79 protein-coding genes, 4 pseudogenes and 1 riboswitch (1 of these 84 running past the window's edge) are annotated in these 115,343 nt (G+C 71.2%); of the genes and pseudogenes, 57 read left to right on the top strand and 26 right to left on the bottom strand.

Annotation, left to right across the window (positions count from 1 at the left end; translation table 11 throughout):
• The 6 genes from ADK55_RS05455 to ADK55_RS05430 all read left to right on the top strand — a co-directional run.
• Nucleotides 1–1,400: the 3' portion of a glycogen debranching N-terminal domain-containing protein gene (locus ADK55_RS05455; RefSeq protein ID WP_053676299.1), read on the top strand. Its footprint begins 568 nt before the window's first position; the window shows 1,400 of its 1,968 coding nt (coding positions 569–1,968); its start codon lies off the left edge, out of view; its stop codon occupies nt 1,398–1,400.
• A gap of 69 nt (nt 1,401–1,469) precedes the next feature.
• Nucleotides 1,470–2,216, top strand: coding sequence for an NUDIX hydrolase (locus tag ADK55_RS05450; protein ID WP_053676298.1), 747 nt, complete (start codon nt 1,470–1,472; stop codon nt 2,214–2,216).
• 185 nt (nt 2,217–2,401) lie between these two features.
• Complete coding sequence (locus ADK55_RS05445; RefSeq protein WP_053676297.1) at nt 2,402–4,366, top strand: ABC transporter ATP-binding protein; 1,965 nt, start codon at nt 2,402–2,404, stop codon at nt 4,364–4,366.
• 150 nt (nt 4,367–4,516) lie between these two features.
• The gene (locus tag ADK55_RS05440; protein ID WP_323181884.1) at nt 4,517–5,458 is read left to right on the top strand and encodes a FadR/GntR family transcriptional regulator; all 942 of its coding nucleotides are present in this window, start codon (nt 4,517–4,519) and stop codon (nt 5,456–5,458) included.
• Between the two features lie 364 nt (nt 5,459–5,822).
• On the top strand, nt 5,823–7,397 hold the full coding sequence (locus ADK55_RS05435; RefSeq protein ID WP_053676322.1) for an RNA polymerase sigma factor: 1,575 nt from the start codon (nt 5,823–5,825) through the stop codon (nt 7,395–7,397).
• 106 nt (nt 7,398–7,503) lie between these two features.
• A complete protein-coding gene (locus tag ADK55_RS05430; RefSeq protein WP_053676295.1) occupies nt 7,504–8,370 on the top strand; it encodes a S1 family peptidase in 867 nt (288 codons plus the stop codon).
• Nucleotides 8,371–8,583: 213 nt separating this feature from the next.
• On the opposite strand, the gene ADK55_RS05425 is transcribed toward ADK55_RS05430, so the two are convergent.
• Nucleotides 8,584–8,820: a DUF7455 domain-containing protein gene (locus ADK55_RS05425; protein WP_030239625.1), complete on the bottom strand. Its 237-nt coding sequence runs from the start codon at nt 8,818–8,820 to the stop codon at nt 8,584–8,586.
• Between the two features lie 445 nt (nt 8,821–9,265).
• On the opposite strand from ADK55_RS05425, the gene ADK55_RS05420 reads away from it, so the two are divergent.
• The 3 genes from ADK55_RS05420 to ADK55_RS05410 all read left to right on the top strand — a co-directional run bounded on the left by ADK55_RS05420 (nt 9,266) and on the right by ADK55_RS05410 (nt 13,625).
• Entirely contained in the window at nt 9,266–11,386 is a 2,121-nt protein-coding gene (locus tag ADK55_RS05420; RefSeq protein WP_053676294.1) for a DNA gyrase/topoisomerase IV subunit B, read from the top strand.
• Nucleotides 11,387–11,544: 158 nt separating this feature from the next.
• Nucleotides 11,545–12,036 carry a DUF485 domain-containing protein gene (locus ADK55_RS05415; RefSeq protein ID WP_053676293.1) on the top strand — a complete coding sequence of 164 codons (492 nt, stop codon included), beginning with the start codon at nt 11,545–11,547 and terminating at the stop codon, nt 12,034–12,036.
• Nucleotides 12,033–13,625: a cation acetate symporter gene (locus ADK55_RS05410; protein WP_053676292.1), complete on the top strand. Its 1,593-nt coding sequence runs from the start codon at nt 12,033–12,035 to the stop codon at nt 13,623–13,625. The genes ADK55_RS05415 and ADK55_RS05410 overlap by 4 nt, the downstream gene beginning before the upstream one ends.
• Nucleotides 13,626–13,656: 31 nt before the next feature.
• Here the strand turns inward: ADK55_RS05410 and ADK55_RS05405 are convergent, their stop codons facing one another.
• Complete coding sequence (locus tag ADK55_RS05405; RefSeq protein WP_078998505.1) at nt 13,657–14,364, bottom strand: DUF7342 family protein; 708 nt, start codon at nt 14,362–14,364, stop codon at nt 13,657–13,659.
• Nucleotides 14,361–15,962, bottom strand: coding sequence for a sensor histidine kinase (locus ADK55_RS05400; protein WP_234349905.1), 1,602 nt, complete (start codon nt 15,960–15,962; stop codon nt 14,361–14,363). The genes ADK55_RS05405 and ADK55_RS05400 overlap by 4 nt, the downstream gene beginning before the upstream one ends.
• A 143-nt stretch (nt 15,963–16,105) precedes the next feature.
• Between ADK55_RS05400 and ADK55_RS40875 the strand changes: the two are divergent.
• Nucleotides 16,106–16,183: pseudogene (locus ADK55_RS40875) on the top strand (hypothetical protein); the annotation flags it as partial.
• Nucleotides 16,184–16,313: 130 nt separating this feature from the next.
• Here ADK55_RS40875 and ADK55_RS05395 read toward each other — a convergent pair.
• Nucleotides 16,314–17,573, bottom strand: coding sequence for a citrate synthase (locus ADK55_RS05395; RefSeq protein WP_053676290.1), 1,260 nt, complete (start codon nt 17,571–17,573; stop codon nt 16,314–16,316).
• 70 nt (nt 17,574–17,643) lie between these two features.
• On the opposite strand from ADK55_RS05395, the gene ADK55_RS05390 reads away from it, so the two are divergent.
• Both ADK55_RS05390 and ADK55_RS05385 read left to right on the top strand, forming a co-directional pair.
• On the top strand, nt 17,644–18,795 hold the full coding sequence (locus tag ADK55_RS05390; RefSeq protein WP_053676289.1) for a citrate synthase/methylcitrate synthase: 1,152 nt from the start codon (nt 17,644–17,646) through the stop codon (nt 18,793–18,795).
• A gap of 35 nt (nt 18,796–18,830) precedes the next feature.
• Nucleotides 18,831–20,033 carry a GTP-binding protein gene (locus ADK55_RS05385; protein ID WP_053676288.1) on the top strand — a complete coding sequence of 401 codons (1,203 nt, stop codon included), beginning with the start codon at nt 18,831–18,833 and terminating at the stop codon, nt 20,031–20,033.
• On the opposite strand, the gene ADK55_RS05380 is transcribed toward ADK55_RS05385, so the two are convergent.
• Nucleotides 20,030–22,234, bottom strand: coding sequence for a restriction endonuclease (locus ADK55_RS05380; protein WP_199826448.1), 2,205 nt, complete (start codon nt 22,232–22,234; stop codon nt 20,030–20,032). The two genes, ADK55_RS05385 and ADK55_RS05380, sit on opposite strands and share 4 nt — an antisense overlap.
• 167 nt (nt 22,235–22,401) lie before the next feature.
• The gene (locus ADK55_RS05375; RefSeq protein ID WP_053676286.1) at nt 22,402–24,858 is read right to left on the bottom strand and encodes a DNA gyrase/topoisomerase IV subunit A; all 2,457 of its coding nucleotides are present in this window, start codon (nt 24,856–24,858) and stop codon (nt 22,402–22,404) included.
• 248 nt (nt 24,859–25,106) lie between these two features.
• On the opposite strand from ADK55_RS05375, the gene ADK55_RS05370 reads away from it, so the two are divergent.
• From ADK55_RS05370 to ADK55_RS05355, 4 genes are all read left to right on the top strand, one after another.
• Complete coding sequence (locus tag ADK55_RS05370; protein WP_053676320.1) at nt 25,107–26,450, top strand: M16 family metallopeptidase; 1,344 nt, start codon at nt 25,107–25,109, stop codon at nt 26,448–26,450.
• Nucleotides 26,451–26,470: 20 nt separating this feature from the next.
• A complete protein-coding gene (locus tag ADK55_RS05365; RefSeq protein ID WP_053676319.1) occupies nt 26,471–27,838 on the top strand; it encodes a M16 family metallopeptidase in 1,368 nt (455 codons plus the stop codon).
• Nucleotides 27,839–28,021: 183 nt separating this feature from the next.
• Nucleotides 28,022–28,181: riboswitch (cyclic di-AMP (ydaO/yuaA leader) on the top strand.
• A gap of 12 nt (nt 28,182–28,193) precedes the next feature.
• On the top strand, nt 28,194–28,994 hold the full coding sequence (locus tag ADK55_RS05360; RefSeq protein WP_053676285.1) for a M23 family metallopeptidase: 801 nt from the start codon (nt 28,194–28,196) through the stop codon (nt 28,992–28,994).
• 153 nt (nt 28,995–29,147) lie between these two features.
• A complete protein-coding gene (locus ADK55_RS05355) occupies nt 29,148–29,813 on the top strand; it encodes a GntR family transcriptional regulator (RefSeq protein WP_053676284.1) in 666 nt (221 codons plus the stop codon).
• A 289-nt stretch (nt 29,814–30,102) separates the two neighbouring features.
• On the opposite strand, the gene ADK55_RS05350 is transcribed toward ADK55_RS05355, so the two are convergent.
• A complete protein-coding gene (locus ADK55_RS05350) occupies nt 30,103–30,384 on the bottom strand; it encodes an HPr family phosphocarrier protein (protein ID WP_053676283.1) in 282 nt (93 codons plus the stop codon).
• Between the two features lie 184 nt (nt 30,385–30,568).
• Between ADK55_RS05350 and ADK55_RS05345 the strand changes: the two genes are divergently transcribed.
• The 9 genes and pseudogenes from ADK55_RS05345 to ADK55_RS05305 all read left to right on the top strand — a co-directional run bounded on the left by ADK55_RS05345 (nt 30,569) and on the right by ADK55_RS05305 (nt 42,743).
• The gene (locus tag ADK55_RS05345; protein WP_053676282.1) at nt 30,569–33,430 is read left to right on the top strand and encodes a bifunctional GNAT family N-acetyltransferase/acetate--CoA ligase family protein; all 2,862 of its coding nucleotides are present in this window, start codon (nt 30,569–30,571) and stop codon (nt 33,428–33,430) included.
• A 51-nt stretch (nt 33,431–33,481) separates the two neighbouring features.
• Nucleotides 33,482–34,078, top strand: coding sequence for a DUF5998 family protein (locus ADK55_RS05340; RefSeq protein WP_053676318.1), 597 nt, complete (start codon nt 33,482–33,484; stop codon nt 34,076–34,078).
• Entirely contained in the window at nt 34,078–35,280 is a 1,203-nt protein-coding gene (locus tag ADK55_RS05335; protein WP_053676281.1) for an alkaline phosphatase family protein, read from the top strand. Before ADK55_RS05340 ends, ADK55_RS05335 begins: the two co-directional genes overlap by 1 nt.
• A gap of 65 nt (nt 35,281–35,345) precedes the next feature.
• Nucleotides 35,346–35,996, top strand: a complete 651-nt coding sequence (locus ADK55_RS05330; protein WP_053676280.1) for a thymidine kinase — start codon at nt 35,346–35,348, stop codon at nt 35,994–35,996.
• 92 nt (nt 35,997–36,088) lie between these two features.
• Nucleotides 36,089–36,496, top strand: a complete 408-nt coding sequence (locus ADK55_RS05325; protein ID WP_053676279.1) for an SseB family protein — start codon at nt 36,089–36,091, stop codon at nt 36,494–36,496.
• The gene (locus tag ADK55_RS05320; RefSeq protein ID WP_053676278.1) at nt 36,496–37,059 is read left to right on the top strand and encodes a hypothetical protein; all 564 of its coding nucleotides are present in this window, start codon (nt 36,496–36,498) and stop codon (nt 37,057–37,059) included. Before ADK55_RS05325 ends, ADK55_RS05320 begins: the two co-directional genes overlap by 1 nt.
• Entirely contained in the window at nt 37,059–41,720 is a 4,662-nt protein-coding gene (locus ADK55_RS05315) for a putative T7SS-secreted protein (RefSeq protein ID WP_053676277.1), read from the top strand. The genes ADK55_RS05320 and ADK55_RS05315 overlap by 1 nt, the downstream gene beginning before the upstream one ends.
• Nucleotides 41,717–41,986, top strand: coding sequence for a hypothetical protein (locus ADK55_RS05310; RefSeq protein WP_053676276.1), 270 nt, complete (start codon nt 41,717–41,719; stop codon nt 41,984–41,986). Before ADK55_RS05315 ends, ADK55_RS05310 begins: the two co-directional genes overlap by 4 nt.
• Before the next feature lie 161 nt (nt 41,987–42,147).
• Nucleotides 42,148–42,743, top strand: a pseudogene (locus ADK55_RS05305) (thymidine kinase).
• 32 nt (nt 42,744–42,775) lie between these two features.
• Here ADK55_RS05305 and ADK55_RS05300 read toward each other — a convergent pair.
• Entirely contained in the window at nt 42,776–43,561 is a 786-nt protein-coding gene (locus ADK55_RS05300; protein ID WP_078998502.1) for a VOC family protein, read from the bottom strand.
• Between the two features lie 189 nt (nt 43,562–43,750).
• Between ADK55_RS05300 and ADK55_RS05295 the strand changes: the two genes are divergently transcribed.
• Nucleotides 43,751–44,593 carry a sulfurtransferase gene (locus ADK55_RS05295; protein WP_053676275.1) on the top strand — a complete coding sequence of 281 codons (843 nt, stop codon included), beginning with the start codon at nt 43,751–43,753 and terminating at the stop codon, nt 44,591–44,593.
• 69 nt (nt 44,594–44,662) lie between these two features.
• Here ADK55_RS05295 and sepH read toward each other — a convergent pair whose 3' ends face one another.
• The gene (sepH, locus tag ADK55_RS05290; RefSeq protein ID WP_053676274.1) at nt 44,663–45,670 is read right to left on the bottom strand and encodes a septation protein SepH; all 1,008 of its coding nucleotides are present in this window, start codon (nt 45,668–45,670) and stop codon (nt 44,663–44,665) included.
• A gap of 538 nt (nt 45,671–46,208) precedes the next feature.
• On the opposite strand from sepH, the gene ADK55_RS05285 reads away from it, so the two are divergent.
• Nucleotides 46,209–47,072, top strand: a complete 864-nt coding sequence (locus ADK55_RS05285) for a hypothetical protein (protein ID WP_234349904.1) — start codon at nt 46,209–46,211, stop codon at nt 47,070–47,072.
• A 7-nt stretch (nt 47,073–47,079) separates the two neighbouring features.
• On the opposite strand, the gene ADK55_RS05280 is transcribed toward ADK55_RS05285, so the two are convergent.
• Both ADK55_RS05280 and ADK55_RS05275 read right to left on the bottom strand, forming a co-directional pair.
• Nucleotides 47,080–48,426, bottom strand: a complete 1,347-nt coding sequence (locus ADK55_RS05280; RefSeq protein WP_053676273.1) for a D-arabinono-1,4-lactone oxidase — start codon at nt 48,424–48,426, stop codon at nt 47,080–47,082.
• Nucleotides 48,359–49,630: an MFS transporter gene (locus ADK55_RS05275; protein WP_053676272.1), complete on the bottom strand. Its 1,272-nt coding sequence runs from the start codon at nt 49,628–49,630 to the stop codon at nt 48,359–48,361. Before ADK55_RS05275 ends, ADK55_RS05280 begins: the two co-directional genes overlap by 68 nt.
• A 170-nt stretch (nt 49,631–49,800) precedes the next feature.
• On the opposite strand from ADK55_RS05275, the gene ADK55_RS05270 reads away from it, so the two are divergent.
• Both ADK55_RS05270 and ADK55_RS05265 read left to right on the top strand, forming a co-directional pair.
• Complete coding sequence (locus ADK55_RS05270) at nt 49,801–50,961, top strand: ferrochelatase (RefSeq protein ID WP_053676271.1); 1,161 nt, start codon at nt 49,801–49,803, stop codon at nt 50,959–50,961.
• A 20-nt stretch (nt 50,962–50,981) separates the two neighbouring features.
• On the top strand, nt 50,982–51,785 hold the full coding sequence (locus tag ADK55_RS05265) for an inositol monophosphatase family protein (RefSeq protein ID WP_053676316.1): 804 nt from the start codon (nt 50,982–50,984) through the stop codon (nt 51,783–51,785).
• A 92-nt stretch (nt 51,786–51,877) separates the two neighbouring features.
• Here ADK55_RS05265 and ADK55_RS05260 read toward each other — a convergent pair whose 3' ends face one another.
• Nucleotides 51,878–52,063 carry a hypothetical protein gene (locus ADK55_RS05260; RefSeq protein ID WP_053676270.1) on the bottom strand — a complete coding sequence of 62 codons (186 nt, stop codon included), beginning with the start codon at nt 52,061–52,063 and terminating at the stop codon, nt 51,878–51,880.
• A 251-nt stretch (nt 52,064–52,314) separates the two neighbouring features.
• Here ADK55_RS05260 and ADK55_RS05255 point away from each other — a divergent pair, with 251 nt between their 5' ends.
• The 4 genes from ADK55_RS05255 to ADK55_RS05240 all read left to right on the top strand — a co-directional run bounded on the left by ADK55_RS05255 (nt 52,315) and on the right by ADK55_RS05240 (nt 55,831).
• Nucleotides 52,315–52,968, top strand: coding sequence for a response regulator transcription factor (locus ADK55_RS05255; RefSeq protein ID WP_030008767.1), 654 nt, complete (start codon nt 52,315–52,317; stop codon nt 52,966–52,968).
• Nucleotides 52,969–52,973: 5 nt separating this feature from the next.
• Nucleotides 52,974–54,221 (top strand): sensor histidine kinase, encoded by a 1,248-nt coding sequence (locus ADK55_RS05250; RefSeq protein WP_053676269.1) that lies wholly within the window; start codon nt 52,974–52,976, stop codon nt 54,219–54,221.
• A 383-nt stretch (nt 54,222–54,604) separates the two neighbouring features.
• Nucleotides 54,605–54,901, top strand: coding sequence for a DUF4193 domain-containing protein (locus ADK55_RS05245; RefSeq protein ID WP_053676268.1), 297 nt, complete (start codon nt 54,605–54,607; stop codon nt 54,899–54,901).
• A gap of 12 nt (nt 54,902–54,913) precedes the next feature.
• A complete protein-coding gene (locus ADK55_RS05240) occupies nt 54,914–55,831 on the top strand; it encodes a hypothetical protein (protein WP_053676267.1) in 918 nt (305 codons plus the stop codon).
• Between the two features lie 37 nt (nt 55,832–55,868).
• Here ADK55_RS05240 and ADK55_RS05235 read toward each other — a convergent pair whose 3' ends face one another.
• Nucleotides 55,869–56,348: a DUF3093 domain-containing protein gene (locus tag ADK55_RS05235; RefSeq protein ID WP_053676266.1), complete on the bottom strand. Its 480-nt coding sequence runs from the start codon at nt 56,346–56,348 to the stop codon at nt 55,869–55,871.
• Between the two features lie 58 nt (nt 56,349–56,406).
• Here ADK55_RS05235 and ADK55_RS05230 point away from each other — a divergent pair, with 58 nt between their 5' ends.
• The 7 genes from ADK55_RS05230 (at nt 56,407) to ADK55_RS05200 (ending at nt 63,033) form a co-directional block, all read left to right on the top strand.
• Nucleotides 56,407–56,991, top strand: coding sequence for a PaaI family thioesterase (locus ADK55_RS05230; protein ID WP_053676265.1), 585 nt, complete (start codon nt 56,407–56,409; stop codon nt 56,989–56,991).
• Nucleotides 56,991–57,536, top strand: coding sequence for a dUTP diphosphatase (gene dut / locus ADK55_RS05225; RefSeq protein ID WP_053676264.1), 546 nt, complete (start codon nt 56,991–56,993; stop codon nt 57,534–57,536). Before ADK55_RS05230 ends, dut begins: the two co-directional genes overlap by 1 nt.
• A gap of 1 nt (nt 57,537) precedes the next feature.
• Nucleotides 57,538–58,326 (top strand): DUF3710 domain-containing protein, encoded by a 789-nt coding sequence (locus ADK55_RS05220; RefSeq protein WP_053676263.1) that lies wholly within the window; start codon nt 57,538–57,540, stop codon nt 58,324–58,326.
• A 154-nt stretch (nt 58,327–58,480) separates the two neighbouring features.
• Nucleotides 58,481–61,135 carry a sensor histidine kinase gene (locus ADK55_RS05215; RefSeq protein ID WP_078998500.1) on the top strand — a complete coding sequence of 885 codons (2,655 nt, stop codon included), beginning with the start codon at nt 58,481–58,483 and terminating at the stop codon, nt 61,133–61,135.
• The gene (locus ADK55_RS05210; protein WP_053676262.1) at nt 61,132–61,812 is read left to right on the top strand and encodes a response regulator; all 681 of its coding nucleotides are present in this window, start codon (nt 61,132–61,134) and stop codon (nt 61,810–61,812) included. Before ADK55_RS05215 ends, ADK55_RS05210 begins: the two co-directional genes overlap by 4 nt.
• 24 nt (nt 61,813–61,836) lie before the next feature.
• Entirely contained in the window at nt 61,837–62,256 is a 420-nt protein-coding gene (locus tag ADK55_RS05205) for an OB-fold nucleic acid binding domain-containing protein (RefSeq protein ID WP_078998499.1), read from the top strand.
• Between the two features lie 3 nt (nt 62,257–62,259).
• Nucleotides 62,260–63,033 carry a DUF3159 domain-containing protein gene (locus ADK55_RS05200; RefSeq protein ID WP_053676260.1) on the top strand — a complete coding sequence of 258 codons (774 nt, stop codon included), beginning with the start codon at nt 62,260–62,262 and terminating at the stop codon, nt 63,031–63,033.
• Nucleotides 63,034–63,117: 84 nt separating this feature from the next.
• Here the strand turns inward: ADK55_RS05200 and ADK55_RS05195 are convergent, their stop codons facing one another.
• Entirely contained in the window at nt 63,118–63,780 is a 663-nt protein-coding gene (locus tag ADK55_RS05195; protein WP_053676259.1) for a potassium channel family protein, read from the bottom strand.
• Complete coding sequence (locus ADK55_RS05190) at nt 63,777–64,445, bottom strand: potassium channel family protein (RefSeq protein WP_053676315.1); 669 nt, start codon at nt 64,443–64,445, stop codon at nt 63,777–63,779. The genes ADK55_RS05195 and ADK55_RS05190 overlap by 4 nt, the downstream gene beginning before the upstream one ends.
• 209 nt (nt 64,446–64,654) lie before the next feature.
• On the opposite strand from ADK55_RS05190, the gene ADK55_RS05185 reads away from it, so the two are divergent.
• Nucleotides 64,655–66,706, top strand: a complete 2,052-nt coding sequence (locus ADK55_RS05185) for an APC family permease (RefSeq protein ID WP_053676258.1) — start codon at nt 64,655–64,657, stop codon at nt 66,704–66,706.
• A 206-nt stretch (nt 66,707–66,912) separates the two neighbouring features.
• The gene (locus tag ADK55_RS05180; RefSeq protein WP_053676257.1) at nt 66,913–68,244 is read left to right on the top strand and encodes a class I SAM-dependent RNA methyltransferase; all 1,332 of its coding nucleotides are present in this window, start codon (nt 66,913–66,915) and stop codon (nt 68,242–68,244) included.
• 507 nt (nt 68,245–68,751) lie between these two features.
• On the opposite strand, the gene ADK55_RS05175 is transcribed toward ADK55_RS05180, so the two are convergent.
• Nucleotides 68,752–69,552: a hypothetical protein gene (locus ADK55_RS05175; RefSeq protein WP_159041286.1), complete on the bottom strand. Its 801-nt coding sequence runs from the start codon at nt 69,550–69,552 to the stop codon at nt 68,752–68,754.
• A 546-nt stretch (nt 69,553–70,098) separates the two neighbouring features.
• On the opposite strand from ADK55_RS05175, the gene ADK55_RS05170 reads away from it, so the two are divergent.
• Genes ADK55_RS05170 through ADK55_RS05155 form a run of 4 tightly spaced genes read left to right on the top strand, consistent with a single transcriptional unit; the run spans nt 70,099 to nt 78,188 of the window.
• Nucleotides 70,099–72,033: a hypothetical protein gene (locus ADK55_RS05170; protein WP_199826447.1), complete on the top strand. Its 1,935-nt coding sequence runs from the start codon at nt 70,099–70,101 to the stop codon at nt 72,031–72,033.
• 41 nt (nt 72,034–72,074) lie between these two features.
• Complete coding sequence (locus tag ADK55_RS05165) at nt 72,075–73,715, top strand: type I restriction-modification system subunit M (RefSeq protein WP_053676254.1); 1,641 nt, start codon at nt 72,075–72,077, stop codon at nt 73,713–73,715.
• Nucleotides 73,708–74,931 (top strand): restriction endonuclease subunit S, encoded by a 1,224-nt coding sequence (locus ADK55_RS35940; RefSeq protein WP_159041285.1) that lies wholly within the window; start codon nt 73,708–73,710, stop codon nt 74,929–74,931. Before ADK55_RS05165 ends, ADK55_RS35940 begins: the two co-directional genes overlap by 8 nt.
• Nucleotides 74,928–78,188: a type I restriction endonuclease subunit R gene (locus ADK55_RS05155; RefSeq protein ID WP_053676252.1), complete on the top strand. Its 3,261-nt coding sequence runs from the start codon at nt 74,928–74,930 to the stop codon at nt 78,186–78,188. The genes ADK55_RS35940 and ADK55_RS05155 overlap by 4 nt, the downstream gene beginning before the upstream one ends.
• 235 nt (nt 78,189–78,423) lie before the next feature.
• Here ADK55_RS05155 and ADK55_RS40870 read toward each other — a convergent pair.
• Nucleotides 78,424–78,965: pseudogene (locus tag ADK55_RS40870) on the bottom strand (hypothetical protein); the annotation flags it as partial.
• A gap of 376 nt (nt 78,966–79,341) precedes the next feature.
• Here ADK55_RS40870 and ADK55_RS05145 point away from each other — a divergent pair.
• The 3 genes and pseudogenes from ADK55_RS05145 to ADK55_RS05135 all read left to right on the top strand — a co-directional run bounded on the left by ADK55_RS05145 (nt 79,342) and on the right by ADK55_RS05135 (nt 84,109).
• Nucleotides 79,342–81,831: an AAA family ATPase gene (locus ADK55_RS05145; RefSeq protein WP_053676251.1), complete on the top strand. Its 2,490-nt coding sequence runs from the start codon at nt 79,342–79,344 to the stop codon at nt 81,829–81,831.
• Nucleotides 81,828–82,274 carry a hypothetical protein gene (locus ADK55_RS05140; RefSeq protein WP_234349902.1) on the top strand — a complete coding sequence of 149 codons (447 nt, stop codon included), beginning with the start codon at nt 81,828–81,830 and terminating at the stop codon, nt 82,272–82,274. The genes ADK55_RS05145 and ADK55_RS05140 overlap by 4 nt, the downstream gene beginning before the upstream one ends.
• A 149-nt stretch (nt 82,275–82,423) precedes the next feature.
• A pseudogene (locus ADK55_RS05135) lies at nt 82,424–84,109 on the top strand (TIGR04141 family sporadically distributed protein).
• A gap of 672 nt (nt 84,110–84,781) precedes the next feature.
• On the opposite strand, the gene ADK55_RS05130 reads toward ADK55_RS05135, so the two are convergent.
• The 3 genes from ADK55_RS05130 to ADK55_RS05120 all read right to left on the bottom strand — a co-directional run bounded on the left by ADK55_RS05130 (nt 84,782) and on the right by ADK55_RS05120 (nt 90,170).
• Nucleotides 84,782–88,699, bottom strand: a complete 3,918-nt coding sequence (locus tag ADK55_RS05130) for a caspase, EACC1-associated type (RefSeq protein WP_053676250.1) — start codon at nt 88,697–88,699, stop codon at nt 84,782–84,784.
• Nucleotides 88,696–89,115 (bottom strand): effector-associated constant component EACC1, encoded by a 420-nt coding sequence (locus ADK55_RS05125; protein ID WP_053676249.1) that lies wholly within the window; start codon nt 89,113–89,115, stop codon nt 88,696–88,698. The genes ADK55_RS05130 and ADK55_RS05125 overlap by 4 nt, the downstream gene beginning before the upstream one ends.
• 155 nt (nt 89,116–89,270) lie before the next feature.
• Nucleotides 89,271–90,170 (bottom strand): LysR family transcriptional regulator, encoded by a 900-nt coding sequence (locus ADK55_RS05120; protein WP_053676248.1) that lies wholly within the window; start codon nt 90,168–90,170, stop codon nt 89,271–89,273.
• A gap of 111 nt (nt 90,171–90,281) precedes the next feature.
• Here ADK55_RS05120 and ADK55_RS05115 point away from each other — a divergent pair, with 111 nt between their 5' ends.
• Nucleotides 90,282–91,487 (top strand): MFS transporter, encoded by a 1,206-nt coding sequence (locus tag ADK55_RS05115; protein ID WP_078998495.1) that lies wholly within the window; start codon nt 90,282–90,284, stop codon nt 91,485–91,487.
• Nucleotides 91,488–91,790: 303 nt separating this feature from the next.
• On the opposite strand, the gene ADK55_RS05110 is transcribed toward ADK55_RS05115, so the two are convergent.
• Nucleotides 91,791–92,600 (bottom strand): alpha/beta fold hydrolase, encoded by an 810-nt coding sequence (locus tag ADK55_RS05110; RefSeq protein ID WP_053676247.1) that lies wholly within the window; start codon nt 92,598–92,600, stop codon nt 91,791–91,793.
• 194 nt (nt 92,601–92,794) lie between these two features.
• Here ADK55_RS05110 and ADK55_RS05105 point away from each other — a divergent pair, with 194 nt between their 5' ends.
• The 6 genes from ADK55_RS05105 to ADK55_RS05080 all read left to right on the top strand — a co-directional run bounded on the left by ADK55_RS05105 (nt 92,795) and on the right by ADK55_RS05080 (nt 107,394).
• Entirely contained in the window at nt 92,795–100,249 is a 7,455-nt protein-coding gene (locus tag ADK55_RS05105; RefSeq protein ID WP_053676246.1) for an amino acid adenylation domain-containing protein, read from the top strand.
• A gap of 28 nt (nt 100,250–100,277) precedes the next feature.
• Entirely contained in the window at nt 100,278–101,450 is a 1,173-nt protein-coding gene (locus ADK55_RS05100) for an FAD-dependent oxidoreductase (protein WP_053676312.1), read from the top strand.
• 26 nt (nt 101,451–101,476) lie between these two features.
• On the top strand, nt 101,477–102,364 hold the full coding sequence (locus ADK55_RS05095) for an SDR family oxidoreductase (RefSeq protein WP_234349901.1): 888 nt from the start codon (nt 101,477–101,479) through the stop codon (nt 102,362–102,364).
• A gap of 389 nt (nt 102,365–102,753) precedes the next feature.
• The gene (gene paaN / locus ADK55_RS05090; protein WP_078998493.1) at nt 102,754–104,529 is read left to right on the top strand and encodes a phenylacetic acid degradation protein PaaN; all 1,776 of its coding nucleotides are present in this window, start codon (nt 102,754–102,756) and stop codon (nt 104,527–104,529) included.
• Nucleotides 104,526–105,839, top strand: coding sequence for a helix-turn-helix transcriptional regulator (locus tag ADK55_RS05085; RefSeq protein WP_053676244.1), 1,314 nt, complete (start codon nt 104,526–104,528; stop codon nt 105,837–105,839). Before paaN ends, ADK55_RS05085 begins: the two co-directional genes overlap by 4 nt.
• Nucleotides 105,840–105,948: 109 nt before the next feature.
• Nucleotides 105,949–107,394, top strand: coding sequence for an NAD(P)/FAD-dependent oxidoreductase (locus ADK55_RS05080; RefSeq protein ID WP_053676243.1), 1,446 nt, complete (start codon nt 105,949–105,951; stop codon nt 107,392–107,394).
• A gap of 27 nt (nt 107,395–107,421) precedes the next feature.
• On the opposite strand, the gene ADK55_RS05075 is transcribed toward ADK55_RS05080, so the two are convergent.
• Complete coding sequence (locus tag ADK55_RS05075) at nt 107,422–107,877, bottom strand: Lrp/AsnC family transcriptional regulator (protein WP_053676242.1); 456 nt, start codon at nt 107,875–107,877, stop codon at nt 107,422–107,424.
• 123 nt (nt 107,878–108,000) lie between these two features.
• Here ADK55_RS05075 and ADK55_RS05070 point away from each other — a divergent pair, with 123 nt between their 5' ends.
• The gene (locus tag ADK55_RS05070) at nt 108,001–109,002 is read left to right on the top strand and encodes an asparaginase (RefSeq protein ID WP_053676241.1); all 1,002 of its coding nucleotides are present in this window, start codon (nt 108,001–108,003) and stop codon (nt 109,000–109,002) included.
• 114 nt (nt 109,003–109,116) lie between these two features.
• Here the strand turns inward: ADK55_RS05070 and meaB are convergent, their stop codons facing one another.
• From meaB to ADK55_RS05050, 4 genes are all read right to left on the bottom strand, one after another.
• Nucleotides 109,117–110,100 carry a methylmalonyl Co-A mutase-associated GTPase MeaB gene (gene meaB, locus ADK55_RS05065; protein ID WP_053676240.1) on the bottom strand — a complete coding sequence of 328 codons (984 nt, stop codon included), beginning with the start codon at nt 110,098–110,100 and terminating at the stop codon, nt 109,117–109,119.
• 10 nt (nt 110,101–110,110) lie between these two features.
• Nucleotides 110,111–112,300, bottom strand: coding sequence for a methylmalonyl-CoA mutase (gene scpA / locus ADK55_RS05060; protein WP_053676239.1), 2,190 nt, complete (start codon nt 112,298–112,300; stop codon nt 110,111–110,113).
• Nucleotides 112,297–114,156, bottom strand: a complete 1,860-nt coding sequence (locus tag ADK55_RS05055) for a methylmalonyl-CoA mutase family protein (RefSeq protein WP_053676238.1) — start codon at nt 114,154–114,156, stop codon at nt 112,297–112,299. Before ADK55_RS05055 ends, scpA begins: the two co-directional genes overlap by 4 nt.
• A gap of 79 nt (nt 114,157–114,235) precedes the next feature.
• The coding region (locus tag ADK55_RS05050) for an ROK family protein (protein ID WP_053676237.1) at nt 114,236–115,343 on the bottom strand (1,108 nt) is incomplete at its 5' end.

The following is a 115,343-nucleotide window of genomic DNA, read 5'->3' as shown; positions in this document are numbered from 1 at the left end:
GCCCCGGCGAGTCCCGCACCATCGAGCTGCGGACCGGCCGGGACCGCACCACGAGGGCGTCGGCCGGTCAGGTGGCCAACCCCTTGGCCGACGCCCGGGCGGAGGGGGACGACCCGAGGGTCGAGGCATGGTTTCGGACAAGCGTGGAAGACCTGGGCGCGCTGCTGCTGAGGGATCCCGAGCAACCGGGCGACGCCTTCGCGGCTGCGGGAGCGCCCTGGCGGCTCGGCCTGGCCCCGGCGGAGTCGCTGTGGGCGGCCCGGATGGCGTTGCCGCTCGGCACCGGGCTCGCCGCGGCCACCCTGCGCGTCCTCGCCCGCGGTCAGGTCGACGGGCGCGGACCGGGAGCCGGGATGATCCCGGGACCGCTGCGCGGGGCCGGACCACAGTTGCCGCCCGGATGTACCGGGACCGAGGCCACGCTCGCCTTCCCCGCGGTCCTCGCCGAGGCCCGGCTCTGGGGTCTGCCCGAGGAGGAGGTGGCTCGGCTTCTGCCCGCTGCGGTGGCCTGCCTGGAATGGCTCCGCGGAGCGCTGGGGGAGGACGGTCTACTGGCCGACCCCGACCCGGGTCCACGACGGTGCGAGACCCAGGCCCATGCGTACCGGGCCGCGCTGCTCGGCGCAGACCTCCTCGACGGGTGCGGGCGGCCCGGCGCCGAGGAATGGCGGGACCGGGCAGCCCGACTGCGGGAGCGGTTCCGGGCGGAGTTCTGGATCGACGGCCCGGACGGCGGACGGCCCGCCGCGGCCCTGCATCCCGACGGCCGCCCCCTGCTTCGCCTGACGGGAGCCGCCGCGCACCTGCTGGACACCGGACTGCTGAGCGGCGGCCGGACGGCCCCCGGCCTGCTGGACCGGACCCGTACCGAGCAACTGGCCCGGCTGCTCGGAGCACCCGCGATGGACTCGGGATGGGGGCTGCGGAGCATGTCGAGCCGAGAGCCCGGCCACAATCCGTTCGGGCACCGTTCGGGTGCGGTACGGGTCCACGAGAGCGTCGTCGCGTTCTCCGGCCTGGCCCAGGCGGGCTTCGAGAAGGAGGCCGCCGGTCTGTTGCGGGGACTTCTCGACGCGGCCGAGACCTTCGGGTACCGGCTGCCGGAGATGTACGCCGCCGGGCAGCGCACCACGGGCAGCGCTCCGATCCCGCACCCCGCGGCCTGCCGTCCGGCCGCGGTGGCCGCCGTCGCCGGCGTCCACGCGCTGGTCGCCCTCGCGGGGATCCGCCCGGACGCCCCCGCCGGCACGGTCGCTCTACACCCGCTCCCCGGTGCCCCGCTCGGCTCCCTGAGGCTCTCGGGGCTGCGCGTGTCGGAGCAACCGTTCGGCGTCAGGGTCAGCCGACTCGGCCTCGGGATGGTGGAGGAGGCCGCTGATGTGCTCCAACTGGGAGGCTGAGTCTCGGATCACTGTCGTCGGGATCACCAAAGCCCTGTTTATCGTCAGGCAGACGACTATGATCGCGGCATGTCGCCCTACGACCCGTCGGCCTTCCCGCCCTTCGCCGTCACCGTCGACCTGGTCGTGCTCACCGTGCAGCGTCACGCGCTCTGCGCGCTGGTCGTCCGACGGGGGGAGCAGCCGTTCCAAGGACGCTGGGCGCTGCCCGGAGGCTTCGTACGCGATGACGAGGACCTCGCCGGTGCCGCGGCCAGGGAACTCGCCGAGGAAACCGGCCTCTGCGCGCACGACCCGACCGTGCCGGACGTGGGCAACGGGGCGCACCTCGAACAGCTCGCCACGTACGGAGATCCGAAGCGCGATCCCCGGATGCGGGTGGTCAGCGTGGCTCACCTGGTGCTGGCTCCGGATCTGCCCGCGCCTCGGGCGGGCGGGGACGCGAACAGCGCCCGCTGGGCCCCCGTCGACGAACTCCTCGCGGCGGGCGGGGAGGCTCCCGCCGGACTCGCCTTCGACCACGAGCGCATCCTCGCCGACGGAGTCGAGCGGGCGCGATCCAAGATCGAATACTCCTCCCTGGCCACCGCCTTCTGCCCTCCCGAGTTCACCGTCGGTGAGCTGCGAAGGGTGTACGAGGCCGTGTGGGGCGTGGCGCTCGACCCGCGCAACTTCCACCGGAAGGTCACCGGGACCCCCGGGTTCCTGGTGCCGGCCGGAGGGACCACGACCCGTCAGGGAGGCCGACCCGCCCAGCTCTTCCGAGCGGGCGGAGCGACCCTGCTCAACCCGCCGATGTTGCGCCCGGAGGTCTGACGTCCCACGGCCCCGGCGAGCGGCCCCCGCCTCGGCCGGGACCCGGGGGCGGGGGCCGTCGCAGGCCAGTCCGCCGACACCGACGCGCCTGACAGCCTCATGCGTTGAAAATCGGACATATCGCGTTATCTTGCTTGCGGTACTCATGCTGCCGCAGAGCGGTCTCACACCCCGCGAGAGAAGCGATGCTCCAGGCCATCGGACTCACCAGTACACCCCGTCGAGAACTCCCGCCCCTGGTGGACGACCTCACCTTCGAGGTCCGCCCCGGGTGCGTGACCGCCCTGCTCGGCGATCCGGGCTCGGGCAAGACCACCGCGCTGCGGCTCATGCTCGAACTCGAACCGGGCCGCGGCATCACCTACTTCCGCGGCCGTCCGCTGCACCGGATCGCGCACCCCGGCCGTGAGGTCGGCGTGCTGCTCGGCGACGTCCCCGGGAATCCGGCGCGTACGGTCCTCAACCAGTTGCGGATGCTGTGCGCCGCCTACGGGGTCCCGGCGTCGCGAGCGGACACCATGCTGGAGGTCGTGGGCATCGGCGGTCTGCGCGACCAGCGGCTCGGCTCGCTCTCGCTCGGCATGGAGCGTCGCGTCGCACTCGCGGCGGCGCTGCTGGCGGACCCCTTCACCCTGCTCCTCGACGAGCCCGCCGCCGGGCTCTCGCCACGCGAACGCAACTGGATGTACGAGCTGTTGCGCGGGCACGCCGCTCTCGGCGGCGCGGTCCTCTTCACCACCGACGACGCGAAGGAAGCCGCCCGCAACGCCGACCGGGTCGTCTCCATCAGGGCCGGCAGGCTCGTCGCGGACCAGGACGCGGCGGACTTCGCACGCACCCGACTGCGTCCCCGCGTCGCCGTGCGCACCCCGCACGCGGCCCGGCTCGCGGACGTCCTGGGCCGGGAGGCCCGGGCGGCCCGGCGCGCGGTGGAGATCGTCGCGGAGAGCGGGAGCCGCCTGTCGGTCTACGGCAGCGACTGCGCGGAGGTGGGAGAAGCCGCGTTCAGGCACGGGGTGCTGGTCCACCAACTCGCGGACGAGATCGGAGACACCGGAACGCCGGTTCCGCCCGTCCCGCAGGCCCGCTCGGAGGCCCGTACGGCCGCCCACGCCACGGCCGTGGCGGCCGCCCACGCCGAGTCGGGAGCCGCGGCCGAGGCGGGCTCCACCGCCGGCCCCGGGGTCGAACCCGGTCCGGAGGTCGAGCCGTCGGCGCCGGTTCTCGGTGCAGGGGCGGGCCCGGAGCCGGGGCCGGGAGTGGGGTCGGCGCCGGGAGTGGGGTCGGGGTTCACCCCGTTCCCCGCCGCCGGCGGGGAGGAGCCGGGCCGGCCCGCGCGGGTCGGCTCCGGACGATCGGCCCGCGCCGTGCGTCGGGTGGGCGGTCCCCTGCGCCCCCTGCGCTACGAACTGCTGCGAACCTTCGGGACCGCGACCCCGCTCCTGGCCTCGGCCGCGGTCGTCGTCGTCTCCGTCGCGATCACGCTCGTCCTCGCCCGCCTCGGACACACCCCGCAGAACCGGCTGCTCGCCGCCTGGCCGCAGTCGTTGCCGCTGCCGCCCGCCGCGCTCGGCGCAGGGCTGCTCGGCGCCCTGGCCTTCGGCGAGGAGTACCGCTACCCCTCCCTGTCGGCGGACCGCGGCACGGTTCCGCGTCGGATGGGTCTGCTCGCCGCCAAGCTCGGGGTCTGCGCCGTACTCGCCCTGCTGCTCGGGGGCCTGGCCGTCACCGCGGATGCCGCGGCCCTCGGACTGGTCTTCGACTCCGGTCCGCTCGACCGGCCGGCGGAGTGGATCGCGCCGGCCGCGAGTTGGGCGGGACTGCTCATCGGCTGCGCCTGGGCCGGGGTGTTGGCCTCCGGTGTCTTTCGATCCGCGGCGGCCGGTCTGGCGGCGGTGCTCGTCGTGCCGGTGATGGTCGTACCGCTGGTGCGCAAGTCGCTGCACGGGCCGTCCGCCTACCCGACGGACGGGCTCGCCTCCAGGCTGCGCGAGTTGTCCTGGGCCCAGTGGCCACCGGAGGTGGACCGCCTGGTGCTCGGCGCCCTGCGGGTGATGGCCCAACCCGTCGGCACGGCGCTGGTGTTGTCGTTGATGGTCCTGTTGTGCGCCTATGGGTTCACAGGACTGCGCAGCCGGGTCCGCTGGTGAATGACCGTGGATGATCGTTTCGGATCGAGGTGATGGTCAACGTGACCGTTCCGTTCCGTATCAATCAGCCGGGACCACAACTCCCCGCAAAAGGCCCGGTTCTTTACGATAAGTCGTCAATTGCGTAGGTGGCACCGATCACCCTTTCGTGTGCTTTTCACCAAAGACCTCAAGGGTGATGGGAGCACGACCGACAAAGGATTCGTGAGTACCCTTGCGCACACCATGATGACCGCCGCCCGCCACGCCGACTCCGGCCTCGCCGGCTCGGGCGACCTCGACCGCTACCCCTACGCGGAGACCCAGGGGGCCGACCGGGTCGGACCGCCCCACTGGGACGGCGCCGACATCGAGTTGAGCCGCGTGGGCCGCCGCGCGACCGGAAGTCGAGGCCGCGGACTGCACGGCCAACTCGTCCAGCAGCTCGGCCAGATGATCGTCTCCGGCGACCTCGGCGCGGACCGCCCCCTGGTCCCCGAGGAGATCGGCCAGCGCTTCGAGGTCTCCCGCACGGTCGTCCGCGAATCCCTGCGCGTTCTGGAGGCCAAGGGCCTCGTCAGCGCCCGACCCAACGTCGGCACCCGGGTCCGCCCGGTCGCCGACTGGAACCTGCTCGACCCCGACATCATCGAATGGCGAGCCTTCGGCCCCCAGCGCGACGATCAGCGCCGCGAGCTCAACGAGCTCCGCTGGACCATCGAACCGCTGGCCGCGCGCCTCGCCGCCGGACACGGTCGCCCCGACATCCAGCAGCGCCTCGCCGACATGGTCGAGATCATGGGCCACGCCCTCGGGCAAGGTGACTCGATCACCTTCGCGCGTGCCGACAACGAGTTCCACGCGCTGCTGATCCAGGTCGCGGGCAACCGCATGCTGGAGCACCTGTCAGGCATCGTCTCCTCCGCCCTCCAGGTCTCCGGCAGCCCCGTCACCGCGTGCGACCGCCCCAGCGAAACCTGCGTCGCGCACCATGCGCGGATGGTCGAGGCCGTCGCCGCCGGCGATGCCCTGGGCGCCGAGAACGCCATGCGTCAACTCCTGACGGTGCATCCGGAGGTCGAGCGTGTGGTTCCGGCCCCGCGCGAGCACTGACGGGCTCGACGCGCTCAGGCGCGGGGGTGCACCACATGTCGCCGGGCCCGGTTCGGGCCCGGCGACACCCGTGTGCGGGGGCGTTCGAAGCCCTTGAATCCGTGCGTATGACCGTATGCGCGGCAATGGCGGAAAAGTGGTGTGACTCGGGCCACGAAGATTGGGCGTAACGCTCCGCGACGTCACGCGATGACTTAGGTGGTGATGGCCGACGGAGGGAAGACAGCAGCCCTTGCGGGTGCTGTACAGCTCCCCGGCCCCTGCCCGCGCCCCCGGCCCATCCCCAGTCGGTGGTCGTCGGCTCCGGTCCAGCACCACCAGGCCCGGGGTCGGAAGCCGTTCCCATCGTTCCGAGAGGTTGTTCGTGTCGGCCAGCACATCCCGTACGCTCCCGCCGGAGATCGCCGATTCCGAGTCTGTGATGGCGCTCATCGAGCGGGGCAAGGCCGAGGGGCAGATCGCCGGCGATGACGTGCGTCGGGCCTTCGAGGCTGACCAGATTCCTGCGACCCAGTGGAAGAATGTTCTGCGCAGCCTCAACCAGATCCTCGAGGAAGAGGGTGTGACGCTGATGGTCAGTGCCGCGGAGTCGCCCAAGCGCACCACCCGAAAGAGCGTCGCAGCGAAGAGCCCGGCCAAGCGGACGGCCACCAAGACCGTCGCGACCAAGACGACCGTCGCCCGGACCGTCACCGACGCCGCCCCCGAGGCGGTGCCGGCCGAACCGGACACCGTGGACGCCCTCGCGGAGGAGCCCGGGGCCGGGCCCGCCGCCAAGAAGGCCGCGGCGAAGAAGACGGCGGCCAAGAAGGCCGCCCCTGCCAAGAAGACCGCCGCGAAGAAGACGGCCGCGAAGAAGACGGCGGCCAAGAAGGGCTCCGACGAGGCCGACGAGGAGTCGACCGAGGAAGGCTCCGGCGCGGTCAAGGCCGAGTCCGAATCCGAGGAGGAGGACGGCGGCGAGAGCAAGGGCTTCGTCATCTCGGACGACGAGGACGACGCGCCGGCCCAGCAGGTCGCCGTGGCGGGGGCCACCGCGGACCCCGTCAAGGACTACCTCAAGCAGATCGGAAAGGTTCCGCTCCTCAACGCGGAGCAGGAGGTCGAGCTCGCCAAGCGCATCGAGGCGGGCCTGTTCGCCGAGGACAAGCTGGCGAACTCCGACAAGCTGGCGCCCAAGCTCAAGCGCGAGCTGGAGATCATCGCTGAGGACGGCCGCCGGGCCAAGAACCACCTGCTGGAAGCCAACCTCCGCCTCGTGGTCTCCCTCGCCAAGCGCTACACGGGCCGCGGCATGCTCTTCCTGGACCTGATCCAGGAAGGCAACCTGGGTCTGATCCGCGCGGTGGAGAAGTTCGACTACACCAAGGGCTACAAGTTCTCCACGTACGCCACCTGGTGGATCCGTCAGGCGATCACCCGCGCCATGGCCGACCAGGCCCGCACCATCCGCATCCCGGTGCACATGGTCGAAGTGATCAACAAGCTGGCCCGTGTCCAGCGGCAGATGCTCCAGGACCTGGGTCGCGAGCCCACCCCGGAGGAGCTGGCCAAGGAACTCGACATGACCCCCGAGAAGGTCATCGAGGTCCAGAAGTACGGGCGAGAGCCGATCTCCCTGCACACCCCGCTCGGCGAGGACGGGGACAGCGAGTTCGGTGACCTCATCGAGGACTCCGAGGCGGTCGTACCCGCCGACGCGGTGAGCTTCACGCTCCTGCAGGAGCAGCTGCACTCGGTGCTCGACACCCTGAGCGAGCGCGAGGCGGGCGTGGTCTCGATGCGCTTCGGCCTGACGGACGGGCAGCCCAAGACCCTCGACGAGATCGGCAAGGTCTACGGGGTCACCCGCGAGCGCATCCGCCAGATCGAGTCGAAGACCATGTCGAAGCTGCGCCACCCGTCGCGTTCGCAGGTGCTGCGCGACTACCTCGACTGACGGGACCGACGCCGAGGGGCGTACGCCCGGTGGCCGCGCGGGTGCGCACGGCCACCGGGCATCCCACTCTGGGTGGAGTCATGAACACTCGGAGTCAGGAGGCCTCATGCGTCGTCCCTTTGCCCGTGCCCTGGCGGGCGCGCTGACCCTGGTGGCGGGAGCGGCCGCCGCGCCGCTGGCCCGGATGCCGCAGGCGGCCGCGGACAGCGTGGTGATCGGCGGGCAGCCGGTGAAGGTGGCGGACAGCCCCTGGGTCGTGGCCCTGGCCAGCCGTGACCGGTTCGGGGGTACCCGTGGCGGCCAGTTCTGCGGGGGCGTGATCGTCGCCCCGACGACCGTGGTGACGGCGGCCCACTGCCTGGGTCGCCAGGTGCTGGGCGGCCCGGTCGAGTCCGTGCCGGACCTCCGAGTGATCGCGGGCCGTACGGAGCTCCGTGCGACGGACGGTCGGGAGATCGCGGTGCGGGCGGCGCGGGTGAACCCGGCGTACGACTCCGCGAGCAACGCCGGCGACCTCGCCGTCCTCGAACTCGCGGAGGCGGTGCCGGCGAATCAGGTGCTCCCCATGGCGGACAAGGGCCACCCGGCCTACGAGGCCGGCACCGAGGCGTCCGTGTACGGCTGGGGGGACACCAGCGGCTTCGGCGACTACGCGTACGGCCTGCGGGCCGCACGCGTGGAGATCCTCGCGGACCGGGTCTGCGAGGACGCGTACCCGGGGGACGTGGACGGTCAGTACCGAGCCGCCTCCATGGTGTGCGCGGGGGACAAGGACGGCGGCAAGGACGCCTGTCAGGGGGACAGCGGCGGGCCGCTCGTGGCCCGGGGGCGGCTCATCGGGGTCGTGTCCTGGGGGCGGGGTTGCGGCAGGGCCGACAGCCCGGGCGTGTACACCCGGATCTCCCCGCTGGTCGGCTTCGTGAGCGGCTCCGAGAGGGGCGCGCGGCCGGTCGGGGAGCGGGAGGTCCCGTAGGGAGCCCCCAGGGGCTCCTCGGGCCCCGTGTGGCCCGACAAGGGGGTAGGGGGGCCGGTCGTCGGATCCGGGACGGCCGGAGGGTGGAACTTGGACGCGGGGCGGACATGCGGGGCGGACATGAGGACGGGCGGCACCCCTGGGTCACAGAGGTGTCGTCCGTCGACCGGCCTGGCCGGTCCTTGCTCGTCGGATGCGAGGTCTAGGCCTGTGTCAGCGGTCCTCGGTGTCGGCGGCATTCGCAGCCGGAGCGGACGTGAGCCGCTCGGTCTCATCCTGTATTTCCGCGGCGATCTTCTTGAGTTCCGGCTCGAACTTACGCCCGTGGTGGGCGCAGAAGAGCAGTTCACCGCCGCTCAGCAGGACGACGCGCAGATATGCCTGGGCGCCGCAACGGTCGCATCGGTCAGCGGCCGTCAGCGGGGTCGCGGGTGTCAGAACAGTAGTCACGTCGCCTCTTCTCTAGCTCGACGAGCTGTCGTACCAGGGTCAACATCCAACCAGGCCGAAAACGTTCCCGTTCGCGGCTTTCTTTCGAAACTTCCTTCCGAAGCTGGCCGGCTGCTGCCGGTTGGCGGCGAAGGAGCCGTATTGCGTTGCTTTACGGTTTCGCGTTGTCAGTCGTTCGCTTGTAGCAGTTCAGTCCCCCCGGCGTGAGTGCCGGTTGTTCATGAGGACGTGCCCGAACACTAAATGGTTCATGCCTGGAAGGGAACGTGATGTTTGCTTCACCCCCACGGGGGATCGAACACCCGTGCGGGCCTGCACTACGCTGTGGAAGCCACGAGGGTGGCGTTGCATCGGCTCTACCAGGCCTCGGTACCCTCTGACCGGCAACCGATGAACCCCTGAGCCCGACCGGGCCAGAAAAGAAATTCAGCGAGGAGCGAACTGCGTGACCGCCGACACGTCCGTGCCTTCCAGCGCGCTGCTGTCCGGAGCAGACCGGGACGGTTCCAACTACACCGCGCGGCACCTGCTCGTCCTCGAGGGCCTCGAGGCCGTCCGCAAGCGCCCCGGGATGTATATCGGGTCCACCGACAGCCGTGGCCTGATGCACTGCCTCTGGGAGATCATCGACAATTCCGTCGATGAGGCCCTGGGTGGCTACTGCGACCACATCGAGGTGATCCTCCACGAGGACTCCTCCGTCGAGGTCCGGGACAACGGCCGCGGCATCCCCGTGGACGTGGAGCCCAAGACCGGCCTGTCCGGCATCGAGGTCGTCATGACCAAGCTGCACGCCGGCGGCAAGTTCGGAGGCGGCTCGTACGCGGCCTCCGGCGGCCTGCACGGCGTCGGCGCCTCCGTGGTCAACGCCCTCTCCGCCCGCCTCGACGTCGAGGTCGACCGCAACAGCTCCACGCACGGCATCAGCTTCCGTCGCGGCGTCCCCGGGATGTTCACGGAGCAGGGGCCCGACAGCCCCTTCGACCCCGCCAACGGGCTGCGCAAGGTCAAGCGGATCGCCAAGGGCAAGACCGGCACCCGGGTCCGCTACTGGGCCGACCGGCAGATCTTCCTCAAGGACGCCAAGCTCAACCTGGAGACGCTCTACCAGCGCGCCCGCCAGACCGCCTTCCTGGTACCCGGCCTGACCCTCGTGGTCCGCGACGAGCGCGGCATCGACGGCGCCGGGAAGACCGAGGAGACCTTCCGCTTCGACGGGGGCATCAGCGAGTTCTGCGAGTACCTGGCCCAGGACAAGGCCGTCTGCGACGTGCTGCGCCTGAGCGGGACGGGCACCTTCAAGGAGACCGTGCCGGTCCTGGACGACCGCGGCCACATGACCCCCACCGAGGTCACCCGCGAGCTGGGCGTGGACATCGCCCTGCGCTGGGGCACCGGGTACGAGACCAACGTCAAGTCGTTCGTGAACATCATCGCCACCCCCAAGGGCGGCACCCACGTGTCCGGCTTCGAGCGCTCGATCGCCAAGACCGTCAACGAGGTGCTGCGCTCGGCGAAGCTGCTGCGCGTGGCCGAGGACGACGTGGTCAAGGACGACGCGATGGAGGGCATGACGGCCGTCGTCACCGTCCGCCTCGCCGAGCCGCAGTTCGAGGGCCAGACCAAGGAGGTGCTGGGCACCTCCGCGGCCACCCGGATCGTCGCCGCCGTGGTCGCGAAGGAGCTCAAGGCGTTCCTGACCTCGACGAAGCGGGACGACAAGCAGCAGGCGCGTTCCGTGATGGAGAAGATCGTCGCGGCCGCCCGGACCAGGATCGCCGCACGTCAGCACAAGGAGGCGCAGCGTCGCAAGACGGCCCTGGAGTCCTCCTCGCTGCCGGCGAAGCTGGCCGACTGCCGCAGCGACGACGTGGACCGCAGCGAGCTGTTCATCGTCGAGGGGGACTCGGCGCTCGGCACGGCCAAGCTCGCCCGGAACTCCGAGTTCCAGGCGCTGCTGCCGATCCGCGGCAAGATCCTCAACGTCCAGAAGTCCTCGGTCTCGGACATGCTCAAGAACGCCGAGTGCGGCGCGATCATCCAGGTCATAGGAGCCGGCTCGGGCCGGACCTTCGATCTCGACGCCGCCCGCTACGGCAAGATCGTCCTGCTCGTCGACGCCGATGTCGACGGCGCGCACATCCGCTGCCTGCTGCTCACGCTCTTCCAGCGGTACATGCGCCCGATGGTCGAGGCGGGCCGGGTCTTCGCGGCCGTGCCGCCGCTGCACCGGATCGAGCTCGTCCAGCCGAAGAAGGGCCAGGACAAGTACGTCTACACGTACTCGGACAACGAGCTGCGTCAGACGCTGCTGGAGTACCAGCGCAAGAACATCCGCTACAAGGACGCCATCCAGCGCTACAAGGGTCTCGGCGAGATGGACGCCGATCAGCTCGCGGAGACCACCATGGACCCCCGGTTCCGCACGCTGCGCCGGATCAACATCGGGGACCTCGACTCGGCCGAGTCGGTCTTCGATCTGCTCATGGGCAACGAGGTGGCCCCGCGCAAGGAGTTCATCACCAGCTCCGCCGCGACCCTGGACCGCTCGCGCATCGACGCCTGACCCGGCCGGCGTCCACTCGCTGAACGCCCTTACACACCAATGCTCTTCACTTCATCACCTGATGGAGTGAAGAGCACCGGTACATCAGTCCGGAAAACATCGATTCCACCCATCCTTGTCACCACGCGGCCAATGCGGCGGCGGACAAGGAGAGTTCGGTGGAGAAGCACGAAGGTCGTGATGCCGGAACGATCCGGCTCGACGACCCCTGGTACGACGCGTTGGCGGTCGGCTGGGGGGAGGGCGAGGTAGCGGAAACGGTCCCTCCGCGCCCGGTCGCCGGCGACCGGCCCGCAACCGGGGCCTCGGACATCTACCTGGAAGTGCAGCGAAGCGCCGCCTTCCAGGAGGTACGCAGCCGCTACCGGAGGTTCGTCGTACCCGCGACCGCCGGCTTCTTCCTCTGGTACGTCGCCTACGTGGTCGCGGCGACCGCGGCGCCGGGCATCATGGCCCGGCCGGTGGTGGGATCGATCAACGTGGCCCTGCTGGCGGGACTGGGCCAGTTCCTGAGCACGTTCCTCCTCACCTGGGCGTACGCGCGGCACGCGCGGCTGCGCCGCGACCGGGCCGCGCTCGACCTGCGCTGGACCGTCTTCGAGCAGGAGCGGGACCAGGAGCGCATCCGGACCTGGGAGGCGGGCCGGTGACCACCGAACACCAGACCCTCGCGCTGATCCTGTTCAGCGTCTTCATCGCGGTCACGCTGGGCATCACCACCTGGGTCAGTCGCAACCGGCACGGGTCGGCCGAAGAGTTCTACGCGGGTGGGCGATTGTTCTCCCCGATGGAGAACGGATTCGCCATCGCGGGCGACTACATGTCCGCGGCCTCCTTCCTCGGCATCTCCGGACTGATCGCCCTCTTCGGCTACGACGGTCTGCTGTACTCGGTCGGCTTCCTCGTGGCCTGGCTGGTCGTACTCTTCCTCGTCGCCGAACTGGTCCGCAACTGCGGCCGGTTCACTCTCGCCGACGTGGTCGCCGCCCGGATGAGCGAGCGGCCCGTCCGGATCGCGGCCGGGGCTTCCTCGGTGGTGGTGTCCGTGCTCTACCTCGTGGCGCAAATGGTCGGCGCGGGCAGCCTGGTGGGCCTGCTGCTGGGCAACTCGAGCGCCGGCGCACGGACGTTGACCGTGGTCGGCGTCGGCGCGTTGATGGTGGTCTACGTGTCCTTCGGGGGGATGCGGGCCACCACCTGGATCCAGATCGTGAAGGCCGTACTGCTCATGGCCGGCGCCGTGACGCTGACCGTCCTGGTGCTGCTGCGCTTCCACGGGAACTTCGACCAGTTGCTGGCCACCGCCGCCGAACGCAGCGGCCACGGGGCCAAGTTCCTGAACCCCGGCCTCAAGTACGGAGGAGACTGGGCCGCCCGTTTCGACTTCATGAGCCTCGGCCTCGCCCTGGTCCTGGGCACGGCCGGGCTGCCGCACATCCTGTCGCGCTTCTACACGGTGCCGACGGCGCGTGCGGCCCGGCGGTCGGTGGTCTGGGCGATCGGCCTGATCGGCGGCTTCTACCTGATGACCATCGTGCTCGGCTTCGGGGCGGCCGCCCTGCTCGGTCCCGAGCAGGTGCGGGCGTCCAACGCCTCGGGGAACACGGCGGTTCCGCTGCTGGCGGCATTCCTGGGAGGCGGCGCCGAGAGCACCGGGGGCGCGGTCCTGTTCGCCTTCGTGGCGGCCATCGCCTTCGCGACGATCCTCGCGGTGGTCGCCGGGATCACCCTGGCGTCCTCGGCTTCCGTGGCGCACGACCTGTACGCCTCGCTCAAGCGGCGGCACGCCAAGCAGCGCAGCGAGGTCGCGGTGGCGCGGGTCGCCGCGGTCGGGATCGGCGCGGCGGCGATCGGCCTCGGACTGATCGCGCAGAACCTGAACGTGGCCTTCCTGGTGGGCTTGGCCTTCGCGGTGGCCGCCTCGGCGAACCTGCCGGTGCTGCTGTACTCGCTGTTCTGGCGGGAGTTCACCACCCGCGGGGCCGTCTGGTCCGTTTACGGGGGACTGGTGCCGGCGGTACTGCTGGTGGTGCTGTCGCCCGTGGTGTCCGGCAGTCCGGAGTCGCTCTTCCCTGGCGTGGACTTCCAGTACTTCCCGCTCCAGAACCCGGGGATCATCTCGATTCCGCTGGGCTTCCTGGCGGGATGGCTCGGCACGGTCACCTCGACGGAGGAGCCGGACATCCGCAAGCACGCGGAGACGGAGGTCCGTTCGTTGACGGGCGCCGGGGCGGTGTGACCCACCCGGTCGATCGTGGCGGTCGCCCGGTTCAGTGCGCGGCGCCGGGATCGGAGTGGCGCCAGGCGTAACGGTGTTCCGGGCGGCCCGTCTCTCCGTAGCGCAGGGCGAGGGTGACGCGCCCCGTGCGGTCCAGGAGCTTGAGGTAGCGCTGGGCCGTCTGACGGCTGATGCCGGCGCGATCGGCGATCTGCTGGGTGGAGAGCGGCCCCTCGGCCGTGCGCAGCACCTGGCGGACCAGGTCGGCGGTCGGCGGCGAGTGGCCCTTGGGCAGGTCGTTCGGGGTGCCGGCCGAGGCCAGGGCGCCGAAGATGCGGTCCACTTCGGCCTGTTCCGCCTCCCCTCCGGTCTCCAGGGTGCGCCGCAGGGCGCCGTACGCCTCCAGGCGGGCCCGCAGCCCGGCGAAGGCGAACGGCTTCACCATGTACTGGAGGGCGCCGAGTCGCATGGCGGCCTGCACGGTGGCGAGGTCGCGGGCGGCCGTCACCATGATGACGTCGGTGTGGTGGCCCCGTTGGCGCAGCCGCCGGACCAGGTCCAGGCCGTTCTCGTCGGGGAGGTAGTGGTCCAGGAGGATCAGGTCCACGTCATGGGTGTCCAGGAACGCCAACGCCTCCGCTGCCGAGTGCGCTTGGGCGATCACCCGGAATCCGGGAACCTTCGCCACGTACGCCGCGTTGATCCGGGCAACACGCATGTCGTCGTCGACGACCAATACGTGAACCGGGGACTCGTTCATCGCAGGGCCTCCGGGAGCACGACGGAGAATTCCGCCCCTCCGTCCGCGCTCTCGCCGGCCCGGACGGTACCGCCCTGCCGCTCCGCGAGGCGACGAACGAGTGCGAGGCCCAGTCCGCGTTCGCGGTGGGCCGTGGGCTGTTTCGTCGACCAGCCCTCGGTGAAGATCTCCTCGCGGCGCTCGGCGGGTACGCCGGGGCCACTGTCCCGGACCATGAGGATCGCCGTACGTCCCTCGGCGCGCAGCTCGACCTCGACCAGCGGGGCGGTCGAGCCGGCCGCCGCGTCGAGGGCGTTGTCCACCAGGTTGCCCGTGATGGTGACGAGGCCGCCGGGGTCCACCACCCGGTCGGGCAGCAGCGTGGAGGGGGCCAGGCGGAGCGGGACGCCACGCTCCGCGGCCACGGTCGTCTTGCCGACCAGGAGGGCCGCCAGCAGGGGGTCCCGGACCTTCTCGGTGACCTGCTCGGCGGTGCTGCGGTGCACCCCGACGACCTCGGTCACGAACTCCACGGCCTCCTCGTACAGGTCGAGCTCCAGGAGACCGAGCAGGGTGTGGAGCCGGTTCGCGTGTTCGTGGTCCTGGGCGCGCAGGGCGTCGATCAGTCCGCGCGTGGAGTCCAGCTCGCGTCCGAGGTGTTCCAGTTCGGTGCGGTCCCGCAGCGTGGCGACGGCTCCGCCGTCGTCGGTGGGCATCCGGTTGGCGACCAGGACGCGGGGCCCCTGGACGGTGAGGAGGTCCCGTCCGTCGATCCGGCCCGCGAGGACGTCGGTGGTACGGCCCGCGCCGAGTACCTCGTCCAGCGCGCGTCCGGCGACGGTGCCCGATGCGGCGGGGTCGAGGCCCAGCAGTCGGGCGGCCTCGTCGTTGACCAGCCGGATCCGTCCGTGTCGGTCGAGTGCGATCACGCCTTCGCGGATGGAGTGCAGCATCGCCTCGCGCTCCGAGAGGAGGCCGGCGATGTCGGAGAAGGCCAGGTCGCGGGTCTGTCGCTGGATGCGGCGGGAGAGCAGGTAGGCGGCGAGGGCGCCTGCGGCCAGGGCGCCGCCCGCGTAGGCGAGCAGGCCGGGGATGGCTCCCAGCAGTCGCTCGCGGACGCTGTCGTAGGCGATGCCGACGGAGACCGCGCCGACGATCTCCCCGTCGGCGGCCAGGAGCGGGACCTTGCCGCGGGCGGAGCGGCCCAGGGTGCCGTCGTCGATCTCCATGACCTCGCGGCCCGCCAAGGCGTTGCCGGGGTCGGTGGAGACGGGCAGGCCGATGCGGCTCGGGTCGGGGTGGGAGCGCCGGATGCCCCGGAGGTCGACGACGACCACGTACTCGGCGCCGGTGGCACTGCGGATCCGCTCGGCGGCGGACTGCACGGGGCCGTCGCCATCCGGGCCCGAGTCGAGGAGGTCGGCGGCCAGCGAGGGGTCGGCGGCGGCGCTCTGGGCGATGGCCAGGGCGCGCCGCATGGCCTGGTCGTCCAGTTGCGCTCCGAGCGGCGCCAGGAAGAGGCCGGTGGCCAGGACCGCCACGCCGGCCGCGATGGCGAGCTGGGTCAGCAGGATCTGGGAGACGGCCCTTCTGGGCAGCCCGAGGCGCCGAGCGCTCATGTGGGGGAACCGCATGACCAGCAACCGTAGGTCGGCTTCGGCGTAAGCGGAATTCCCCCTTGCGTCATTTGTGCCCGGCTTGCGCGAGCGATGAAGGCACAAGAGTGCGGTCAGAGCAGTAGACGACTCGGCAAGGCTCGGCAACTCACGTCTACGACGAGGCGAACGTCCGGCCGGGCGAGACCGTCCCGGCCGGCAGCGGGATCCGACTCCAGCAGGACGCGGCCGACACCTGCCCACACGAGCCTGCCCCGAGGCGGGGCCCCGATCGTCCCGCCGAGCGGAGCGGCGAGTTCGAGGCCTACGCGCGCTCCTGCGCGGTCCGGTTCCCGTCCCGGTGCTCCCCGCCCGTCACGGCATCGGCCGCGGCGGGCGGGGGCCCTCGTAGTGCCCGCTCGGCCGCATCCTCAGCGGCCGTTCCTGGTACTCCTCCAGCGCGTGCGCGATCCACCCCGCCGTCCGGGCCACCGCGAACACCGTCTCCCCGGCCTCGGCGGGCATCGCGCAGGACACGGTCAGCACCGCCAGGGCCAGGTCCACGTTGGCGTGCAGCCCGCCGCCGTGCCGGGCCATCACCGAGGCCACGTCGCGGGCCGCGCCCAGCGCCGGGCCGGCCTGGTCCAGGGCCTCCAGCCGGGCGAACAGGGCCGTGGCACGAGGATCCTCGCCGCGGTACAGCCGATGCCCCAGGCCCGGCACCCGGCGCCCCGCTCGCAGATACTCCGACACGACCGGAGCCGCCCCGCCCCGCTCCAGGACCTCGACCAGCATCCGGTGGGCGAGCCGGCCGGCGGCGCCGTGCAGCGGGCCTTCGAGCGCGCCGAGTCCGGCCGAGACCGCCGCGTACGGATGGGCCCGCGCCGACGCGGCCACCCTTACCGCCAGGGTCGAGGCCGCCAGATCGTGGTCGACCAGCAGACCGAGGGCCAGGTCCAGCACGGACAGCGCGTCCGGGTCGGGGTCCAGCGCCGTCAGCCGCGACCACAGCAGGCGGGCCAGCCGGGTGTCGCCGGCCCACCGGGCGGCGCCCTGCTCGGGCAGGGCGCCGACCAGCGTCGGGATCAGACAGCGCGCGGAGCCCAGTACGGCCTCCTCGGACAGGTCGAACCGCAGGGGATCCGCCACCGCGGCGGCGGCGACGGCCACCCGAAGCCGGTCCAGTGGTCCGCCGTGCTCGGGCAGGGCGGCCACCGCACGCCGGGCGGCGGCCAGCGGCTCCGGGGGAGCGACGAACCGTGCGCCGTGCTTCAGCGACCCCGTCCACAGCCACTCCGCCACCTCCTCGTAGCGGTACCGCGAGGCCAACTCGACGGCGTCCACGCCCCGGAAGTAGTAGCGGTCGGGCTCGATGAGCGTGAGCGAGGTGCGAACGGACAGCTCGCCGGCATGGCTCCCGGTGGGGCCCGCCGCCTCGCGCCGGCTCCGCCGGGCCAGCGCCTCCACCTCGGCCGCGTCGAAGCTGCTGCCGCGCCCGACCGGGTCGCGGCGACTGCCGAGCTGGCCGCGGCTGACGTACGCGTACACGGTCGCGGGCTTCACTCCGAGCAGTCGCGCCGCTTCCCGGGTGTTGATCCGGCGCGGGCCGGCCGCCTCGTCGGTCTCGGCATTCATGACGCACACCCTACATAGATTGATTCAATCAATATTGACAAGGATTCAATCCATCATCGATGGTCAATCCATGAACACCACCGTCGAAGTACCCCGCGGTCTCGCGGGAGTCGTGGTCACCGAAACCGCACTCGGTGACGTCCGAGGCCGAGAAGGCTTCTACCACTACCGCCAGTACTCGGCCGTCGAACTCGCGGAGGGCCGCACCTTCGAGGACGTGTGGCACCTGATGTTCCGCGGCGCGCTGCCCGTCGACCTCGCCGAGCGCGACGCCTTCGCCGCCGAGATCGCCCCCCTGCGCCGACTCCCCGTCGAGGTGCGCGACGCCCTGCCCGCCCTCGCCCGCGCCACCGCCCTGTCCGGGCCGCTCGCCGGTCTCCGTACCGCGCTCTCGCTGTTGGGCGCGTCCGCCGGCTTCCGCCCGGTCTACGATCTCGACCCCGCCCGCCGGGCCGCCGACGCCCTCGCCGCCTGCGCCGCGGTGCCCACCCTGCTCACCGCCCTGCACCGGCTGGGACAGGGGCTGGAGCCGGTGGAACCGCGCGACGACCTCCCGTACGCGGCCAACTACCTCCACATGCTGACCGGGCGCGAACCCGACCCGGTCCAGGTCCGAGCGGTGGAGCAGTACCTGATCTCCACCATCGACCACGGGTTCAACGCCTCGACCTTCACCGCCCGCGTGATCGCCTCCACCGGTGCCGATGTCGCGGCCTGCCTGACCGGGGCGATCGGGGCCCTGTCCGGGCCGCTGCACGGAGGCGCTCCGAGCCGCGCCCTGGACACCCTCGACGCCATCGGCACGGCCGACCGGATCCAGCCGTGGATCCGCGAACGGGTGCTCGCCGGCGAACGGATCATGGGCTTCGGGCACCCGGTCTACCGCACCGAGGACCCGCGCTCGCGGATGCTGCGGGGCATCGCCCGCCGGTTCGGCGGCCCGCTGGTCGACTTCGCCGTCGAGGTCGAACAGCAGGTGGAGGCGATCCTGGCCGAGCTCAAGCCGGGTCGGGAGCTGCACACCAACGTGGAGTTCTACGCGGGCGTGGTCATGGAACTGTGCGGGCTGCCGCGCGAGATGTTCACCCCCACCTTCTGCGCCGCCCGCGTGGTCGGCTGGAGCGCCAACATCCTCGAACAGGCCGCCGACTCGAAGATCATCCGCCCGGCCGCCCGCTACACCGGGCCGACCCCGCCCCAACCGGTCCCGACGCTCGGCTGAGCCGTCACGGTGCCACGCCGGCTACCATCGACCGGGTGAACAGCAGGCAGTCCCACCCCACCATCCCCGTCGTGGTCCTCGCCGGATTCCTCGGATCCGGCAAGACGACCCTGCTCAACCACCTCCTCGCCAACCGGGGCGGCACCCGGATCGGGGTGGTGGTCAACGACTTCGGCTCGATCGAGATCGACGCCATGTCGGTGGCCGGGCAGCTCGGCGACTCCATGGTCTCGCTCGGCGGCGGCTGCCTGTGCTGCGCCGTCGACGGCAGCGAGTTGGACGCGTACCTGGAGAAGCTCTCCGCCCCCGTGCACCGGATCGACGTCATCGTCATCGAGGCGAGTGGGCTGGCCGAGCCCCAGGAACTGATCCGCATGTTGATGGCGAGCGAGAACCCGGCCATCCGCTACGGCGGGATGGTGGAGGTCGTCGACGCGGCGGAGTTCGACGCCACTCGGGCCCGGCACCCGGAAACCGACCGCCACCTCGGCGTCGCCGACCTGGTGGTGCTCAACAAGACCGACCGGGTGGATCCGGCCGAGCGCGCCCGCATCGAAGCCGAACTGGCCGGCCTCTGCGCACCCGGTACCCCCGTGATCGGCGCGGACCACGGTCGGATCGACCCGGAGCTGCTGTTCGACGCGCGCCCCTGGGCGCGGACGCGCGGCCAGCTCTCCTTCGAGGACCTGCTGGCGGAGGCGGCAGACGGTGAACGGGAACACGGCGACCACACGGGGCATGCGCACGCCGCCTACGAGAGCGTCGAGTTCGTCTCCGAGCAGGCCCTGAGCCCGCGCCGGTTCATCGACTTCCTCGACCGTCGTCCGGCCGGGCTCTACCGGATCAAGGGCTTCGTCCACTTCGGCGTCCCCGGCCACGACGAGCGCTACGAGGTCCACGCGGTCGGCCGTTTCCTCCGCTTCGCCCCCGGCCCCTGGGGGAGGGGCGAACCACGGGTGACCCGACTCGTCCTGATCGGCTCGGGCACGGACGGCCCCGCACTGCTCCGCGAACTGGAGGCCTGCCGCGAACCGCGACCGCACCTCGCGGGCCCGGAGAGCATGTGGGGCGTCCTGCGCTACGTGGCCCGGCCCCCGCAAGAGGAGCGGTCGGACCCCGCTGCCGACCCGGACCCCGCTGCCGATCCAGAGCCCTACCCGGACCCCGCCCCGAACCCCGCTGCCGACCCGGAGCCCGACCCGGAGCCCGACACCGTGCCCGGGGTCCGGGCCGGCTAGGCGACCTCGATGCCGTACTCGCGCAGGAGGTCCTCCAGACCGCCCCGGTAGCCCTTGCCGCCGATCACGAACTTCCAGTCGCCGTTCGGCCGGCGCCGGAACGATCCGAGCACCAGGGCGGTCTCGCCCGCCCGGCCGTCGGAGACCTCCAACTCGTCGATCTCCCGGCCGTCCGGAGTGAGGAGGCGGATCCGGGCGTCGGTGAAGCCCGCCAGGTCGGCGTCGGGGTTGACCTCCGGGTCGATGGCGGCGGCGAGTACCAGGCGGTCGGCCTGGCGCGGCAGCCCGTCGAAGTCGACCTCGACCGCGGCCTTGTCGGGGGCGGCCCGCTCGCGGGAGCGGACCGAGCCGTCCGGCGTCCGGGGGTTGTTGAAGAACACGAAGTGGTCCTCGCTCAGCACCCGGTTGCCCTCGCAGACGAGCGCGCACACGTCCAGCGCGACACCGCCCGACCAGTCCATGCCGAGGATGTTGTGATCGCCCGCCGAGGCCGTGCTCGTACGCTGCGCGGGCACCGGGGCGGACGCCGGAGCGGGCATCGCGACGGCGACCGTGACCGCCTCCGATGCCGAGGCCGAGGAAACCGAAGTCGAAGCCGAAGTTGAACCCGGGGCGGACGCCGACGCCCGCCCCGCCCCGCCGGTCGCCGCTCCGCCGAGGCGCCCCCGGAGCCCGTACCGGTGCAGCAGGTCCACCAGCTCCACCCCGGGAACCAACTCCAGCGGCTTGCCGTTGGCAAAGGTGTACGACCCGGGTCCGAAGGACGAGGTGGTGACCAGCACCCCCTTGTTCGCCCCCGCGTCCTGAACCGTGCCGTACAGGTCCCGCACCGCCGTCGGCGGGACGGTGTTCCGGTAGCGCTTGACCTGCACCACGATCCGACCGCCCCGGATCGGGGCCGGGTCCAGTGCCTCCACGTCGACCCCGCCGTCACCGGACCGCTGCGTGGTCACCGCCTCCATGCCCATCGCCCGGAACAGTTCGGCGACCAGGTTCTCGAAAGCGATGGGGTCCATCGTGAAGAGGTCCGGCTCCTCCGCGCCGCCTCCCGCGTGTCCGCCATGGCTGACGACCGCGCCGACCTCGCCCGGCCTGCGGCCCGCCCGTACGCCGGCCGGTTGGTCGGGCCGGGTCGACAGCTGCCCCCGCAGCCCGTCGACGAGGCAGTCCACCGCGCTGACCTGCTCCAGGCGCAGCCCGGTGAAGTCGGAGCGCGCCGCGAGCACGGTGGCCAGGACGATCTGCGCCTCCCGGCCGGTCACCGGATCGTGGTCGTCCACGAAACCGTTGACCACCACCGAGTCCAGCGCGCCGAACTCGTCCGCCGCGTACAGCTCGCGCAGCACCAGCAACACACACTGCGCCAGCAGGTCCCGGTACACGGCCCGGCGCTGAGTGGCCGGCCTGGCGGTCTCCTTGTCCTGGTCGGTGCTCGGCACGTAGCGCACCGACTTGGCCTCGGGGATCACCCCGTACCGAGGCAGTTCCCAGTCCAGCACCAACTGCCGGGCCGCCGGGTCGTACGCGGCGGACACCTGCCTCGGCAGGTCCTCGGGCCACGCCGTGGAGGAGTACAGCGCCGCCGAGAAGTACTCCACGGCGGCCTCGGCGTCCCCGGCCCGCAGGGCGTCGGCGAGCTCGGCGAGGCCGCTGTTGTGCGCCCGGACGTCGGCGAGCTGCCCGGCCGCCCACTCGTCGTACTGGCGTCGGTAGGCGGCCAGTTGCTGCTGTCGCTGCTGCTCCGCCGCGTGGGCCGCCTGCCAGGCCCGGGTGTACTGCTCGTGCGCCTCGCGCTCCGCCTGCGCCCGTCGGCTTGAGCCGATTCCCCAACCGCCGCCCTGTTGCTGGAACTGCTGGAGGTGTGGCATCGGCACGGGGTGGGCGAGCGTGCCCGGGTTGAAGGGCTCCAGCCGCTCGGAACGGACCAGGGCGGCCATGCGGAAAGCCGGTGCCCGGCAGCCGGCCGCCAACAATCCCTGGAGGGCGGCCACTTCCGCTTCGAGGCGCTCGGTCCTGCGCCTGGCCTCGGTCTCGCGGTGCTGTTTGTACGCGGCCTGTTGTTCCCGCTGCCCGCGGGCCACGTCCCGTTCGTGGGCGCGCTGTCTGCGCTCGGCCTCGCGCTGCTGGATCAGTTGAGTCCGCTGCTGTTGGCGCTGGGCCTCGGCCCAGACCCCGATCAACCCGCTCGACCGACGACTCATCAGATCCGCTCTCCCGCCCCCACCGATATGTATCAAGAAAACACTAATGGGCGTGCGGGGTGCGCGGCCCGAAGACCCCGCACCCCGCACGCCCCGGCCCCTGACACGTCAGTCGCCGCACGCCGCGAGGCGTCGCCCCACAGGGCATCCCCGCACAGCGCGTCCCGCTACAGCGCGCCGCCCGCCAGTGCCCCGACGGGAGCGGGCAACGCCGTCCCCGACCCGTCACGGCGCGGGTCGACGGCCGGCAGCGCCGCAGGCGCCCCGTTCTTGGAGGACGCCCGGACCGGGGCGCCCCCGGCCCACGCGAGCACCAACACGTCCTCGCCCTTCAGGAACCGTTGGCAGCGCACGCCGCCGGTGGCGCGTCCCTTGCGCGGGTACTGGTCGAAGGGGGTCAGCTTCGCCGACAGCAGCGAGTCGTCCAGGGTGCCGTGCGAGCCCGCGACCGTGAACACCATGGCGTCCCGGCCCGGGTCCACGGCCGAGAAGTGGATCACCTTGGCGTTGTCGGCGAGCTTGATGCCCGCCATGCCGCCCGCGGGGCGGCCCTGCGGACGCACCTGGGCCGCCGGGTAGCGCAGCAGTTGGGCGTCGTCGGTGATGAAGACCAGGTCCTCCTCGCCCGTGCGCAACTCGACCGCTCCGACGATCCGGTCGCCCTCCTTGAGGGTGATGACCTCCAGCTCGTCCTTGTTCGCCGGATAGTCCGGCACGACCCGCTTGACCACGCCCTGCTCGGTGCCCAGGGCCAGGCCCTGGGAGGACTCGTCCAGCGAGAGCAGGCAGACCACCGTCTCGTCCGCCTCCAGCCCGGTCAGGAACTCCGAGACGGGCGCGCCTCCGGCCAGGTTCGGAGCGGAGTGGGTGTCGGGCAACTGGGGCAGGTCGATCACCGACAGCCTCAGCAGGCGACCGTACGAGGTGACGACACCGACGTCGGCGCGGGCGGTCGCGGCCACCTGCGAGATGATCAGGTCGTGCTTCGCACGGGCCCCGTCCTCCTCCTCGGGCAGCGGCTCGGCGTTCGCCGTACGGGCCACCAGACCCGTGGACGAGAGCAGGACCCGGCACGGGTCGTCCGCGACCTCCAGCGGAACCGCCGTGATGGCCGTGCCCGCCGACTCCAGCAGGACCGTCCGGCGCTCGGTGCCGAACTTCTTCGCCACCGCCGCCAGTTCCGAGGAGACGAGCTTGCGGAGCTCGTTGTCGGAGTCCAGGATCCCGGTCAGCTCGTCGATCTCGCCGGCCAGCCGGTCACGCTCGGACTCCAGCTCGATCCGGTCGAAGCGGGTGAGCCGGCGCAGCGGGGTGTCCAGGATGTACTGGGTCTGGATCTCGCTGAGGGAGAAGCGCTCGATCAGGCGTTCCTTCGCCTGCGCCGAGTTGTCGCTGTCCCGGATGAGGCGGATGACCTCGTCGATGTCGAGGAGCGCCACGAGGAGGCCCTCGACCAGGTGCAGTCGATCGCGCCGCTTGCCCCGCCGGAACTCGCTGCGCCGCCGGACGACCTCGAAGCGGTGGTCGAGGTAGACCTCCAGCAGCTCCTTGAGGCCCAGGGTGAGCGGCTGGCCGTCGACCAGTGCGACGTTGTTGATGCCGAAGGACTCCTCCATCGGCGTCAGCTTGTAGAGCTGCTCCAGGACGGCCTCCGGGTGGAAGCCGTTCTTGATCTCGATGACCAGGCGCAGGCCGTGCGAGCGGTCGGTGAGGTCCTTGACGTCCGCGATGCCCTGGAGCTTCTTGGAACCGACCAGGTCCTTGATCTTCGCGATGACCTTCTCGGGTCCGACCGTGAAGGGCAGTTCGGTGACGACCAGGCCCTTGCGGCGCGGGGTCACGTCCTCCACGGCCACGGTCGCACGGATCTTGAAGGTGCCTCGACCGTTCTCGTAGGCGTCCTTGATGCCGGCGAGCCCCACGATGCGCCCGCCGGTCGGCAGGTCGGGACCCGGTACGAAGCGCATCAGCGCCTCCAGGTCCGCCTCCGGGTACCGGATCAGGTGACGTGCGGCCGCGATGACCTCGCCGAGGTTGTGCGGGGCCATGTTGGTGGCCATGCCGACGGCGATCCCGGAGGCGCCGTTGACCAGCAGGTTCGGGTACGCGGCCGGCAGGACGACCGGCTCGCGCTCCTGGCCGTCGTAGTTCGCGGCGAAGTCGACGGTGTTCTCGTCGATGCCGTCCGTCATCAGCGACGCGGCGTCGGCCATCTTCGACTCGGTGTAACGCATCGCGGCCGGCGGGTCGTCGTTGCCGAGCGAACCGAAGTTGCCGTGGCCGTCGACCAGCGGCAGCCGCATCGAGAAGGGTTGGGCCATGCGCACCAGGGCGTCGTAGATCGACGCGTCACCGTGGGGGTGGAGCTTGCCCATCACCTCGCCGACGACGCGCGCGCACTTCACGTAGCCGCGGTCGGGGCGCAGGCCCATCTCGTTCATCTGGTAGACGATGCGCCGGTGCACCGGCTTCATGCCGTCACGGGCGTCGGGCAGGGCGCGGGAGTAGATCACCGAGTACGCGTACTCGAGGAAGGAGCCCTGCATTTCGTCGACGACGTCGATGTCGAGGATCTTCTCCTCGAAATCCTCCGGCGGCGGGGTCTTCGTGCTGCGGCGGGCCATCGCTGCGCGGCTCCTTAACCATGAAAGGGGGGTGTACTCGGGGTCTGACGGGGACTGACGGGCTGTGACCGCAAGGCTGGGTCGGCCTTCCGGACAGTGGTGACGCGGACCATTGTGGCCCGAGGCACCGACAACGCCGACTCCGACCCAGGAGTGAACCCGGGAACTTCTCCGGTGGTCGACGCGCTTGCATACAGTGGCAGGTCTGACAGAAATCTCTGCATCGCGATCGAAGGGACCACATGCCCATGGGTCACACGGCCACAGCCCAGGCCGGCTCCGGCGGCCTGACAGCGACCGAGCACCGGCTGGCCAACGGCCTGCGCGTGGTGCTCTCCGAGGATCACCTGACCCCGGTCGCCGCGGTCTGCCTCTGGTACGACGTCGGCTCGCGCCACGAAGTCAAGGGCCGGACCGGTCTGGCTCACCTCTTCGAGCACCTGATGTTCCAGGGGTCCGCGAGCGTACCCGGCAACGGGCACTTCGAGCTCGTCCAGGGCGCCGGCGGTTCGCTGAACGGCACCACCAGTTTCGAGCGCACCAACTACTTCGAGACGATGCCGGCCCACCAGCTGGAGCTCGCCCTCTGGCTGGAGGCGGACCGGATGGGCTCGCTGCTGACCGCCCTGGACGACGAGTCCATGGAGAACCAGCGCGACGTCGTCAAGAACGAGCGCCGCCAGCGGTACGACAACGTGCCGTACGGCACCGCCTTCGAGCGGCTCACCGCCCTCGCGTACCCCGAGGGACACCCGTACCACCACACCCCGATCGGCTCCATGGCCGACCTGGACGCCGCCTCCCTGGAGGACGCGCGCCACTTCTTCCGCACGTACTACGCGCCCAACAACGCGGTGCTCTCGGTCGTCGGTGACATCGACCCCGAGCAGGCGCTCGCCTGGGTCGAGAAGTACTTCGGCTCCATCCCCTCGCACGACGGCAAGCAGCCGCCGCGCGACGGCTCGCTGCCCGAGGTCATGGGCGGCCAGCTGCGCGAGGAGATCGTCGAGGAGGTCCCGGCCCGCGCGTTGATGGCCGCCTACCGACTGCCGCACGACGGCACCCGCGAGTGCGACGCCGCCGACGTGGCGCTGACCGTCCTCGGCGGCGGCGAGTCCTCACGGCTGCACAACCGCCTGGTCCGCCGCGACCAGAGCGCCGTGGCCGCCGGATTCGGCATGCTGCGCCTGGCGGGCGCTCCGTCGCTCGGCTGGCTGGACGTCAAGACCTCCAGCGGGGTCGAGGTGCCCGCCATCGAGGCGGCCGTGGACGAGGAACTCGCGCGGTTCGCCGCCGAGGGCCCCACCGCCGAGGAGATGGAACGCGCCCAGGCCCAGCTGGAACGGGAGTGGCTGGACCGGCTGAGCACGGTCGCCGGCCGCGCCGACGAACTGTGCCGCTTCGCGGTGCTGTTCGGCGACCCGCAGCTCGCCCTCACCGCCGTCGGCCGCGTCCTGGACGTCACCGCCGAGGAGGTGCAGGCCGTGGCCGCCGCCCGACTGCGCCCGGACAACCGCGCGGTGCTCGTGTACGAGCCCCTGGCGGCCGACGAGTCCGACGAGAACGACGAGAACGAAGGGGCGGAGCAGTGAGCGACACCGCAGCCGTCACGATGACCCTCCACCCGCGGCCGGAGGCCGGCGAGGCCAGGCCGTGGGCCTTCCCGGCCCCCGAGCGCGGTGCGCTCGCCAACGGGCTGACCCTGCTGCGCTGCCACCGTCCGGGGCAGCAGGTCGTCGCCGTCGAGATCAACCTCGCCGCGCCGCTCGACGCGGAGCCCGAGGGCCTGGACGGGGTGGCCACCATCATGGCCCGCGCCCTGTCCGAGGGCACCGACAAGCACTCCGCCGAGGAGTTCGCGGCGGAGCTGGAGCGCTGCGGGGCGACCCTCGACGCGCACGCCGACCACCCGGGCCTGCGGGTCTCGCTGGAGGTACCCGCCTCCCGCCTGGCGAAGGCGCTCGGCCTGCTCGCCGAGGCGCTGCGCGCCCCGGCCTTCGCCGACAGCGAGGTCGACCGGCTGGTGCGCAACCGTCTCGACGAGATCCCGCACGAGTCGGCCAACCCGCAGCGCCGCGCCGCCAAGCAGCTCTCCAAGGAGCTGTTCCCGGCCGACCTGCGGATCTCCCGGCCCCGCCAGGGCACCGAGGAGACGGTCGCCCGCATCGACTCCGGTGCCGTACGCGCCTTCTACGAGGCTCACGTGCGCCCCGCGACCGCCACCGCGGTGGTCGTGGGCGACCTGACCGGGATCGACCTGGACGCCATCCTGGCGGACACCCTGGGCGCCTGGACCGGCAATTCCGCCGATCCGCGCCCGGTGCCCCCGGTGACGGCCGACGACACGGGCCGCGTGGTCATCGTGGACCGCCCCGGAGCGGTTCAGACGCAGCTCCTCATCGGCCGGATCGGCGCGGACCGGCACGACCGCGTCTGGGCGGCCCAGGTGCTCGGCACGTACTGCCTCGGCGGCACCCTCACCTCCCGCCTCGACAAGGTGCTGCGCGAGGAGAAGGGGTACACGTACGGCGTGCGCGCCTTCGGGCAGGTGCTGCGTTCCACCGCCGACGGCAAGGGCGCGTCCATGCTGGCCATCAGCGGCTCGGTGGACACCCCGAACACCGGCCCGGCGCTGGAGGACCTCTGGACGGTGCTGCGCACCCTCGCGGAGGGCGGTCTGACCGACGCCGAACGGGACGTGGCGGTACAGAACTTGGTGGGCGTGGCCCCGCTGAAGTTCGAGACGGCAGCCTCCGTCGCGGGCACCCTCGCCGATCAGGTGGAGCAGGAGCTGCCGGACGACTACCAGGCCCGGTTGTACGCCCAACTCGCCGCGACGGGAACGGTGGAGGCGACTTCGGCCGTGGTCAACGCCTTCCCCGTGGACCGGCTGGTCACGATCCTCGTGGGCGACGCGTCGCAGATCGCGGAGCCCGTGCGGGCGCTGGGGATCGGCGAAGTGAGCGTCGTCGGCAACTGACCTGAAATCGAGGGGGCCCTGGCGACTTGTCGCCGGGGCCCCTTTTGTCCATTTAGTGGTGAGGTTGCTTGTATGTGGTGTGGCGTAGGTAACAAAAGCGCGCACCTGTTTGGCGAATGACTGAAGATCCGCCTAGCGTCGGCCGTGCTGTTCGTCAGTTGTGCCCGCCGCACCCGCGGCACCGGACAGCGATCGCCGAGTCCCCGTCAGGCGCGAGCCTGGGGAGCCGGGGACCCACATGTGTCCCTGGGGTGAATCGGACCGCCTCGCAAGAGGGGGCCCGTAGGAGACCTTCCTGCTCCGAACCCGTCAGCTAACCCGGTAGGCGAGAAGGAAGGAAAGGATCAACCTCTTCATGGCGTTTGGCAGCAGTCGTGTCGCCGGTAAGCACCGTGGTTCGAGCCGTTTGAGCCGCAAGACCGCCGGCTACGCCGGTATAGCCGCCCTCGCCACCACCGGCGTCGTGGGCACGCTGGCCGGCCCCGCGTTCGCCGCGGGCGAGTCCGCCGCCCCCACGATCGAGGACACCGGCCTCAACGCCGTCGTCGTCGCCGAGGACCTCCAGGGCGAGATCGAGACCCAGGCCGAGTCCCAGCAGCGCGCCGCCGACATCACCGCCGCGAAGGCCCAGGCCGAGGCCGACGCCAAGCAGCGCGCCGCCGAGTCCAAGCGCCTCGCCGAGGCCAAGGAGAAGGCCGAGCGCGAGGCCGCCGAGCGTGCGGCCCGCGAGGCCGAACGCAAGCGCCTCAACACCTTCGTCGCTCCCGTCGAGGGCTCCTACGTCAGCACGCAGTACCACGCGGGCGGCGGCATGTGGTCCTCCGGCAGCCACACGGGCATCGACTTCCACGCGGCGTCCGGCACCTCGGTCCACGCCGTGGGCGCCGGCACGATCGTCGAGGCCGGCTACGGCGGCGCGTACGGCAACAACGTCGTCATCAAGCACAACGACGGCACCTACACCCAGTACGGGCACATGTCCTCGCTGGACGTCTCCGTCGGCCAGCAGGTCACCCCGGGCCAGCAGATCGGCCTGTCGGGCTCCACGGGCAACTCCAGCGGCCCGCACCTGCACTTCGAGGCCCGCACCGGTTCGCAGTACGGCTCGGACATCGACCCGATCGCGTACCTGCGCTCGCACGACGTCAACGTCTGATCGCTTCGCACCTCTTCGTTGAAGGCCCCGGCTCATCGAGCCGGGGCCTTTCGCGTTGGCGGGAAATGTTTCACATCAAGGGCCGTCCTCGGAAATTATCGTGTGTTGCAATAGAGTCGCGGCACGGTCACGAAATCAAGCGGAGGTCCGGTCTTGCGAATTCCTGCGCACGCGGTATGCACAGCAATCCGCGACGACATCATCTCCGGAGTCTTCGGACCCGGCGGACGCCTCACCGAGGAAGTGCTGGCCCGCCGCTACGGGGTTTCGCGCGTCCCGGTCCGCGAGGCCCTGCGCACCCTGGAGTCCGAGGGCTTCGTCACGACCCGCCGGCACGCCGGGGCCTGCGTGGCCGAGCCGACCGAGCAGGAGGCCTCGGACCTCCTGGAGCTGCGGATGCTGTTGGAGCCCCTCGCCGCCTCCCGGGCGGCCCGCCGACGCACCGAGGCGCACCTGAAGGTGCTGCGCGGACTGGTCAGGCTGGGCCAGGAACGGGCCAGGAGGGGCCAGGGAGAGGATCTGCGGGCCCTGGGTGGCTGGTTCCACGAGACGCTGTCCCAGGCGTCCGCGAGTCCCGGGCTGATCGCCCTGCTGACGCAGACGCGCCACAAGATCGCCTGGATGTTCTCGGTGGAGGCCCCGACGCGCCCCGTGGACTCCTGGGCCGAGCACGGGGCGATCGTGGACGCGGTGGCGCGCGGCGACGCCGAGCGGGCCCGCTCCCTTACGGCCCTGCACGCCGAACGCGCGGTCGCGGCCCACCGGCGGCGCGTGAGGACTTCGCAACCTGCCGTAAACATGGCGAGCGGCCCGCATTAACAAAGCCCGTATACAAAGGACGGATATGCGGGGGGTTTCGACGCCTCGTAATCGCCCGCCTCATTCCGTCGGCCTGATTCCGGTCGGCCTGATTCCGGCCCGCCCTTTTCGACGGGCGGATTCCGTGACGGAATTTCCGGCGTGCGGTAAAGGTCGCCCCGATGTCCCGCGCCGCGCCGCGCCGCATTCATGCCGACGCGTTCCGGAAACGACGAAGCCGCGGCCCCCGATGCGCCGGGGCCGCGGCTTCGCCACGTGTGTGTGATCCGAAGGGCCGGACCGTCTCGGATCAGACCGTCTCGGGGAGCTCGTCGAGACCCTCGGCGACAAGCTTCGCGAGGCGGTCCAGCGCGACGTCGGCGCCCTCGGCCTCGGACGCGAGGACGATCTCCTCGCCGCCCTGGGCGCCCAGGCCCAGAACCGCCAGCATGGAAGCGGCGTTGACGGGGTCGCCGCCGGCCTTCGCGATGGTCACCGGAACGCCGGAAGCGGTCGTCGCCCGGACGAAGATCGAGGCGGGACGAGCGTGCAGGCCCTCGGCCCAGCCGACGTTGACGCGGCGCTCTGCCATGGTGATGCCCTTCAGGTGCTAGCGGTTGTCTAGACCAGTATCTCACGACACCCGGAATGCTCGAACCGACCTTCGGCCCGGATCCACCGCCGCTGGACCCTCCCCAGCTTGCACTGATTTGCCCCCGTGTGCCGCACGCGCCGCGCGCGCACCGTTCGGTTGGCCCGCCCCTTAAGGTGTGGCCATGACCACCGAGTCGGACCCCTCGTACCCGGCCCACTGGGAAGCGGACGTCGTGCTGCGCGACGGCGGCACCGCCCGGATCCGGCCCATCACCGCCGAGGACGCGGGTCGCCTGGTCAGCTTCTACGAACAGGTCTCCGACGAGTCGAAGTACTACCGGTTCTTTGCCCCGTACCCCCGCCTGTCCGACCGCGACGTCCACCGCTTCACCCACCACGACCACGTGGACCGCGTCGGCCTCGCGGCGACCATCGGCGGCGAGTTCATCGCCACGGTCCGCTTCGACCGCATCGGCCCCGACGGCCGGCCCGCCTCCGCACCCGCCGACGAGGCGGAGGTCGCCTTCCTCGTCCAGGACGCGCACCAGGGCCGCGGAGTCGCCTCCGCCCTCCTCGAACACATCGGCGCGGTGGCCCGGGAGCGCGGCATCCGCCGGTTCGCCGCCGAGGTGCTGCCCGCCAACAGCAAGATGATCAAAGTGTTCACGGACGTCGGCTACCAGCAGAAGCGCAGCTTCGAGGACGGCGCCGTCCACCTCACCCTCGACCTCGAACCCACCGCCGAGTCCCTCGCCGTGCAGCGCGCCCGCGAACAGCGCGCCGAGGCCCGCTCCGTCCAGCGGCTCCTGGCCCCCGGCTCCGTGGCGGTGATCGGAGTCAGCCGCTCCGGCGGCGGCGTGGGCGCCGCGGCGCTGCGCAACCTTCGGGACACCGGCTTCCACGGCCAGCTGTACGCGGTCAACGAGGCGGCCTCCGCCGACCTGCTCGACGGCGTACGCGCCTACCGCACCGTCGCCGACATCGGCGCCCCGGTCGACCTCGCGGTCGTCGCCGTCCCGGCGGACCGGGTCCCGGACGCGGTCCGCGCGTGCGGAGAGCACGGTGTGCAGGGGCTGGTGGTGCTGTCCGCCGGATACGGCGAGAGCGGCCCGGCCGGGTTGCAACGGCAGCGCGAACTGGTGCGCCAGGTCCGCTCGTACGGGATGCGACTGATCGGCCCGAACGCCTTCGGGGTCATCAACACCGCTCCGGACGTGGAGCTGAACGCCTCACTGGCCCCCACCCCGGCGTCCGCGCGCGGCCGGATCGGCCTGTTCACCCAGTCCGGCGCGATCGGCATCGCCCTGCTCTCGGGGCTGCTGCGGCGCGGCGAGGGGCTGTCCTCGTTCGTCTCGGCCGGCAACAGGGCCGACGTCTCCGGCAACGACATCCTCCAGTACTGGTACGACGACGACTCCACCGACGTGGCCCTGATGTACCTGGAGACCCTGGGCAACCCCCGCAAGTTCACCCGCCTCGCCCGCCGCACGGCCGCCGTCAAGCCCGTGGTCGTGGCCCGGGGTGGCCGGCACACCCCGGCCGGACACGTGGTCCCCGGCACCCGGCTGCCCGAATCCACCGTCTCGGAACTGCTCAGGCAGGCGGGCGTCATCCGGGTCGACACGGTCACGGAACTGGTCGACGTCGGGCTGCTGCTGGCCGGTCAGCCGCTGCCCGCCGGCCCGAGGGTGGCGATCCTCGGGAACTCCGAATCGCTGGGCGTGCTCACCTACGACGCCTGCCTGACCCGGGGGCTGCGGCCCCTGCCACCGCTGGACCTGACCACCGCCGCCACGCCCCGGGACTTCCGTACCGCCCTCGCCGACGCCCTGGCCTCGCCGGACTGCGACGCGGTCGTCGTGACGGCGATCCCCTGGGTGGGGGAGAACGCGCCGGCCGACGACCTGGCGAGCGCACTGCGCGACGCCGTCGCGGAGCACCCGGGCAAGCCGGTCGCGGTGGTGCACGTCGAGCTGGGCGCGCTGGCCGAGGCCCTCTCCACGGCCGCCGGAACCGTCGCGCCCCGCCCCGCGAACGCGATCACACCGACCACCCCGGCCCCGACCACCCCGGTCGCGGGCATCCCCGTCACGCAGACCCCGCCGCCGGGCGCCCCGCGGCAGGCCGACACCCCTTCGACGGGCCACCCCACCACTCGGCCCGGCACCGCCGGGGAGGGGCGGATCCCCGCCTACCCCGCCGCCGAGCGTGCCGTCCGCGCCGTCGCCGAAGCCGTGCGGTACGCACAGTGGAGGCGGTCCCTCGCCGACGCCGGCCAGGTGCCCGAGTACGAGGACATCGACGAGGCCGGAGCCGCCGCGCAGCTCGCCGCCCTCCTCGCCGGCCCCGCGGACTCCGCGATCACCCTCGACGAGGCGGACGCGATCACGCTCCTCGCCCGGTACGGGATCCGGGTGCTCCCCACCCTGCCCGCGCCCGACGCCGGCGCCGCCGTACGGGCCGCCCGCACGCTCGGCTACCCGGTGGCCCTGAAGACCACCGCCCCGCACCTGCGCCACCGCGCCGATCTGGGAGGCGTACGCCTGGCCCTGACGGCCGAGGCGGAGCTGCGGCGCGCCTACGACGAACTCACCGAGGCCCTCGGCAAGCCGGCCGAGCTGCTCCCGGTCGTCCAGGCGATGGTGCCCCGCGGCGTCGACACCGTCGTGCGCAGCGTCATCGATCCCGCCGCCGGCGCCGTCCTCTCCTTCGGTCTCGCCGGCGTCCCCTCCGAACTGCTCGGTGACACCGCCCACCGGCTCGTCCCGGCCACCGACCGGGACGCGGCCGCCCTGATCCGGTCCATCCGCGCCGCGCCCCTCCTCTTCGGCTGGCGCGGCAGCGACCCCGTGGACACGCCCGCCCTGGAGGAGCTGCTCCTGCGCCTGTCCCGACTGGTCCACGACCACCCCGAGGTGATCGGGGTGTCCCTGGAGCCCGTCGTCGTCGCCACGGAAGGGCTCTCCGTGCTGAGCGCCACCGTCCGCGTGGCCCGCCCGCCCGTCCGCACCGACCTCGGACCGCGCACCCTCCCCAGCTACTAGGACCGGTCCGGCGCGGTCCGGCTGCCCCGGACGGGCCTTAGGATGGACCTCATGGCGAAATCCGGTACGACGACCCAGGGGCTGCGCGCGGCGATCGAGCGCAGCGGCTACTACCCGACCCTCGTGGCCGAGGCCGTGGAGGCCGCGGTGGGCGGCGAGCCGATCTCGTCGTACCTGGTCCACCAGGAGACGACCTTCGACTCCAACGAGGTGCGCCGGCACGTCACGGTCCTGGTCCTCACCGGCAACCGCTTCATCGTGAGCCACACCGACGAGCAGGCCGCCGACGCCGGGTCGCCGTCCCCGTACGCGACGACGTCCACCGAGTCGGTCAAGCTCGGCAGCATCTCCTCTGTGGTGCTCAGCCGCGTCGTCGCCAACCCCGAGTCGTACACCGCCGGCACCCTGCCGCGCGAGGTCGTGCTGACCATCGGCTGGGGTGCGGTCTCGCGCATCGACCTGGAGCCCGCCGCCTGCGGCGACCCGAACTGCGACTCCGACCACGGCTACACCGGCAACTCCACCGCCGACGACCTCAGCCTGCGGGTCAGCGAGGCCGGCGACGGCCCGGAGACGGTCCGCCAGACCCTGGTCTTCGCCCAGGCCCTGTCCGAGGCCACCGCGGCCTCGCCCGCCGCCGGCCGCTGATGTTCTCCTCTGTACCCGCGCACTGGGACGAGCCCGAGCCGCTGGACCTCGCCGGCGCCCCCGTCCCGCACTACGGCACCGGCTCGCTCGCCGACCTGCTGCCGACCTTGGCGGCCGGACAGGGCGTTCCCGGCCTCGCCGCCGGGATCGCCGAACTGACCCCGGCCGACCGGAACTGCGTCTTCCTGGTCGACGGCATGGGCTGGGAGCAGGTCAAGGCCCACCCGCAGGAGGCCCCGTACCTGGCCTCCCTGCTCGCCGGTTCGCGCGGCGGCACCGGCCGCCCGATCACCTCGGGCTTCCCGGCGACCACCGCCACCTCGCTGGCCTCCGTCGGCACGGGACTGCCGCCCGCCCGACACGGCCTGCCCGGCTACGCCGTGCGCAACCCGGCCTCCGGCGAACTGATGAACCAGCTCCGCTGGCAGCCGTGGACCCAGCCGAAGGTCTGGCAGCCGTACCCCACCGTCTTCCAGCTCGCGGACGCCGCCGGCGTGCACACCGCGCAGGTGTCCGCGCCGGGTTTCCAGACCACCCCGCTCACCAAGATCGCGCTGAGCGGCGGCACCTTCCACGGCCGGATGACCGGCGAGGAGCGGATGGATCTCGCGGCCATCCAACTCGCCGCCGGCGAACGCTCGCTCGTGTACACGTACTACAGCGAACTCGACGGAGCCGGCCACCGCCACGGCGTCGACTCCGACGTGTGGCGCGGTCAACTCATGTACGTCGACCGGCTGGTGCAGCGCCTGGCGGAGCAACTGCCGCCCCGTACCGCCCTGTACGTGACCGCCGACCACGGCATGGTGGACGTGCCCTTCGACGAGGATTCGCGGATCGACTTCGACGAGGACTGGGAACTGGGCGCGGGTGTGGCCCTGCTGGGCGGCGAGGGACGGGCCCGACACGTCTACGCGGTGCCGGGAGCCGAGGCCGACGTACTCACCGTGTGGCGCGAGGTGCTCGGGGACCGCTTCTGGATCGCGAGCCGCGAAGAGGCCCTGGAACTCGGCTGGTTCGGCGCCCCGGGGGAGTGCGACGAGCGCGTGCTGGGCCGGATCGGCGACGTCGTCGCCGCCGCCCACGCCGACGTCGCGATCACCGCGTCCCGCAAGGAGCCCAACGAGTCGGCGCTCGTCGGCATGCACGGCTCCATGACCGCGGCCGAGCAACTGGTGCCGCTCCTCGAAGTCCGCACCTGACCCCCACGCGCCACCCGACCGTCTTCGCCCACCCGTGCCCCGAACTGAAAGGTCCCGTACTTCCCATGCCCGAGCTGGTGTTCTTCTCCGGAACGATGGACTGCGGAAAGAGCACACTGGCGCTCCAGATCGCGCACAACCGCGACGCGCGGGGGCTTCAGGGCGTCATCTTCACCCGTGACGACCGCGCGGGCGAGGGCAAGCTGTCGTCCCGGCTCGGCCTGGTGATGGAGGCGATCGAGGCGCCGGAGGGCATGGACCTCTATGCGTACCTGGTGGCCCAGCTCTCGAAGGGCGGCAAGGCGGACTACGTGATCGTGGACGAGGCGCAGTTCCTGGCCCCGGTCCAGATCGATCAGCTGGCCCGCATCGTGGACGACCTCGGCTTGGACGTCTTCGCCTTCGGCATCACGACGGACTTCCGCACGAAGCTCTTCCCGGGCTCGCAGCGTCTGATCGAACTGGCGGACCGACTGGAGCAGCTCCAGGTCGAGGCCCTGTGCTGGTGCGGCGCCCGCGCTACGCACAACGCCCGCACGGTGGACGGCGAGATGGTCGTCGAGGGTGCCCAGGTGGTCGTCGGCGACGTGAACCGCCCGGCCGGGGAGATCGGCTACGAGGTCCTCTGCCGCCGCCACCACCTGCGCCGCATGACCAGCGCCGCAGCCCACGCGGGCGCCCTCTCCCCGGACGTCCTCCCGGTCAACCACGCCTGACAGGGCGCGCCCAGTGGGCCTGAGGGAACCGGTGGGGTTCCCGATAGCGTGCTCCTCCAGGACGCTGACCGGCGCTGGAGGGGACGTAGCCCATGGAACTGACCGCAGAGATCGCGGCGATACGGGACGGATCGGGTGATCCGGCACGCCTGGTGGGGGAGTTCCGGCGGGCTGTCCTGCTGGTGCCGCTCGCGGACGGGCCGGAGGGCGGTCTGATGTCGGCGGTGTCGGGCGGCATCCGGTGGATCTACGCGTTCACGGACGAGGAGGCGCTGGCCCGGTTCGCGGCGGCGCGCGGTGAGGCGGAGGCCGGCCGGGAGTGGGAGTTCCTCTCGGTGCTGGGTGCGCGTCTGGTCGATGCGGTGGTTCCGGCGGCGGGCGGTCCGGCGGGTGTGGTGCTGAACGTGGCGGACGTGGACGGGTCGATGTTCTTCCCGCCGGTCGCGGGGATTGTGCCCGATGCCAGTGCGGTGGACCTGGCGGCCGGGGCGGTGGCCTGATGGCGGGTGACGGGGACCTGGAGGTCTCGCCGGCGGCGGTCAAGAACATCCAGGACGGTCTGCGGGCGGCGATCGGGGAGTTGCGGGAGTCGGGGGACGCGGCCGGTGCTTCGCAGGGTGCGGGGTTCGAGAATCTGTCGATGACGGGGATGGAGGCAGGGCACGCGGGTCTGGCGACGGACTTCGAGGATTTCTGCGAGCGCTGGGAGTGGGGTGTGCGGAGTCTGGTGCAGAACGCGAGCACCCTCGCGCAGTCGTTGGGGATCGCGGCGGGGACGGTGTGGGAGGAGGAGCAGTACCTCCAGGGCTCGTTCAAGGTCGTGGCGAACGCCGCGTACGGCAATCCGCACGCCTCCGAGGACGAGATCGAGCAGAAGTCCTGGGGCGACATCTTCTCCGCGGATGCCTACAAGCCCGATTACAGCCCGGAGTCCTTCCAGAAGAGTGCTGAGGACATCGAGAAGACCTGGTCGGACACCGGGGACCAGCTCACCTCCACCGGGAAGATCGGTTCGCTGAAGGACCTGTTGGAGCAGGCGAAGCGTGACGGGGGCGGTCGCTGATGGGCTGGCGGGATTTCGTGCCGGACGTCATCGAGGATGGTGTTGAGAAGGGCGCGGAGAAGGTCGGCGACGCGGTCGAGTGGGCCGGTGACAAGACGGCCGATCTTGCCGAGGACGTCGGTCTGGACGACGCGGGTGACTGGATCCGTGACAAGAGCCGCTCGGCCGCCAACCAGCTCGGTGCGGACGTGGCGGAGCTGGAGCTGGGCCAGACCGAGGACCCGAGCAAGCTGGTTTACGGCAGTGTGTCGAAGATCCGGGCGCAGGTTTCGCACCTGAACGACTTCAAGGCCTCCTTCGACAAGGTCGGCAACGGTCTGAAGGGGATGGGGGAGCCGGACGGGCTCAAGGGCAAGGCGGCGGACGCCTTCCGCGAGTCGGTGGCGAAGGAGCCGCCGCGCTGGTTCAAGGCGGCGGAGGCCTTCGGGAAGGCCTCCGAGGCGATGGGTCGTTTCGCGGAGACGGTGGAGTGGGCGCAGGGCCAGGCGAAGGAGGCGTTGGAGGAGTACAACAACGCGAAGAAGGTTTCCACCGACGCCCGCAACGCCCACAACAAGCTGGTCAAGACTTACAACGACGCGTTGAAGGCGAAGAAGGACACGCTGCCGCCGCGCCCGTCCGAGGACTTCACCGATCCGGGCGTCGCGCTGGCGACGGCCGCGCAGGACAAGCTCGAGACGGCCCGCAAGCAGCGCAACGACGTCGCGGAGACCGTGCGTACCGCGGTGCGGGCGGCGCGGGACGCGGCTCCGCCGAAGCCCTCGTACGCCAAGCAGCTCGGCGACGGGATGGATTACCTGGACCTTGCCCAGACGCACCTGGCGGGTGGTGTCATCAAGGGCACGGCCGGGATCGTGAACTTCGCGCGGGCGCTGAACCCGACGGATCCGTACAACCTGACGCATCCGGCCGAGTACCTGACGAACCTGAACTCGACGGCCGCGGGCCTGGTCACGATGGCCAACGACCCGCTGGGTGCGGGCAAGCAGATGCTTGATGAGTTCATGAAGGATCCTTCCGAGGGCATCGGGAAGATGATTCCGGAACTCGTCGGATCCAAGGGGCTCGGGGCGCTGAAGAAGGTCGGCTCGGCCGCCAAGCACGCCGACGACCTCAAGGGCCCCGGCCGCACCGGCCTCGACAAGGACGGCCCCCATGTGAGGGAAACGCCCGATGCGGCGAAGCGGTACGACAACACCGACCCGATCGACCTGGCCACCGGCCGGATGTTCCTCCCGCAGACCGACATCGTGCTGCCCGGAACGCTGCCGCTGGCCTTCGTCCGGCGCGCGGAATCGGGGTACACCGCCGGGCGCTGGTTCGGGCCGACCTGGGCGTCGAGCATCGACCAGCACCTGGAGGTCGACCCCGAGGGCGTCGTCCTGGTCACCGAGGACGGGCTGATCGTCGCCTACCCGCATGCCGCCCCGGGCGTCCCGGTCCTGCCGGTATCCGCCTCCGCGCCCCGCCACCCCCTCGAACGCACTCCGGACGGCGACTGGACACTCACCGACCCAGCCGCCGGCCAGGTCCGCCGCTTCACCCCGCCCGCCGGGGACCCGGACGGCGACGGCATCGCGCCGATCGCCCAGTTGGAGGACCGCAACGACAACCTCATCACCTTCGAGTTCGACGCTCACGGCACCCCGCTCGGCATGGCCCACTCCGGCGGATACCGCCTTCGCTTCGACACCGCCGACGGCCGCATCACCGCCCTCCACCTCGACGGCGGCCCGCGCATCCTCGCCTACGGCTACACAGCCGGAGATCTCACGGAGGTCGTCAACTCCTCCGGCCTGCCGCTCCGCTTCACCTATGACGACCGCGGCCGCATCACGTCCTGGACCGACACGAACAACCGCTCCTACGCCTACACCTACGACGAGCAGAACCGTTGCGTCGCGGAGGGCGGCGGCGAGGGACACATGGTGCTGCGCCTGGCCTACGACGCCCTGGACGAGGCGACGGGCCACCGCGTGACCGAGACCGTCACGGGTGAAGGGCACACTCGCCGCTACCTCGTTGACGACACGTACAAGATCGTGGCCGACACCGATCCCCTCGGCAACACCACGCGCTACGTGCGCGACGGCCGCAGCCGTCTGCTCGCACAGACGGATCCGCTCGGCCGCACCACCTCCCATCGCCACGACGACGACGGCAACCTCGTCTCCGTGACACGCGCCGACGGGCGTGAGAGCACGGCCCGCCACAACGAGTTCGGCCAACCTGTCCAGGTCAAAAGGGTCGACGGTCATGTGGTCCGGTACGCCTACGACGAGCGGGGCAACCGAACATCGGCCACCGACTCCCTCGGCAGGGTCACCCGCTTCACCTACGACGAGGCGGGCGGCCTCACCTCGGTCACCGACCCCCAGGGCGGCACGACCGCCATTCGCTGCGACCGGGTCGGTCTCCCCGCCGAAGTCACCGATCCGCTCGGTTCCACCACCCGCTTCGAGCGGGACGCCTTCGGCCGCCCCACCGCCGTCACCGACCCGACAGGCGCCACCACGCACCTGGAGTGGACGGTCGAGGGCCGGCCGGCCCTCCGCGTCCACGCGGACGGAGCCGTCGAGAGCTGGACCTGGGACGGTGAGGGCAACTGCACCAGCCACACCGACCGGCTCGGCGGGGTCACCCGGTTCGAGTACACCGAATTCGACGTCCTCACCGCCCGCACGGGCCCTGACGGCGTCCGCTACGCCTTCGGGCACGACGCCGAACTGCGCCTTACCGAGGTGACCAGCCCCGAGGGCCTGACCTGGAACTACGCGTACGACCCCGCGGGACGTCTGACGTCAGAGACCGACTTCGACGGTCGCACGATCACCTACGTACACGGGCCCACCGGCAGCCTCGTCTCCCGCACGAACGCACTGGGCCAGACCACCGCATTCGAGCGCAACGCACTCGACCAGATCGTTCGCAAGGATGCCGACGGCAACGTCACCACCTACGCCTACGACCTCACCGACCAGCTCGCCCACTCCCAAGGCCCCGACGGAACGACCGTCACCCTGCTGCGGGACCACGAGGGTCGCGTGCAGTCGGAGACCGTCGACGGACGCGCCCTCACCTACACCTACGACGAGCTGGGCCGCCGGACCGGCCGCACCACGCCGACCGGTGTGACGGCCACGTGGAGCTACGACGGCGCGGGCCGCCGCACAACCATGACGGCCTCCGGCCGCTCTCTCGGTTTCGCGTACGACGCCGCGGGCCGTGAGGTGACGCGCCGCGTCGGCGACGACGTCGTCCTGAGCCACGTCTTCGATCCTGTGGGGCGCCTCACAGACCAGACGGTCATCGGCTCGGGCGGGGCCCGGGTGCGGCACCGCAGCTACACCTACCGGGCGGACGGCCACCTCACCGCGGTCGATGACGCCGGCAGCGGCCGGCAGGAGTACGAGCTAGATCCTGTCGGTCGGGTCACCGCGGTCCGGGCAGCCGATTGGACCGAGAGCTACGCCTACGACCAGGCCGGGAACCAGACCTTCGCGTCGTGGCAGACGGGCCACGCCGGCCATGTGGCCAACGGCGTGCGCGCCTACGAGAAGAACCGTATCGTCCGCGCGGGAGCCGTGCGCTACGAGCACGACGGGCTCGGCCGAGTCACCGTGCGGCGCAAGACGCGTCCGTCCCGCAAGCCGGACATCTGGCGCTACGAGTGGGACGTCGAGGACCGCCTCCTCTCCGCCACCACTCCGGACGGCACTGTGTGGCGCTACCGCTACGACCCCCTCGGCCGCCGCACGGCGAAGCTTCGCCTGGCCGAGGACGGCCGGACCGTTACCGAGCGGATCGACTTCACCTGGGACGGGAACACCCTGTGCGAGCAGACCAGTAGCTCGAACGATCTACCTCACTTGGTCGCCATCACCTGGGACCACCAGGGCATTCGGCCGATAGCCCAGACGGAACGCATTCTCGACGCCTCCCGGGAAGAAATCGACTCCCGGTTCTTCGCGATCGTCACCGACCTGGTGGGCACCCCCACCGAGCTCATCGACGAGTCCGGCAACGTGGCGTGGCACGAACGTTCCACGCTGTGGGGCATCACCACGTGGGCTGCGAAAAGCACTGCCTATACGCCTCTCCGCTTTCCGGGTCAGTACGCCGACCCGGAGACCGGCCTCCATTACAACTACTTCCGCCACTACGACCCCGAGAACGCCCGCTACCTCACCCCGGACCCCCTCGGCCTCACCCCGGCGCCGAACCCCTCCACCTACGTGACGAATCCGCACGCGTGGACGGACTACCTGGGCCTGGCACCGGACTACTTTCCGATCTACCGCACACCGAAGGGGGCCCACGCGCAGTACGAGCTCGACCACGGGCCGAACCCGGCCAACCATCAGCCCGGGGTGGACATCGGCGGCGGTATCATCTCGGACGGCAAGATCTACTTCGGCGAACGGGCGGTGGCTGCGGAGTACGCCGGACCGACGGGAGCGAACTTCGCGAAGGGAATGGTGAAGTACGAAATGCACCCGTCATTCCTCGAGGAGTTCGCCGACCACGCGAAGATCCACGACAGGAACGGGCCGAACGGCGCGCCGCGGATCGAGTTCGAGATCCCGGTGGACAAGCTCGACCGGTTCAACGAGCTCACCCAGAACCGCAGCTGGGTCAAAGTCTTTGGAGGGCCCAATTGAGGTTCCGTGACCATCAAGAACTCGACGTCACGGTCGTCGCGGTCGCTCCCGTGGGCGCGAAGGTGGAAGTGGATGGATCCGCCGGCCTCTTCGGATTCATCGACCAGGTGAAGCACCCGTCTTGGCGGGACGAGAACGTGGCGCCACCGCAGGCCGGCGACAAGCTCCACGTCTGCGTGCTGGACGCCACCCGCGAGCCGTTTCCCCGTCTCAGCGCACTCCAGAACGACATCGACATCGCCCGGCGGCTGAGAGGCGACGCCTGAAACGGCAGCGGTGCCACGTCGCCCCACGGGTTGCCGTGTGCACACGACGCGGGTGGGCGGCAGTGCCTGACGTTGGTGACCCTCTCGCGGATCGCCAGGCCTGACTGCCTCGGTCGCGCTGAAACCTGGCGTGAGGTGATGGATGGTCCCGTAAGAGCACACTGGCGCTCCAGATCGGGCACAACCGCTCCGCCCGGGGGCTCCAAGGCGTGATCTTCACGCGTGACGACCGGGCGGGCGAGGGCAAGTTGTCCTCGCGGCTGGGTCTGGTCACGGAGGCGGTCGAGGCCGGCGAGGGCATGGACCTCTACGCGTACCTGGTGGCCCAGTTGTCCCAGGGTGGCCGGGCGGACTACGTGATCGTGGACGAGGCCCAGTTCCTGGCCCCCGAGCAGATCGACCAGCCGGCCCGGATCGTGGACGACCTCGGCATGGACGTCTTCGCCTTCGGCATCACCACCGACTTCCGCACCAAGCTCTTCCCCGGCTCGCAGCGCCTCATCGAGCCGGCCGACCGGATCGAGCAGCTCCAGGTCGAGGCCCTGTGCTGGTGCGGCGCCCGCGCCACCCACAACGCCCGCACGGTGGGGGCGTCATGGTCGTGGAGGGCGAGCAGGTCGTGGTCGGCGACGTGAACCGCCCGGCCGAGGAGATCGGCTACGAGGTCCTCTGCCGCCACCACCTCCGCCACATGACCTCCGCCGCGGCCCACGCCGGCGCCCTCTCCCCGGACGTCCTCCCGGTCAACCACGCCTGAGCGGCGCGTCGCGAACGCCGGCGCGACGAGAGTCAGTTCCGGGAGTGCACCAGGGTGAAGATCGCCCCCTCCGGGTCCGCGACGGTGGCCAGCCGGCCGTTGAAGCCCTCGCGGGGCGGTTGGACGACGTGCCCGCCGAGGTCGATCACCCGGGCCGCGGCCGCGTCGGTGTCCTCGACCTCGAAGTACGTCATCCAGTGCGGCCCGCGATCGTGCGGCAGCGAGCGGCCCACCCCGTGCACGGCGGCGACCGGGCGTCCGTCCAGGCGCAGGGTCAGGTAGTCGAAGTCGTCGGTCGCGTCCGGGTGTTGGCGGGCCTCGTGGCCGAAGACGTGCTCGTAGAACTTGCCGACCGTCGTGGTGTCCTGCGTGACCAACTCGTTCCAGACCGGGGTGCCGGGGGAACCGTGCAGCGCGGTGCCGAGGTGGCTGCCCGCCTGCCAGATGCCGAAGATGGCGCCGAGCGGGTCGGAGCAGATCGCCACCCGGCCCGCGACGCCGGCGTCCAGCGGGCCCACCGCGACCGTGCCTCCGCAGGCGCGGATCGCCTCGGCCGTGGCGTCGGCGTCGTCCGTGGCGAGGTACGTGGTCCAGGCGACCGGGAGGTCCCGGTCCGGGGGCATCTCGCCGACGCCGGCCACCTCTCGGCCGTCGAGCACCGCTCTGACATAGGGGCCCAACTGCTCCGGGCCCGGTTGGTAGTCCCAGCCGAAGAGGTCGGCGTAGAACTCCTCGGTGGGGCCGAGGCCGTGCACCATCAGGCTCACCCAGCACGGTGTACCGGGCTCACGCCTGGTTGCCTTCGCTGCCTCGGTCATGTCAGCCGTCTCCTCAGTCGTGGGCCTGTCCTCGAAGTGATGCTTCCACTCCGAGGGGTTCGGCGCGCCTCGACCGGGCCGCGTTTCCCGGGAGCGGAGGAGAGATGACCGAATCAATGCGGCCCGTCGCGGCGCGTTGATGTCCGGCTTGTTACGGGGGGTGCCGGGGTGGGGAGGAAGATGTGCCCCATGACTGCGATCCTTTCGGCTTCCGAACTGATGAGCGAAATGACCGGAAGTACCCCACCGGTGCTCCTGGACGTCCGCTGGCAACTGGGCGGCCCCGACCAGCGGCCCGCGTACGAGGCGGGGCACCTGCCGGGTGCCGTGTACGTGGACCTGGACCACGAACTGGCAGGTCCCGTGAGCGCGACGGGACTTGGCGGGCGCCATCCGCTGCCGGACCCCGAGGCGTTCGGCGCGGTGATGCGCCGGGCCGGGGTCCGCGCCGGCGTGCCGGTGGTCGCTTGCGACGGCGGACAGGGATGGGCCGCCGCCCGGGCGTGGTGGCTGCTGCGCTGGACGGGGCACACGGACGTTCGGGTCCTGGACGGGGGTCTGAAGGCCTGGACGGCGGCCGGGGGCGCGGTGACGACCGACACACCCACCCCCGCCAAGGGTGATTTCAAGCCAAACCCGGGCGCGCTGGAGGTCCTCGACGCGGACGGGGCGGCCGCGCTGGCCCGTTCGGGTGTCCTCCTGGACGCCAGGGCGGGGGAGCGGTACCGGGGCGAGGTCGAGCCGATCGACCGGGTCGGCGGCCACGTACCGGGGGCGGTGTCCGCTCCGACCTCGGAGAACGTGGACGCGGACGGACGCTTCCTGCCGGCGGCGTCCCTGCGCGCACGGTTCGAGGCGCTCGGCGCCGCGGGCCAGGCCCCGGTCGCGGTCTACTGCGGTTCGGGGGTCTCCGGCGCGCACGAGGTGCTGGCCCTGGACGTCGCGGGCATCCCGTCCGCGCTGTACGCGGGCAGCTGGTCGGACTGGTCCTCGGACCCGGCCCGCCCGGTCGCCACGGGCCCGACGCCGTAGAGCGGGCACACCGAAGGTCGGGAGCGCCGCGCATGCCGCGCCCCCGACCCTCTCATACGGGTGTTCCCGCTATTCCTGCTTTTTGCGCCGGGTGCCGAAGACGATCTCGTCCCAGCTCGGCACCGCGGCGCGCCGGCCCGGGCGGACGCCGTCCGCCTCGGCCTGCCGGTCGGTGGTGCCGGTCAACCGGTCGCGGTGGCCCGCCACGGTGCGCGGCATCAGGACGTCGGCGTACGCGCTGCCGGCTCCCGCGGAGGCGGCCGGAGCCTCCTCGGCCTCCGGCTCCTCGGCCGGCAGGTCGACGCGTTCCGGAACCACCATGTCGCCGCGGAAGCTGGGCACGGCTTCCAGCAGGCTGGTCAAGGTGTCCCGCTCCTCCTCCGGTTCCGGCGGCGGGGCGGGGCGTTCCATCTGGCGGTCGAGTGCGCGGTCGAGCGGGCGGTCGCGGGGCAGCCGCGCGATCCTCGGCACGAACGGGAAGCTCGGCTCGGGTGTCGCGGGCAGGTCGTCCGATTCGCCGATCAGGGAGCGGGCCTCGTCGTCCACGGCCACGACGAGTCGGCGGGGCGGGTCGTACGTCCAGCTCGCCGAGTGCGGTTCGCCCGCGACCCGGTAGACCAGCAGGACCTCCCAGGTGCCGTCGTCGCGGCGCCAGGAGTCCCATTGCACGGACTCCTTGTCGGCCCCGCGCAGCGTCAGCCGTTCCTGGACGGCCTCGCCGAGCTGGGGGCCGGTGTTCTCGCCGGGGCGGCGCACGGGAGTCTTGCGGGCGCGTTCCGCCATGAACGCGCGCTCCGCGAGCACGGGGCCCTCGAACCGGCGTACCCGGTCGACGGGGATGCCCGCGAGTTGAGCGACCTCCTCCGCGGAGGCGCCGGCTCGTATGCGGGCCTGGATGTCGCGAGGGCGGAGATGGCTCTCCACCTCGATCTCGATCTGGTTCAGGCGCGCACGGTCGTTGCGTACGGCGGCCCGGAGACGCTCGTCGATCGGAAGCGTGTACTCCGTGCTGTCCGCAGCCTTGAGCACCAGTCGTGTGCCGTCATTGGAGACGGCCACGACACGCAGTTCGGGCATGGGGACCTCCCGGGTGGTGCCTGCCGACGTCACGTGCGTCGCTGCTTCCGCTAGTCGAGTGTGGCCTGCCCGGGTGCAGCCTGCCACAACCTTGCCGAGTTAAACCGGCGTGTCGGGCATGCGCCCTTGATCGCCGTTATGGCACGGTTACCTGTTGGGTACGCACAGTGACCGAACGATTACTGTGCGCAGCAGGAACCCGTGCAACACCGCAGCATCGCCGGTCTCGAGTGCCGTTTCTCCATTGTCCGGCCCCCTCTCCCGAGTCCGGACATCCGAAAGGAAGGACGGCCCCAGGGCTCGCCACAGTACTCCATTCGGGCCACGCAGGTGGACCGCCGCGCCGCCGAACTTGTCTCGGGCGGCGGGAGTTGAGCTGCCCTGAATGCGGTCGGTATCCGGCCGGACCTGCGCCCCGGTCGGTTTGAGGGTGTCTTGCTTCACAGAATCCCCCGAAATGGAACTTTCCGTTTCGCTCAGGTGTCAGTAACTGCTGGAAGAGGAGAAGCGCGAGAGGCAGGGCACGCAGGGGATGGCGATGGGTCAGAAGACGACGCGGGACACGGTGGACGCGGAACCGGAGAAGAAGAAGCTCGATCTGAGCGTGGCGCAGATCGCGGGCACCTCCACCGCCACCGTCGCGGCTGCCCTGCTCGCCTCACAGATGGGGGTCTACGGCACGATCCTCGGAGCCGGCGTGGTGAGCGTGGTCGCCACCGCGGGCGGGCCCGTCGTCCAGCACCTGTTCCGACGAACCGGCGACCAGCTGCGCGAGACCGCCCGCCCCAAGGCCCGTCAGGTGCCCGTGGTGCACAAGGACCAGGCGGCGGACGGCTCGCTGCTGCCGGGTGCGGCCCTGCCCTCCGAGGAGTTCGGCGACGCGACCGTGCACGGCACCCGGGTACGGGGCTGGAAGCGAACGGCCGTCGCCTCCGGAGCCGCCTTCGCCATCGCGCTCGGCGGACTCGGCACCTACGAGGCGATCGCCGGCACCTCCGTCAGCCAGGGTGGCGGCACCATCCTGTCCGGGGGCACCCGCAAGGCCGCCGACCACAAGCCGAGCGCGCCGCGGGAGGATCCCGGTCGGGGCACCGACGACGGCGACGGCGGCAACGGCGGGCGGGACGGCAAGGGCGGCGAGAGCCCGGGGTCCGGGAAGGACTCCCCGGACCCCTCGACCTCCCCGGGCGGCGAAAGCCCCGGACCGGACCCCACGCCCTCACGTTCCGGGGAGTCGAGCCCGGACCCGACGCCGCCGAAGCCCGACCCGACCCCGACCCCGACGCCCACTCCGACCCCGACTCCGGGGAAGTCGACCGGTGGTTCGGGGTCCGGTTCCGGATCGGGCTCCGGTTCCGACGGGCCGGGCACCGGTACCGGACCCGCGCCGAGCCCCTCCTGAACCGGGGTCAGCTCCCGAGCACGCGCCGCAGGTAGTCGTTGCCGAACAGCCGGTCCGGGTCCAGCCGGTCCCGCAGCCCCGTGAACTCGGCGAAGCGCGGGTACACCCCGGCGAGGTACTCCGCGTCCCGCGTGTGCACCTTGCCCCAGTGCGGCCGTCCGCCGTGCGCGGTGAAGATGCGCTCCGCCGCCGTGAAGTAGGCCTGGTACGGGGTGCCCTTGTACATGTGGACCGCCACGTAGGCCGTCTCCCGGCCCGACGCCGTGGACAGGGTGACGTCGTCGGCCGGCGCGGTGCGGACCTCCACCGGGAAGCTGACGCGCAGGTCGGATCCGTCGACCATCGCCTTCAACTCGCGCAGCGCCTCCACGACGCGCTCACGGGGAAGCGCGTACTCCATCTCCACGAACCGGACCCGGCGCGGGCTGGTGAACACCTTGTACGGGATGTCCGTGTAGGTGCGCGCCGACAGGGCGCGGCTGGCGATCCGGGCGATGCCGGGGACGGTCGCCGGGACGGCGCGCCCCAGCGAGTTGACGGCCTGGAAGAGGCCGTTGGACAACAGTTCGTCCTCCACCCACGCGCTCACCGCCCCGGGCGGGGCGGCCGGCCCCTGGCTGCGGTTGTTCCGCTTGGTGTTGCAGTTCCCGGTGTGCGGGAACCAGTAGAACTCGAAGTGCTCGTTCTCCGCGAAGTGCTCGTCGAACTCGGCCGTCACCCGGTCGAAGGACATCGGCTCCTCACGGGCGGTCAGGAAGAAGATCGGCTCCACGGCGAGGGTGACCGAGGTGAGGATGCCGAGCGCGCCGATGCCGAGCCGGGCCGCCGCGAAGACCTCCGGGTTCTCCTTCTCCGAGCACGCCAGCAGCCGGCCGTCGGCCGTGACCAGCTCCAACCCGCGGATCTGCGCGGAGAGGGAGGCCGAGTCGCGGCCGGTGCCGTGGGTGCCGGTGCTGGTGGCGCCGGAGACCGTCTGCTCCATGATGTCGCCCATGTTGGTGAGCGACAGGCCCTCCCTGGCCAGGGCCTGGTTGAGGTCCTTGAGGACCGTCCCCGCCGCCACCGTGACGGTCCCGGCCGCGCGGTCCACCGACCGGATGCCGGCCAGGGACTGCGGACGGATCAGCACGCCGTCGGTGGCGGCGGCCGCCGTGAAGGAGTGGCCGGTGCCGACCGCCTTCACCCTCAACCCGTCCTCGGCGGCCCGACGGACCGCCTCCTGAAGCTCCCCGACCGAGGTCGGGGTCACCACGCGGGCGGGGGTGGCACTGACGTTCCCCGCCCAGTTACGCCACGTGCCCGGCGTCCTCGCCGCCCCGGCGTACCCGCTCTGCCCTGCTGTCGCCGTCCCCATCGGTGCCTGGCTCCTCCCCTTGCGCCGGCCTCGTCAGCCGGCGGAATCCCGCGAACGCCACCGCTGCCGCGGTCACCCCCGCCGAGAGCGAGACGACGTACCCGGTCCGCGCGCCGGCCGCGTCGACGACCCAGCCGGCCACGGAGGACCCGAGCGCGATGCCGACCGCGAGGCCGGTGCTGATCCAGGTCATGCCCTCGGTCAGCTTCGCGTGAGGTACGTGCGCCTCGATCAGGGCCATCGTGGTGATCATCGTGGGAGCGATGGCGAGGCCCGAGACGAAGAGCGCCACGGCCAGAAACGGAAGGTTCCCGGCCAGTAGGAGGGGGATCATACTCACGGCCATCGCACTGATGCCCAGCATCCATCGAGGTTCGGCCTTGCCCTTGAAGTGCAGCAGGCCGAAGACGATGCCCGCGAGGCAGGATCCGAAGGCCCAGATCGCCAGGAACACCCCGCCGAGGGACTTGTTGCCGTGCTCCTCGGCGAAGGCCAGCGTCGCCACGTCCACGGACCCGAAGATCGCGCCGGTGGCCGCGAAGGTGGCGACCAGGACCTGGAGGCCGGGGGAGCGCAGCGCCGAGGACCGGTCCGACTGCGGGTGACGGGGATGGGGCGCGGGCTCGGTGGCGGTGAGCGCGGTCAGCCACCACACGCCCGTCAGCAGGCAGACGAGCGCGACCACCGGGCCGGCCTCCGGGAACCAGCTCGCGGACAGGGTCGCGGCGAGCGGCGGACCGACGATGAAGCACAGCTCGTCGAGGATCGACTCGAACGAGTAGGCGGTGTGCAGCTGCGGGGTGTCCCGGAAGAGCGCCGTCCACCGCGCGCGCACCATCGAACCGACGCTGGGCACGCAGCCCGCGACGACGGCGAAGACGAAGAGGGTCCAGCGGGGCCATCCGTTCGCCGCCGAGAGCAGCAGGCCCGTCACGGCCCCCGCCGCGACGAGCGTCGCCGGGCGCAGCACCCGCCGTTGTCCGTACTGGTCCACCAGCCGGGACACCTGGGGGCCCACGGCGGCGGCCGAGAGCGCGATGGTCGCCGTGATCCCGCCCGCGAGGGCATAGCTGCCGCCGAGCTCGGTGATCATCGTCAGCACGCCGATGCCGACCATGGACAGGGGCATCCGACCGATGAGGCCGGCGGCCGTGAACCCCTTGGTGCCGGGGGCCGCGAAGATCGCGCGGTAGGGACTGGGCACGTTGCGCTCCGTAAGGGACGTCTGTGGCCCCCACAGGTCACGGTCGCCGACAAGGCGCCCGCATGGGGAAAATCCAGACAGGAAGTTAGGGTGACCTTACCTTTGATCTTCGGTCTCGGGCGCGCCGGGTCCGTTTCCCGGCCCGAGCCGGCGGGTGGCAGGATTCGAGCATGTCTGACCAGCTCCGTGCCTGCGCCCCCCGAGCGGCCGAGGGCCTCGCCGCCCCCTACGACGCCCTCCTGTTGCTCTCCTTCGGCGGCCCCGAGGGCCCCGACGACGTCGTTCCGTTCCTGGAGAACGTGACGCGGGGGCGCGGCATCCCGCGCGAGCGACTCAAGGAGGTCGGGCAGCACTACTTCGGTTTCGGCGGGGTCAGCCCCATCAACGGGCAGAACCGCGCGTTGCTGGACGCGCTGCGCAAGGACTTCGCGGAGCACGGGTTGGACCTGCCGGTCTACTGGGGCAACCGCAACTGGGCTCCGTACCTCACCGACGTGCTGCGCGAGATGGCCGCCGACGGCCGCCGCCGGATCGCGGTGCTCGCGACCAGCGCCTACGCCTCGTACTCGGGCTGCCGGCAGTACCGGGAGAACCTCGCCGACGCCTTGGCGCGGTTGGCCGAGGAGGGGGTGGAGGAGCTGCCGCGGGTGGACAAGCTGCGGCACTACTTCAACCACCCGGGGTTCGTGCAGCCGATGATCGACGGGGTGCTCGCCTCCCTGGCCGAGCTGCCGCGGGACGTGCGGGCCGGGGCGCGCCTGGTGTTCACCACGCACTCGATCCCGACCGCCTCGGCGGACACCTCCGGCCCGGTGGAGGGGCACGGCGAGGGCGGTGCGTACGTCCGCCAGCACCTGGACGTGGCCACGGTGATCGCGGACGCGGTGCGCGCCGAGACGGGCACCGAACTGCCCTGGGACCTCGTCTACCAGTCGCGCAGCGGCGCCCCGCACATCCCGTGGCTGGAGCCGGACATCTGCGACCACCTGGAGGCCCTGCACGCGGAGGACACCCCGGCGGTCGTGATGGTGCCGATCGGGTTCGTCTCGGACCACATGGAGGTCCTCTACGACCTCGACACGGAGGCCACGGCCAAGGCCGCCGAACTGGGCCTGCCGATCGCCCGCTCGGCGACGGTCGGCGCCGACCCGCGGTTCGCGGCGGCGGTACGCGACCTGCTGCTGGAGCGGGCAGCGGCCGAGCGCGGCGAGCCGGTCGAACGGTGCGCGCTGGGGCTGCTCGGCCCGAGTCATGATCTGTGCGCGGCGGGCTGTTGCCCGGCGCGGGCCCCGCGGCCCGCCGCCGCGGGCGTGGACAGTCCGTACGCCTGACCCCAGGGAGTGGCACGACCATGATTTCCGCGGAACTGAAGGCCGAGCTGCTCGACGTGGGTCTGGAGGCGGCCCGGCGGGCGGGTGAACTGCTGCGCGACGGGCGACCGGCGGACCTCGCGGTGGCCGCGACCAAGTCCAGCCCGATCGACGTGGTGACCGAGATGGACATCGCGGCGGAGAAGCTGATCACCGAGATCCTCGGACGCAGGCGTCCCGAGGACGGGCTGCTGGGCGAGGAGGGCGCGGACACCCCCGGGACCAGCGGCGTGCGCTGGGTCGTGGACCCGCTCGACGGCACCGTGAACTACCTGTACGGGCTGCCGAGCTGGTCCGTGTCGGTCGCCGCCGAGTACCGGGGCGAGACCGTGGTCGGGGTCGTCGCGGCCCCGATGCGCGGGGAGACGTTCCACGCGGTGCTCGGGGACGGGGCGTGGCTGGGCGACACCCGTCTCGCGTGCCGGCCGCCGGCGCCGCTGGACCAGGCGCTGATCGCGACCGGATTCGCGTACGTGCAGGCGCGGCGGGCGCACCAGGCCGAGGTCGCCCGGCGGATCATCCCGCTGGTCCGGGACATCCGGCGGGGCGGCTCGGCGGCCGTGGACCTGTGCGACGTGGCCGCCGGGCGGCTGGACGGGTACTGGGAGCGGGGGCTGAACCCCTGGGACCTGGCGGCGGGCGAGCTGATCGCGCGCGAGGCGGGGGCGCTGACCGGAGGCCGCCCGGGGCGGCCCGCCTCGGGCGAACTGGCGCTGGCGGCCACCCCGGCCGTGTTCGCCTCGCTGCAACCGCTGCTGGACGAGGCGGAGGCCTGGCGCGACTGAGGTCCCTCCGTGGCCCGGTCCGGCGGCCGGCCACGGAAAGACCCCGGGCGCCCTGTGGGCGGCCGGGGTCGGGGGTCCGGGGCGGGGTGGGATCAGGCGGCCGTGACGGATACGCCGTGTTCCACGGGTACCCCGTGTTCGGCGGCCAGGCGCTGGAGGTCCTCCAACTCCGCCTGTTCCACATCGGCGAGGTGGTCGTCGCCCGTCTCACGGGCCTTGCTGAGGTCGGACTGGGTGGCCTCGATGCGCTGCAGAAGGCCTGCGGTGAATGCGTCCATGGTGGGTGCGCCCCCTCTTCATGGGTCGGCGACGGGTGAGCACGTGGCAGTCCGCCGTCAGGGAGTGGTCGGGGTGTGCAGTCGTCCTCCCCGGCACCCCGGGCCCAGAAACCTCGCGAGGCCGGGGAATCCCCACTTCCACCCGGGGGAAGGCGGCCGAGCGGCGCCTTACAGCCGGTTTACCGCCGAAACGTGCAGGATGGTCGACGCAATACAGGTGTGCCCGTCTGGGCTCTAAGGAAGGAAACGACGTGCGCGTACTCGTCGTCGAGGACGAGCAGCTGCTCGCCGATGCGGTGGCCACCGGCCTGCGCCGGGAGGCCATGGCCGTGGACGTCGTGTACGACGGCGCCGCGGCCCTTGAGCGCGTCGGAGTGAACGACTACGACGTGGTGGTGCTCGACCGGGACCTCCCGCTCGTGCACGGCGACGACGTCTGCCGCAAGATCGTCGAGCTGGGCATGCCCACCCGCGTCCTGATGCTCACCGCCTCCGGCGACGTGAGCGACCGGGTCGAGGGGCTGGAGCTCGGGGCGGACGACTACCTGCCCAAGCCCTTCGCCTTCACCGAGCTCACCGCGCGGGTGCGGGCGCTCGGGCGGCGTACGACCGTGGCCCTGCCGCCCGTGCTGGAGCGGGCCGGCATCAAGCTGGACCCGAACCGCCGCGAGGTCTTCCGCGAGGGCAAGGAGGTGCAGCTGGCGCCGAAGGAGTTCGCGGTGCTGGAGGTCCTCATGCGCAGCGAGGGCACGGTGGTCTCCGCCGAGCAGCTGCTGGAGAAGGCCTGGGACGAGAACACCGACCCCTTCACCAACGTGGTCCGGGTGACCGTCATGACCCTGCGGCGCAAGCTCGGCGAGCCGCCCGTGATCGTCACCGTGCCGGGCTCCGGATACCGGATCTGACGGGGATGGCAGCGACACCGGCGCCGCCCGCGGCGCCACCGAAACCCACCTGGGACCCCGGACCGCCCGAGGGTCCCTTCCCTTGGCTGCGGCCGACGATCCGGATACGGCTCACCCTGCTGTACGGCGGGATGTTCCTGATCGCGGGCATCCTGCTGCTGTCGATCATCTACCTGCTGGCGGCGCAGGCGCTGCGCGAGGGCAACGGCACGCCCTTCAAGATCGTGGACGGGACCGACGTCACGGTCATCAGCAACACCTGCCCCGGGGTGGCCGGCAAGGGTCAGCCGCTCGACCAGTTCAACGCCGCCATCAACGCCTGCGTCCTGGAACAGCGCAGGCACGCCCTGGACGACCTGCTCAGCCGGTCGCTGATGGCCCTGCTGGGCCTCAGCATCATCGCCTTCGCCTTCGGCTACGCGATGGCCGGCCGGGTGCTCTCGCCGCTGGGGAAGATCACCCGTACCGCCCGTCGGGTGGTCGGCTCCGACCTGACCCGGCGGATCGAGCTGGACGGGCCGGACGACGAGCTCAAGGAGCTGGCCGACACCTTCGACGAGATGCTCGACCGGCTGGAGCGGGCCTTCACGGCCCAGCAGCGGTTCGTGGCCAACGCCTCGCACGAGCTGCGGACGCCGCTCGCGATCAACAGGACGCTCCTGGAGGTGCACCTCTCCGACCCGGGGGCCCCGGTGGAGCTCCAGCAGCTCGGCAAGACGCTGCTCGCCACCAACGAGCGCAGCGAGCAGCTCGTCGAAGGCCTGCTCCTGCTGGCCAGGAGCGACAACCAGATAATCGAACGCAAGCCCGTGGACCTGGCCGAGGTCGCCTCGCGGGCCATCGACCAGGCGCGCGGCGAGGCCGGTGCCAAGGGCGTGGAGATCCGCGGCGAACGCGCCCTGGCGGTCGTCCAGGGCAACGGCGTGCTGCTGGAGCGGATCGCCCTCAACCTGGTGCAGAACGGCGTCCGGTACAACGTCGCGGAGGGCGGCTGGGTGGAGGTCACCACCGAGGTCCAGCACGGTCACGCGGTGCTGCTCGTATCGAACACGGGTCCCGTTGTTCCCGCGTACGAGGTGGAGAACCTCTTCGAGCCCTTCAGGCGGCTGCGTACCGAACGAACGGGCAGTGACAAGGGTGTGGGGCTCGGTCTCTCGATCGCGCGCTCCGTGGCCCGCGCACACGGCGGCCGCATCCAGGCGACGCCCCGCGAGGGCGGTGGCCTCGTGATGCGTGTCACGTTGCCCCTGTGACCTGCGGTCCCGTGTGTTCGCTGTTGGCTGAACGGGACAACGGTCGTGGTCAGGGGGCCTGTGTGATCGATCACATTGTCGAGTGTCGGGTCATGTGCGTTCAGTGACCCGGGGAAGGCCGGAACGCCCGGGAAGTCCGGGTTTCCGGCCCCCATGATGGCGGGAAATACACGGGGTGGCGTTTGTGCAAGACGGCCCCCGGACCGTGTACGGTCCCGGTCGTCATCCCAGCCAAATGCGCCTTCGGGCGTGCGGCTGGGTGTCGATTGAGTAACAGACCTTGATGTGAGGCAAAATCTCCGCCTCAGGTCGGGCACAAGTCCGGCCTCTCGCGCGTTACGTGCGCTGAGACACCGCTAAATCCCAGAGGGGGAGAGCGAACAATGGCAACGGACTACGACACCCCACGCAAGACCGACGACGACGTTGACAACGACAGCATCGAAGAGCTGAAGGCCCGGCGCAACGAGAAGTCGTCGTCGAACGTCGATGTGGACGACTTCGACGCGGCCGAAGGCATGGAGCTTCCCGGTGCGGACCTCTCCAATGAGGAGCTGGCCGTACGGGTCCTGCCCAAGCAGGCCGACGAGTTCACCTGCATGAGCTGCTTCCTGGTGCACCACCGCAGCCAGCTGGCACGCGAGAAGAACGGTCAGCCGATCTGTCGCGACTGCGACTGAGAGGCGTCGGCCGTGACAGGCTCGACGCCATTTCGGAAGCGACGCTTCCGAAAGTCTGGTGATCCGGCGGAGACGCAGGTGGGAACCACGGACCCGGCAACGGGCCCTGGAGCCCCCGGCGTACCCGCCGTGCCCTCCGATACCGCCGCGGCGGTGCCGTCGGCCACAGCGGCCGACGAGGAGTCCCGGCAGTGGTTCGGGGCTCGTCGGGTGCAAGCCGTCAAGAACGGTGTGCGCAAGGGCGGCGAAGGTGCGAAGGCCGCCGCCCTGTACATCACCGACCGAATCATCGAGAACGCACCGCGCGTTCCGGTTCGGGACCTCGCGACCCTGCGCGCGCAGTTCCCGGACCTCGACCCCGATCGGCTCGCCGACAAACTGATCACCGGCGCCGCCAACGCCACGTCCGCCGTCGGCGCGGGCATCGGCGCGGCGGCGATGCTTCCGGTGCCGCCCGCGATGCCGGCCGAGATGGCCGCGGAGATCACCGGGGTCGCGCTGATCGAGCTGAAGCTCCTCGCCGAACTCCACGAGGTGTACGGGCTCCGGGCGCCCGGCAACCTCGGGGAACGCAGCTTCGCGTACCTGACGTCCTGGACGGAGGAACGCGGAGTCGACCTGACCAAGCCGACGACGCTGAACCTGGCGCTCGGCGGTCAGATGAAGCGCGAACTGCGCCAACAGATCATGAAGCGGATGTTCCGCAACCTGCCCAACCTCATGCCGTTCATGGTGGGCGCCGCAGTCGGCGCCGTCATGAACCGCCGCGACACCCGCAAACTCGCCGAGAAGGTGCGTGCGGACCTGCGCACCCGCGCCGTGGCCTGGGACGCCCTCCCGCAGTTGCCGCCCCTTGAGCGGCCCACCCAGCCCCTTCCCGAGGCCACCAGGAGGGTCATCGAGGGCCCCGACGCGCAAGGGCGAGGCTGACGACCGCCCCCGGGGCGCCGCCCCCGACCTCCCGGACTCAGCCGGCCGCCGGCGCGGCCGGGCTGTTCTTCGCCGCGCGAAGGGCCGCGACCAGGGCCTGCGGCTCACGGGTGGAGACGTACGCGTAGGGAGTCGGGTCGGCCGGATCGGTGATCTCGACGCGCACGGCCGTCGGCACGTAGCTGCGCATCAGCATGAAGGCGCGGGTGTCCGCCTTGTACGTGCGCCAGGCGCGCGCCTCCTCGGCCTCCAGGATCTCGGGTTCGCCCAGGGCCGTCACCGGGATCCTCGCGTCACCCACCGCCAGCGCACCGTTCACCACGCGCACGCGCGCGGAGCCGTACGAACTCACCACCATCCCCGCCAGCACAGTGCCCCCTACCAGACCGAGCAGCATCGGCAGCGTGCCCAGCGGCAACAGCATCAGCGCGCACGCGACGCCGAGGAGCACGGCGATGCCCCACCAGGCGCGGGGAGCGGTCAGGCGTTCGTCGTGGTGCGCGGGGGAGGGATGCATGGCTCCAAGCCTGCCACGAGGCGACCGTCGAACCGCCGCGCGGGTAAGGTCAGCGGCTGTGAGTGGACGAAACACAGCCTTGACGCCGCCGGCCGATGCCACGGCGCCGGTCCGGCACCCCGACGCCCCGGGGCCCGGCGAACTCCTCGGCGCGCACTACGAGCACTGTTTCGGCTGCGGCGAGGGGCAACCCCACGGGCTCCACCTGGAGGCACGGGCGGGCGAGGGCGTGCGCGTCACCGCCGAGTTCACCGTCAAGCAGGCCCACCAGGGCGCCCCCGGTCTCGCCCACGGAGGCGTCCTCGCCACCGCGCTCGACGAGACGCTCGGCTCCCTGAACTGGCTGCTGCGCGTCATCGCGGTGACCGGCCGGTTGGAGACCGACTACGTACGGCCCGTTCCCGTGGACACCGTGCTGCACCTGGAGGCGGAGGTGACCGCCGTGGCCGGGCGGAAGATCTACTGCTCCGCGGTCGGCCGAATAGGCGGTCCCGAGGGGCCGGTCGCCGTACGCGCCGACGCCCTCTTCATAGAGGTGAAGGTCGACCACTTCATCGACAACGGACGGCCCGAGGAGATCCGGGCGGCGATGGCCGACCCGGACCAGGTCAGGCGCGCACGCGCCTTCGAGGTGAACCCCTGATGTCTCAGAACGACCACGACGCCCGCCGGGGCGTCGACGTGCTGATCCGCCGCGTCGACCCCGAGGTGCCCATGCCGGCCTACGGTCACCCCGGTGACGCGGGCTGCGACCTGGTGACCACGGAGGCCGCCGAGCTCGCGCCCGGCGAGCGGATCGTGCTGCCCACGGGCGTCTCCATCGCCCTGCCCGACGGGTACGCCGCCTTCGTGCACCCGCGCTCGGGCCTGGCCGCCCGTTGCGGCCTGGCACTGGTGAATGCCCCGGGGACGGTGGATGCCGGGTACCGTGGGGAAATCAAGGTGATCGTGGTCAATCTCGACCCGCGCGAGAGCGTCAGGTTCGAGCGTTTCGACCGCATTGCCCAGCTGGTTGTCCAGCGGGTCGAGAAGGTGCGCTTCCACGAGGTGGCGGAACTTCCCGGCTCGGCCCGGGCCGAGGGGGGTTTCGGCTCCACCGGCGGTCATGCGGCCGTGGCCGGATCCGAGGCTGGTCAGCAGGGTGGGAATGGCTACGCTTCGGTCGTAACCGACCGGGAAGGACAGTGACGTGTTCGGACGTCGCAAGAAGAACGACTCCGTCAGGGACGGCGGCGCGGCCGAGCAGGTCGTCGACGGCGCACGCGCCGATGAGCGGGACGACGCCGAGGCGCTCGACGACGACGCCAAGCCGCGTCGGATGAACCTGCCGCCGGCCCCCAGGCCGGACGGCCCCTGGGACGTTTCCGAGGTGATCGGCAATCCGGAGGACGGCCGCGTCGACCTCGGAGGCATCCTCGTACCCGGTGTCGAGGGCATGGAGCTGCGCGTCGAGGTCGCCGGTGACGCGATCGTGGCCGCGACCGTGGTCCTCGGCGACAGCGCCGTGCAGCTCCAGGCCTTCGCGGCGCCCAAGAAGGAAGGCATCTGGGGCGAGGTCCGCGACGAGATCGCCACGGGCATCACCCAACAGGGCGGCATCATCGACGAGGTCCAGGGCCCGCTGGGCTGGGAGCTGCGCGCGCAGGTCCCCGTACCGCTGCCCGACGGCCAGACCGGCGCCCAGCTGGTGCGGTTCGTCGGCGTCGACGGTCCCCGCTGGTTCCTGCGCGGTGTCATCTCCGGCCAGGGCGCGGTGCGCCCGGATTCGGCCGGCGTGCTGGAGCAGATCTTCCGGGACACCGTCGTCCTCCGCGGCGACGGCCCCATGGCCCCCCGTGACCCCATCGTCCTGAAGCTGCCGAACGACGCCCAGATGGTGCCGGACGGCGTGCAGACGACCGAGGAGCCGGAGGGCTCCCGCTTCGGCGGCGGCATGGGCCAGCTGGAACGCGGTCCCGAGATCACCGAGGTCCGCTGACCTCGCTCGACGGTTGGTTCCGGTCGGTGGGCCGCACCCTCGCGGGGGTGCGGCCCACCGCCGTTCCCGGCGGACGCGTCAGGGATCCGTCAGGGATGCGCCCATCGCCGTACATCGGCGCGTGAACTGCGGGGACGTCCCTGAGAATGGGCGCATGGCACGCGGCAAGCTACGGATATACCTCGGCGCGGCACCCGGTGTGGGCAAGACGTACGCCATGCTCTCCGAGGGCCACCGTCGGGTGGAGCGCGGCGGCGACTGCGTCGTCGGCTTCGTCGAGCACCACGGACGGCCGCGCACCGAGGTCATGCTGCACGGACTGGAACAGGTGCCGCGCAGGGAGTTGACCCACCGGGGCGCCGGGTTCACGGAGATGGACGTGGACGCGCTGCTGGCCCGCGGACCCGCCGTGGCACTGGTGGACGAGCTCGCGCACACCAATGTGCCGGGCTCGCGCAACGCCAAGCGCTGGCAGGACGTGGAGGAACTGCTCCGCGCGGGCATCGACGTCGTGTCCACCGTGAACATCCAGCACCTGGAATCACTCGGGGACGTGGTCGAGTCGATCACCGGCGTGCGGCAGCGGGAGACCGTACCGGACGAGGTGGTCCGGCGGGCCGATCAGATCGAGCTGGTCGACATGTCCCCGCAGGCCCTGCGCCGTCGGATGGCGCACGGCAACATATACAAGCCCGACAAGGTCGACGCGGCCCTGTCCAACTACTTCCGCCCCGGCAACCTCACCGCCCTGCGCGAGCTCGCGCTGCTGTGGGTGGCCGACCGGGCCGACGAGTACCTCCAGCAGTACCGGGGCGAGCACGACATCCGCTCCACCTGGCAGGCCCGCGAACGGATCGTCGTCGGTCTCACCGGCGGGCCGGAGGGCCGCACCCTGATCCGGCGCGCCTCCCGGATGGCGGCCAAGGGCTCGGGCAGCGAGATCCTGGCCGTCTACATCGCCCGCAGCGACGGCCTGACCGCGGCGTCCCCGAAGGAGCTCGCGGTCCAGCGGACCCTGGTGGAAGACCTCGGAGGAACGTTCCACCACGTCATCGGCGACAACGTCCCCGACGCCCTGCTCGCGTTCGCCCGCGGGGTCAACGCCACCCAGATCGTCCTGGGCTCCAGCCGCCGCAAGACCTGGCAGTACGTCTTCGGGCCGGGCGTGGGCGTCACCGTGGCCCGGGAATCAGGGCCCGACCTCGATGTCCACATCGTCACCCACGAGGAGGTCGCCAAGGGGCGCGGACTGCCCGTGGTGCGCACCGCCGCCCGCCTCGGACGACCCCGGATCGTGGCCGGCTGGGTGGTCGGCGTGCTCTTCCCCGCCCTCCTCGCCCTCGTCCTGGCCAACATCGACGGCGACCCCGGACTCGCCAACGAGATGCTGCTGTTCCTGGCGCTCACCGTGGCCGCCGCGCTGCTCGGCGGACTCGTGCCCGCCCTGGCGTCGGCGGCCTTCGGCTCGCTGCTGCTGAACTACTTCTTCGCCCCACCGGTGCACCGGTTCACGGTCTCCGACCCCAAGAACATCGTCGCCATCTCGGTCTTCTTCGGGGTGGCCGTCGCCGTCGCGTCCGTCGTGGACGTCGCCGCCCGGCGGACCCAACAGGCCGCCCGCCTGCGCGCCGAGTCCGAGATCCTCTCCTTCCTCGCGGGCAGCGTCCTGCGCGGCGAGACCACCCTGGACGCGCTGCTCGAAAGGGTGCGCGAGACCTTCGCCATGGAGTCGGTGGCCCTGCTGGAGCGGGAGAGCGACGTCGAGCCCTGGTTCCCGGCCGCCAGCGTGGGCCCGCGTCCCGCGTCCCGGCCCGAGGACGCGGACGTGGACATGCCGATCGGAGACCACATGGCGCTGGCCCTGTCGGGGCGCGTGCTGCCCGCCGAGGACCGCCGCGTGCTCGGCGCCTTCGCCGCCCAGGCCGCCGTGGTCCTGGACCGGCAGCGGCTGGTCGGACAGGCCGAGGAGGCCCGCCGGATGGCCGAGGGCAACCGCATCCGGACCGCGCTGCTGGCCGCCGTCAGCCACGACCTGCGCACCCCCCTGGCCTCCATCAAGGCGTCGGTCAGCTCGCTGCGCTCCGACGACGTCGAATGGTCCGAGGAGGACCGGGCCGAACTCCTCGAAGGCATCGAGGACGGCGCCGACCGGCTCGACCACCTCGTCGGCAACCTGCTCGACATGTCCCGCCTCCAGACCGGCACGGTCACCCCCCTGATCCGCGAGATCGACCTCGACGAGGTGGTCCCGATGGCGCTGGGCGGCGTACCGGAGGACAGCGTGGTGCTGGACATCCCCGAGACCCTGCCGATGGTGGCCGTGGACCCGGGGCTGCTGGAGCGGTCCGTCGCCAACGTGGTCGAGAACGCCGTCAAGTACAGCCCGGCGGGGGAACGGGTGCTGGTCGCGGCCAGCTTCCTCGGCGACCGCGTCGAGGTACGGGTCGTGGACCGCGGCCCCGGGGTGCCCGACGAGGCCAAGGACCGGATCTTCGCCCCCTTCCAACGACACGGCGACTCCCCCCGGGGCGCCGGGGTGGGCCTCGGCCTGGCCGTCGCCCGCGGGTTCGCGGAGGCCATGGACGGCACCCTCGACGTCGAGGACACCCCCGGCGGCGGGCTGACCATGGTGCTCACCCTGCGCGCGGTGACGGGGGAGCGCGACCCCTCACGTGCCACGGTGGACGGCGAGGTCGGGACCGGTCCTCCCGCCGCCGCCTCGTACCCTCCCTCTGAATCGCTCTCTCCCTCTCACTCGTTCGATCGACCGGTCGACCCCTCCGTACGACAGAAGGCAGGCCCTCAATGACCCGGGTGCTCGTGGTGGACGACGAACCGCAGATCGTCCGAGCCCTCGTGATCAACCTGAAGGCGCGCAAGTACGAGGTCGATGCCGCCGCCGACGGGGCGAGCGCCCTGGAACTCGCCGCCGCCCGCCACCCCGACGTGGTCGTCCTGGACCTCGGTCTGCCCGACATGGACGGCGTCGAGGTGATCAGGGGACTGCGCGGATGGACCCGTGTGCCGATCCTGGTCCTGTCCGCCCGGCACAGCTCCGACGAGAAGGTGGAGGCACTGGACGCCGGCGCCGACGACTACGTCACCAAGCCCTTCGGCATGGACGAGCTGCTGGCCCGGCTGCGCGCGGCCGTGCGGCGGGCCGAGCCGGCCGCGGGCGAGGACGAGGTGGTCGTGGAGACCGCGGGCTTCACCGTGGACCTGGCCGCCAAGAAGGCGGTGCGCGCGGGGCGCGACGTACGCCTCACCCCCACGGAATGGCACCTGCTGGAAGTGCTGGTCCGCAACGGCGGCAAGCTCGTCAGCCAGAAGCAGCTGCTCCAGGAGGTGTGGGGGCCCTCGTACGGCACGGAGACCAACTACCTGCGGGTCTACATGGCGCAACTGCGGCGCAAGCTGGAGGCGGACCCCTCGCATCCCCGCCACTTCATCACCGAACCGGGCATGGGATACCGCTTCGAGAGGTAGCGGGAGCGCCGGTACGCTTCCTGTATGAGTGCTGAACCGCGTCCCGAGAAGCCCGCGAAACCGGCCAGGCCGGCGGGCCGGTTCCGCCGGATGATAGAGCGGCTTTCCACCTCGCAGGAGGAGCTGCATTCGGCGGAGCTGCAGGAGGACGCAGAAGCCGCGGGATGCACGCGGATCTGCGACTGCGACGACCGCCAGATAGTCAAGGTGACCGGAACGCTGCGTACCGTGACCCTGCGGCCTCGCGCCGGGGTTCCCGCCCTGGAGGCGGAGCTGTTCGACGGCTCGGCCCCGCTGGACGTGGTGTGGCTCGGACGTCGCTCGATCGTGGGAATCGAGCCGGGACGGCGCATGATCGCCTCCGGCCGGATCTCGATGAGCCATGGGCGTCGGGTCCTCTTCAACCCGAAGTACGAACTCCGACCGCTCGGACAGGAGCAGTAACCGGTGACGTCACTCGACAAACCGACCACGCCGGCGGATCCGCCGGGGCCCGCGGCGGACCAGAAGGCGGTGACGCAGGCGGCGCTCTTCGACGCCTTCGGCGGCATCCGCGGCACCGTGGAGACGATGCTCCCCGGCCTGCTCTTCGTGATGATCTACACGATCAACAAGGACGTGAAGAGCTCCGCCATCGCGGCGGGCGCCCTCGCGGTCCTGCTCGTGATCGTGCGGCTGCTGCGCAAGGACACCGTGAAGCACGCCTTCAGCGGGGTCTTCGGCGTGGGCGTGGGCGTGGCCTTCGCCCTCTTCACGGGCAGCGCGAAGGGCTTCTACCTGCCCGGCATGATCTACGGCGTCGGCCTGGGCTTCGCGTTCACGCTCTCGGCGCTGGTCGGCTTCCCGCTGCTCGGCGTGATCCTCGGCCCGGTCTTCAAGGAGAACCTGTCCTGGCGGACCCGCAACCCGGGCCGCAAGAAGGCCTACACCAAGGCCAGCCTGGCGTGGGGGCTCATCTTCCTCGCCAAGTACGCGATCCTCTTCCCGCTGTACTGGTGGGGGGACGCCACGCAGCTGGGGTGGGTGCTCATCGCGCTCAAGCTCCCGCCGATGGTGCTGGCCGTGTACTTCACGTGGGTGTTCCTCGCGAAGGCGCCGCCGCCGATCGACGTGATCGCGGAGTGGGAGGCCGAGGAGGTCGCCGAGAAGGAGGCCAAGGCGGCCGCCAAGGCGGCGAAGGCGGCCAACGCCTCCACCGAAGGACGCCACCGCGCGCCGTAGCCGCCGGGACGCGCTGACGGGAAACGTGTGAGGGGCGGGGCAGCCGATCGGCTGCCCCGCCCCTCACACGTCGTACGCCGAGACCTAGTGACGGGCCTGGAGGAGGTCCTCCAGCTGCTCCTCGCGGGCCTGGGCGGCCACGAAGAGGAGCTCGTCGCCGGGCTCCAGGGTCTCCTCGCCGTGCGGGGTCAGGACCCGGTTGCCGCGGATGATCGTGACCAGCGAGGTGTCCTCGGGCCAGTTGATCTCGCTGATCTGGGTGCCCGCGACCGAGGAGTCGGGGGGCAGGGTCAGCTCGACCAGGTTGGCGTCGCCGTGGCTGAAGCGCAGCAGCCGCACGAGGTCGCCGACGCTGACGGCCTCCTCGACCAGGGCCGACATCAGACGCGGGGTGGAGACCGCGACGTCGACGCCCCAGGACTCGTTGAAGAGCCACTCGTTCTTCGGGTTGTTCACCCGCGCCACGACCCGGGGAACCCCGTACTCGGTCTTGGCCAGGAGCGAGACGACCAGGTTGACCTTGTCGTCACCCGTGGCGGCGATGACCACGTTGCAGCGCTGCAACGCGGCCTCGTCCAGCGAGGTGATCTCGCAGGCGTCGGCCAGCAGCCACTCCGCCTGCGGCACCCGCTCCACGGAGATGGCCGTGGGCGCCTTGTCGACCAGCAGTACCTCGTGGCCGTTCTCCAGCAGCTCACCCGCGATGGAGCGGCCGACCGCGCCGGCTCCGGCAATCGCGACCCTCATGCGTGTGCCTCCTCAGGCCCCTCGGCGAAGGCCGCCTCGACTTTGTCGATCTCGTCCGTACGCATCATCACGTGGACGAGGTCGCCCTCCTGGAGGACGGTCGCCGACGTCGGCAGCGTGGCTTCACCCAGACGGGTGAGGAACGCGACACGTACGCCGGTCTCCTCCTGCAGCTTGCTGACCTTGTGGCCGATCCACGCCTCGGAGGTGTGCACCTCGGCGAGCTGGACACCGCCGCTCGGGTCGCGCCACAGCGGTTCCGCGCCCGAGGGCAGCAGCCGGCGGAGCATCTGGTCGGCGGTCCACCGCACGGTCGCGACGGTGGGGATGCCGAGGCGCTGGTAGACCTCGGCGCGCTTGGGGTCGTAGATGCGGGCGGCGACGTTCTCGACGCCGAACATCTCACGGGCCACCCGAGCCGCGATGATGTTGGAATTGTCACCACTGCTGACGGCGGCGAAGGCACCCGCCTCCTCGATGCCGGCCTCCCGCAGGGTGTCCTGGTCGAAGCCGACCCCCGTGACGCGGCGGCCGCCGAACGATGCCCCCAGTCGACGGAATGCGGTGGGGTCCTGGTCGACGACCGCGACCGTGTGCCCCTGCTGCTCCAGGGTCTGCGCGAGGGCGGAGCCCACTCTTCCGCAACCCATGATGACGATGTGCACGGCCGTCCTTCCGGCTGACAGCAGCTCGCTGATTTCCAGCCTCATTGCATGCTCTGGCTAAACAGGGTCTCAGACCATGGCCCAAGCTACACACGGGCGGTCACCAGTGTGACCATTTGAGGTGCGGGGAGCCCCTCATTCGCCGCTCATTGCCTTGTAAAGGGGCCGGGGGTTCGTCAGGCGGATTTCGAACGCTTACGATCCTCTGCGTGTCCAAACTGACCGACGTGCCCAAACGGATCCTGATCGGCCGGGCGCTACGCAGCGACCGCCTCGGAGAAACACTCCTCCCCAAGCGGATCGCCCTTCCCGTCTTCGCGTCCGATCCGCTCTCGTCCGTGGCCTACGCCCCGGGCGAGGTCCTGCTGGTCCTCTCGATCGCGGGTGTGTCGGCGTACCACTTCAGCCCCTGGATCGCGGTCGCGGTCGTGGTGCTCATGTTCACCGTCGTCGCCTCCTACCGACAGAACGTCCACGCCTACCCGAGCGGCGGCGGCGACTACGAGGTCGCCAACACCAACCTCGGACCCAGAGCCGGCCTCACCGTGGCGAGCGCCCTGCTCGTCGACTACGTCCTCACGGTCGCCGTCTCCATCTCCTCCGGTGTGGAGAACCTGGGATCCGCCGTCGATTTCGTCATCGAGCACAAGGTGCTCTCGGCGATGATCATGATCATCCTTCTCACGCTGATGAATCTGCGCGGAGTCAAGGAATCCGGGAAACTCTTCGCGATCCCGACCTACGTGTTCGTCGGAGCCGTCTTCGTCCTCATCGCTTACGGCGCCTTCAAGGGCCTCGTACTCGGCGACGACATGAAGGCCCCCACCGCGGACCTGGAGATCAAACCCGAACAGCAGGGGCTCGCCGGATTCGCCCTCGTCTTCCTGCTCCTGCGCGCCTTCTCCTCGGGCTGTGCCGCCCTCACCGGCGTCGAGGCCATCAGCAACGGCGTCCCCGCCTTCCGCAAGCCCAAGAGCAAGAACGCCGCCACCACCCTCGCCCTCATGGGCGGACTCGCGGTCACCATGTTCTGCGGGATCATCGGCCTGGCCATGGCCACCGACGTGAAAATGGCGGAGAACCCCCCCGTCGACCTCCTGGACAACGGCGTCCCCGTCGGCGCCGACTACGTCCAGCACCCCGTGATCTCCCAGGTCGGCGAGGCCGTCTTCGGCAGTGGCAGCTTCCTCTTCATCATCCTGGCCATCGCCACCGCGCTCGTCCTCTTCCTGGCCGCCAACACCGCCTACAACGGGTTCCCGCTGCTCGGCTCGATCCTCGCCCAGGACCGCTACCTGCCGCGCCAGCTGCACACCCGCGGCGACCGCCTCGCCTTCTCCAACGGCATCGTGCTCCTCGCGGGCGCCGCCATGCTGCTCGTGTGGCTGTACGACGCCGACTCGACGAAGCTGATCCAGCTCTACATCGTCGGCGTCTTCGTCTCCTTCACGCTCAGTCAGATCGGCATGGTCCGGCACTGGAACCGGCACCTGCGCTCCGAGCGCGACCAGGCCGCCCGCCGCCGCATGCACCGCTCGCGGGCGATCAACACGTTCGGCGCGTTCTTCACCGGCATGGTGCTCGTCGTCGTCCTCGCCACCAAGTTCACGCACGGCGCCTGGGTCGCCCTGCTGGGCATGGTCATCTTCTACGGAACGATGACCGCCATCCGCAAGCACTACGACCGCGTCTCCACCGAGATCGCCGCCGCCGAAGGCCCCAGCGACGACAGCGTGCGCCCCTCCCGGGTCCACTCCATCGTCCTCGTCTCCAAGGTCCACAAGCCCACGCTGCGGGCCCTGGCCTTCGCGAAGCTGACCCGCTCGGACACCCTGGAAGCACTCAGCATCAGCGTCGACCCGGCCGAGACCAAGGCGCTGAAGGCCGACTGGGAGCAGCGCGGGATCAACGTCCCGCTCAAGATCCTCGACTCGCCCTACCGCGAGATCACCCGGCCGGTCGTCGAGTACGTCAAGGGACTGCGCAGCGAGAACCCGCGCGACGCCGTCAGCGTCTACATCCCCGAGTACGTCGTCGGCCGCTGGTACGAACACCTCCTGCACAACCAGAGCGCGCTGCGCCTCAAGGGCCGACTGCTCTTCACACCCGGCGTGATGGTCACCTCCGTGCCGTACCAGCTGGAGTCCTCGGAACTCGCCAAGCGGCGGGCGAAGAAGCGCCAGGACTGGAACGCCCCCGGCGCGGTCCGCCGCGGGCCGGTGGACACCCCGCGGTCGCGGCCGAAGGACTCGGCGAAGTAGGGAGCCTGGGGCTGGGGGCGCCCGGGGGACTGGGCCAGGCGGGCCCCGGAGGCTCGGCCAAGCAGGGCCCCGGGCACTCGGCCGACCGGGGCCCGGGCGGCCGGGTCGCCCCGGGTTCGGGTTGGTGAACGGCCGGACGAGATCCACGTAAACTGGTGGGTCGGTCGTCCGGCCGTTCCCTTTTCAGCTTTTGGAGTCTCCCCACCATGACCGAGCAGATCGAGAAGCAGTCACTGGTCGGGGAGGAGTACGAGGTCGAGGTCGGCCCCGTCGCGCACGGAGGCCACTGCATCGCCCGCACCGCCGAGGGCCGGGTCCTGTTCGTCCGCCACACCCTGCCCGGCGAGAAGGTCGTCGCCAAGGTCACCGAAGGCGACGTCGACTCCCGCTTCCTGCGCGCCGACGCCATCACCGTCCTGGACCCCTCCAAGGACCGCGTCGAGGCCCCCTGCCCGTACGCCGGCCCCGGCAAGTGCGGCGGCTGCGACTGGCAGCACGCCAAGCCGGGCGCCCAGCGCCGGCTCAAGGGCGAGGTCGTCGCCGAACAGCTGAAGCGCCTCGCCGGCCTCACCCCGGAGGAAGCCGGCTGGGACGGCACGGTCATGCCCGCCGAAGGCGACAAGCTGCCGGCCAGCCAGGTACCGCAGTGGCGCACCCGGGTCCAGTTCGCGATCGACGACGACGGCCGGGTGGGCCTGCGCAAGCACCGCTCGCACGACATCGAGCCGGTCGACCACTGCATGATCGCCGCCCCCGGCGTCAGCGAACTCGGCATCGAACAGCAGGACTGGCCCCAGATGGCGTCGGTGGAGGCCATCGCCGCCTCCGGTTCGAACGACCGCCAGGTGGTCCTCACCCCCCGCCCCGGCGGCCGACTGCCGCTCGTCGAACTCGACAAGCCCGTCTCGGTCCTGCGCGTCGAGGAGAAGGACGGCGGAGTCCACCGCGTCCACGGCCGCCCCTTCGTCCGCGAGCGCGCCGACGGCCGCACCTACCGCGTCGGCATGGGCGGCTTCTGGCAGGTCCACCCCCAGGCCGCCGACACCCTGATCAAGGCCGTCATGCAGGGCCTGATGCCGCGCAAGGGCGAGATGGCCCTCGACCTCTACTGCGGCGTCGGCATCTTCGCGGGCGCCCTCGCCGAACGCCTCGGCGACACCGGCGCGGTACTCGGCATCGAGTCGACGAAGCGCGCCGTCGAGGACGCCCGCCACAACCTGACCGACTTCCCGCGGGTCCGGATCGAGCAGGGCAAGGTCGAGCAGATCCTCCCGAAGACCGGCATCACCGAGTGCGACCTGGTCGTCCTCGACCCGCCCCGCGCCGGCGCCGGCAAGCAGACGGCCCGCCAGGTGGCCGGCCTCACCCCGCGCCGCATCGCGTACGTGGCCTGCGACCCGGCGGCCCTGGCCCGCGACCTGGGCTACTTCAAGGAGAACGGCTACAAGGTGCGCACGCTGCGCGTCTTCGACCTCTTCCCGATGACGCACCACGTGGAGTGCGTGGCGATCCTGGAGCCCATCGCGAAGAACGCCTGACCTGTGGTTTCTCTGTTTCCGATAGTCCACTCGACCTGTTTCCGGGCAAGTAATAGGTGGACGCTGGTGCCCACAATTGCGGCTGCCTGACCTGCGGTTTTAGGCAGCTGAGGTAGACGTTCGGCCGTAGTGTCGCCGGATTGCTCAGCATCTTGACGCTCGCCGACTGAGCTCTGATGTGCCGTCAACTGGGAGTGGATGTCTCCCGGCCTGCGTTGTGTAGCGGCTTACCCATGCGGGCCGGTCACGGTCGTGACCGGCCCGCCTCCGTACCGGGGCCCCATGTTTTTCAGGACCAGATCCGGCGATGTGAAGCAGCGCCTCCTCGACTACCTGCTTGGGTTCGACGTCGGTGCACCGTCTCCCGCTACGAACCGGACGTAGCGCAGGTTTGGCCTGCCGCCGGTCTGTCGAGGAGGCCGCTGGTTCAGCTGTCGCGGCTCGCCTGATGGGCAGCGTCACCCGCAACAGTGAGAACACGAGCCAGTGCTGGCCATTGCAAGTCCTTCACTCGGCCTTCGGCGACATCAACCATGCTTCGGCGTCGCTCAAAAACTCGCCCATGGCGCCGAGGGACATCGGCGACGACTCGTACTGCACCGACAGGTTGACCTCGTACAGCTTGTAGGCAGGCTCGGCTTCCTGTGCGGCAGCGCAAGCTGCTGCCAGCACCTGGACCGCACGCTTGCGGGCGCCGGCTTCCAGCGCCTCCACGAGGTCTGGCCACAGCGTGTCACCGATATAGCCGATGAGTTCCATGATGTGGGCACCGGCCCGGCCCGCCCGGTTCTTGATCGCTTCCCGTTCGGTATCGGCGCGTTCCTCGGCCCGCTTGGAGTCCCGTTCTTCCAGATCTTCCCAGGGGTGGTCACCCCAGACCTCTTCCCAGCGCTGGTCCGCCCGTGCCAGCGCTGCCTCGAACGCGCGGTCCAGGTCCTCCTGCGAGAGCTGAGGATGTTCCAAGACTTCCTGTTTCTCGAACGACGACAGGGGCAGAGTGAGATCGGGTACGGGCTCGTCGTCGCGCAGGGCGGTGAGAAGTAGGACGGCGTCCATCGAGGGAAGGACTCTTTCCATGTCCACCAGTCCTCCCAGAGACGCGACGGACTGTTCGACGGCCATGTAGTCGTACTCGGCGATCTGGTCGTCGAGATCGCCATGAAGTTCAAGGACATCCGCACCGATGGCCTCGATCTCCTCCATACGGGCCTCGATCTCGGTGTCGATACGCTCCACTATCTTCCGCAGCTCGCGGACCTCCACGGCGTCTTCCTCAAGTGGCGCCACTGCTTTGGCCAGATCGCCCATTCCGTGCCCCCTCTGTCTCGGTGGCCGCCGCGTCCCCTGCAAGCGGACTAGTGACGAAAGCCGCCTGGTTCGATGGCATCCGGCCACGGGAACGGCTGCCCTCCGACCGTTGCCGACCATCGTCGCGGAGCTGCCCCGTCAAGGAAAGGTAGGGACTGATAACCCCTGTTACCACTGTTTTGCGCAGGATGGATCCACGGACCCCGTATCGTTTGTTGGGCCGGATTCGCTGAGCCGAAGTCGCAGTGGGTGGCAGGGATTGACCCAAACGTGCGCGGGCTGACGACGGACGAGAGATGGAGAGGGGTTGTGTATACCGTGGCTACTGGGTCGCCGGACGTAACACCAGGCCCCCCACCATCTCTCTTGGTTTCGATGTCCGATATCGCCGCCTTCGCGCGGGTGAGGCGTCCCGTTGTGACTACCTGGCGCCGACGGCACCGTGATTTTCCCGCCGCCGTGTCCGAAGACTCGGGAAGGCCGCTGTTCGACGGTGACCAGGTGGCCGAGTGGTTGATCACTTCCGGACTGGGCAACGTCGCTCCGATGGAACTCCGTTCTGAGCTGGCTCTCTTCGGCATCATTGCGTTGCGGGACCGGTTCACGCCGTGGCAGCTGATCGAGACACTCGGAAGTCTTCTGTGTCTGCGCCGGCTCGACGGTCGGTCGCTAGCCGGCACGACCGGGCCCTTGCGTGACGCCGAAGCAGACGGGGTCCTGTGGTCAACTGTGCTGCGCCGCGCCGAACGGATCGATGCGGAGGACGACTTCGTCCTCCGGGAACTACGCTTCCTCGACGCCACCGCAGCCCCGCTCGCCCGCCTTGCCGAGGACTTGGTCGAGGCCGCCTACGACGAACGCGGCGCATACGAGTGGCTGCTCGCCGCCCGCTCCCGGCTCGGCATGGACTCCCTCGTCGCCGACGCTGTTGCCCCCGAGCTGCGGAGCCTGCTCACCCAGCTCACAGACATCCGCGTCCGCCTGGAGCACGGTGAATCCCTTACCCTCGCCGACCCGTATGCCCGCGCCGGCGACCTGCTCGCCGCGCTCCTCGACGACACGGAGGACCGCGAGCGCATCGTCGTCCTCGCCGCCGACTCCGACGAGCGGCTGGCCCGGATTACCCGCCGCCGCCTCTTCCTCGCCGGTGTCAGTGAACTCGACCTCGATGTCCAGACCGGCCCTGACCTGGAAGAACGCCTCGCGGACCCGGACCTCGTCGTTACCCAGCTCCCCTACCGCCCCGGCGAGGACCGTTCCGTGCTCGCCGCCTTGGCGGAGGTGGAGCGCGTTGCCGACCTCCTCCGCCCCGGTTGCACGGCCCTCGTCCTGGGCCCGGCTGACGCACTCGTGGACGGACTCAAGGACACCGAGGCGTCCCATCTCCGCTCGGCCCTCCTGCGCGGCAACGTCGTTGAGTCCGTCATCGCGCTCCCTGGCGGCGTTCTGCCCTTCCGGCCAGGCTACCGTCCCGCCCTGTGGACGCTCACGCGTGGCCCCGTCCTGGAGGCGGAGGGCAAGATCTTACTGGCTGACATCAGCTCCGAGCAGCTCACGGCGGATGTGCGCACGCGGCTCGCTGAGGATGTTCTCCTCTGGCGCGCGGAGGGTTTTCGGACCCTCGACGGCCACGACCCCCGCTACGGCCGTGTGGTCGCCGTTGCCGACCTGGACCGGGCGTTCGGCGGCCCGCTGACCCCGCCCGCGCCGCCCGCCTCCGCGATCTGGTCCGACAAGGTCAAGGAGCGCCCCGCCCTCATTGCCGAGGCCGAGGCGCGCCTGGAGCGCGCGACGGCGGACACCCGCGCGTACGAGGACGAGCAGGGCCCCTATCGAGGAGGCCTACTGCGCCGGGTGGGTCGCCTGCCCCGGCGCACCACTCTCGGCAAGCTGATTGCCGGACGTGCTGTGACCCGGCTACCTGGCCACCGCGTCGACGACCGGCACCTCACGGCGGACGGCCACCACACCGTCCTCGGCTCCGATGAGATCACGGGTGAACGACCCGTCGGCGCACGCCGTATCGACCGGCTGCTCCTGGCTGCCGAGTACGACCGGGTGGCGCTCACCGAGCCCGGTGATGTCGTCTACACCCTCACGCCCCGCCTCGGCCTGTACGTCGACCACGATGGCTTCTCGGTGGTCGCCTTCCCGTCCCGCGTCCTCCGCGTGAACCCCGACGCGGCCCGTCCATTGACGCCGCGTGTCCTGGCGGCCCTGCTGGGCACCGCCCGGGGCACCGGCCGCAGTCCCAGCGCGGTACGCCCAGCCCGCCGTATCGAGGAGTACCAACTCCCCGACCTCGAACCGGACGAGGTGATCCGCTTCGACGCCCTGCTGGCCGAGACCGAACGTAGGGAAGGCTTGCTGCGCGCCCAGGCGGAGGCTCTCGCCGAGGCCTGCGGCCTGACGGTCGCCGGCTTGGCGGACGGCACGCTCACCCTCGCAGATCCGCACGCCCAACCCGTCGACCGCATGTAGCCCATCCACACCCATCCACCGATCAGTTGGAAGAAGGAACGATGCCTCCCCGCAAGCGAGCCGCAGCAGCCGCCGGACAGGGTGAACTGCTCAGTGTCTCCAGCACCAAGGAGATCCAGGACATCCTGTGGAAGGCCGCAGACAAGCTCCGCGGCTCCATGGACGCCGCACAGTACAAGGAGTTCGTCCTCGGCCTGGTCTTCCTGAAGTACGTCTCCGACGCCTTCACCGAGCGACGTGAGGAACTGGCCGCCGACCCCGAGCTGGCCCAGATCCCCGAGCACCGCCGGGCGGCCTTCCTTGAGGAGAAGGATGAGTACACGGAGAAGAACGTCTTCTGGGTGCCCCCAACCGCCCGCTGGGACCACATCTCCGAGAACGCGGCCAGCGCGGAGGGCGGCGTCGGTCAACTCCTCGACACGGCCATGGACGAGGTGATGAAGGCCAACAAGGCCCTCACCGGGGTCCTCCCCAAGATCTTCAATCGCGACAATGTCGACCAGAACCGCCTCAAGGAACTTGTCGACCTGATCAGCGACGCCCGCTTCACGGGACACGGCGACCGTCCGGCGCAGGACGTGCTGGGCGAGACGTACGAGTACTTCCTGGAGAAGTTCGCCCGCGCCGAGGGCAAGCGGGCCGGCGAATTCTACACCCCGGCGAGTGTGGTTCGCCTGATCGTCGAGGTGCTCGAGCCGTACGAGGGGCGAGTGTACGACCCGGCGTGTGGCTCGGGCGGAATGTTCGTGCAGAGCGGCAAGTTCGTCGCGCGGCGGCGAGGTAAGGACCACACGCACGACATCGCGGTCTACGGCCAGGAGGCCAACGAGCGCACCTGGCGCCTGGCCAAGATGAACCTCGCCATCCACGGCATGGACCCCAAGGGCGTCGGCGACCGCTGGGCGGACACGTTCGCCGATGACAAACTGCCGGACCTCAAGGCCGACTTCGTGATGGCTAACCCGCCGTTCAACATGTCGGACTGGGCGAGGAAGTCGGACGACCGACGCTGGCGGTACGGCACTCCGCCCCAGTCGAACGCCAACTACGCCTGGCTCCAACACATCGCCTCCAAGCTGGGCGACCGGGGCAGTGCGGGCGTGGTCCTGTCCAACGGCTCGATGTCGTCCAAGCAGTCGGGCGAGGGCGAGATCCGCGCGGCGATGGTCGAGGCAGATCTCGTCTCCTGCATGATCGCCCTGCCGGGCAACCTGTTCCGTACGACGGCGATCCCGGCATGTCTGTGGTTCCTGACGAAAGACAAGTCCCCGCAGGGCGCCAAGGCGCTGGAGGACCGACGGGGCCGGGTCCTCTTCATCGACGCCCGCTCAATGGGCACGATGGTCGACCGCACGGAGCGGGCCCTCACAGAGGAGGACCTGGAGAAGATCTCCGACACGTATCACGCGTGGCGGGGCACGAAGTCGGCGAAGGACAAGAGCATTACGTACGAGGATGTGCCGGGGTACTGCTACAGCGCGACGCTGGAGGAGATCGGAAGGCACGACTACGCGCTGACGCCGGGGCGGTATGTGGGGGCGGCGGAGGTCGCGGAGGACCCGAACGCGGAGCCGGTAGAGGAGCGGATCGCTCGGCTGACAAAGGAGCTGTTCGAGCAACTGGATGAGTCGGTTCGGTTGGATGCGGTGGTGCGGGAGCAGTTGGGGAGGATCGGTGGCTGAGTGGCGTTACGTTGAGTATCAAGAGCTAGCCTCGCAGGAGCGATCAGCCTTTTCCATGGGGCCTTTCGGATCCAAGATCACCAAGGAAAATTATGTGGCCGCTGGGGTGCCGGTGGTGCGCGGAGTTAACTTGGCACATGGAATCTTCGTTGATGATGACTTCGTTTTCGTCACCGACGAGAAGGCCGACGAAATTATGTCGGCCAACGTTGAGCCGGGAGACTTGATCTTCACGCACCGCGGCACTATTGGGCAAGTTTCGATGATTCCTCGGGTGCCGATGTTCGATCGGTACGTGATTGGGTCAAGTCAAGTCAAGACGAGGCTCGATGAAACTCTTGCCCGGCCGGAGTTCTACTATTATTGGTTTCGTTCGAGTGAGGGGCAACGGTCGCTCCTTGCGAACGCCTCGACGGTGGGAGTGCCAGGTATTGCGACCCCGCTGACGTCGATCCGAAAGCTCATGGTCCCCTTGCCGCCTCGCGGTGAGCAGGATGAAATCGTTGCTGTACTGGGGTCATTGGATGACAAGATCGTGTCCAATGAGTGCATCGCGGCCACAGTCGATGACTTGACATCTTGCCTCTATAGGAGGGCGGTGGAGGGAAGTGATGGAGTTCGCAATCTACTGCTTGGTGAGATCGCTGATGTAAACCAGGTTGCAGCAAAGCCGAAGGCGGACGGAATTCTCCGATATGTAGACATTGCTGCGGTTGGCGTCGGCGTTTATGACTGGCCTGAAAGGATTCTCTGGAGGAACGCGCCGGGGCGAGCTCGAAGGAAAGCCTCCGCCGGTGACACGATTTGGTCCACCGTCCGTCCAAATCGACGCTCGCATGCCTTCGTGCTCGACACTGACCCTGAACTCGTGTTCTCTACTGGCCTGGCTGTCCTGAGCCCAAGAGGGGTGGGCCCTGCGCTTCTCTATGAGGTTACGCGCGCTATCGAGTTCCAGAACTATCTGGAGAACGTGGCGGAAGGTAGTGCCTACCCCGCCGTTCGTGCAGAACGATTCAAGCAAGCGCCGGTCGTGCTGCCTACCTCAGAAGACTGCGACAGGTTCGAGGGGGTTGCCATGGAGCTCCGACTTCGTTCCCACCAGGCGCAGGTGGAGTCCCGCGCCCTAGCCGCCCTCCGCGACACCCTTCTCCCACAACTAATGACCGGCAAGCTCCGTGTCCGCGACGCCGCGAAGATTGTGGAGGGCGCCGTATGACCGCCGAAGGCAGCAGCGAGCACACCCCCACCCACCTTGACGCCAAGATGACCGAGTCCGCCTGGGAGCACCTCGCCCTCGACGACCTCGGCGAGCTCGCCTGGGAGGTCAAGGCCGGCAGGGATCTCGCCCCCGGCACTGGGCATCGTCACAACTGGGACGACCTGATCCTGCACGACGAGCTCCAGATGGCCATTGAGAAGTTAAACCCGGAGTTGACCGCCACCGCCGTCCACGAAGCGATGCGCATCGCCATCGACCCCGCCTCCCGCGAGGCGTACCTGGAGAACCGGCAGGCGCACGAACAGCTCACCACCGGAATTCGGCTGGCCTACACCGATGAGTTCGGCGCCGAGCAGACTCCGACCGTCCGTCTCGTCGACTTCACGGACCCCGGCGCGAACAGCTATCTCGCCGTCAATCAGGTCACCGTCCGAGAGACCGATGGCAGTCACCGCCGTTTCGACATCGTCCTCTACGTGAACGGCCTGCCCCTGGCCGTCGTGGAGTTGAAGAACGCGTCCGACAAGAACGCGACCCTCAGGAACGCGCACGCTCAACTGCAGACGTACGTCTCGGAGTTCCCGATTGCCTTCCGCTACAACGTGCTCTGTCTTGTCTCAGACGGCATAACCGCCAAGTACGGCACGGTCTTTACGCCGTATGAGCACTTTGCACCTTGGAACGTAGATCACGAGGGCAAGCCTGTCGACACCAACGAGCCGGGCTACGACGGCCTCGACGCACTGAACCTGGCCCTCCACGGCCTGTTCACGCAGAAGCGGTTCCTCTCCCTCACCCGTAACTTCGTCAATTTCCCCCCGCCCAAGCCGGGCGAGCCCCTCTCTGGCAAGCGCATCGCGAAGCCTCACCAGTACTTCGCGGTCAACAAGGCGGTGGACGCGGTCGTCGAGGCGTCCCGCGGGACCGGCCAGGCCGGCGTCGTCTGGCACACGCAGGGCGCCGGTAAGTCGGAGGAGATGGTGGAGACGGCCGCGCTCGTCTCCCGCCACCCGGCTCTGAACAACCCCACCATCGTCGTCATCACCGACCGCACCGACCTCGACGACCAGCTCTACGACACCTTCCGGGACAGTAAGACCCTTCTCGGCCAGGAACCCCTCCAGGTCAACACCCGTGAAGAGCTGCGCACCGAGCTCAAGAGCCGCAATGTCGGCGGGATCCTCTTCACCACCCTCCAGAAGTTCGGCCTGAGCAAGGAGGAGAAGGACGCCGGCAAGTCGCACCCGCTTCTCTCCGAGCGCCGCAACATCCTGGTGATCGTCGACGAGGCGCACCGCTCCCACTACGACAGCCTCGACGGCTACGCCCGCCACCTGCGCGACGCGCTCCCGTACGCCACCCTGCTCGCCTTCACTGGCACGCCGATCTCCAAGGCCGAGGCCGACACCCGTGCCGTCTTCGGGGAGTACATCGACGTCTACGACCTGAAGCGCGCCGTCGACGATGGAGCCACGGTCCGTGTCTTCCACGAGCCTCGTGTCATCGAGGTCGACCTGCCCAAGGACGTCGACCCGAGCAAGATCGACGAACAGGCCAACACCCTCACCGAGGGCATGGACGATGCCGAGCGCCGCCGCGCCATCAGGTACGCCACGGCGATGAACACCGTCTACGGCGCTCCCGACCGGATAGCGAAGCTCGCCGACGACCTGATCGCCCACTGGGAGGCGCGCCGGGAACTGGTCAAGCCGGACCTCGGTGGTCCCGGCAAGGCGATGGTCGTGTGTATGACGCGGGAGATCTGCGTGTCCCTCTTCGACGCGCTGGCCGAGCGGCGGTCGGATTGGGTCGGCAAGGAAGCCGACCAGGGCGTCATGAAGATCGTCTTCCACAGTGACCCCTCCGACGAGAAGCACCTGCGCAAGCACGCTCTGCGGCCGTCCCAGCAGAAGGTCGTCCAGGCCCGTGCCAAGGACCCGGACGACGAGCTGGAACTGCTGATCGTCCACTCGATGCTGCTCACCGGCTACGACGCGCCGCCCATCCACACCCTGTACATGGACCGTCCCATGCAGGGCGCCAACCTGATGCAGGCCCTGGCCCGCGTCAACCGCCGCTTCCGGGGCAAGCAGGACGGCCTTCTCGTCGGCTACGCGCCCCTCACCGACAACCTCACCAAGGCCCTGCGCGAGTACTCGGACCAGGACCGCGAGGACCAGACGCTCGGCGCGGACATCGAGCGGGCCATCACCGAGGTCAAGAACGAGCTGGCGACCATCAAGGGGCTGCTGGCCGGGTGCCACTGGAGGGAGTGGCTCGCCGACACCGGCCGCCCCGCCTCCCGCAAGCGTGCTCTGCGCCTGACCGCCGACTTCCTCCGTGACCCGCATAACCCGGGCAACAAGGTCGAGCCCGGTGCCAAGCCGCTCTCCGCCCGCTTCAAGGACAGCGCCGCCCGGCTCGACCGTTTCTACCGCGTCTGCGCGATGAGCCGCGAGATCTCCGAGCGCTGCGAGGACTTGGACGACTGGCGCCGCGACATCGCCTTCTTCAGCGAGGTCCGAGCCTGGATGATCAAACTCGACGCCGCCCAGCGCGAGGCGAGTGGGGAGCCGCTCAGCGCAGAGGTTCAGCGCTACCTCCAGGCCTTGGCGGCCTCGGTCGTCGACGCCGACGAGATCACCGACCTGTACGCGGAGGCCGGCATTGGCCGGCTGGACATCACCCGCCTCAACGAGGCGCAGCTGCGCAAGCTGGAGAACTCTGAGACCCCGCACCTGGTCACCGAGGCGCTGCGTCGCCTGATCCAGCAGAAGATGCGCGAGGTGACGAAGCACAACGTCGTCCGGAACGAGAGTTTCTCCCAGCGCCTCGACGACCTGATGAAGCGGTACATGCTCCAGCAGCTCACCAGCGCCCAGGTCATTGCCGAACTCGCCGCCCTGGCGAGGGAGGTATCGGCGGAGGCTCGCCGCGGCGAGACGTTCGACCCGCCGCTCAGCCACGCCGAGCTGGCCTTCTACGACGCGGTCGCCCACCGCGACATGGCCAAGGCGATGGAGGGCGGCGACGACACGCTCGCCGAGATTGCCCGTGCCCTCGTCAAGGACATCCAGAAGAACCTCTCCGTCGACTGGCTCTCCCGCGAGCCCGTCCGGGCGAAGCTTCGTACCCGCATCCGCCGCGTGCTGGCGATGTTCGACTACCCGCCAGAGGAGGAGCGCGAGGCGGTCGACCTGGTTCTCAAGCAGATGGAGATCGTGGCCTCGCTGTGGGCGCCTGCAGCGAAGTAGCTCCGAGCGCGGGCGGGCTCAAGAGGAGCCCGCCCGTCAGGGCCAAGTGCGCTCGATGCGGTCCTGCCGCACGGCGTACGCTGCGGGATCGCCCTTCTCGACGGCCCGGTGGATCGAGTCACGGCGTGCGACGAGCCGCTCGCCCATCTCGGCGCTGCGAAGCTGCTGGTTGTCCAGGTAACACAGCACTGCCTTGCGCTCCAGGACAGGACGGATCTCCAGGTTCCGGGTCTTGAGCCGCCCGAAGGCGGGCGGCTTCCTGCGCAGACAGGACAAGGTGGGGGTCGACCCGCAAGGCGGCGAGTACTGCGGCGGCTCGGGGTCGGCTTCGGCAAGCGCGATCGGTGTCTCCGCTCCGGCCTGGACGGGTGGCTGCACGCTTTCCTGCACGGCCGCTGACGCGGGCGGGACCGCCGCAGCAGCAGCGGCTGCTTCCAGGGGCGACGCCGCTTGGGCGGTTCGGGAGGCCCGTCCGGATCCGGATCGGCGCCGGATACGTCGTCGTAGAAGTACGTCCGGGTACGACCTGCCCGGTGGGCGTTCGCTCGCGGCGACGCTCCAGGTACCCGGGCGCTTTGAGTTCCCTGAGCGCTCGCGAGATCAGGATCTCCCCCTCGTTGAAGTACTCGCGCAGGGCGGCGATGCTCACGGGAGCTGGCGGGCGGGGAGGAGATGTACGCCGCGACGCCGACCGTGACCGTGCTGCCACGCCGCTGGGCGAGGGTGTTGGAGCCTCACTGTGAAGTCGGCCGTGAGACGGGTGCGGATGTGGACCACGCCGGAAGTCGTGGGGCCACCCGGCGACGTCGGACGCGTCGTGCACGGTCGCCCTCGTTGTAAGTGGGGGGCGGGTCCGGTCGAGGACCGCTCCTGGCGGACGTCCTGGCCGTGCGCTGGGGGCAGCGCCTCGCCGCCCCGGGGGCACGACGGTATGGGCAGCGGTGGCCATCGAGGCGGCAACTCAGCTGTATTCATCCGTGGTTGCGATAACCCATGTTATCGCGGAGTTCATGGAAAGCGACGTGTCTCTGTCCCTAACGTCTGTTCCGTCACACCGGGCTCGCGCACAGCAGCCGGAGGCCCACACCTCCCGCTCACCGCATTGCTCGGCCGACTACCCACCGGATCGGACCACGGAAGGGCGGAGACCCCCATGACGGAGCACCCCGAGCAGAACGGGCCCACGGAGAACGTCGAGCCGGGCGGGCGGGTCGGGCGGGCCGCTGATAGCGGCGGCTTCTCGACGCTCTCAGTGCTGGCTGGCCGCCTCGAAGCATCGACCCTCGCCGAGGCGGCCAAGGAGATGCTGCGTGAGGCACTGGGCGGGTCGGGAACCGGCCCGGAGGCGCCCGTCGGCCCGCACCCGGACCACCGGATGTTCCTCGAATCCATCAGCGTCAGCGGCTTTCGTGGCATCGGTCGCCAGGCGCGACTGCCGCTGACCGCGAAGCCTGGCGTAACCCTGGTCGTCGGGCGCAACGGTTCGGGAAAGTCCAGCTTCGCCGAGGCGGCCGAGACGGTGTTCACCGGCCGGACCGCCCGCCTCGACAAGCAGCGCGGCGAGGTGTGGCGCCGGCACTGGCGCAACCTGCATGATGGGGCCGAGCCGAAGGCCGAGGTCCGCCTCGCCATCGCGGCCGACCCGCGGCCGTCCACGCTGACGTGCACCTGGCCGGGAGACGACGTGACGGCCCCGGAGGTCGAGCTCAGGCGGCCGGGTCACGGCCGGCGGCCCTTCAAGGACGCCGGCTGGGCGCGGGCGCTGAACGACTACCGGCCCTTCCTGTCGTACTCCGATCTCGACAAGATCATCAGCGGCAGGCCCAGCGAGCTGTACGACTCCGTCGCCACTATCCTCGGGCTCGGCGAGCTGACGGACGCGGACGAGCAGCTCCAGGCCACCGAGAAGGCCCTCAACTCCGCGGCGAAGGCAGCCGAGGCGGAACTGCCCGCACTCGTCGAGGCTCTGTCCGTGCTTGACGATCCCCGGGCGGAACGCGCGCTCGCGGCTGTCTACGGGACAGGGACTCCCGACTTCGACGGGGTGGGCGCCCTCGTGGCCGGACTGCCCGGCGCGGACGACGACCGTCTGAGGGACCTGCGCGCGACCGTCGGGCTGGCTGGTCCCGACCTCGACGCGGTCGGCGGAGCCGTGGATCGGCTGCGCGAGGCCGTCGCCGTACTCGACGACGTACGCGCCTCGGGTGCCGAGGACGCCCACCAGCGCGCCGAACTGCTGGCCAAGGCCCTGGACCACAGCCGGCGCCACCCGGACGAGGACGCCTGCCCGGTGTGCGGGTCCGACCAGCCGCTCGACGAGGCATGGGCCGAGAGGGCCGCCGAACAAGTGGCGGCCCTGCGCCGGGAGGCCGCCGCCGCGCAGGAAGCCCGCACCGAGCTGCGGGACGCGATGGACGCCATCCGCTACCTCGTCACGCGGGTCCCCGCGTGGCTGCCCGCCCCGTTGGTCGTTCCGTGGGAGGAGTGGGCGGCCTGCCGGGCGATCGACAACGCCGAGTGGCTCGCCGCCCGTGCCGAGACCGCCGCGCTCGTCCTCGCGGACGCCTGCGCGGCCCTGCGGGAGGAGGCCGCTCGGGAGCTGGAGAAGCTCGACGAGGAGTGGCGGCTCTGCGTCAACCGCCTCGCCGCCTGGCTCGACCGGGCCCGGACCGCGCACGCCTGCAAGCCCCGGCTGCGCCAGGTCAGGGCAGCCCGCAAGTGGCTCAAGGAGGTGTGCGCCGAGCTGCGCGAGGAGCGGCTGCGGCCCTTCGAGGACCACTCGCAGCGGATCTGGGAGGAACTGCGGCAGCAGAGCAACGTCGACCTTCGCTCCGTACGCCTGACCGGCAGCGAGAAGGCCGCGGTGCGCAAGCTCGTGATGGACGTGTCCGTGGACGGCACGGAGGCGGCGGCCCTCGGCGTCATGAGCCAGGGCGAGCTGCACTCCCTCGCGCTCTCGCTCTTCCTGCCGCGTGCCGCCGCACCTGACAGCCCCTTCGGGTTTGTCGTCATCGACGACCCCGTGCAGTCCATGGACCCCGCAAAGGTCCACGGCCTCGCGAAGGTCCTGCACGACCTCGGCGAGACCCGCCAGGTCGTGGTCTTCACCCACGACACGCGGCTCCAGCGGGCCTTTACCAACCAGGAACTCCCGGTGACGGTCTTGGAGGTGGAGCGGGAGGCGCGTTCGGCGGTGACCGTGAGCCGTGTGACCGATCCGGTCGGCCAGGCACTGGACGACGCACGCGCCCTCGCCCGCACACCGAACCTCCCGCCCGTCGCCATGACCCACGTACTGCCCAGCCTCTGCCGCACCGTCCTGGAACGGGCCTTCTCCGAGGCCGCGTGGCTGCGGCTGCACCGCGCCGGACTGACCGAGCATGAGGCGGAGAGGACCGTCGCGGCCGCCCTCAAGCTGATGGACATCGCCGCACTGGGGCTCTTCGGAGACCCGTCGAAGACGGCGGGTGATGTCTACCGCGAACTGCGCAGACGGTGCGGCTCCGGGGCGGTGGACCTCATCAGGCAGTGCCAGGAGAGCGCCCATCCGTCCGGCACCTCGATGCCCGACCCCCTCCTGTTCGTGAGGGACATCAAGGTCGTCGCCCAGACCGTGCGCAAGCCGGAGGAGGACACCCGATGAACGCGACGATCCGTCAGTTGTTGGACACCGCAGACCTGCTCATCGAGGGCAACGGCGATCCCACCACCGGTCCCGTCACGGGCGGCCCCGCCACGGTGGGGGTCGCTGCATCCGTACCTGCCCCTCCCGCCGCGCTCACCGCCACCGCGGCGAGCCGGTGCCGTGGTGCCGCCTTCGCCCTCCGCGCCGCCCTGGAGAGCGCGGTCGTCGCCCGTCTCACCGCTCACGGCGCGCCCCGCACGATCCGTGAGGGCTCCATGAGGGCCGCACTCCTCTGGCTTCGAGGCTGCGCCGAAGTAGAGACTGCCCGCCGGGCGAAGGCTGCGTGGAGCCAGCTCTGCCTCGGCTGTCACTACCACCAGTACGAGATCGGCCCCACCCGGGACCAGGTGCACGTCTGGCGCACCGAAGTCGCAGCGGTCGTCGGGCTTTTGGCCCGCTGAGTACCAGCCGGCCGACGTCACGTGTCGGTTCGGTAACAGAAGAAGGCTGCCCCTGATCCGCTGCGGCACGAGGACCGCCGCCAGAGGAAAAGCGCGTGAGATCGACACGACGAGGGCGGTTATCGCCACCGCGCACAGGGAGCGGCACCATGGCAACCCGTACGTCCAAGCGCACCCTGTACCGGCTCAGGGGCGTTGTTCCCACCGTCGCCGCGATGTTCGACGCCCTGGACGCGAACCAACTGGAGCGGGTCCAAGCGGATTTCGACTTTCCCGAGATCCTCGATGCACCGGCGGTCCTGGTCACCGGTAGCTTCGAGCAGCCCGTCGCGAGCTGGTGCGACGAGATCTTCCATACGACGGGCATCGCGGTGTCGCGGCCGGTCAACCCCTCGGCCGGGCTGCTGATGCTCGCCGTCGACGGCGAGGTCTACGCAATCGGCTACGACCAGGGCTTCCGTCTCGTCCCTGACCGGCTGAAGGACCACCGCTTCGGGCTGAGTTTTGCGTCCCGCCGGGTGGACCCCGGACGGATCCGGGATCTGGTGTCGCACACTCCGGGCGGAGGGCGCATCGACATCACTCTGATCCCGAGCGGCGCCTCGGTGTGGAGCCTAGGCATCGTCGAACACGCCCAGATCGTGCGGCGTCTAGGCGGCCACCTGGACGACATCCCGCTCACCATCTCCCGTGACAACCCGGCGAGGGTCTCCAGCGCCGAGGGTGGTGCCGGCCTGCGCCTGCGGCTCGGCGTGGAGGGCGCCGACCTCATCGCCGACATCCATGCGATCGCCCGCGTGCTGCGCGAGGAGAAGCCGAGCCCGGAGCTGGAGTTCGTCGAGCACGTCGTACCCGTCGACGATCCTGTCCTCCTTACCCGCATGGAGGCCGTCCTCGACAACGTCCTGGGACAGCAGCCCGACGGGAGGGTCAGCGTTGCTGTCCCCGCCGATCATTGGGACGACTACACGGCCGCCCGGGCGTTCAGGGCCAGGATCAACAGCGACGTGGCCGGCGAGTCGACCGAAGACTTCAACCTCGATTACGTCCTGAGTCGGGCCCGCGTCCAGCGTGCCGGCAGGCGCGTGAACGCACTCCGGGAAGGAATAGTCATCCTTTACCAGCACAGCCGCGCCGATCGGGCCGACGAGATCTGGACGTCCAGCACGCTCCGTTGGATTGAGGCGGAAGTGTCCCTCGACTCCCGCCGGTTCTCTCTGACGGACGAACACTGATACGAGATCGACCAGGAGTATCTGAAGGCGATCCGCTCGCACGCCGAGCGGCTGATCTTCGACTCCCCGTCCGTAGACCTGCCCCCGTGGGTCCTCGGAAAGAAGGAGCGCACTTACAACGAGTCCGTGCCGGACCAGCGGCCCGGGTACGTCTGCTTCGACCGCGACAACGTTCAGTCCGCCCTGAATCGCGGGAACGGCGTGGAGATCTGCGACCTGCTGAGCCCGGACAACATCCTGGTCATGGTGAAGCGCGCCAAGGGCTCCGACGCGCTGAGTCACCTCTTCAGCCAGGCGCTCGTCGCCGTACAGACTCTGCGGAACTCCCCGGAGGGGAGGGAACGGTTCGCCGAGAAGGTGGCCGCGGCCCGGAATGGGTGCGGACTGCCGGAAGGCTTCCGGCCCTCGAAGGTCGTCTTCGCGATCCTACTGAAGGACGGTACCGACCTCACCGCCGACACTCTGTTCCCGTTCTCGCAGGTCACCCTGGTACACACAGCCAGGACGCTCGCAGCGTGGGGGGTTCAGGTCGAAGTCGTCGGCATTGCCCCTGCTCCGTCGGCCGCCACCTCGACTGGGACCCGGCGGTTGGCGGCGTGACCACTGCACACGTTGGTAGCGAGCCGCTCTTGATCTTGGGTAGTTGTGGCAGAGGCCAGGGCCACAGCGACGCCGTTGGGGCCCCAGTATCTCGGTCGGCGCCATCCTGTGGCAGCGAGTCTGGTTCGTCGTCGGTCGGTCATGAGGTCTCAGCCCAGGGCGTCGAAGATTCGCTGACGACGATCGCCGGTGAACAGCTATGGCCGCAGGGCACTGAGGCGAGATGGGCATGGCCCGATGCGGGGCTTCTTCTGACGCTCGTTTGACGCTCGGGGCCTTCCGAGACAGTGCCCATCTTGGTTAGGTGGCCTCTGACCTCGCGTTTTTCAGACAGGTCAGAATCAGGCATCTTCCCGATGACCCATCATGTGGAGTGCGTGGCGATCCTGGAGCCGGTGCGCGAGGACGCGTGAGCTGCGGTTTCGTGGCTCTCTTCGCTTGCTCGGCCGCGGTCAGGTGTGCACCCACGCCCATCGGGCGGCCCGCACCGGGAGCTCGTCGAGCTGCCGGTGCGGGGGAGAGCCGGCCGCGGGACCGTGTGTGCGGGCGGGGGTCGTCCGGGGTGGGTGACGCGACGGTCTGACACCGTGTGGGGGATGCCCAGCGCATGTCGTGCGTCGTCCGGGGCCTGCGGGCGACCCCGACCGCGGACCCCGACCACGGTGGGGAGGGTCAGGCGAAGAGCGGGTCCAGCAGCGCGTCCCCGGCCGGTACTCGCCAGGCCGGGAGGCGCACCGTTCGGGTCACCGGTGCGGGTTTCGCGCCGCGTCCGCCGGAGGGGAGGCCGATCAGCAGGTCGCCGCGTGCGTGGGCGAGCCGGAGGTGGCGGGCGGGATCCTGCCCGGGCGGCGGGCCCGTGTCGATGAGCACCGCCGTGTTCTCACCGTCCAGCGTGAACAGCAGGTCCACCGTGTGCCCACCAACCAGTGCCGCGCGTTCCAGGTCGGTGACGCCACGGGTGCCGAGGTACTCCTGGAGGCGGTCGGCGAGCTCCTCGCGGAATCCGGACCGCGCCTGGGGAGCGGGGAGGGTGTCCCGCTCGGCGGGGGTCCCCGTGCGCAGCACCGTCGAGCGCTCCGCGAGAACTGCCGGCAGCCCCGCCTGCCCCTGCCAGAAGCGATGGCTCCCCACCGTGATCAGCTGCGACTTCGCCCGCGTGACGGCGACGTTCCACAGGTTGACCTGGCTCGCCACCCAGTGCGTCGTCCTCGGCGGAGTGTTGTCCGTGGCCACCGGGCTCAGGACCATGACGTCACGCTGACCACCCTGGAAGGCGTGCACCGTCCCGACCCGGACCCGGTCGTCACCGGCCCACACCCGGGCCAGCGCCTCCTTCTGCGCGCGGAACGGCGTCACCACCCCGACCGTGGCGCCCTCGGGCAGGCGTGCCAGCAGCTCGTCGACGGTCCGCCGCACCTGGTCCGCCTCGGCCTGGTTGCGCCACGATCGGCCACCGTTGCCGGCCGCGGACTCGCCGTACGGCACGTCCACCCAGCCGAGCACCGGAGCCGGATCGGCGGCCCCCGCCGGATCGACCGGCGGGACTTGGCTGCGAATGTCGGTGAGGACCTGCAACTGGCCCGCGTAGCAGTAGCCGTTGACCACGTCCGCGATCTGCGGATGGCACCGGTAGTGCTCGTCGAGCAGCAGCGCCGCCTCGCCGTGCTGCGCGGCCGCGTGGTACGAGGCGTACACGTGGTAGGCCAGGCGGTGGTCCTCCAACTGCGCGGCGCTCAGGCCGGCCCGCACCCGGGCCTGCCGCTCCTGCTCCGGGCTGATGCCGGGAATGTGTCCGAGCTGCATGGGGTCGCCGATGATCAATGCACGCTTCGCCCGGAACAGCAGCGGCAGCACCGACGGGATCGAGCACTGGCTCGCCTCGTCGATCACCACGAGGTCGAAGAGCTTCGGGGCGAGTTCGAGCTGACGCACCGAGTGCGTGCTGACGGCCCACGCCTTCAGGTACGCCATCAGATTGCGCTGGCTCTTCTGGAAACCCGAGCGCCGGCGCAGCGCCTGGAGCCGTTGGTTCATCAGCGACGCGCCCCGCACCATGGCCTCGCCGGCCACGGAGTGCGCCAGCTCCCTCGACGCCACGGAGGACGCGGCGGCGCTCTCCAGCCGGGCGCGCTTCAGCGCGTCCTCGTCCCAGGCCAGATGTGCCGGTACGAGTTCCCGCAGGGCCCGTTCGACCGCCACGGTCTCCGCGAGGTCGAGCAGCAACTCGGGCGGGGCGGGGCGCTCCGCTGCCCAGGCGGGCCACGAGGCCTCGAATCCGCCGCCGGACGATCCCACGAGGGCTGCGAGGGCCCGCCCGCGGCGCCACCGGCCGAATGCCGGCCATCCGGCTCGCGCGGCCTTCCGGGCGCGTTCCTCCCAGCGGGCCAGCGCCGCCGGCTCGTCCGTCGCCCAGGCACCCTCCAGCACGCGTACGGGCAGCGCGAGCCCGTCCGCCCGCCTGGCCCGCTCACGGACCAGCTCCAACAGGCGGGCCTCCTCGCCGATCCGCCCTGCCGCCTCCACCCGGAGGACAGCCGTACGCGCGTGGCGGTTGCGCAACTCACCGGCCACGGTCACGGCACTTCGGGCGGGGGCCGCGACCGGCTCGGCCAGCAGTCCGGCCAGCTTGTCCGCCTCCCGCTCCCGGGCCTCCACGTTCCCGGTCCGCATGAGCAGGCCCGGAGAGATCTCGTCACACCGCTCGGCCACCACGTTGACGGCCTCGTTGTTCGTCGACGCGACGAGCACGGTCTGCCCGGCGGCGACGGCGGTCGCGACCACGGCCGTCACCACCTCGCTCTTGCCGGTACCGGGCGGGCCGGTCGCGACGGTGAGCCGACGGGTCATCGCCGAGGAGATCACCTGCTCCTGGCTCTCGTTGCACGGGCCGGGGGAGACCACCGTCACGACCGCCGCATCACGATCAGGCCCGTCTCGATCAGGCCCGTCTCGATCAGACCCGTCACGATCAGGCCCGTCACCACCATCGCCGCCGCCGGCGAGGAGGGCGTCCAGCGCGGTACCCGCGATCTGACCCGCACGCGTGGACATCTGGAGCAGGTTGTCGACCAGGCCCTCCGTCGCGACCCGCTCCAGGCCGGACGGTGCCAGCAGCACGGCGGCGTTGTGAGCGCCGGGCCGCAGCGAGTCCATCACGGACCGCTCGCTGAGCGAGGAGAGGTCGAGGGGTTCCAGCTCCGGAATGCCGAGTTCGCTCAGGAGCTCCCGTACCGCCTTGAGCATCTGGGCGCCGTTGCCCTCCTGCCAGCTCGGCTGCCAGCGGGCCATCAGTTCGGCGGCCTCGTCGTCGGAGAGGAGCTCGGTGACCACACCGGTGTGCAGGGAGGGAACCCCGTTCGGGCGCAGCAGGTCACGGCCGTTCTCGTCCGGTGTGAGTTCCATCGGCTGGACCAGGAGGGGTGCGATCCGCACCGGCGCCCGCCGGCGGCCCTCCCCGCGTTCGGGAAGGGTGATCGCGGGATATCCGTACCAGTACTCCTGGAGCCCTGTCCCGTCGGCCTGCGCACCCGTGCTCTTGGGTTTGGGCAGTTGCCCCGGGGCGGGGAAGGAGTGCCCGAGCCCGGACTGGATCGCCTCCGGGCCCTGGCCCAGCAAGAAGTACGACGATCCCCGTCCGCCATCGCGATCGGGCAGCATGCCGGACGCCGCCTGGGCGCCGAGGCAGTGCGCGTAGTACCGCAGCAGCCGCTGTGGGTCGATGCCTTCCCCGGCGTCCTGGGTGATCGACTGCCGTGCCTTCAGCAGGGCTGTGGACGCCTCGGGTCGGGCCGCGTCGCGCGGCGCTTCGGGAAGACGGACCGGCCGGGCGACCGAGCGGGCGAAGGGCAGTGAACGGGTGGCCCGAATCGTGGACTTGGTCGGTCGTTGCTCTTCGGGGACGCCCTTGACCACCATTTGCGCGGTCAGGTACTCGAAGAGGTCGTCCGGGGTGATCCAGCCGCCTTCCTTGATCCGCCCGCTCCGCAGGCCTTCCACGATCTCGCCGGTGAACCGGGAGGTGCCGAGGGAGGATCCCTCGGGTGCCTTCGCGGACGCGGCCTGGAGAGCGTCGGAGGCGGTGATGAAGTACACGCCGGTCGGGTGCAGGAGCGTGCTGGGCGCCGGTCGGTCGCCGGGGTCCGCGCCGCCTTTGGAGGTCCACCCCTGGACGACGGACCCGCTGGAGCAGCAGTCCAGCAGCACCAGCTTCGACGCGGCCCGGCAGGACTGGAGCATCCGTTCCAGGAACTCCGCCGGGACGGCGGTGCCGGGCAGGTCGTCCGGGTCGGCGTCCCGGGTCAGGAAGTACAGCTGCCCGTCGGCTTCGCAGAGCTGGCCGTGCCCGCTGAAGTAGAGCAGCGCCGTCTCGCTGGGCTGTCGCTCCTCGAGGAACTGCTCGACGGCGTACAGCATCTCGGCGCGGGTCGGCTCGGCGACCATCGCACAGTCGTTGTACATGCCGATCTCGGTGCTCTCCAGCACCGCCCGCATGTAGTGCAGGTCGGCCCGGACGGGCGGCAGGTCGTGGTAGTGGTCGCTGGCGTACGTGGATACGCCGATCAGCATGGCGTACCGGTCGTTGTCGCTCACCGCGCGTCCGGCCCCGCCTCGTCGCCTTCCTCGTCCCGGGCCCCGGCCGCACCGCCGGCGAGGAACCGGTCGATCAGCTCGCTGTCGGCCCGTGCCTGCCTGCCGGAGACGCGGAGCGTCGTCCCGTCCGCCCGGGTGATGACGATGGTTCGCTGGGGTACGCGGGCCAGCCAGACCTGGATGCCGGCGGCGACGAGCGAACCTCCACTGAAGACCAGCCCGATCAGGTCGGTGACGGGGCCGCCTTTGAGGGACCCGTCCTCGGGCCGGGGGCGCGGGACGTCGAGCGCGGCCTGCGGATCGGCGTCGGTGAGGGAGGCGAGCAGCTCGCGCGCCTCGCGCCGGGCGCGCAGCGGGTCCTCGTCGACGATGCCGATGTGGTGGCCGGCGGCGGTCGGGTCGGTGGTGGTACTCACGTTCTTCGTCCCCCTGCGTCTTCCCCGTGCGGCGGACACACGGACGGACGAGCCTACCGAAGACGCCCGGCGGCAAACCTGTCAGTTTCCGGAAAACGCCTGGTCATTGGCCTGAAACAGTCAGATCGGCTCATGCGCTGGGCGCCGGCCGGCGGTCAGGGCGTGGTCGTCGTTCGGGTCAGGGCTTCGGCGAAGGCTTCCGATTGGGGGGACGGGCGGGCGCGGGGGCGGACCAGGCCGAGTTCGGAGTCGGGGAGGCCTTGGACGGGGACGAAGGTCAGGGAGTCGCGGCGGCCGTGGTAGTCGGCGGTGGAGCGGCACAGGAGCATCGCGCCGCGGTCGGCGGCGGTCAGGCTGAGGCCCTCCTGGAGGGTGTTGACGCTGGGGCCGGCGGGGACGGGGAGGCCGCCGGGGGTGTGGTCGGGGGCCTGGGCCTGGCGCCAGTACGCGGGGGCGTTGCCGTCGATGCCGATGAGTCGGCAGTCGGCGAGTTCCTCGGCGGACAGGGTGTCGCGGGCGGCGAAGGGGTGGCGGACGGAGACCGCGAGGGTTTGCGGCTGGCGGGAGAAGACGGGGCCGAGGACGAGGTCGTCCTCGGCGACGGGGAGGAGGACCACCGCGCAGTCGACCTCTTGGCGGCGCAGCGGTCCGAACGGGTCGGAGAGCGGGATCTCGACGATGTCGATCGCGCAGTCGGGGTAGCGGTCGCCGAAGCGGGCGATGGCTTGGCTGAGGTAGTCGTCGACGGTGCCCTGGAAGCCGATGCGCAGGGTGCCGCCCATGCCGCGGGCGGCGGCCCGGGCGTCGTCCACGGTGGCGCGCAGGGCGTCGTAGGCGGGTCGGAGCGCGGCCAGGAAGCTCTCGCCGAGGGGGGTCAGGCTGACCCGGCGGCTGGTGCGTTCGACGAGCGGGGCGCCGATGCGGCTCTCCAGCGAGCGCAGCAGTTGGCTGACCCGGCTCTGTGAGACGTACAGGCGCTCGCCCGCCCGTCCGAAGTGCAACTCCTGTGCGAGGGCGAGGAACACCTCCAGCTCGCGTATCTCCACACCGCTCATGGTGTTCCTTTCTACACTGCCGCCGCTCGGCGGCCGATCGAGTAGTCCCGCTCATCGAAGGATGAGGGATCGGCCGTTGTTCCCGCAGGTCGCGACGGGTTTGCTGAGGGCATGGCACAGACTGAGGAAATTGCAGACACCGCCGGGGTGTCGGAGCGCTCGGCGACCCGCGGTTGGTTGGGCGTCGTGGCGGTCGCCAGTGCGACCTTCACCGTGGTGACGTCCGAGATGCTGCCCGTGGGCCTGCTGACGCCCATCGGGGACGCGCTGCGGGTGACCGAGGGCACCGCCGGGCTGACGCTTACCATCACCGGGCTCGTCGGCGCGTTGTCCGCGCCGCTGTTGACCCCGTTGTTGGGTCGGTTCGACCGGCGGACCGTGCTGTGCGCGTTGATGTTGGTGTTGACGGCGGGCAACCTGATCGCGGCCTGGGCCCCGAACTTCGCGGTGATGGTGGTGGCGCGCGTGCTCGTCGGCATCGGGATGGGCGGCGTCTGGTCGATCGCGGCGGGTCTGGCGGTACGGCTGGTGCCGCCGAAGTCGATCGGTCCCGCGACCTCGCTGGTCTTCAGCGGTATCGCGGTGGCGTCCGTGCTCGGCGTCCCCGCGGGCACGTACATCGGTGAACTCGCCGACTGGCGAACCGCGTTCGTGGTGATCGCGGCCCTGGCCCTGATGGTCCTGGTGGCGCTCGCGGCGTTGCTGCCGCGGCTCCCCGCGGAGCAGGAGGTCCGTCTGAGCGGGGTGATGCGGCTGTTCGGCCGGCCGCCGGTACGGACCGGGCTGATCGTGGTGGCCCTGTTGGTGACCGGACACTTCGCCGCCTACACGTACGTACGGCCCGTGCTGGAGGAGGTCTCCGGCGCGAGCGCGGGTCTGATCGGCACGCTGCTCCTCGTGTACGGAGTCGCGGGCGTCATCGGCAACTTCGCCGCGGGCGCCGGCGCCGGGCGCTCTCCGCGCGCCACCCTGCTCGTGATCAGCGTGGTCCTGGCGGCGACGGTCGCCCTGGTGCCGGTGCTCGGTGGTTCCGTGCTGACGGCCGGTGTGCTGCTCGCGGTGTGGGGTCTGTCCTACGGCGGTGTGTCCGTCAGTACCCAGACCTGGCTGCTGGCCGCCGCGCCCGACGCGCGGGAGGCGGCGTCCTCGCTGTTCGTCGGCGTGTTCAACGGGGCCATCGCCCTGGGCGCGTTGGTCGGCGGGCTCGCGGCGGACGGCGCCGGGGTCAGCGCGGTGATGTGGCTGGGCGGCGCCCTCGCGGCCGGCGCCCTGCTGGCCACGGCCCTGGGCCGGGCCCCCGACAGCGGCCGGCTGTGAGTTGCGGGCTCCGGCCGGTGCCGATTCCAGGTCCGAGTCGAGGGGCCTGACTCGCCCGGCTCCGAGTCGGCCGGTCGCAGTCCGACCCGGCACCCGAGAACGTTCCGGCGCCCAACCCCTGGGTCCCGCCGTCCCTCCGCTCCCCGCCGCCCGTGGCCGGGCGTCGGTGCGGGGCGGACGGCGGGGCCGGGCGCCGGGGCACGACCGGCGGGACCCCGCGACCGGGGCTCGGCCCCACCGCGCGGTCCCGCCATCCGACCCGCCGTGGCGCGGACGCGCCCGGCCGTCCCGCCCGGCCCTCGGTCAGCGGTCGGTCGCCGCCGCGCCCTCGGTCTCCGCGAGGAACGCGTCGATCAGTTCGGCCCACTCGTCGGGCCGCTCCGCGGCGATGGCGTGACCGCAGTCGAGGGTGACCAGGCGGGCGCCCGGGATCGACTCGGCCAGTTCGCGGGAGTGAACGGGAGTGATCAGGAGGTCCCCGGTCGGTGACACGACGAGGACCGGCACCGCGAGGCGGGCCAGGTCGTCCCGTACGTCGATGTCGTCGAACAGGGCGAGCTGCGCGTCGGTGCCCGGGGGCATTCCCGCCGCGAAAAGCGCGAGCTGCTCTTCGATCTCCTCGGCGGAACGCTCATCGAGCCAGTCGGTGCCGCCGACGACCAGGGAGAGATAACCGGCCAGGACCCGGTCGTCCTGATCGGGCGTACCCAACTTCCGCCAGGTGTCCACGACCAATCTCAGGCGGGCATTCGGGTGGGCGAAGCCGGCGGACAGAACGAGTGCGGTAACCCGTTCCGGATGTCGGACGGCAGCCCGCACGGCCACGGCTGAACCCATCGAGAAGCCGGATATTGCAAAAGAATGTACGCCGCATTGCACGGCGCTTTCCACAATGTGATCGGCCAGTCGATCAAGGGACAGTGGGCCATCCGGAAGGGGGGTGTCACCGGATCCCGGATAATCCGGTCCTATCACGGTGCGACGGCCGGCGAGCGTTTCGAGGATCGGGCCGTAACTGTCCTCGATGTCGCTGCCCGCACCGTGTGCGAGCAGCAGTCCTGGTCCTCTTCCGTGAACGAGGACGGATTTCCCGGAGGTGAGTCGAGAGGTCATGGCGAGATCCTAGCGAGGGCCCGACCTGATATCCGTGGAATATTGCGCGGATCACAGTATTCCCGCACATCACTACCAGATCGAGTGGTGGACCTTTACTCACATGAGTAGTGGTGCACCGGATTGGCGGAAACGTAGGCTCCTGAGCATCGGGCGGCAGACATTCGATGGCCCGAATTAGCGAAGGAAGGCCGATGCTCGTAACACGCCAGCTCCCGTTGTCCGCCTATCAGCGAGACATTTGGGCTGCCGAGTCCACCGCGCCGGGTGACCCCCAGTTCAACGTGGTCATTCATGAGCGGCTGGTCGGCGTTGTCGACGTGGAACACCTGATGGAATCCTTGGAAGGGGTTCTCCGGAACAACGACGCGTTCTCCCTGCGCTTCGACGAGCAGGACGGTATTCCCTGCCAGTGGGTGGCCGGGGAGGCGGAGCGGGAGGAGTCGGGGCCCTGGGTCGAGTACGTCGACCTCTCCGACGAACCCGATCCCGCGGCGGCCTGTGCCGCGTGGCGCGAAAGCGCCCTCGGCCGCCCGTTCACGTTGCGTCGTTCGCGTCTGTTCACGGCCGTGGTGCTGCGGGAGGGCCCTTCGGTCGTGCACGTGCACCTGACCGCCCACCATCTGATCGCCGACGCCTGGGCCCTGAACCAGGTCACCCTTCAGCTCTGGGACCGTCACGGCCGCGGCGACGGGGCGGGCCCCGCCGCGCCCTCGGTGTTCTCGCTCCTGGCGGCCGACGACGCGTACCGCGCCTCCGCCGCGTTCGACGAGGACCGGGCCTGGTTCCGGCAGGCCCTGACCGGGGTGCGCCCCGCGCTGTTCACCCGCCGGGCCGCCGTGAAGGCGGGCGGTGAACGGGCCCGGGCCCGGTACGGCTTCACCGTGGACGCCGAGCTCGTCCGCCGGGTCCGCGAGCGGGGCGGATCGCCCTTCGCCCACCTCGCGGCCGCCTTCGCCGCCTACTTCACGCGCGTGCACCGTACCGAGGAACTGGTGCTCGGAGTCCCCTTCCTGAACCGCCACTCGGACGAGCAGCGCGCGACCGTCGGCCAGGTCGCCAACAGCCTCCCGCTGCGCGTGCCCGTCGGCTCCGCGGACACCCTGCACGCGCTGGCCGACACCGTTCGCCGCGGCACGCGGGAGATCCGCGCCCACGAACGGCTCGCGCTCGGCGACGTGTTGCGCGACCTGCCGGTCGCCGGTGGCGGGTCCCGGCAGCTCTTCGACATCACCCTGTCCTACCTGCGCCACCCGCGCCCCGCCGCTCCGGCGGACGGCGTCGCCCCCGTCTCGACCGTGCTGGCCCCCGTCCACCACCAGGACGCCCTGTCGGTGATGGTCCACGCCTTCGACGACGACGCCGCGCTGCGCGTCGACCTCGACTATGCCCTCGACGTCTTCGACGAGGACCACCCCATCGCCTCCGTCGCCGGCCACCTGCTGCGACTGCTCGACGCCGCGCTCACCGAGCCGGAGCGGCCGGCGGTACTGCTGCCGCTGCTCGACAAGGTCGAGGCCGAGGAACTCGCCGGGCTCGAACAGGGGCCCCAGGTCCCGTACGCGAGTGACCGGACCGTGCATTCCCTGATCGCCGAGCAGGCCGCCCGCACCCCGGAGCGGATCGCCGTCACCGGCGCCGCCGGGGCTCCCGCGTTGACGTACGGCCGGCTCGACACCCGCGCCGATCAGGTGGCTCGAGCGCTGCGCGCACGCGGCGTGGAGGTCGGGGACCGGGTGGCCGTGCTCATGGACCGTTCGCCGGACCTGATCGTCGCCCTGCTCGGCGTGCTGAAGGCCGGCGGGGCCTACGTACCGGTGGACCCCGGCTACCCGGCCGAACGCATCGCCTACCTGCTCGCGGACAGCCGGGCCAAGGTCGTCCTCGCCGACCGCGACACCGACACCGGCGCATACACGGACGCGTACACCGACCCGCACACGGGCACGGGCACAGGTACGGACGGCGCCGGCGACCCCGTGCCCGTGCTGCGTCCGGCCGACCTGGCCGACGGTCCGGATCTGGCCGACGGTCCGCATCTGGCCGACGGTCCGGATCTGTCGGACGGTCCGGGGGAGCCCCTCCCCGACGCGGCCACCGCCCGCGACCTCGCGTACGTGATCTACACATCCGGTTCGACCGGCCGCCCCAAGGGCGTCATGGTCGAGCACCACTCGGTGGTCAACCGGCTCGCCTGGATGCAGCGCACGTACCCGGTCGGCGAGGGCGACGTCCTGCTCCAGAAGACACCCATCTCCTTCGACGTCTCCGTGTGGGAACTGTTCTGGTGGGCGATCGAGGGCGCGACCCTCGCCCTGCTGCCCGTCGGCGGCCAGCGCGATCCCCGCGGGATCCTGCGTTCCATCGCCGAACAGGGCGTCACCACCCTGCACTTCGTCCCTTCCATGCTCGGCCCGTTCCTCGATCTGCTGGAGGACCGGCCGGAGCTGCGCGCCGAAGCGGCCTCCCTGCGCCAGGTGTTCTGCAGCGGCGAGGCGCTGCCCGCCGCCCGCGTCGAGCAGTTCCACCGCGTGTTCGGCGGCCTCGGCGACGGAGCACCGCGCCTGGTCAACCTGTACGGGCCCACCGAGGCCACCGTGGACGTCTCGTACCACGACTGCCGTGTCGCGACCGATGGCCGGGTCCGGCGCGTGCCGATCGGCCGGCCCGTGGACAACACCTCCCTGTACGTCCTGGACGCGCACGGCGCGCGGCAGCCCGTCGGGGTCCCGGGGGAGCTGTGCATCGGCGGTGTCCAGGTCGCCCGCGGCTATCTGGGGCGCCCGGACCTGACCGCCGAGAAGTTCACCGACGACCCCTTCGCCCCGGCCGGCGGCCGTCTGTACCGCACCGGTGACCTGGCCCGTTGGCTGGCCGACGGCACGCTGGAGTACCTGGGCCGAATCGACGGCCAGGTCAAGATCCGCGGCAACCGGGTCGAGCTCGGCGAGGTGCAGAACCGGCTGGCCTCGCTCACCGGGGTGCGGGACGCGGTCGTCGTCGACCACCGGTCCGGGAGCCGCGGGACCCTGCTGGTCGCCTACTACGTCGCGGACTCGGACCTCAGCCCGGCCGCCCTGCGCTCCGAACTGGCCTCGGCCCTGCCGGAGTTCATGGTGCCCTCGCACTTCATCCGGATCGACGCGGTCCCGCTCACCCCGAACGGCAAGGCCGACCGTCGGGCCCTGCCGGCCCCTTCGGCCACCTCCGGGCGGCAGGAGTACACGGCCCCGCGCAATGCCACCGAGGAGACGATCGCCGCCGTCTGGGCCGAGGTCCTGGAGGCGGAGCGGGTGGGGATCCACGACGACTACTTCGCGCTCGGCGGAGACTCCATCACGATGCTGCGCATCCGGGCCCGCGCCGAGAAGGCCGGGATCCTGTTCTCGTTGACCGACCTGGTGCAGCAGCCGACCGTCGCGCAGCTCGCCGCCCGGTCGGTGACCGGCGGGGCGAGCGCCGGGGCCACGCCCGCGCTCGAACCCTTCGCCCTGGTGTCCGGCGTGGACCGGGCCCGGCTGGAAGGCCGAGCCGACGCCTACCCGCTCACCCGGCTCCAGCTCGGCCTGCTCTACCACAGCCGGGCCGAACAGCACTCGGCCGTCTACCACGACGTGTTCCAGTACAGCCTCACGGCCCCGTGGGACGAGCAGGGGCTGAGGCGCGCGTTCGAGGCGCTCGTCGCCCGGCACCCGGTGCTGCGTTCCTCCTTCGACCTGGGTTCGTTCTCCGAGCCGCTCCAGATCGTCGACCACCGGGTGACGGGCGGCTTCGACGTCGCGGACCTGCGTGGACGTCCCGAGACCGAGGCGCTCGCCGCGATCGAGGCCCACGTGGACGAACGCCGCTACCACCGCTACGACTTCGAGAGCGCTCCGCTCTACCACCTGCGGGCCCACGTCCGTGACGAGACGCTGGAGCTGGTCCTCAGCTTCCACCACGCGATCCTCGACGGCGGCAGCGTGGCCACTCTGGTCGCCGAGCTGCTGCGGGACTACCTGCACGGGCTGGGGCTGCCCATTGGCGCGGTGGCCGAGACCGCCCTGCCCTCGGCGGCGCTCCACGTGCGCGCCGAGCGGGAGGCGTTGGAGTCGGACGCCGCGCGCACGTTCTGGCGCGAGCGGCTGAAGGACGCCCCGCTGCTGCGGCTGGAGGCGTTCCGCGGCCACGAGGCACCGGGGCCGGACGGCCAGATCACCCGGATCGTCGATCTGCCGGACGAACTCACGCTTCGACTGGGAGAGTTCGCCCGCGAGCGGTCCTTGCCGGTGAAGTCGGTGCTGTTCGCCGCGCACTGCCTGACCCTGGGCCTGTTCGCCGGCTCGGCGGACATCACCACCGGACTCGTCACCCACGGACGCCCCGAGGTCGAGGACGCCGACCGGATCGCCGGCCTGTTCCTCAACACCATGCCGGTGCGGCTCGGCACCGCCGCCGACAGCTGGGCCGACGTGGTCCGGGCCGCCTTCCGCCAGGAGCAGCAGAGCCACGCCCACCGGCGCTACCCGCTCAGCGCGATCCAGGAGGACCGGGGCGCCACCGTCCTGGAGACGGCCTTCAACTACATCCACTTTCGGCAGTTGGCCGCGGTCTTCGAGCTGCCCGGCGTCGAGTTGCTGTCCTTCCGCACCTGGGAGGAGACCAACTTCCAGTTGCTGGTCAACGCCATGACCGACCCGGTGGACGGGTCCGTGCGGCTGCGGCTGGACCATCACGGGCAGACCTTCACCCCGGCCCAGGCGGACCTGTACGCCGAGCGGTTCACCGCGATCCTGGACCGGCTGGTCCATCACCCGGACGAGGCACCGGACTTCGGCTTCCTCGTACCGGCGGGCGCCGACCTCGAAGCCACGCCGGCGCTCGCCTCCACGGCCGCCCCGGCGATCAGCTCCACGGCCGCCCCTGCGGTCGACGGGGGGCCGCCGGACGTGGTGCGCGCCGTCGCGGCGCAGAGCGCCCGGACCCCGGACGCCACCGCCGTGGTCTTCGGCGAGCGCCGCTGGACCTACGCCGAACTCGACGCGTCCGCCGACCGGGTGGCCCGCGAGCTGATCGCGCTCGGGTCGCGGCCCGGCGACCGGATCGGCATCGCGATGGACCGCTCGCCCGAGACGATCGCCGTCATCCTCGGCGTGATGAAGGCGGGGGCGGCGACCGTTCCGCTGGACGTCAGCTACCCCGTGGACCGGCTGACCGCCATGGTCGAGCAGGCCCGCCCGTTCCGGATCATCGCGAACGCCGCCCACCGGTCGGTGCTCGGCTCGCCGGCATCGGTGCTGCTCGCCGAGGACGTGTTCGGCGAACCGGGGACGGACGGGACGGCCGGGACCGGCGGCTCGGGTGGCACGGACGGCGCCGGCAGCGCGGCCGAGGAGGCCGGGCGCCCCTACCTGCCCCGGATCCCGGCGGAGGTCACGGACGAGATCACCCCGGACTCGCTCGCCTACATCCTGTTCACCTCCGGCTCCACGGGCGCGCCCAAGGGCGTGGCCATGCCGCACCGTTCGCTGGCCCACCTGGTGGCCTGGCAGAACTCCGTCCCGAGCGGGGTGGTCGGCGGGGTCACCGCCCAGTACGCGCCACTCAGCTTCGACGTCTCCTTCCAGGAGATCTTCTCCACCCTCGCGGGCGGCGGCACCCTGCTCGTGCTGTCGGAGGAGGAACGGCGCGACATGCCGGGGCTGCTGCGCCTCCTGGACCGGGCCGGTGTCGAACGGATCTGCCTGCCCTACGTGGCGCTCCAGCAACTGGCCGAGACCGCCGACGCGCTCGGCCTGGCGCCCCGGGCGCTGAAGGCGCTGCTCTCCTCGGGCGAGCAGCTGCGCGTCACCGACGAGATACGCCGGCTGTGCGCGGCCCTGCCGGGGGTGATCCTGGAGAACCAGTACGGGCCCACCGAGTCCCACGTGATCACCGTGCACACGATGCAGGGCGACCCGGCGGCCTTCCCCGCCATGCCCCCCATCGGCCGGGCCATCGCCGGTTCGGCGGTGCACGTCCTGGACTCCCGGCTGCGGCCGGTCCCCACCGGGGTGCGCGGCGAGCTGTACCTGGCCGGGGCCTGCCTGGCCGAGGGGTACGTGGGGCGCCCGGACCTGACCGAGGAGCGGTTCGTGCCGCACCCCTCGCCGGCCGCCGCGGCGGCGGGTGAGCGCCTCTACCGGACCGGCGACCTGGGCTTCGTCCTGCCCGGCGGCGACGTGGTGTGCCTGGGGCGGGCGGACGCGCAGGTCAAGGTGCGCGGGTACCGGGTGGAGCCGGCCGAGGTGGAACTCGCCATCACCCGCTTCGCGTCCGGTCACCCCGGTATCGCGGAGGCGGCCGTGGTGGCCCGTCGCCGCGAGGGCAACGACTCGTTCCTCGCCGCGTTCCTGACCGGTGAACCGGCGGGCGCGGACCTGAAGCTGCTGCGCAAGCAACTGCGGACGGTCCTGCCCGACTACATGATGCCCTCGCACTTCGAGTGGGTCGCGGACCTGCCGCTGACCCCGAGCGGCAAGCGCGACGACGCGGCCCTGCGCGGCGCCCCGCTGAGCGTCTCCGCGACGGCGGACACCTCGGCGGCGCCGCGCGACGCGTACGAGCAGACCCTGTCCGAGATCATCGGGGACCTGCTGCAACTGCCCGCGCCGGGCGTCCACGACAACATCTTCGACCTCGGTGCGACCTCGCTGACGGCGATGCGTCTGGTGGTCCTGATCGAGCAGCGCTACGGGATCAACGTGCCGCTCTCGGAGTTCGTCTCTGCGCCGACGGTCGCGGAGTTGGCTTCGCGGCTGCGTTCGGGCGAGGCGATGACCGCCTTCGACCCGCTGGTGCCGATCCGTCCGGCCGGCGCGAAGCGGCCGATGTTCTTCGTCCACCCGATGGGTGGGAACGTGCTCTGCTACGTCCGTTTCGCCAAGTACCTGCCGGACGACCAGCCGTTCTACGCCCTCCAGGCGGCGGGCGGCGACCCGGGCACCGAGCCGCTGCGCAGCGTCGAGGAGATCGCCGCCAGTTACATCGAGGCGCTGCGCCGGGTCCAGCCGAGCGGCCCGTACGCGATCGGTGGCTGGTCGTTCGGCGGGTTCGTCGCCTTCGAGATCGCGCGCCAGTTGCGGGCGGCGGGCGAGGAGATCCAGCGGCTGGTGCTGCTGGACACCACCGCGCTGAACCCGGGGCGCCGGCTGACCACGAACGACGACGCGCTGCTCGGCTGGTTCTTCTGGGAGCTGCTGTGGCTGCGGCGCGGCGGTGACTCGCCCCTGGAGCTGATCCCGGACCGGCTGACGACGCTGGAGGAGAAGTTCGACTTCATCGCGCAGCTCGCCATCGACGAGGGCGTGCTGCCGGCGGGGAGCACGGGGGCCGTCGTACGGCGCCTGTTCCACGTGTACGAGGCCAACTGGAAGGCGGCGTTCGCCTATCGGCCCGAGGTGGTGGACCAGGACATGGTCCTCATCCACGCCGCCGAGCCGCTGCCGGGCGTACTGAACTCCATGCACACGGCGATCGAGAGCATGCACGCGGACCCCAGCAACGGCTGGCGCGAGCGCACCAGCGGTGAACTCGACGTCGTGGACGTACCCGGTGACCACCTGACGATCATGGAGGAGCCGTACGTGGCCCACATGGTCCGGGTCGTCACCGATCTGATCGGACACTGAGATGACGCGGAAGGCGATGGCGCGGAACATGACGCGGAAGAAGAAGGCCCTGGTCGTCGGAGCGGGCATCGGCGGTCTCACCGCCGCCGTGGCGCTGCGCGAGGCGGGTTTGGACGTCGAGGTGTACGAGCGGGCGGGCGAGCTGCGGGCCGCCGGTTCGGGGCTGTCGGTGATGAGCAACGCCATCGCCGCCCTGGACTCCCTGGGCGTGGGCATCGACCTGGCCAAACGCGGCCGGGTGCTGCGCTCCTACCACGTGAAGACGGCCACCGGCCGGCTCATCCGGGAGTTCCCCTTCCCGGAGATCATCGAACGCCTGGGCGTGCCCAGCGTGCTGATCACCCGGGCCGAACTCCAACACGCCCTGCTGGAGGCGGCGCAGGGCATCCCGCTGCACCTGGGCGCGGCGGCGACCGGATTCACCGCGGAGGGGGCGCCCGGCGAGGGGGTCGAGATCACCTTCGACGACGGCACCTCAGCGCACGGGGACGTGCTGATCGGGGCCGACGGCTTCCACTCGGTGGTGCGCCGGCAACTGGTGGGGCCCGAGGACTCGCAGGACAGCGGATACGTGTGCTGGCTCGCGGTGATCCCCTTCGAGCACCCGCGGTTCACCCCGGGGTCGGTGACCCACTTCTGGGGCAGCGGGAAGCGGTTCGGGCTCGTGGACATGGGCGCGGGGCGACTGTACTGGTGGGGCACGAAGAACATGCCGGCCGAGCTGTCGCGGGACTGGAAGGGCGGCAAGGCGGAGGTCCTGCACGCCTACGACGGCTGGGCCGACGAGGTGCGCCAGGCGATCCTCGCCACCCCCGAGGAGTCGATCATCGCGGTGCCCTCCCGGGACCGGGCGTTCCTGGAGCGCTGGGGCCGGGGGCCGGTGACCCTGCTCGGCGACGCGGCGCACCCCATGCTCACCAGCCTGGGCCAGGGATCGGGCATGGCGATCGAGGACGCGGTGGTGCTGGGCAGGGCGCTGGCGGGTGCGGGTGACCTGCCGCGGGCGCTGCGCCGGTACGAGGACGAGCGCCGCGAACGGACCCGGGGCATGGTCGCCGCCTCGCGTGGCATCAGCTCCTTCGAGCAGTCGGAGGACCCGATCCGCCGGCCGGTCCGGGACGCCTACTTCCGGTTCATGCCGCAGCGCAGGCTGACGCGCACGCTGGAGGACTCCCTGACCTTCCCGGCGGTGGCCGGATGAGTACCGCCGATCGCAGGAGGAAGACCGTGTCCGTCGTTCCCTTCCGTGCCCCACTGTCCCCGCGCGGCCGGTCCGTGCTCGTCACCGGGGCCTCCTCGGGGCTGGGCCGGGCCTGTGCGCTGGGCCTGGCGGAGGCCGGGTTCCGGGTGTTCGCCGGCGTCCGCAAGGAGGCCGACGGCCCGGAGTCGACCGGTTCGGCGGAGGCGTTCGGCGCCATCACGCCGGTGCGGGTGGACGTGACCGACGAGGCGTCGGTGGCCGAGGCCGCCGAGCGGATCTCGGGCCTGGTGGGCGAGGACGGGCTGTGGGGGCTGGTGAACAACGCGGGCATCTGCGTCTCCGCGCCCCTGGAGTGCGTCTCGCCGCAGCGGCTGCGCGAGCAGTTGGACACGAACGTGGTGGGACAACTCGCCGTCACCCAGGCGTTCCTGCCGATGCTGCGGCGCACCCGGGGCCGGGTGGTCAACGTGACCTCGGGGCTGGGCAGCGTGGCGATCCCCTTCCTCGGGGCCTACGCGTCGGCGCAGTTCGCGAAGGAGGCGCTGACGGACGTGCTGCGTCGTGAGCTGCGCCCGCTGGGCGTGGACGTGGCCCTGGTGCAGCCGGGCGCGATCATGACGCCGATCTGGGGCAAGGTGTCCGTGGCCGCCCGGTCGGCCATGGACGGGGTGCCCGAGCACATCGCGGAGTTGTACCGGATCCCGTTCAACCGGTTCCTGCACCACAACGAACAGCAGGCCCGTGCGAGCGAGACCCGTCCCGAGGACTTCGCGGAGACGGTCCGACAGGCGTTGACGGCCGCCCGCCCGCGGTCGCGCTACCGGGTGGGCTCCGACGCCCGCAAGGTCAGCGTCCTGGCGCGGGTGCTGCCCGATGCCGCGCTCGACCGCTACCTGCGTCCGATCACGGAGTGACGGACCGCCGGTAAGGGTCCATAGGGCCCTGGAAGTCGTACAGATCCGGCCAGTTGGCACACCCGTCGGAGCCCGTCCGGCGATCGGTTCACGCCATGTCGTGGCCGAGAGTATCGAGTTGGGCGGCATGTGAGCATCGTCACGGTTTGCTCGCGGCTCCGGCGGGTGGGTGCGGCTTCCCGGGCCTGGGCCGGGATTCGTCCCGCGGAGTGGAGCGCGGCGCTCCGCCCACCCCGCGGGTTTCGGCCCCACCCCTGTGAAGGGGCCGTCAATTCCGTACATGACCGGACTGCGCCGTGGCCGCAAACGGCCGATTTAGTGTGATCGCCGAGGCCTTCCGAATCGGCGGTCCGGACCGGACACCGACCCGTGAGACAAGGATGAGGATCATGGCGCCCATCGTGCGGCCCGTCCCCGACCTCCGCGACGCGACAGCCCAACCGGCTGGACCGAGCGCGGTGAACCAGTTCCTCGCCCGGCACGGCGCCACCCTCGACCGTGCCCGCGAGGCCGTCCGCACCCGTGAACACTGGTCGCCCTACTCCGAGGACCCGCAGGACCCGGCGGCCTACGGACCGGGGGCGGTCGCCGCCGGGGCGGCGGCCCACCGCGCGCTGCTCGGCCGACCGCTGGAACTCGGCCAACCCGGCCGGGACGGCACGGTGGGCCCGGACCCGGAGAGCGGCGGTGAACGCTCTCCCTTCGGCGGCCTGTTGGGGATCTCCTACGCGCACTGCGACCCCGACGTCCTGCTGCCCGCCATGACCGCCGCCCTCCCGGCCTGGCGCGACGCCGGCCCCGAGACGCGCGCGGCCGTCTGCGCGGAGATCCTCCACCGGATCAACGCGCAGAGCTCCGCCTTCGCGTACGCCGCCGTCCACACCAGCGGCCACAACTTCCTCATGGCCTTCCACGCGGGCGCCGTGCACGCGCAGGACCGCGGCCTGGAGGCGGTGGCCCGCGCCCTGGAGGAGCAGACGCGGCTGCCCGCCCGCGCGACCTGGCGCAAACCCCTCGGCGACGGGCGCACCATCACCTTGGACAAGACCTTCACCGTGGTGCCCAGGGGCGTCTCCCTGGTGATCGCCAACAGCGTCTTCCCCACCTGGAACAGCTATCCGGCCCTCTTCGCCTCCTTGGCCACCGGGAACCCCGTCCTGGTCAAACCGCACCCGGCGGCCGTGCTCCCGCTCGCCCTCACCGTGCGCACGGCCCGCGAGGTGCTCGCCGAGGCCGGCTTCCCCCCGGACCTGGTGTGCCTGGCGCCCGAGCATCCCGGCGAGGGCTCGGCGCGACACCTGGCCCTGCGTCCGGAGGTCCGCCTCGTCGACTACGCGGGCGGCACCGGCTTCGGGGCCTGGCTGGAGACGCACGCCCGCCAGGCCCGTGTCCTCACCGCCGGCTCCGCGGTCAACAGCCTGCTCGTGGAGTCGACCGCCGACTACCGGGACATGCTGGCGAACCTGGCCTTCTCGGTCTCCCTGTACAGCGGTCAACTGTGCACCAGCCCGCAGAACCTGCTCGTCCCGCGCGCCGGCATCACCACCGACGAGGGCCACAAGACCTTCGAGGAGGTCGTCCGTGACCTGGGGGGCGCGCTCGACACGCTGCTCGCCGACGACGCCGAGGCCTGCGCCGTCCTGGGCGCGCTCCTCTCGCCCGCCGTGCGGGGCCGCCTGGAGCGCGTGATGGCCGGGGAGGCCGGCCCGGTCGCGGTCCCCTCCCGCCCGGTGCGCGACCCTGACCACCCCGAAGCGGTCGTGCGCACCCCGGCCGTGGTGACCCTCGACGCCGCCCGAGCCGCCGACCTGTCGACGCTGCTCACCGAGTGGTTCGGCCCGGTCGTGCTGGTCGTCGCGGTGGACTCCGTCGCCGACGGCGTCGAGCTGGTCGCCCGGACCACCCGCGAGTGCGGCGCGCTGTCCGTCGGGCTGTACTCGACCTCGCCCGAGGTCGAGACCGCGATGGCCGGGGCCTGCGCCGAGGTCGGGGTGATGCTGTCGGCGAACCTGATGGGCGACTGGTACATCTCCCAGTCGGCCGTCTACTCAGACCTGCACGGGACGGGCATGAACCCGTCGGGGAACACGGTGTACTGCGACACCACCTTCGTGACGGAACGTTTCCGCACGGTCGGGGTCCGGCGCTACGGCGGTTCGTCGTGAACTCCACCCTCACCGGCACGCCCCTGCGCGGCCGCGAGCGCGAGATGCGGCTGATCCGCGAGGTCCTGGAGCGCGGCCTGCGCGGCGGCTCCGCCGTCGTGGCCGTCGAGGGCATGCCGGGCATCGGCAAGACCCGGCTGCTCCAGGAAGCCGCCGCCCTCGCCGCCCGCCTCGGCTACATCGGCGGGAACCGCCCCGACGCCGGCCGGCGCGCCGCACCCCACACACCGCCCGCGCCGGCGCGCCGTGTCCGCGGCCGGGCCGGGAAGTGCCACGCGCCCGCCGGCCCCACCCTCGTCCTCCTCGACGATCCGCGCCGGACCCCGCACGGGGCACACGCGCCGGGCGTCCTTCCCGAACCGCTTCCGGCCGGACCCACCCGCGAACGACCCGGCGGCGACCCCGTGGTGTGGCTGGTGACCCACCGGCCGGGCGAGGGACCGCTGCTGCCGGGCGCTCTCGCCGGGCGCAGCGAGCGGTTGCCGCTCGGCCCGCTCGGGCCCTCGTCGACGCTGGCGCTCGCAAGGGACCTGCTGGGCGCGACGCCCTCACCCTCCCTGGTCCAGCTCGTCGACCGGGTGGGCGGCCACCCCCGGCTGCTGATCGAACTGCTGACCGGGCTCGGGGAGGAGGGCGGCCTGGAGTTCGTCGACGACGAGGTCCGACTGCGGACCCAGCGGCTCCCGGCCCGCCTGGTCACCCGGGTACGCGCCACCCTGGGGCGCTTCTCGCCGGCCTGCCGCCAACTGCTGCACGTGGCGGCGGTGTTGGGTGACGAGGTGGTGTACGAGGACGTCGCGTTGATGCTGCGGACCTCGGTCGCGGCCCTGCTGCCCGCGCTGGAGGAGGTCGAGGCGACCGGCGTCGTGCGCAACGACGGCGTCCGCGCCGCCTTCGCCAACCCGCTGCTGCGCCGGGTCATCACCGACTCGATGCCCGACTCGCTGAGACTGTCCCTCCAGCGGGAGGCGGTCGCGCTGCGGACCGCGTACCGCGAACGGCGCGAGCCGCACCTCGGCATCTGGCCGGCGCCGCCGGTCGTGCCCACGGCGGCGGAGGGGCCGCGCGAGGCCCCGGCCGCCGCCGGCTCCGGGCTGAACGAGCAGCAGCGGATCCTCGTCGGGCTGGTGGGGGAGGGGCTGACCAACCAGCAGATCGCCCGGCGCCTGGCCCTGTCCCCGCACACCGTCAACTACCACCTGCGCAAGCTGTACAAGGCCTTCGGCGTGAGCTCCCGGATCGACCTGCTGTCGGCGGTCGAGCAGCCCGGCGCCGCTCCGGGCCGCGGCGCCCACGCCCACCGGAACTGACCCGCCCCGGCGCCCGGACCCGTACCGGCCGCCCGTCCACCGGGCCGCCCGCCCGTACCGGACGGCCGCCACCCCCACCGCACCACACCGACCGTGGAGACCCGTACCCGTGAGCGATCTCGTCCTCTCCCGCACCTGGCCCGCGACCGACACCCCCGCCCCGACCCGCCGCACCCCCTGGCTGCGCGACGCCCTGCGGGCCGAACCCGACGACGGCCGCTCCCCGCACCTGCTCGACGAGGTGCGCTGCGACGTCCTGGTGGTCGGCGGCGGCTTCACCGGTCTGTGGACCGCCCTGGAGATCCTGCGACGCGCCCCCGGCACGGACATCGTGCTGATCGAGGCCGATGTGTGCGGCGGCGGCGCCAGCGGGGCCAACGCCGGTTACCTGATGCCGATGTGGGCCCGGTTCAGCAGCCTCGTCGCCATCGGCGGGTACGAGGAGGCCCGCCGGCTGGGCGAGGCCTCCGCCGAGGCCGTCGACGACATCCTGGACTTCGCCGACACCCACGGCATCGACATCGAGCACCGACGCGGGCCGTGGATGTGGGCCGCCTCCTCGCCCGCCCAACACGGCTCCTGGCGGCAGACGTTGGCGGACCTCGCCCGCGCCGGCACGGAGCCGCTGCACGAGGTGTCCGCCGCCGAGTCCCGCCGGGCCGTCGGTACCCGCAACCACTTCGGCGCCGTTCTCGACCCGGGTTGTGCCACCCTGCAACCCGCGAAGCTGACCCGGGGCATGCGCCGGGTCGCCCTCGACGCCGGGGTGCGCGTGCACGAGCGCACCCCGCTGACCGCGCTGCGCAACGCGCCCGGTCGCACCACCGTGGCGCACACCCCGTACGGCCGGGTCCACGCCGACCGGGTGGTGCTGGCCGTGAACGCCTGGGCCGGGCAGTTGGAGGACCTCGGCCGGCGCATGGTGACGGTGGCCAGCGACACCGTGCTCACCGAGCCGGTGGCCGACCGGCTCGCGGCCATCGGCTGGCAGGACGCCACCTCGGTCTGCGACTCCCGCCGGCGCCTCAACTACTACCGCACGACGCCGGACGGCCGACTGCTCTTCGGCAAGGGCGGCTCCGGGGTGGCCTTCGGCAAGAGCGGCCCGGACACCCTGTGGGGCGGGGCGCTGCGCCGGCGTGAACTGGAGCGCCAACTCGCCCGGCTCTTCCCGGAACTCGCCGACGCGCCCGTGGACGCGGCCTGGACCGCGCCGGTCGAGTACTCCACCACCTCGCTGCCCTTCGCCGGGTGGCTGCGGACGGTGCCCGGGGTCTGTTACGCCACCGGCTACTCCGGGGACGGGGTGGGCCCCTCGCGGCTGATGGCGAAGGTGCTCGCCTCCCTCGTCCTGGGCACCGACGACGAGTGGGCGCGGTCGGCCTTCACCCGCCCGCCGGGCGGCTGGATCCCGCCGGAGCCCGTGCGTTACCCGGGCGCCCGGGTGGTGATGCCCGCGCTGCGGGCCGTGGAGTACCGCGAGGACCGGGGGCGCGGGGTGCCGGCGCTCGTCAAGCGGCTGGCCTCGATCGACCCGTCGGACTTCCGTCGCTGACCGCGGCGGCCGGCCCGGCGTCCGCGGTCACAGGTCCACGGGCAGGCCCGTGTGGTCCTTGATGCGCTTCATGATGATCTGCGAGTTGACCTCGGTGACCCCGGACAGCGCGGTGAGCTGTTCGATCCACAGGCGCTCGTAGGCGCGCAGGTCGGCGACGGCGATGCGCAGCAGGCAGCCGGGACTGCCGAACAGGCGGTAGGCCTCGATGACGTCGGGGATGTCCTGGAGGGCCGCCTCGAAGGCCTCGACCGCCTCGCGGTCGCGCCGCACCTCGACGGAGACCAGCACCTCGAAGCCGCGGCCCACCGCCTCCGGGTCGATCACCGCGCGGTAGCCCTGGATCACCCCGTCCTGTTCGAGTTGGCGGACCCGGCGCATGCAGGGGGAGGGGGTCAGGCCGACGCGCTGGGCCAGCTCCTGGTTGCTGAGGCGGCCGTCCTGCTGAAGCTCGCGCAAGATTTCGCGATCGATGGCATCCATGGCGCAATCATCCGCCACCCAATGTAACGCCGGGGCCTAAAGTGGCAATCTCATTGCGCGTAGATCTTACTATCATTGCCTTTATCGGAATTGTGTGCGATCAGGCGTGAGGGAAGGGCGGGCATGGGACGCATCGTCGTCATCAGCACCGGCGGAACGATAGCCAGCCGCTGGCAGGGGTCCGGCTTCGCGGCCGACGCCGACGGCAGCGAGGTGATGGCCACCGCCCCGCTCCCCGAGGGCATCACCGTCGAGGTCGTGGACCTGTTCAGCGTCAACAGCCCCCGGCTCACCACCGCCCACCAGCTGACCCTGCTCCGCACCGTCCACGAGGTCCTCGCCGACCCCGACGTCGACGGCATCGTCGTCACCCACGGCACCGACACCCTGGAGGAGTCGGCCTTCCTCGTCGACCTCCACCACCACGACCCGCGCACCGTCGTCTTCACCGGCTCGCAACTGCCCATGGGCTCCGCGGACGGCGACGGCCCGGGCAACCTGTACGACGCGCTGCTCACCGCCGCCTCCACCCGCGGGCTCGGCGTCCTGATCACCTTCGCCGGACGGGTGCACGCCGCGCGCGGGACCGTGAAGACCCAGGCCGTGGCCCTGGACGCGTTCGCCGACCCCTCGAAGGAACTGCTCGGGAAGATCGGCTTCGGCAAGGTCACCATGCTGCGCACCCCGCAGCGACCGACCCCGCTCGCCCTGCCCTCCATGCCGGAACTGCCGCCCCGCGTGGACATGGTGATGCACCACGCCGACGGCGACCCGGTGCTCCTGAACGCCGCCGTCGAGGCGGGCGCGCGCGGCATCGTCCTCGTCGGCACCGGGGCCGGCAACGCCACCCCCGAGATCGTCGACGCGGTACGGGACGCCGTCGAGCGGGGCGTGCTGGTCGCCCTGACCACGCGGGTCGCCGCCGGGCCGGTCACGGAGATCTACACGCACGGCGGGGCGGTCGACCTGGTCGCCGCCGGGGCCGTCCCCTCCGGGACGCTGCGCGCGGGTCAGGTGCGCATCGCCGTACTGTCCGCGCTGCTCGCGGACGTCGAGCCCGACGAACGGGTGCGGGTCCTGCGCGACGCCCTGGCCTCCGGCGGGCCGGTGCTGGTCGAGGCCTGACCTCCGCGACCTCGCGCGAGGGCGGGGCGGGCACGGGAATCCCCGGCCCGCCCCGCCCTCGTCGTACGCCCCCGTGTTCGTCCCGCACCCCGCGCCCCGCCGGATCCGGGCCCGTCAGGAGGCGTGGAAGGCCTTCAGGATCCGGTCCGCCGCCAGGGTCGGAGTCAGGGTGCCCTCCCGCACCGAGGCCTCCAGCGCGGGCGCGAGATCGCGTACGGCCGGATCGGCGCGCAGCCGCTCCAACAGCTCCTCGCGCACCATCGACCAGGTCCACTCCACCTGCTGCGCGGCCCGCTTCGCGGCCAGCCGCCCGCCCGCCTCCAGCAGCCGGCGATGCTGCTCCAGGCGGTTCCAGATCTCGTCCAGACCCGCCGACTCCCGCGCGCTGCACGTCAGGACCGGCGGGGTCCAGGCCGCGTCCGCCGGATGCATCAACCGCAGCGCGCCCGCCAGTTCACGCGCCGCCGCCTTCGCCTCGCGTTCGTGCGGGCCGTCGGCCTTGTTCACGGCCAGCACGTCGGCCAGTTCCAGGACGCCCTTCTTGATGCCCTGGAGCTGATCGCCCGTACGGGCCAGCGAGAGCAGGAGGAAGGAGTCGACCATGCCGGCCACGGTCGTCTCCGACTGGCCGACCCCGACCGTCTCGACGAGGACCACGTCGTAGCCCGCCGCCTCCATCACGATCATCGACTCACGGGTGGCCTTGGCGACCCCGCCCAGCGTGCCCGCCGAGGGGGAGGGCCGGACGAAGGCCGCCGGGTCCACCGCGAGGCGTTCCATCCGGGTCTTGTCGCCGAGGATGGAGCCGCCCGTGCGGGTGGAGGACGGGTCCACGGCCAGGACCGCCACCCGGTGGCCCAGCGCCGTGAGCATCGTGCCGAAGGCGTCGATGAAGGTGGACTTGCCCACCCCCGGGACGCCGCTGATGCCGATCCGGCGCGCGCGCCCCGAGTGCGGGAGCAGCTCCGTCAGGAGCTGCTGGGCCAACGCCCGGTGGGCGGGCAGGGTGGACTCGACGAGCGTGATGGCGCGCGCGACGAACGCGCGCTTACCGTCGAGGACCCCCTTCGCGTACGCCTCGATGTCGATCTTCGGCATCGACGCCCGCCTACAGCTCGTGCCCGAGATCCGCGGCCAGCCGCGTCACCAGGTCGTGGGCCGCGTCCGGGATCACGGTGCCCGGCGGGAAGACCGCCGTGGCACCCATCTCCAGCAGCGTCGGCACGTCCGCGGGCGGGATCACCCCGCCCACCACGATCATGATGTCCTCGCGCCCCTCCTCCGCCAGCTGCTCGCGCAGCGCCGGCACGAGGGTCAGGTGACCGGCCGCCAGCGACGACACGCCCACCACGTGGACGTCCGCCTCGACGGCCTGGCGGGCCACCTCCGCCGGGGTCTGGAACAGCGGGCCGACGTCCACGTCGAAGCCCAGGTCGGCGAAGGCGGTGGCGATCACCTTCTGGCCGCGGTCGTGCCCGTCCTGGCCCATCTTGGCGACCAGGATGCGCGGACGACGGCCTTCCGCCTCCTCGAACCGGTCGACGAGCGCACGGGTGCGCTCCACGGACGGGGACTCGCCTGCTTCCATGCGGTACACACCCGAAATGGTACGGATCTGGCTCGCGTGCCGCCCGTAGACCTTCTCCAGGGCGTCCGAGATCTCACCCACGGTCGCCTTGGCGCGGGCCGCGTCGACCGCGAGCGCCAACAGGTTGCCCTCGCCGCTGCCCGCCGCGTTCGTCAGCGCCCGCAGGGTGTCCTGGGTGACCGCCTCGTCGCGCTCCTCGCGCAGCCGCCGCAGCTTGGCGATCTGCTGCGCGCGCACGGACGAGTTGTCGACCTTGAGGACGTCGATCTGCTCGTCGGTCTCCACGCGGTACTTGTTCACGCCGATCACCGGCTGCCGGCCGGAGTCGATCCGCGCCTGCGTACGGGCCGCGGCCTCCTCCACGCGCAGCTTCGGGATGCCCGCGTCGATGGCCTGGGCCATGCCGCCGGCCGCCTCGACCTCCTCGATGTGCTGCCAGGCCCGCCGAGCGAGGTCGTAGGTCAGCTTCTCGACGTACGCGCTGCCACCCCACGGGTCGATCGACCGGCAGGTCCCCGACTCCTGCTGGAGCAGCAGCTGGGTGTTGCGGGCGATGCGCGCCGAGAAGTCCGTCGGCAGGGCGAGGGCCTCGTCGAGGGCGTTGGTGTGCAGCGACTGGGTGTGCCCCTGGGTCGCCGCCATCGCCTCGATGCAGGTGCGCGTGACGTTGTTGAAGACGTCCTGGGCCGTCAGCGACCAACCAGAGGTCTGCGAATGGGTGCGCAGCGAAAGCGACTTGGCGTTCTTCGGGTCGAACTGCTTGACCAGGCGCGCCCACAGCAGGCGGGCCGCGCGCAGCTTCGCGACCTCCATGAAGAAGTTCATCCCGATGGCCCAGAAGAAGGACAGTCGGGGCGCGAACGCGTCCACGTCCAGCCCCACGGCCTGCCCGGCCCGCAGGTACTCCACGCCGTCCGCGAGGGTGTACGCCAGCTCCAGGTCGGCCGTCGCCCCCGCTTCCTGGATGTGGTAGCCGGAGATCGAGATGGAGTTGTACCGGGGCATCTTCTGCGAGGTGAAGGCGAAGATGTCCGAGATGATCCGCATCGACGGCTTCGGCGGATAGATGTAGGTGTTGCGGACCATGAACTCTTTGAGGATGTCGTTCTGGATGGTCCCGGCGAGCTTGTCGGGGGAGACGCCCTGCTCCTCCGCCGCCACGATGTAGAGCGCGAGGACCGGCAGCACGGCACCGTTCATCGTCATCGACACCGTCATCTTGTCCAACGGGATCCCGTCGAACAACTGCCGCATGTCGTAGATCGAGTCGATGGCCACGCCCGCCATGCCGACGTCGCCCGTCACGCGCGGGTGGTCGCTGTCGTAGCCGCGGTGCGTGGGCAGGTCGAAGGCGATCGACAGACCCTTCTGGCCGGCCGCGAGGTTGCGCCGGTAGAAGGCGTTGGACTCCTCGGCCGTGGAGAAACCGGCGTACTGCCGGATCGTCCAGGGCTGGTTGACGTACATCGTCGGGTAGGGGCCGCGCAGGTACGGCGCCACACCCGGGTACGTCCGCAGGAAGTCCAGGCCCTCCAGGTCACGCCCGGTGTACAGCGGCTTGACGCCGATGCCCTCGGGGGTCTCCCACAGCAGTTCGGAGGCACCGCTGCCGGTGGACTCCTTGACGGCGGCGCGCCACTGCTCCTCGGAGACACCGGCCGTCGCGTCGCCGTTCAGCGCGAGTTCGGAGAAGTCGGGGATGCCGCTCACGGGGCCACTCCCATCCGGTCGAGTACGGAGGACAGTACGGCGACCGCGTCGCAGCCGGCGAAGACGTACTCGTCCACGGCCTGCCCGGCGGTACCGGGCCTGCCGGCGAGGAACACGGTCGTGGCGCCGGCCGAGCGCAGGGCCGCGGCCACCGCCTCGGCCTGCTCCTCGTACAGCGCGTCGCTGGAGCACAGCACCGCCATGCCGTCCGCGCCGCTCGCGGCGTAGGCGGCGGCGGCCGTCTCCGGGGTCACCGACACCGGGTCGTGCACCGGCTCGACGCCGCCCGCCTGGAAGAGGTTCGAGGCGAAGGTGGCGCGGCCGGTGTGCGCGGCCGCCGGCCCCAGGGCCGCCAGGAAGATCCGCGGCCGGGCCCCGGTCGCCGCGAGGTGCGCGTCACCGCGGGCGCGCAGGGCCTCGTACGCCTCGTCGCGCCGGACGCGGGGCAGCCCGCCGGTCGGTCCCTCGGGCGCGGGTTCGCGTACGACGGGCTTCTCCGACAGGTTCGGGAACTCGCTGACGCCGGTGATCGGTTCGCGGCGCTTGGCGAGCTTCTTGGAACGCTCGGCCCAGGTGGCCGCCAGGCGCTCGGCGACCAGGCCGGAGCGCAGGGCCTCGGGAAGACCGCCCGCCTTCTCCACCGTGCGGAAGAACTCCCAGGCGGCAGCGGCGAGTTCGGTGGTGAGCTGCTCGACGTAGTAGGAACCGCCGGCCGGGTCGATCACCCGGGCCAGGTGCGACTCCTCCAACAGGATCGTGGAGGTGTTGCGGGCGATGCGGCGTGCGAACGCGTCGGGCAGGCCCAGGTCGTGGTCGAAGGGGAGCACGGTGACGGAGTCCGCGCCGGCCACGCCCGCCGCCATGCAGGCGACGGTGGTGCGCAGCATGTTCACCCACGGGTCGCGCCGGGTCATCATCACCGGTGAGGTGACCGCGTGTTGACGCTGCGCGGCGGCCTCCGGGACCCCGCAGGCCTCGCCGATCCGGGCCCAGAGTCGGCGGGCGGCGCGCAGCTTGGCGATGGTGAGGAACTGGTCGGCGGTGGCCGCGTAGCGGAACTCCAGCTGCCCGAAGGCCTCTTCGGTGCTCACGCCGGCGTCCGTGAGGGCGCGGAGGTAGGCGACGCCGGTGGCCAGGGACAACCCCAGCTCCTCGGCCGCGCTGCCGCCCGCCTCGTGGTAGGGCAGGGCGTCCGCGACCAGGGTGCGTACGTGGGGCCAGTCGGCGGCCGTCTCCCGGGCGAGCGCGGCGGCCTCGGCGAGGTCGAGCGGCTCACCCGTACGGGCCTCGTGTCCCAGCGGGTCGACACCGAGCGAGGCACGGGCGGCCTCGGGGGCCACCCCGCGGTCGGCGTACAGGTCCAGCAGCGCGCGGGCGGCGTCGGCGTACGCGGCGCCCGCGTCGAGCGTGATCGGGGCGAGGTCGAGGTAGACGCCCTCCAGGGCACGGGCGAGACCGTCCACCGGGAGCCCGGTGGGGCCCAGGGTGAGCCAGAGGGAGGTGGTGCCGTTCTCCAGGTCCGCCAGGGCCGCCTCGTTCACCCGAACGGGGTCGCTGCCGGCGAGCCGCTGGCGTACGTCCCAGCCCGACGCGCTGGTGCCCTCGGGCGTGCCGCCGCGGACGAAGGGGGCGAACCCGGGGAAGCCGGTGTCCTCCGCGTCGGGGCGTGCGGTGTACAGGGGGCGGGTGCGGAGCCCGTCCTCAAGCGTGGTGGACAACGCGTCTTCAGCTGCCTCGCCGGAGGCTTCCTTGCCCGACTTGCGCAGTACGCCTTCAACCAGGCGCTGCCACTGCTCATGTGTCGCGTCAGGAAACTCGGCGGCCAGGGAGAGCCCGTCGTCAGGCAGGACCGTCATGGCTCGAATGCTAGGGGGGTCGCTCAATCGAGACCAGGACCGCCGGATGTGATCTCGCACTCGCAGGTCAGCGGGTGAGTTACCCGCGAGTAGGGGTATGGGGGGCGATGTCGGGCAGGCCGGTGGGCGCGGTGGCGGCGGCGAGGGCGGGCGCGGCGGCGGGGTCCTGGAACAGCGGGCCGAGCAGGACCGTCGCCGACGCCTGGGTGAGGACCGCCGGACCCGCGTACGGGCCGATGATCCGGGCCGGGTCGTCGCAGACGTGCGACTGGGCCGTCGCCGCCTCGCGGATCTCGTCGAGATAGCCCTCGTGCAGGATGCTCGACAGCTCCGAGACCAGCAGCACCGCCGGGTTGAACACGTCCAGCAACAGGGCCGCGGCCCGCCCCACCGCACGGGCCCGCCCGCGCAGCAGCCGGTCGGCGCGGGGATCGCCGGTGGCGGCCGCGTCCACGATCAGCCCGATGGCCGGCTCCGGAACGATCCCGAGGCGCACGGCCTCGGCGCCCAGGGCCGTGTCGGAGGCGGTGGCCTGGAGGCACCCCGTACGGCCGCACGCGCACCGGACCGCCGATCCGGGGACGGGAAGGTGGGCGACGTCGCCCGCGGCCGCACCCGGGCCCTGGTGGACGGTGCCCTCGATGCCGAACGCGGCGTCCACCACGTTGCCGATGAACAGGTGCACGAGGCTGCGGCGGGCCGACGGGTGCCCGAACAGCATCTCGGCGCGGGCCACGGCCCGGGCGTGGTTGTCCAGGTGCACCGGCAACCCCAGGGCGGCCGAGAGCTCGGCCGCGAGCGGCTTGTCGTACCAGCCGAGCGCCTCGTGCCGTACGACGGTCCCCTCGGCGGGGCGGATCCAGCCGCCGAGCGCGGCGCCGATGCCCAGGAGGGGGCGGTGGGCGGTCTTCGCCGCCGGCCCGGTGGCGGTTCCGGTGTGGCCGTGCGTGGCGTGGCCGTGCTCGCGGAGGAAGCGGCCCAGTTCCGTCGCGAGGCGGGCGGATGTCGGCGGTCCGTCCGTGTGCGGGAGGGTGCGTCGGGCCACCACCTGGCCGCGGAGGTCGACCAGGCTGAAGTTCGAGGCGGGCACGCCGATGTGCAGTCCGGCGGCGAGCGGACCGCCCACGGCCCCCGTGTGCAGGTCCAGCGGGATCCGGGGGCGGCCGGCGGTGCCGGGCCCACCCGCC

It is taken from the genome of Streptomyces sp. WM4235 (assembly GCF_001279725.1).
Classification (GTDB): Bacteria; Actinomycetota; Actinomycetes; order Streptomycetales; family Streptomycetaceae; genus Streptomyces.
The sequence above is the reverse complement of the archived record's forward strand: the minus strand, read 5'-3'. Positions and strand labels throughout refer to the sequence as shown.

Bases quoted from the DNA above. Each gene is read 5' to 3' on its own strand.
- ADK55_RS05175 (WP_159041286.1), bottom strand. From the start codon at position 69,552: ATGGGCGATCTGGCCAAAGCAGTGGCGCCACTTGAGGAAGACGCCGTG.
- ADK55_RS05390 (WP_053676289.1), top strand. From the start codon at position 17,644: ATGAACACCACCGTCGAAGTACCCCGCGGTCTCGCGGGAGTCGTGGTC.
- ADK55_RS05330 (WP_053676280.1), top strand. From the start codon at position 35,346: ATGCCCGAGCTGGTGTTCTTCTCCGGAACGATGGACTGCGGAAAGAGC.
- ADK55_RS05110 (WP_053676247.1), bottom strand. From the start codon at position 92,600: ATGACCTCTCGACTCACCTCCGGGAAATCCGTCCTCGTTCACGGAAGA.
- ADK55_RS05195 (WP_053676259.1), bottom strand. From the start codon at position 63,780: ATGAGGGTCGCGATTGCCGGAGCCGGCGCGGTCGGCCGCTCCATCGCG.
- ADK55_RS05165 (WP_053676254.1), top strand. From the start codon at position 72,075: ATGCCTCCCCGCAAGCGAGCCGCAGCAGCCGCCGGACAGGGTGAACTG.
- ADK55_RS05105 (WP_053676246.1), top strand. From the start codon at position 92,795: ATGCTCGTAACACGCCAGCTCCCGTTGTCCGCCTATCAGCGAGACATT.
- ADK55_RS05445 (WP_053676297.1), top strand. From the start codon at position 2,402: ATGCTCCAGGCCATCGGACTCACCAGTACACCCCGTCGAGAACTCCCG.
- ADK55_RS05170 (WP_199826447.1), top strand. From the start codon at position 70,099: ATGGAACTCCGTTCTGAGCTGGCTCTCTTCGGCATCATTGCGTTGCGG.
- sepH (WP_053676274.1), bottom strand. From the start codon at position 45,670: ATGCCCGAACTGCGTGTCGTGGCCGTCTCCAATGACGGCACACGACTG.
- ADK55_RS05210 (WP_053676262.1), top strand. From the start codon at position 61,132: ATGACCCGGGTGCTCGTGGTGGACGACGAACCGCAGATCGTCCGAGCC.
- ADK55_RS05285 (WP_234349904.1), top strand. From the start codon at position 46,209: ATGGGTCAGAAGACGACGCGGGACACGGTGGACGCGGAACCGGAGAAG.
- ADK55_RS05155 (WP_053676252.1), top strand. From the start codon at position 74,928: ATGACCGCCGAAGGCAGCAGCGAGCACACCCCCACCCACCTTGACGCC.
- ADK55_RS05345 (WP_053676282.1), top strand. From the start codon at position 30,569: ATGACCACCGAGTCGGACCCCTCGTACCCGGCCCACTGGGAAGCGGAC.
- ADK55_RS05405 (WP_078998505.1), bottom strand. From the start codon at position 14,364: ATGAACGAGTCCCCGGTTCACGTATTGGTCGTCGACGACGACATGCGT.
- ADK55_RS05295 (WP_053676275.1), top strand. From the start codon at position 43,751: ATGACTGCGATCCTTTCGGCTTCCGAACTGATGAGCGAAATGACCGGA.
- ADK55_RS05140 (WP_234349902.1), top strand. From the start codon at position 81,828: ATGAACGCGACGATCCGTCAGTTGTTGGACACCGCAGACCTGCTCATC.
- ADK55_RS05215 (WP_078998500.1), top strand. From the start codon at position 58,481: ATGGCACGCGGCAAGCTACGGATATACCTCGGCGCGGCACCCGGTGTG.
- ADK55_RS05430 (WP_053676295.1), top strand. From the start codon at position 7,504: ATGCGTCGTCCCTTTGCCCGTGCCCTGGCGGGCGCGCTGACCCTGGTG.
- ADK55_RS05055 (WP_053676238.1), bottom strand. From the start codon at position 114,156: ATGACGGTCCTGCCTGACGACGGGCTCTCCCTGGCCGCCGAGTTTCCT.
- ADK55_RS05450 (WP_053676298.1), top strand. From the start codon at position 1,470: ATGTCGCCCTACGACCCGTCGGCCTTCCCGCCCTTCGCCGTCACCGTC.
- dut (WP_053676264.1), top strand. From the start codon at position 56,991: ATGTCTCAGAACGACCACGACGCCCGCCGGGGCGTCGACGTGCTGATC.
- ADK55_RS05335 (WP_053676281.1), top strand. From the start codon at position 34,078: ATGTTCTCCTCTGTACCCGCGCACTGGGACGAGCCCGAGCCGCTGGAC.
- ADK55_RS05250 (WP_053676269.1), top strand. From the start codon at position 52,974: ATGGCAGCGACACCGGCGCCGCCCGCGGCGCCACCGAAACCCACCTGG.
- ADK55_RS05145 (WP_053676251.1), top strand. From the start codon at position 79,342: ATGACGGAGCACCCCGAGCAGAACGGGCCCACGGAGAACGTCGAGCCG.
- ADK55_RS05180 (WP_053676257.1), top strand. From the start codon at position 66,913: ATGACCGAGCAGATCGAGAAGCAGTCACTGGTCGGGGAGGAGTACGAG.
- ADK55_RS05380 (WP_199826448.1), bottom strand. From the start codon at position 22,234: ATGAGTCGTCGGTCGAGCGGGTTGATCGGGGTCTGGGCCGAGGCCCAG.
- ADK55_RS05205 (WP_078998499.1), top strand. From the start codon at position 61,837: ATGAGTGCTGAACCGCGTCCCGAGAAGCCCGCGAAACCGGCCAGGCCG.
- paaN (WP_078998493.1), top strand. From the start codon at position 102,754: ATGGCGCCCATCGTGCGGCCCGTCCCCGACCTCCGCGACGCGACAGCC.
- ADK55_RS05115 (WP_078998495.1), top strand. From the start codon at position 90,282: ATGGCACAGACTGAGGAAATTGCAGACACCGCCGGGGTGTCGGAGCGC.
- ADK55_RS05315 (WP_053676277.1), top strand. From the start codon at position 37,059: ATGGGCTGGCGGGATTTCGTGCCGGACGTCATCGAGGATGGTGTTGAG.
- ADK55_RS05260 (WP_053676270.1), bottom strand. From the start codon at position 52,063: ATGGACGCATTCACCGCAGGCCTTCTGCAGCGCATCGAGGCCACCCAG.
- meaB (WP_053676240.1), bottom strand. From the start codon at position 110,100: ATGCCGAAGATCGACATCGAGGCGTACGCGAAGGGGGTCCTCGACGGT.
- ADK55_RS05365 (WP_053676319.1), top strand. From the start codon at position 26,471: ATGACCCTCCACCCGCGGCCGGAGGCCGGCGAGGCCAGGCCGTGGGCC.
- ADK55_RS05350 (WP_053676283.1), bottom strand. From the start codon at position 30,384: ATGGCAGAGCGCCGCGTCAACGTCGGCTGGGCCGAGGGCCTGCACGCT.
- ADK55_RS05070 (WP_053676241.1), top strand. From the start codon at position 108,001: ATGGGACGCATCGTCGTCATCAGCACCGGCGGAACGATAGCCAGCCGC.
- ADK55_RS05320 (WP_053676278.1), top strand. From the start codon at position 36,496: ATGGCGGGTGACGGGGACCTGGAGGTCTCGCCGGCGGCGGTCAAGAAC.
- ADK55_RS05300 (WP_078998502.1), bottom strand. From the start codon at position 43,561: ATGACCGAGGCAGCGAAGGCAACCAGGCGTGAGCCCGGTACACCGTGC.
- ADK55_RS05340 (WP_053676318.1), top strand. From the start codon at position 33,482: ATGGCGAAATCCGGTACGACGACCCAGGGGCTGCGCGCGGCGATCGAG.
- ADK55_RS05400 (WP_234349905.1), bottom strand. From the start codon at position 15,962: ATGAGCGCTCGGCGCCTCGGGCTGCCCAGAAGGGCCGTCTCCCAGATC.
- ADK55_RS05325 (WP_053676279.1), top strand. From the start codon at position 36,089: ATGGAACTGACCGCAGAGATCGCGGCGATACGGGACGGATCGGGTGAT.
- ADK55_RS05360 (WP_053676285.1), top strand. From the start codon at position 28,194: ATGGCGTTTGGCAGCAGTCGTGTCGCCGGTAAGCACCGTGGTTCGAGC.
- ADK55_RS05395 (WP_053676290.1), bottom strand. From the start codon at position 17,573: ATGAATGCCGAGACCGACGAGGCGGCCGGCCCGCGCCGGATCAACACC.
- ADK55_RS05120 (WP_053676248.1), bottom strand. From the start codon at position 90,170: ATGAGCGGTGTGGAGATACGCGAGCTGGAGGTGTTCCTCGCCCTCGCA.
- ADK55_RS05075 (WP_053676242.1), bottom strand. From the start codon at position 107,877: ATGGATGCCATCGATCGCGAAATCTTGCGCGAGCTTCAGCAGGACGGC.
- ADK55_RS05375 (WP_053676286.1), bottom strand. From the start codon at position 24,858: ATGGCCCGCCGCAGCACGAAGACCCCGCCGCCGGAGGATTTCGAGGAG.
- ADK55_RS05235 (WP_053676266.1), bottom strand. From the start codon at position 56,348: ATGCATCCCTCCCCCGCGCACCACGACGAACGCCTGACCGCTCCCCGC.
- ADK55_RS05100 (WP_053676312.1), top strand. From the start codon at position 100,278: ATGACGCGGAAGAAGAAGGCCCTGGTCGTCGGAGCGGGCATCGGCGGT.
- ADK55_RS05265 (WP_053676316.1), top strand. From the start codon at position 50,982: ATGATTTCCGCGGAACTGAAGGCCGAGCTGCTCGACGTGGGTCTGGAG.
- ADK55_RS05370 (WP_053676320.1), top strand. From the start codon at position 25,107: ATGGGTCACACGGCCACAGCCCAGGCCGGCTCCGGCGGCCTGACAGCG.
- ADK55_RS05270 (WP_053676271.1), top strand. From the start codon at position 49,801: ATGTCTGACCAGCTCCGTGCCTGCGCCCCCCGAGCGGCCGAGGGCCTC.
- ADK55_RS05280 (WP_053676273.1), bottom strand. From the start codon at position 48,426: ATGGGGACGGCGACAGCAGGGCAGAGCGGGTACGCCGGGGCGGCGAGG.
- ADK55_RS05245 (WP_053676268.1), top strand. From the start codon at position 54,605: ATGGCAACGGACTACGACACCCCACGCAAGACCGACGACGACGTTGAC.